Here is a 115,343-nt window from a genome sequence, read left to right as displayed (position 1 = left end):
ACTGGTGATCGTGCAGCGCGGCGGCGGCACGATGATGCTCGAAGGCAGTAGTTGGAAATTCCACGATCCCGCGATCCTGATCGTGCCGTCGCTCAGCGTGCACGCATTCGCGTATGAAGAAGAGGCCGACGGCTGGGTCGTAACGGTGGCCAAGAGCTACTTCCAGGAGATCACGACCCGGGCCCCGGAATTTTCGGAGATATTCAATGTCGGCGGCTGTGTCGAATTCCTCCATCAGGAGGCTGCCTATCTGGAGCTCGAACGGGTCATCGCGAAAATAGAATGGGAGCAGCGGCGCAGCGCCCGCTGTCGCGAGATTGCCACCGAGGCCTTGCTGATCGATCTGCTGGTCGGTGTGCTGCGCAAGCTGCAGGTAACCGAGTCACCGCAGGTCGCCGACAGCGGTTCATACCAGGACGCTTACCGGCGGTTCATCGGCATGGTCGAAGAGCACCACCGCGAGCACTGGAGCCTGCAGAAATTCGCAGTGGCGCTGGGTACGAGTGTGCCGCGGTTGCGCGCTGTCTGCCGCACGGTTACCGGTGAATCGCCCATCCGGATAATCAACCGTCGCATCGCACTCGAAGCCAAACGCTGCCTCACGTACACGAGCATGAGCGTTTCGGAGATCGCCTATCGGCTCGGTTTCGAGGACCCGTCGTACTTCTCCCGCTTCTTCAAATCGCGCTGCGAGCAGACGCCGATGCAGTATCGCGCCGCCAAGCAGAGTGCCCGCCGTGTGTTCGATTCGGGTCCGCTGAAGTGACGTTGCGGACGGCGGGGCCCGCCGTGAAATTCGCGGTGCTCGGCGTCGATCACATTCATATCTACCGCATGACCGAGGACATGGTCGCCGCCGGCGGCGTGCTCACCGGCTGGTGGACGCGCGGCGACCCGGAACCTGCAACGGGCGCCCTGCGGGCATTGCCCGCAAATCTGCGGCGCGCCGACTACCGCACGCTGCTCGACGACCCGGCCATCGACCTCGTACTGGTGGGCGCGATGCCGGCCGAGCGCGCGAGCCTTGCGGTCGATGCGCTGCGGTCCGGCAAAGACGTGGTGTCGGACAAGCCGGGCGCCACGACGCTCGACGATCTGGCGCGGGTGCGCCAGGCATCGGCTGCCGCCGCGCGCTTCTGGTCGGTGAATTTCTCCGAGCGATACAACATTCGCGCCGCCGCCAAGGCGACGGAAATCATCGGCACGGGCGTCATCGGCGAGGTCATCCAGACGGTCGGCCTCGGTCCGCACCGCGGGCTGCTCGATTCGCGCCAGCCCTGGTTCTTTCGCCGGGAAACGGGCGGAGGAATTCTGTGCGACCTCGCTTCGCATCAGATCGACAATTTCATCCACTTCACCGGCTCGCGCCTGCCACAGCTGGTGACGTCTGCCGTCGGGAATTTCACACGGCCCGAGCATCCCGAATTCGAAGACTTCGGCGAAGTGCTGCTGCGGTCGGAGCGCGCGTCCGGTTATGCACGTGTCGACTGGCTCACGCCGGATGCGCAGCCCTACGCGAGCGACAGCCGGCTCACGATTCTCGGAACGCACGGTACGATCGAGATCCGCAAGTACGTGGACCTCGGCGGCAGGCCGGGCGGCGATCATCTCTTCGTCGTCCATGATGCCGTGTGTGATCGAATCGACTGCACATCCGTGCCGCTGCGCCACTTCGAGGAGATCGCGCGCGATATCCGGGAGCGCAGCTCGACATCCGAACCGCAGGGGCATTCCTTTCTCGTCACAGAGCTTGCGATCCGTGCACAACAATCGGCGCAGCGTATGGGTCATCTTTCGAGTCCCGCCTGCGACCGGTAACACCCGAAGCGCGAACGCACGGCGGTCCATTTCAGCAATGGCACCTCGTCTCGGTGTTGACGCTGACTTATCTCATCGGTCACATCGACCGCGCCGCGATCAATCTGGTGGTCGAGCCGATCAAGCACGACCTGAATCTCACCGACGTGCAGATGAGTCTGCTCATCGGCTTCGCGTTCGTCGCCCTGTACAGTCTGGCGATCGTCCCTGCCGGCTATCTGGTGGACCGCATGAAGCGGCGGCTGCTGCTGTCTGGCGCCGTGTTGTTCTGGTCCATCGCTGCGATGTTTTCGGGATTCGCCGGCAACTACGGACAACTTTTCGCCGCGCGCGCAGGTCTCGGCCTCGGCGAGTCGGCGCTCGCGCCGGCGGCCTATTCCCTGATGCGCGACGGCGTCGAGGAGAAGTATCGCGGGCGCGCCTTCAGCCTGTACCAGTCGGGGATCACGTTAGGCTACGGCCTTGGCGCGCTGATCGGCGGCGCGATCTTCGGTCTCGCCTCACAGGGCTATTTTGCATCGGTACCGCTGTTCGGGCATTTGAAGCCCTGGCAACAGGTGCTGTTCATTCCGGGACTGTGCGGATTGCTGGTCGCGATGCTGCTGCTCACGGTTCGCGAAGAGCCGCGTCCAAAGGTGACGGCGCAGGGCGATGCGGTGAGTTTCGGCGAGATGTGGAGCTACCTTCGCAGCAACGCGGGCCTGTACACGGTGATCTTCGCGGGCGTGGTGGCGTCTTCGCTCGGCACGGCTGGCTGGAATGCGTGGATCGTCGCCGCGCTTGGCCGCACCTGGGGCCTGTCGCCGGCGACGGTCGGCAAGACCATCGGCACGCTCGGGCTCGTGATCTTTCCGCTGTCGGCGTTCATCGTCGGGATGCTCATGGATTTCGCCAGACGGCGGTGGAACAGGCCTGACGCGCCGTTCTGGGTCGCGATGGGCTGTTGCGTTCTCAATATCGGGCCCGCCATGCTGGTGCTGCACGCGCCGTCGCTTTCCGTCATGTGGATTGCCTACGGCTTCTTCCTTTTCCTGACGACGGCTGGAGTCCAGGCGGCGTGCGGCTACATGCTCGCGACCGTCACGCCGGGACGACTCATGGGCAAGGTGACCTCCTGTTATTACCTGACTAACAACATGATCTCCGGCACGATGGCGCCGACGATCGTCGCGGCGATTTCACAGTACGCCTTCGAAGGGCCACGCTCACTCATCAGCGCCCTGACGATCAGTTATTCGACCTTCCTGTCACTCGCGGTGGTCGTGCTGTTCCTCGGTACGCGCCAGATCAGGCTCTGGCATCGCAGGGTTCAGGACCAGCAACCGAAGGCCATCCCGATGCCGGTGCCGGCCGCGGTCCGATAGACGGGAAGATATTCCAGCCAATCGTTCTCGAGCAGATCCACGAGTCCGGCCAGCAGGATCCAGGTGAGCAGCTGGCACGTGCCGGAGATGAGCATGGCGCGCGGGATTGCGCCGAGCGTCGCGGCATCGTGCGCGAGCAAGGCATCGAGCAGACGTCGATCGATATTCGGGTCGATGCCGACATGGCTCATGCCCCCGCCGCACACCACCGCGACGCGCATGTCGAGTGATACTTCCGAAATCGCCGCGCGCAATGCCCGACCGATGCGAAAGCAGCGTCCCGGCGTCGGCACGTTCGGCGCAAACCACGTATTGAGCATCACCGGCACGACCGGAATTCGCCGCTCGCCGAGCAACTGATTGATCACGAATCCCCAGGCGAATCCAACTCCGCCGTCGGCGGGGTCGCGCGGCGCCGCGGCGACCGCCACGTCGACGTCTCGCCCGATGAGCGCTTCGGTCAGACTGTCGGCGAAAGCCGGATGGCCCGGATAGTGACGTTCGGCCGGAAGCGCCTGGGCGGCATGGATGCCGCGCCGCCACGCGGGCTGGGGGCCATTGTCCGCGCCGAGGAATAGCGCCGTGCGCCGATCGATCCCCGAATTGGTGAGTTCCGCGCCACGATAGACGGCGATGGCAGGACAGGTTGCGCCATCGAACAGTTCGGCGCGGTCATCGGCAACGACGACGACCACATCGGGATTCGCGGCGTCGAGCGCGGCCGCGATGCGCCGCAGGTGGCCGCGCGCCAGTGCGGCGCGCTGGCGGAATGCCGCGGGGGTCACCTGACTGGCGTATCGGTCCGCGGTTTGCGCGCGCAATTCCTCGTAGCTGATCGAGCTGCCGTCGCGCCGGTTCACCTTGCGCGTCATGTCGGTCTTGCAGTAGTCCGGCCAGTATTCCGGCGGAATGGTCAGCAACGGGCTGAGCGACGTTCCAGCCGCGAGAAGTAGTTTGGCCATCGATCGTGTTCGTGCCGCTTGCTACTCGCGGTCCCACGCCGCCGGCACCGGTTGCGCGCGCTGAAAGATCAACAAGCCGGCGCGGCGTGCCTGCTCTTGCGGTGAAATGCTGGCGGGGTCTTCGCGAAATTCCGGGCCCAGCGCCATGGCCTTGGCGATCGCCGGCCGCCCGGCAAGTTCCTCGAGCCAGCGTTGAACGTTTGGAAACTCGGTGAGGTCGATGTCGCGCTGACTCCAGGTCGAGGCCCAGGGATAACAGATCATGTCGGCGATGGTGTACTCGCCAGCGGCGAGATAACGCTTGCGGTGCAGGCCGAGGTTCAGCACGCCGAAGAGCCGATGCGCCTCATCATCGAAGCGCCGCCGTGCGTAGCTCAGATCGCCGTTCCCGGGCGCCGCGGCTGCGCGGCGGAAATGGTTCTGCTCGCCGAGCTTGGGACCCTGGTTGGCGCATTGCCACAGCAGCCATTGCGCGACTGCGTATTTCGCGCGCGGCGCCTGCGGCCAGAACCGTCCGGCCTTTTCGGCGAGATACATGAGAATGGCCCCGGATTCGAATACCGAGATCGGCGCTCCGCCGCCGGGCGGTTCGTGATCGACGATCACGGGCATCCGCCCGTTCGGGTTGATGCGCAGGTAGTTCACCTCGAACTGATCTCCGCGCTGGATGTTGACGACCTTGAAGGTGAAGGGCAGCGCACATTCATAAAGCAGAATGGCGGCCTTCTTGCCGTTCGGCGTCGGCCAGAAGTAAAAGTCCAACACGGCAGGTTCCTCGCTGTGCGTGCGCTCACGCGAACCATCGAAACTATGCGAGGCGGCGGCAATCCGGCCAGTCAAAAAACACCATTCCGACAGGACATTTCGCGCTCGCGCGCGTCGTGCGGGCCACGCCCGCAAGCAGCGTCGCGAAAAGTCCTATGGAAAATCCTTTTTTTCTCTGGAGCGGAATCTGCAGCACGCTCAGTCTCGGCGCGCTCAATAAAAAAAGACCAACCATCACTTGAGATCCGGTAAGGGGGAACGCTGGTGAGGAAAAACAACACATCGAAGGTGCGGTTCGCTGCCATCGTGCGCGTCGGCGCCGGGACGCTTGCCGCATCGCTGTCTTACGTTTGCGCGTATGCGCAGCAAGCGCCGTCCGACGACATCGACCCGCTCACGGAAGTGATCGTCACGGCGACCCGCCAGGTCTCGACCGTCAACAAAGTGCCGATGTCGATCACCGCGATCACCAGGGACGCGATGGAGAAGCAAGGCATCAATGACGTGCAGGATCTCGTGCGCATCGTGCCGGGCGTGACCTTCAACCGCGACTCGAACGACAGCCGGCCCGATATATCGATTCGCGGCGTGAAATCAGTGCAGGGACCGGCGACCACCGGCATCTACCTCGACGACGTACCGATCCAGAAGCGCGGCGTTCCCGGAGGAATCAGCGGCAACGGTTCGCCGTTTCCGCAGCTGTACGATCTGGCGCGCGTCGAAGTGTTACGCGGCCCGCAGGGAACTCTGTACGGTGGTTCGGCGGAAGGCGGCGCAGTGCGCTTCATTACGCCGACGCCAAGCTTGACCGAATATGACGTCACCACGCGCGCCGAGGTCTCCTCCGTAGATCATGGCGACATGAGCTACGAAGGCGCGATCGCGGCCGGCGGTCCGATCATCGACGACAAGCTCGGCATTCGCGGCAGCGTCATCTACCGGCGCCAGGGCGGATACATCGACCACGTCTCGCTTTATACGGGTGAACAGTTCGGCAACAACACGAACTGGCGCGAGACGACCGCAGGGCGTCTGGCGATGCTGTGGGCGCCGACCGAGAACCTGCGTATCACGACTTCGCTTTACTATTCGAAGGAGTATCTGGCGGACCACGAACTCTATTTCGACAACGTTCCGCAATTCAGCGCGAATTGCGGAATCTTCACCAACCGCGGTACCACACCGGGCGGCGCCACCGGAGGAGTGCAGTACGATTTTGCCGACAAGGCGTTCACGGGCTGCGGCACCTACGGCCCCTATAACTACTTCGGGGCGGGCAAGACCTTCATGGGGCTCTATCCGACCTTGACCGGCACGCCATTGATGGCGCCTTCGCCCCGTGAAACGCGCCTCTTCGTGCCGTCGCTGACGGTCGACTATGACTTCGGCGCGGTGACTCTGAAATCCATCTCCGCTTATGTTGGCGATACGGTCACGGGGTCTTCTCCGGGCGTAGCACAGATGCTCGGAACGTTTCCGGCCATCATGCCAAACACCACCAACGCACAATTCGTCATTCCGGGTTCGGTAGCGACAACCTGTGGCAACACTTCCTCGATCACCGACGATGGCGTCTGCCGCGTGCCGGTGAGCGGCGGTGTCGGAACCAACTTCATCATTCCCGGGTATCCGCAGCGGCTCGCGAGTTCGCAGTTCGACAATCAACGCGACGCCTACTCGCAGGAATTTCGCCTGCAGTCGGCGAACGATGAGGCGAAACTGAGCTGGATCGTCGGGGCGTTCTACAGCACCGCCGACTATGTCACCGCGTACGACACGATCGGCGACGACGAAGACGTCGCGAATTATCTGCGCGGTGTCGGCATGGAATGGTTCCTCGGTGCTCCCGCGGCCGATCCCGATACGGGACGGCTGGTGCAGGTCGGAGAATCGGGTCTCGTTCTCTATCGCCGCCAGTACACCACCGAGAAGGAGATCGCCGCCTTCGGCGAGGCTAACTACAACTTTACCTCCAAGCTCAAGGGCACCATCGGAGTGCGCCTGTCGCAGGTCGAAATCGACTATCACCAGTATGCGGCCGGTCCGAACGGGGTCGGCAATCCGGACGGATTCGTCGCGACGCCCCGGCCGCCGGAGCGCATCACGGATCCCACCGCGGGCCATCCTTTCGCCAACCAGCCGGGCGACCCCGGTTTTCTCACCTCGGGCAACCAGAAAGAGGAGCCGGTCACGCCGAAAATCGGCCTGTCCTACCAGGCGAACAACACCAACCTGTTCTACGGCACGATCGCCACCGGGTATCGGTCGGGCGGCGTCAACATTCCGACCAGCCAGGGTCAATGCGGGCCTACGCTACAGGCGCTCGGCTGGACCAACACGCCAGCCGAGTACGAATCGGACGAGCTGACCAGCTTTGAACTCGGCGCGAAGAATCGCATTGGCAACTGGCAGATCAATTCGTCCGTCTTTTACATCGACTGGAAGAATCCGCAGATCAACCAGCGCCTGAGCCAGTGCGCCTTCAACTACGTCGCCAATGGCGGCAGCGCCGTCAGTCAGGGATTCGACGTGCAGATCACCGGTAGTTTGGGGCCGGTGTCGCTGACCGGATCAGTTGCCTACACCGATGCCAAGTACACCGAGACCGTGGAGAGCACCGTGTCGACGGGTGCTCCGCAGATCATCGTCCGCGACGGCGATACGCTCGGCGTGCCCGAGTGGCAGTTCAGCGCATCCGCGCAATACGACTTCACCATCGCAGACCAGCGCGCATACCTGCGGGCGGACTATCAGTACACCGGCGATTACCTGCGTACCACGGGGCCGGGCACCGTCACGTACGACGCCTTCGGCTATCAGGCCGACCCGATCCGCAACCTCGACATGCGGCTCGGCATGAACTTCGAGAAGCTCGAGGTTGCGCTGTTCGGGACCAACCTGACCAATGAGGACAATCTCCTCACCGAGACTCATCCCGGCGGTTCGATCCTCAACTATCTGGCCATGCCACGGCCTCGGGAAATCGGGCTCACGGTGTCGTTCCGCTACTGAAAACGAGCGGTGCGCTACCGGTCTTCGATGGTTAGGGCGCGACGGAAATCGTCGCTCGGGAACAAGTGCAGAAGCTAGCTGGGCGGTCGCGCGTTCCGGTAGGACAATTGGATGGACATCGAGGACCAATGGGTAAAAGTGCCAGCAGAACTAGCGTTTATCCATGTACGTTCCGGCCGCGCTACAGTCAAATCGTGCGCGCGCGGCGTCCGTCGCGGCACTGGATCGGGAAAGCGAGAGGTTTGAGATGGCACAACGACCCATCGGTTTTGGTGTGATCGGTGCGGACCACATTCACATCTATCGGATGGCCGCGGACATGGTCGCGGCGGGCGGCGTCTTTAAAGGTTGGTGGACGCGCAACGAACCGGAGCCCTCCGCGCGCGTCTTCCAGGCGTTCCCGAACGCATCGCGCCTCGCGGACTATCGGACACTGCTGGACGACAAAAGCATCGATCTCATCCTGATCGGCGCGATGCCGGGCGAGCGAGCGGGCTTCGCCATCGAAAGCATGCGCGCGGGCAAGGACGTCATGACGGACAAGCCGGGCGCGACTACGCTTGAGGACCTTGCACAGGTCCGCGTTACGGCGGCCGCGACGGGGCGGTTCTGGTCGGTGGCTTTCAGCGAGCGTTACTGGGTGCGAGCCATGCTCAAGGCGGCGGAGCTGGTCGAGCAGGGCGCGATCGGACAGGTGATCCACACCACCGGTCTCGGTCCACACCGTGGCATCCTCGGCCAGCGTCACCCGTGGTTCTTCCGCCGCGAGAGCAGCGGGGGAATCCTGGGCGATATCGCTTCGCACCAGATCGACAGCTTCATACATTTCACCGGCTCGCGCGCGCCGCGCATCGTCGCCGCGAGTGTTGGCAACTTCACGCGCCCGGATCATCCCGAGTTCGAGGATTTCGGCGAAGTGCTGCTGCACGGGGAATCCGCCTCCGGCTATCTACGAGTGGATTGGCTCACGCCCGATGGGCAGCCGTATTCGAGCGACAGTCGCTTCACGGTTCTCGGCACCGAGGGCGTTGTCGAAGTCCGCAAGTACGTCGACCTGTGCGGCCAACCGGGTACCGATCATTTGCTGTTGGTACGCGGCGACCAGATCGAACGCATCGACTGTTCCGCCGTGCCGATCCGCTACTTCACCGACATCGCCGACGACGTGCGCGAGCGCAGCACGTCGGCCGAGAGGCCTGGCCACTCATATCTCGTGACGGAACTGGCGCTCCGCGCGGGACAGACGGCGGTGCGGCTCGGACATCTTGCGAATCCGGACCGGAAATGAACGTACTCCTGATAGGTGCCGCCGGCATGCTCGGGCGCAAGCTCACGGCGAAGTTGATCCGCAGCGGCGCAGTCGGAAACCGGCCCATTACCGCGTTGACGCTCGCGGATATCGTTGCGCCCGAGGCGCCGCGTGCTGCGTTCGATATTCGGGCCGTCGTCGCCGATATGTCGCAGCCAGACGTCGCCCGGCAGCTGATTGCGCCGCGGCCCGACTTGATCTTCCATCTCGCCGCCGTCGTTTCGGGCGAAGCAGAAGCCGATTTCGAGAAGGGCTATCGCGTGAATCTCGACGGGACGCGTGCGCTGTTCGAGGCGATCCGCACCGCCGGATCCGGCTACCACCCCCGTGTCGTGTTCACCTCGTCCGTAACGGTCTTTGGAGCGACGCTCCCGGATGTCATCGGCGACACCCATCACGTGACACCGCAGACCAGCTACGGCACGCAGAAGGCGATGTCTGAGCTGATGCTCGCGGACTATTCCCGGCGCGGTTTTCTCGACGGCATCGGCATCCGCCTGCCCACGATCTGCATTCGTCCGGGCAAGCCCAACAAGGCAGCGTCCGGATTTTTCTCGAGCATATTGCGCGAACCGCTCATCGGCCAGGAGGCGATCCTGCCGGTGAGCGATTCGGTGCGACACTGGTTTGCGAGCCCGCGCGCCGCCGTCGAATTCATGGTGCACGCCGCAACGCTCGACAGTTCGCGGCTCGGATTCGTGCGGACACTCACGATGCCGGGATTCTCGGCGACTGTCGCCGAGGAGATCGAGGCGCTAAAACGTGTCGCGGGCGCGCGCGCCGCCGCACTCGTGAAACGCGTACCCGACCCCGCGATCGCGGCGATCATCAGTTCATGGCCGCGCAGCTTCGATGCACGTCGCGCTCACGAGCTTGGCTTTCGCGCGGAGTCGACTTTCGACGAAATCATCCGCGTGCACCTGGAGGATGAACTCGACGGTGCGCAACCCTGGCGCCAGCAGGAGCCATGAGCGCAAGCGGAGGTGTCGATGCTCCTTGGAGCCATTGCCGATGATCTGACGGGCGCCAGCGATCTCGCCAACACGCTGAGCGCGGGCGGAATGCGGACAATGCAGTTCGTCGGCGTGGATGCCGAGGGTGCGCCGGCGGATTGCGAAGCGGGCGTCGTGGCCCTCAAGACACGTTCGATCGCGGCGGACGAGGCTGTGGGCCAGTCGCTGGCAGCGGCACGCTGGCTGCTCGATCAAGGCTGCCGCCAGCTGCTTTTCAAATACTGCTCGACCTTCGATTCGACGCCGGAAGGCAACATCGGTCCGGTCGCCGAGGCGCTGCTCGAGTTGTGCCGTGCCGAGGGAGCCATCGTGTGTCCGGCATTTCCGCGCGCCGGGCGTCGTGTATTCATGGGGCATCTGTTCGTCGGCGATCGCCTTCTCAACGAGTCGGGCATGGAAAGTCATCCGCTGACGCCGATGACCGATCCGAACATCCGCCGGTGGCTCGGGCGCCAGTGCCGCAGTCCGATCGGTCACATCGCGCTCGCCACGGTGCGGGAGGGCTCGAGCGCCGTGCGCCAGTCCGCCAGCGACGCATGGCGTCGCGGTCAGCGCCTGCTGGTCACCGACGCGATCGACGACGCGGATCTCGAAACGCTTGGCGCCGCTGTGGCCGACCATCGCCTGATTACGGGGAGCTCCGGTGTTGCGCTTGGCTTGTCGCAAAATTTCCGGGCATCCGGCTTGCTGGCCGGCGAGCCGTTGGCGCTCGCACGTCCCGCAGGCCCTGGCATCGTTCTGTGCGGTTCCTGTTCCCGGACTTCGCGAGCCCAGGTCGAAGCCTACGGCCGGTCCGCACCCTGGCTTGCGATCGACTCGGACAAACTACTGACAGGGCGCATGACCGTGGAGCGCGCATTCGAGTGGGTGCGCGCGCAGTCCGGCGCAGTGCCGATGGTCTTTTCCACGACCGAACCGGAGATCGTCGCGCGGACGCAAGCCCGCCACGGAGCGCAGCATAGCGCCGCCGCCGTCGAGCAGTTCTTCGGCGAACTTGCCCGGCGCGTGGTCGATGGCGGTGTAAGGCGGCTCGTCGTAGGTGGCGGCGAGACTGCGGGAGCTGTGATGATGGCGCTCGGTGTGCGGCGGCTGTGGATAGGTGCGGAAATCGACACCGGTGTGCCCGCGCTGGTTGCCGAGCGCGACGGTATCCTCGGACTCGCGCTCAAGAGCGGAAATTTCGGCGGGGTGGATTTTTTTTCCAGAGCACTGGAGGCGGTCGGTTCAACATGAATGAGCAAGACCTGCGCGCAGCGATCGTGCGGTGGGGCGCGTCGCTGTTCTCTCGCGGCCTCACCGGCGGTTCTTCCGGCAACATCAGCGTGCGCCTCGAGGCAGGGTATCTCGCGACGCCGACGAACTCCTGCCTCGGCGAGCTCGTCGCGAGCCGGCTCTCGAAACTCGACGCAGCCGGCAGACACATCGGCGGCGATCCGCCGACCAAGGAATTGCCGCTGCATCTCGCCTTCTATCTGAATCGCCCCGCAGCTCGTGCCGTGGTGCATCTGCATTCGACCTACGCGACGGCATTGTCCTGTCTCGCCGACACCAACGCCGCCGATGCGCTGGCTCCGCTCACGCCGTACGGAATCATGCGTCTGGGCAAGCTGCCGCTGACGCCGTATTCGCGTCCCGGATCCGCCGGCCTCGCAACGCCCGTTGCCGAGCTCGCGCGCGATCACGTCGCGGTGCTGCTGCAGAACCACGGGCCCGTGGTTTCGGGCCAGACCCTGGAAGAGGCCGTATTCGCGGCCGAAGAACTCGAGGCCTCGGCGAAGCTCGCGTTGTTGACGCGCGGATTGCCGGTGCGCCTGCTCGGTGCCGACGCGGTCGCGGATCTCGAACGCCATTTCCGGACGAAATAGCGCATGCAGAAATTTTCCGCCAATCTCGGCTTCCTCTGGCCTGACCGGCCGGTGTCCGATCGGGTCGTCGCCGCGGCGGCGGCCGGCTTCAGGGCGGTGGAGTTTCATTGGCCCTACGATGTGCCCGCGGCGTCGCTGCGCCGCACCTGCCGCGAGGTCGGCGTCGAAGCCCTGGCACTCAACACTCCGCCCGGCGACATGCAGGCCGGAGAGTACGGCCTCGGCGCATTGCCGGGGCGCGAGGCGGATTTTTTCGCGGGTTTCGATCGTGCCTGCGACTACGCGCGTGAAATCGGCGCGCGCTTCGTCCATGTGATGGCGGGCGTGCCGCGGGAGGCAGACGGCGAACGCGCGCGCGCCACGCTGGCTGACAATCTGCGACTGGCGGCGGAGCGCGCGCACGATCTCGTGCTGCTGCTCGAGCCGCTCAATGCCCGCGACCGGCCGGGCTATTTCTTTTCGACCGCCGAAAAAGTCGCGGCGACGATCGATCAGGTCGGCGCCGCGAACCTGCGCATGATGTTCGACGTGTATCACGTCGCCATCGCGCAGGGCGACGTATTGACGCGGCTCGAGCGCTACCTGCCGACGATCGGGCACGTGCAGATCGCGGCGGTCCCGAGCCGCGCCGAGCCGGACCAGGGGGAGATCGCCTATGGCGCGATCTTCTCCGCCCTCGATCGGCTCGGCTACCGTGGCTGGATTGGCTGCGAGTATCGCCCGCAGGAATCGACCGACGAAGGATTGCGCTGGCTCGAAACCTTCGGCATGTCCCTCAGAAACGATACGACAGCGTGACACCCATCTCGCGCGGCCGCTGCTGCGACATGTAGGTGAGGAATGAGAGCGAGGAGGCGCCGCTCGGTCTGGCCATCGACAGCAGGCTGTCATCGTTGGTGAGATTGTTCGCGTACATCGACAGATCCAGGCTGTCGATTTTCATGCCGATGCGGACCGCAAGGTTCTGGAAAGAATCGCCCTGGTAGCCGAATGGATCGTAGCTGATCGTCCCGGGTCCGGTGGTGCGCAGGTAGTCGCCGCTGTACTGATAGTCAGCCCGCAGGTAGATAGGCTTTTCCGCCACCGTGAAGTCGTACTGGGTCGACGCCGCAAACTGCCACTTTGGTACGCCCATCGTGTCACCTTCGCGCACCACGATCTGCGCGGCGGTGCCGGGCGCAACCTTGCTCAGCACCGTCTCGGTGTAGGCGGCATCCGTGTAGGCGGCCGAGCCGCTGATCGATACGGGCCCCAGGCGGCCTGTCAGCTGAACGTCGAAGCCCTGGCTGACGGCCGCGCCGCCGTTGTCCAGATAGTTGAAGAGGCATGCGCTCAGGCGCTGGTTGATCTGCGGATTCTTCCAGTCGATATAGAACACCGAAGAGTTGAGCTGCCAGTTGCCGATGCGGTTCTTCGCGCCGAGCTCGAAGCTCGTCAGCTTGTCCGACTTGTATTCCTCGGGCGTGGTCGTCCAGCCGAGCGCCGCGAGCGCGGCGCCGCAATTGCCCTGGCTTGCCGGGATATTGACGCCGCCCGCACGGAATCCCGAAGAAACCGTGGCGTAGAAGAGCTGGTTGTCGGTGGCCTGGTAGGCGATGCCGGCCTTCGGCGTCAGCGGCCGTTCCGTCTGCGAGCCCGTGGTCGTGGTGATCGGATCGCCGGGCTGATTGGCGAATGGATGTCCCTCGCCGGGATCGGTGATGCGAGTCGGGGGCAGGGGAGTCGCAACGAACCCCGGCGGGTTGCCGACCAGATTGCCGCCGGCGGATATCTGGTAGTAGTCGAGATCGGACTCCGAAGCGCGCAGGCCGACCGTGCCCTTCCATTTCGACGTGAAGTCGTAACTCACTTCGCCGAACAACGCGATGTCCTTCTCTTGCGTGAACTGGTGACGATAGGTGCTGAGGCCTGGCGTTCCCACCGGCAGCAGCTGGCCGGTGTCCGGATCGGCCGCAGGTGCGCCGAGGAACCACTCGAAGCCGACGCCGCGCAGGAACATGGAGACGTCCTGGTCGTTGCCGACGTTCTCGAGATTCTGCTCGTAGCGCGCGTCGCTGTAGAAAACACCGGCGATCCAGCTGAGTTTTCCTTCGCCGGGTGCGGATTGGAGCCGGAATTCCTGGCTGAAGGCGCGCCGTTCGTTGAAGTACTCGGAACGCGCGATGCGCAGCGGAAAACCCGGGATGATGAAATTCGTTCCGGCGCCGCCGGCAACGGGCACGCGGCAAATGCCGTCGTCCGTGCGCGACGAATCGCTGCCGCAGGTGGTGGCGACCGAGCCCGGGATGACGAATTGCGCATTCGTGGCGTTCGGCATCACGCCCGGAAACGTGCCGAGCATCTGCGTGACGCCAGGCGTGTAGCCCGACACCGTGTCGGTCACGTACGCCGTGATCGACTTCAGCAACACGGAGCCCATGTCGAAATCGACCGTCAGTGCCGGCAGCGAGAACTTCGTTTCGCGCGGCGAGCCGGAAAACGACGGCGTGCTGGTGGTGTCTGGATAGACGCCCATGAAGGTCTTGCCGGGCCCGAGGAAATGGGTCGGTGCGATCGTGCCGCCGCTGTACGCAGTGTCCGGAAAGTCGAACAACACGCCGCCGGTCGTCCCACCGGGCGTCGCGCCGCGGTTGGTGAAGACCCCGCCGTTGATAGTCAGCTGAGGCAGATCGTCGTTGAAGAGCTCGTTGTCGTTCAGGTGTTCCTTCGAGTAATAGAACGAAGGCGTGATGGCCAGATTGTCCGTCGGCTGCCAGAGCAGCGACAGCCGCGCGGCGCTCGACTCGCGCCAGTTGGTGTTGTCGGCGAAGCGCTCGCCGGTGTAGATAGACACGTGATCGATGTAGCCGCCTTGACGTCGGTACAACACGCTGGCGCGTGCACCGAGTTTGTCGGTGACGAGCGGGCCGCCCGCGGCAACGGCGACGTCATAACCGGCGCCGCCGTGGTCGACCTGCGACAGTTCCGCGCGGGTGGTGACTTCGTATTCGGTCAGACTCGGGGTCGGCGTGATGAAGCGGATGGCACCGCCCTGCGCGGAGCCGCCGTAGAGAGTGCCCTGCGGCCCGCGCAGCACCTCGACGCGTGCCAGGTCGTAGAGCGGCGGAAAGGGCGAGCCGTTGCCGGACACACCGCCCGAGCTGCCGCGCTTGTGGATAGGCACGTCGTCGATAAAGATGCCGGTGGTCGGCGTGCCCTGGCTGAAGGACTTCACGCCTCGGATCGCAATGTCGGGATTGCCGTCGCCACTGTCGCGGCGAAAAGTCACGCCCGGAACGATGCGGGCGAGGTCCTGCACGTTCTTCACCGCCTGACGCTCGAGCATTTCCGGTGTGACGGCGGTGATCGACATCGGCACCTTGTTTACTGTGGAGACCTGCCGGGTCGCCGTGACGACGACTTCATCGAGCAGCCCGCTTTCTTCCTGGCCTCGAGCGGGTAGTGCGACGATCGCCGCGAGAGCCGCGCCGCAGAGGACCGGGAAAGTCCGCGCGAGCGTCGAATGAAAACTACGACTGCTGGTCATAACACCCCCATGTGCGTGCAGATTGGTCGTGCCGAAATGTCGTCACGTGCCTGCGTTTGTTCGGCGAGCGTGAGCGCGCCCGCGTATTGCCTCCAGAGAAAAAAACCATGTTCCGTAGGACTTTTCGATGCGCGACACGTTGCGTGGAGTACGCAATGCCGGCGGCGCGCTGCAGCGATGCGCAGCCAGGGCGCGCCCGCGCCGCCGCGCGCTGGTCAGTCGGAGGCGCGAATGACGCGCGCGCCCGCTGCCTCGAACTTTGCGCACTGTGCGGCGGTGGCGCGCCGATCGGTGACCAGCGTCCAGGTCGCCGGAAGGCGCGCCCATGCGGACTGGCTGCTGCGCGCGATCTTGGAGGAATCCGCAAGCACGATGACTTCGCGCGCCTGCTCCATCATCGTGGATTTCAGCGCCGCCTGATCGAGGCTCGCCTCGCACAGGCCGCGCCCCGCGACCAGGCCATCCGCGCTCATGAACACCTTGTCCGCCGTCATGCGCCGCATGGCGTCGATCGCCAGCGGCCCCACGGTGCTCATGCTCGTCACGCGCAGCGATCCGCCGAGAACGCTGAGTTCGAGTGCCGGCGCGTCGGCCAGGATCGCGACCAGTGGCAGATTGTTTGTTATGAGGTGATGCCGCCGTCCTTTGAGCAGGCGGGCGAAGGCGGCGACCGTTGATCCTGCATCGAGGATGAGCGCGTCACCGTCCTCGAGCAGGTCGAGTGCGGCGCGCGCAATTGCATTTTTCTGCGCGCCGTTGACCAGTTGGCGCTGATCGAGGCTGGTTTCAGCCTGCGCGTGCGCGAGCATGGCGCCGCCGTACGTTCGGCGCACGGCCTTGGCGCTCGACAAGCGCTGCAGATCGCGGCGAATCGTCGATGCCGAAACGCGAAAGCGCCGGGCCAGTCGCACGACGTCCACCTCGCCAGCGCCGAGCGCGTGGAGCAGCAGTGAATGGCGCTCCTTGCCGCGCATCCTCAAGCGCTCCCGCAATGCATGTGGCGGCTCATCGCTTCGGCGCGAGTTCGACAGCCTGCCGTATCGCTTCGATCAGGCTGCGCTCGTCTGCGACACCCGTGCCGGCGATGTCGAAAGCCGTTCCATGATCGACCGACGTGCGGATCATCGGCAGACCAATCGTTATGTTCACGCCCGCCTCCAGTCCCAGCACTTTGATCGGACCATGTCCCTGGTCATGATACATCGCCACCACGATGTCGTAGTCGCCGCGCGCGGCGAGAAAGAAGAGTGTATCGGCTGGCAGCGGGCCTTTGACGTTCCAGCCTTTCGCCTGGCAATTGCGAATCGCGGGGGCGATCTTTTCCGCCTCCTCGCCGCGGCCGAATAGGCCGTTTTCGCCGGCGTGCGGGTTGATTCCGCAGACGCCGATGCGTGGCGCGGCGATTCCCGCGCGCACCAGAGTGGATTGCGCGCGGCCGATGACGCGTTCGACCAGCGCGGGCTCGATGCGCTCGATGGCGTCGATGAGACCGATGTGGGTCGTCACGTGGATCACCCGAAGCTTCGGCGCCGAGAGCATCATCGAAACTTCCGCGGTTCCGGTGAGCGCGGCGAGTAGTTCGGTGTGACCTGGATAGCGGTGACCGGCAAGATGCAGCGCTTCCTTGCTGAGCGGCGCGGTGCAAATGGCGTCGGCTTGTCCCGCTTCGGTGATGTGTACCGCGCGCTCGATGAAACGATATGCCGCCTCACCACAGAGGGCCGACACCTTTCCGAAGGGATAGTCCTTCGGCACCAGATCGAGATCGATGCAAGCCACGACGCCGGGCGTGAACTGCGCTTGCGCCGGTTCCCGCAAGCTGTCAACGCGCAACGTCGAGTTGAGGATGCGACCCGCCAGCCGCAGGCGTGCGGCGTCGCCGATGACGAGTGGCCGGCAAAGCGCGTGGATATCCGGGCGGGCGAGCGCCTTCATGATGATTTCCGGGCCGATGCCGGAGGCGTCGCCCATCGTGATGGCAATCGTTGCCGCACTCATCGAAGCAGTCCCTCGCGACGCACCAGCCGCAGGCGCGCGACAACGCGTTGCAGGCACCGGTGGTCGCCGAACGCGCCCGCCTTGGTGACGACGGGAATCGACAGGCTCCCGTGCGTCAGCCCGAGCGGTATACCCGGCTCGATCTCGTCGACGAGCCGGATGCCGTCGATGCCGAACTGCGCGAACAACGATGCGGCGGTCTCGCCGCCAGTCGCCACCAGCCCACTCAGGTGGGCCGCCGCCGGCCGCAGCGCGTACGCGAGCCCTTGCGCGAGCCGGGCAGCACTCAAGGAGTCGGGTGGCACACCGCGCGGTATCTCGACCAGCACATCGTCGCCCGCTTCGAGGCCTTCGATGACGCTCCGCGCGAACTCAGGAAATCGAGATGGCTCGCGCTGTTCCGCCAGCATCGAAAAGGACGGGCGGATTTTGCGCACGCGCGCCTGCCGCGCCAGGGTCCGCGCGGCCTCGCGCGATGAGCGGGCCAGCGAGCCGACGACGATCAACGCGCCTTTTCCAGTCGGCGTTACCGGGATCGGATTTACCGAAACGGCGGGTCGCGTACTGGCGAGCGCACGGGCAAATCCGGCGCTGCCCGCGAAAAACCATGACGCGTTTGCCCGCAAGCCGGCGCACGCGATGCGAACAAGATCCTCGTCGGTCTGCGCGTCGCAGACGGCGACACACTTCATGCGGCGCGCGAGTCGCGCGAACAGGGCGCGAAGCGCCGCGTTGTCGCCACGTATCGTCGCAAGCGCGACACGCTCGGCAGCGACTCCGGCCGCCGCCAGAACTTCAACGAGGTTGGCGAGCGGCTGCCCCGCGCTGAGCACCATCCCACACAGCGTCGTTGCCCCGATTGCGGGAAACGCCGGTGCCAGCACGCCGAATGCCCGGCCCCGGTGGCTGGTCAGGATCTCGAGTGCGGCGGCGATCTGTACCGCCGGCTGCCCGCGCAGCTTCGAATCGATCTTCATGTAGAGCGTGCGATCCGGTCCGTATAAACGATTGAGTGCCATGCGCTGTGAAGCGCTGGCTGCGGCCGGCGGCAACGCGCGGCTGCCGGCGTCGTAGGCGATGACGGCAGGATCTTGCTGCGCGGTTGCGTCACTGCGCGATTGCCAGCGGACCGCGGCCTCGGCGCCGCGCGCGGCGAATGCGACGGCGCAATCGGCGGCGCCACTCACATCGTCGGCGACGATGAGCCAGCGTGCGCTCATGTTGCCCGCGTCCCGCGTCCGATCGAAGTCCGACACCTGTGCGTCTCCTGGCTTGCGCCGCGCAGGCCGGCCAGACGGGTGTGGCCGATGCGCGCGCGGGTCGCGACGAGTATGCGCATTCCGCGCAATACGTTCAAACACATTGCGCAGAGAGCGCATATCTCGCCAAGGCAGCGAAAAGTCCTATCAAACGACGCTTTTTTCTATGGAGCCAGGCGGCCGGCGCGCTCACGCTCGCGTCTGTAGAGACTGGTAAATGACGCACGCAGCGGGGGGACGCCAGTGAAAAGCAACTTCAATCTCGACGTGGATCGCGCCTTGGTGATTCGGTTTGCGGCGGCCGGCGTGTTCACGGCGGCGCTCGCGCTGCCGGCCGCTGCCCAGCAGGCACCGCCGGATCAGGACCAGATCGACGAGGTGGTCGTAACGGCGACCCGTCAGGTCTCTACGGTGAACAAGGTGCCGCTCTCGATCACCGCGGTCACACGCGAGATGCTCGAGAAGCAGGGCATCAAGGATGTTCAGGATCTCGTGCGCACCGTGCCGAGCGTGACATTTCGCCGCGACACGAACGACGGCAATCCCGACATCTCGATTCGTGGCGTCAAGTCCGTGCAGGGCGCGCCGACCACCGGTATCTATCTAGACGATGTCCCCATTCAGAAGCGCGGGAGCCCGGGCGGCGTCACCGGCAACGGTTCGGTACTGCCCACACTCTACGATCTAGATCGGGTCGAGGTGCTGCGTGGTCCGCAAGGCACGCTGTACGGCAGCTCGGCGGAGGGCGGCGCGATCCGCTTCATTACGCCGACGCCGAGCCTGACGGAATACGAAGTGACGACGCGAGCCGAGATTTCGTCGGTTGATCACGGCGACATGAGTTATGAAGGCGCGATCGCCGCGGGCGGGCCGCTGGTCGAGGACAAGCTCGGCTTCCGCGCGAGCGCTATCTATCGCCGCCAGGGCGGATACATGGATCACGTTTCGCTCTACACGGGCGAGCAGTTTGCGAACAACAGCAACTGGCGGGAAACGGCTGCGGGACGCGTCTCGCTCCTCTGGGTTCCCAGTGACAATCTGAAGGTGATGCCTTCCCTCTACTATTCGAAGGAATACCTGCACGACAACGAACTGTTCTTTGGAAACATTCCGCAGTTCACCATCAATTCGGGTGTCTTCACCAATCGCGGCGCTACACCCGGCGGCGCGATGACCGGTGGCGTGTTGTACGACTTCCAGGACAAGCCGTTCACCGGCGCAACTTTTGGTCCCTATAACTACCTCGGCCCCGGCAAGACGATCATGGGGATCTATCCCGACACCGTCGGGACTCCGGACTATGCCGGCTCGCCGCGCGACACGCGGCTCATCCTGCCGGCACTTACCGTCGACTACGATTTTGGCGCGTCGACCCTGAAGTCGATCACCGCGGTGGTGGACGACGAAGTCACGGGCTACACGCCGGGCGTGTCGTCGATGTTCGGCTTGTTCCCCTCCGTCATGCCGTTCTCGACCAATGCGCAGTTCGTGATTCCGGGCTCCGTTGCCACCACCTGCGGGAGCGACTCGTCGCGCACGGATGACGGCGTCTGCCGCGTGCCGGTCACGGGCGGCGCGGGCACCAACTTCATCGTCGCCGGATTCCCGCAGCGCATCGCGCGTTCCGAGTACGACAACTTCCGCCGTACGTTCAGCCAGGAGCTGCGCCTGCAGTCGGGTGCCGATGCCGAGCGCCTGACCTGGATCGTCGGACTCTTCTACAGCGACGCCAGGTACACGCAGAATCTGCGCAATGTGGGCAACGATCAGGACGCGTCGATGTTCCTGCGCGGCGTCGGCTTCGAATGGTTCCTCGGCGCCACGGCGTCCGACGACGCGGGAGCGCTGCTTCCGATCGGCGAATCGGGCCTCAACACCTATCGGCACCAGATCACGACGGAGAAGGAATTCGCGATCTTCGGTGAGACTAGCTACAGCTTCACGCCGCGTTTGAAGGGCACGATCGGCGTGCGGGCCGCAGAAACCGAGCTCGAGTACTTCCAGGCCGCCGCCGGCGGCAACGGCATCGGCAACCCGACCGGTTTCGTCGCGACACCTCAGCCGCCCACGCGCATCACGGATCCGAACGCCGGCCATCCGTTCGCGAATCAGCCGGGCGATCCCGTCTACACCATCTCGGGCGAACAGAAGGAGCAGCCTGTCACGCCGAAGGTCGGCCTTTCGTTCCAGGCGAATGAAACCAATCTCTTCTATGGTACGGTGTCGACCGGTTATCGCGCCGGTGGCGTCAACATCCCGGCGAGCATCGGCAACTGTGGTCCGGCGCTGGCCGCGCTCGGTTGGACCACGACGCCGATCGAATACGAATCGGACAAACTGACGAGTTTCGAACTCGGAGCGAAGAATCGCTTCGGCAACTGGCAAGTGAATTCCTCCGTGTTCTACATCGACTGGAAGAACCCGCAGATCAATCAGCGGCTGAGCCAGTGCGCGTTCAACTATCTCGACAATGCGGGCTCCGCGGTGAGCAAGGGCTTCGACATCCAGCTGTCCAGCCGGATCGGTCGCCTGTCGCTCAGCGCCTCGGCCGCGTACACCGAGGCCACTTTCACCGAGACGGTGCTGAGCCAGGTGGCGCCGGGTGCGACTGCGCAGGTCATCGTTCGCGACGGCGATACGATGGGCGTGCCGGAGTGGCAGTTCGCGGCGTCGACCCAGTACGACGTTTCGCTGGCTGGGCACGAAGCCTATATCCGGGCGGACTATCAGTATTCCGGCGACTACCTGCGCACCACCGGGCTCGGGACGATCAGCTACGACCCCATCGGGTACCAAGGAGAATCCATCGCGAATCTTGCGCTGCGGATCGGCGTGCACTTCGATGCAATGGAACTTGCGCTGTTCGCGGACAACCTCACCAATGACGACAGCCTGCTGTCCGTCGCACGTCCGAGCGGATCATTCATCACGTACATGTCGGAGCCGCGCCCACGTGAGATCGGCCTCACTTTGTCTTATCGCTTCTGATGAACCCGATCACGATATCTGCTCCGACCCTGTCGTACGCGAAGCCGCTCGACTTCATCGACGCGGCGGCCGCGGCTGGCTTCGATGGCGTGGGCCTGCGACTGAGCAAGGCCTCTTCGCCGGACCTGCCGTTCCATCCCGTGGTCGGAAATGCTCCGCTCATCGCGGACATCAAGCGACGGCTGGCGGACACCGGCCTCAAGTTCCTCGACATCTACACCTTCTATCTAACGCCGTCGTTCGATCTCGATGCCTGCAAGGCGGCGCTGGAAGTCGGTGCGGAATTCGGCGCGAAGTTCGCGGCGACCGTTGGCTACGACGCCGACCACGCACGGGCGCGCGACACGTTCGCGCGCATCTGCGACGCCGCGCAACAGTTCGGGCTCACGACAACGATCGAATTCGCGCCGCTCGACAATTGCTGGCCCGCCACGCTCGATCAGGCTGTCGGTCTGTTGCGTGAAGTGGACCGTCCGAATGCCGCGATCATGCCCGATCCGAAGCATCTGCTCGCGACGGGCGGTGCAATCGCCGATTTGCGCGCCGTCGATCCCCGCTACATCCGCTACTGCCAGATCTGCGATGTCGAGATCCAGGGCGATGTGTTTCTGCCCGCGCTCGGACGCAACGGCCGGAATGCGAAACGGCGTCTGCTTGGCGAGGGGATTCTGAACGTTGCGGAATGGCTGGACGTATTGCCGCCCGGGATTTCGATCAGCGTCGAGTGCGTTCCGCAACCCAAGGGCCTTGCCGACCGCGAGTGGGCGATGCAGGTCGGCCGCACGACGCGCCAGGCGATCGAGAGCTGCTATCGCGATCAACCTGGCAATCGACGTTCCTGAGCGAGGCAGGCGATGCAGCTGCGCAGTGTCGGACGCTCCAGCCTGCAGGTCTCATTGGCAGGCCTCGGCACCAGCAACTTTGGTGGGCGTGTGGAACCGCGCATGGCGCGGGCGATCATCCACAAGGCGCTCGATCTCGGCGTCACGTTGTTCGACACCGCCGATTCCTATGGCGACGGACGTTGTGAAGAAGTGCTGGCGGAGGCGCTTGGCGCGCGCCGCAAGGAAGTCATCATCGCCAGCAAGTGGGGCAATTTCGATCCCGGCGGCGGTGCACCGAAGCCCGCGGTCGAGATACGTGGCGGTTCGCGCTGGTATGTCCTGCATGCGCTAGAGCAGAGCCTGCGGCGCCTCGCGACTGATTACATCGACCTGTATCAGCTTCACAAGCCAGATCTTCAGACTCCGATCGAAGAGACGCTCCAGGCACTCAACCATGCCATCCGCCAGGGGAAGGTCCGCCACATTGGCGTCTCCAACATGCCCGCATGGCAGATTGTCGAAGCGCAGCTCATTGCGAAGCAGCTAGGAATCGACGGGTTCGTGTCGTTTCAGGATCGATACAGCTTGCTGGCGCGCGGCATCGAGACAACGGTGTTTCCGGCCACGGATCGCTACGGACTCGGCCTGCTCCCGAATCTGCCACTCGCCGAAGGATTGCTCACCGGGAAATACCAGCGTCAAACGCCGGCGCCCGAAGGCACGCGGCTCGCGACCTGGTCGAGAATGACGGAGCGCAGTGTCAACGAACGCAACTGGAGCGTCATGGAGCAATTGCGCAGCTTCGCCTTCGAGCGTGGCCACGCCCTGCTCGAGCTTGCGATGTCCTGGCTTGCCACCCGTCCGCAGGTGAGCAGCATCATTGCCGGCGCGACCAGGCCGGAGCAGGTTGAGCAGAACATCAGCGCCCTCGGCTGGGCACTGACGGAAGACGAGTTGTCCGCGATCGATCGGATCACGCTGGAATCACATTAAGGGGCGACACATGTCAGGCAAAGGAATCGTACTCATCACGTTCGACGCACCGGAGACCAAGGAATTTCTCGACTGGGCTCACAACAAACACATGCAGGACGTAAGCAAGGTTCCAGGCATCACGCGCGTGCGCCGCTTCGAAGTCGTCGACGGACCGGAGGATCGAAGGCGTTTCCTTTCGATCACGGAATACGACGATCTCGAGACGGCCGTCGCCTATCGAAAGAGCAACGTGGGAAAGTTGCCACAGCAGGATGCCGACAGTCGTGGCGTCTCGCGGCGCTACCTGATGGCTTGCCAGGAAATTTTCTCGGTGACCTTCCCCAAGGCCAGCGGTGAAGCCGACGATTCCGGCAGCAAGAAATGACCGCAGTGCTTCGCGAAGTGCGCTGATGGCCGACATCGTTTGCGCCATCGGTACGTCGTTCAGTCCGCTGCTGCTCATCGCACCCGAGGATTGGGCGGAATACTGCCAGGGCGATCGCAAGCGCCCGTTCAACCGCCGCGACGGCACGCTGATAACGCACGATGAGCTGCAGGCCGAGAACGGTGACAAGTACGCGAGCCGTGCCACCGTCGCGGAATTCCGGCGTGCCGCGAAAATCGCACAGGGCTGTCTCGATCGAATCGCCGCGGAGCTCGCCGCGGCGCAACCGGATGTGATTGTTGTCGTCGCGGACGATCACGCGGAGCTGTTCGACAGCACCAACTTCCCGACGGTTGCGGTCTATCGGGGCGCGACGCTCGCGAGCCCGGGGCTCGATCGGCGCATGTCGGGTTACATGTCCGCGCAGAGCGCAGCGGGGCCGGCCTGGCGCGCTGCGATCAAGGCCGCGCAAACGATCGAAGCACAGCGGCACTACCCGGGCAATCCGGCATACGCGGACGCGCTGGTTCGCGGCATGATCGAGGAGAACATAGACGTGGCAGTCGCGACCGAGCCGAAGGATCCGGTAAACGCGGGTCTCGGATTCGGTTGGGGATTCGTAGTCAATCGGCTGCTCGCCAACGCCAGGATTCCGATCGTTCCGGTGCTGCTCAATACTCACTATCCACCCAACGTGCCGACGCCCGGCCGCTGCTTCCAGATCGGACAGGCATTGCGGGCGGCGATCGCGGGGAGCGGGAAGAGTCTTCGCGTCGCCGTGATCTGTGCCGGGGGTATGAGTCACCTGGGCATCGACGAGGAGCTCGACCGTCGCGTGCTCGAGGCAACGCGAACGCATGATGCCGCCGCCATCAGCGCGCTGCCGCGCGAGGCGCTCATCGCCGGCAGCTGTCAATTGCTCAACTGGGCGCTGCTGGCCGGCGTCGTGCAGCATCTCGACAACCGCTGGCTGGAATATCTGCCGGTCTATCGCACGGCCGCCGGCACGGGGATCGGGCTGGCATTCGCGGCCTGGTCCTGAAGCGGCGCGTATCCCAGGCGATCGGCGTGAGAAGCACCTGCATGCGCGCGTTCGGTTCGGTATCCGCGCTGCTGGGCGTTGTGCTTCTCGTGCACGCGCGTGCCGCGGAGAACAACGTCGACTGGCCTGTCTACGGTGGCACCTCGAACGAGCAACACTACAGCCCACTGACACAGATCTCGGCCGGCAACGTGGACAAGCTCGGGCTCGCGTGGTTTCACGATCTTCCGCCGGTGCTGAGCGCGGTTGCGGAACCGGTCGAAGCTGATGGCGCGTTATTCGCCGCTTTCGGTTTGGGTTTCGTCGATGCGCTCGACGCTGTTACGGGCCGCCTGCTCTGGAGCTATGACCCGGAAACGGCTTTGATCGCGGGCGACAAATTGCGTACGGCCTGGGCAACCCGCGGACTCGCCTACTGGGATCACAAGGTCTACGTCGGCACGCAGGATGGCCGACTCGTCGCGCTGAATGCCGGCAACGGCAAGCCGGTGTGGAGCGTCGAGACCACTGACAAGGACGACGGCCGCTACATCGCCGGTCCGCCGCGTGTCTTCGATGGCAAGGTCATCATCGGCAATGGAGGAGCGGACCAGGCACCGATCCGCGGCTACGTCACAGCCTACGATGCGCGCACCGGCCTGCGGTTGTGGCGCTTCCACACCGTGCCCGGAAATCCGGCGGACGGTTTCGAGAACGACGCCATGAAGATGGCTGCGCAAACCTGGAAAGGCGAGTGGTGGAAGTACGGTGGCGGTGGCACGGTGTGGCACTCCATCACCTACGATGCGAAGTACCGGCGGATTTACCTCGGAACGGGTAACGGTCAGCCGTGGAATCGCCGGATTCGCAGCCAGGGCCTTGGCGACAATCTGTTTCTGTGTTCGGTCGTCGCGCTCGATGCCGACACGGGTAAGTATGTCTGGCATTACCAGACCGTGCCCGGCGAGTCGTGGGATTTCAACTCTTCGATGGACATCGAGCTCGCTGAGCTGAAGATAGGCGGCGTTCGCCGCGATGTGATCCTGCACGCGCCGAAGAATGGATTTTTCTACGTCCTCGATCGTGCGAATGGAAAGCTCCTGTCGGCCGAGAAGATCGGCAAGGTCACGTGGGCGCAAGCCGTCGATCCGGCGACTGGAAGGCCGATCGAAAACCCGAACATTCGCTATGAAGAGGGCGAAGCAACGATCTGGCCGGGCTCTGCCGGTGTCCACAACTGGCTCGCCATGTCTTTCAATCCGACGACCGGGCTCGTCTACATACCAACGCAGGATTTCCCTGGTGTCTACACCGACAGGGGCATTGATGCCGCCGGTTGGACGGCGTTGCCTCGCGGACATATGAACACCGGAGTGAACACCGGCGCAGTACCGCGCGGCTCAGGGCAAGACGTCGGCAACTGGCTGGTTGCCTGGGATCCCGTTGCGCGAAGGAGCGCATGGCGAATTCAGGTACCTGGCAACGCCGGTGTGCTAACTACTGGAAGTGGCCTGGTATTCCAGGGTAATGCGCACGGGCGGATGGTCGCCCGCGCGGCAGATACCGGCGCCGTGTTGTGGGACTACGACGCTCGCGTTGGCATCATCGCGCAACCCATCAGCTTCATGCGCAACGGTGTGCAATACGTCACCGTGATGGGTGGGTTCGGCGGTCCGCAAGCGCGCAGTGGTGTCGATCGCCTCGCCGGTGAAAATCGATTGGTGTGGGACTATCGCCAGCAAAAGCGGCGCGTGCTCACGTTCGTCCTGGGAGGCAAGGCTGAATTGCCCGCGGGCGGGCCCGTCCAGATCACCATCGCCGCAAATTCAGGCGAGCAGACGGATTCCGTTTTGGCCGCGAGAGGCCAGCCGCTCTTCGATGCCTGGTGTGCGCGCTGTCATGGATCCGGCGCTGTCGCCAATGGCACGGCGCCCGATTTACGCGCCTCCAGCATTCCGCTGAATCGCGAAGCTTTTGCCGCGGTAGTGCGGCAGGGCATTCTCGTGCCGCGTGGCATGCCACGATATGACGAATTCCGGATCGACGACGTTGAAGCGCTACGCAACTACGTCCGCGCGCGAGCTGAAAGGATCTGCTGCGACACCGGAAGATGAGGTTTGCAGGATCTCGCGTCGGTTGTTCCTGCAGCGCGTGTGGAAGGCGCGACCTTTGTTCATGCGCGAGGCGGATTGAAAGTCTGCAGACGGAGCCGCGCCTGCTCGCCGGCAATCGACTCCTCGAGGCATTGTCCGTGAGCGCCCACCAGGCGCCCCTCAACAGCGTGAGTCTGGGGGTCTTGCACGATCGGCTGTTTGTGCTTCCCGCAACTTCGAGTCGACGGCAATGCGGCGCGCGTATAGCGGGAAATCAAGTCGGAATCGCCGGCGGAGATCGGCGGCACCCGCCTCAATCCGGTCCCAATGCGATTCTGGGCGGCGGTCCTTGAAGCCAAAGGCGATGATGTTGCCGTCTTTCCGAACCTGCAACGACAGCACTTCGTCATCAAAGGCATCGCGAAGCTTCGCCAGATGAGCGCCGGTAGAGACCTTGTCGCCGCACAGGTTGGTGACAAACACACCGTCGGCGGACAAGTTGTGGCGGGCCTTTCGGTAGAATTCGACTGAATCGAGTTCCGCGGCCATTCCAAATCGATCACACGCGTCTGCAAGGATCACGTCCTTGAGATGTGCAAGCGCTGAAACGTAGCCCGCGGCGTCGGCGTTGATCACGCGAAATCGATGATCGTCCGCAGGAATGCAGAATTCCTCGCGCAATGCGATCACGTCCTTGTTCACTTCGACAGCCGTGAGCGATGCGACGGGCAAGTTCGCGTAGCAGAATTTTGCGAGCGACCCGCCGCCCAAGCCGAGCATCAAGATGCGCTCCGGAGTGCGGTTGAAGAGGAGGAACGCCATCATCTTGCGGGTGTAGGCGAGGGCCAGCCTCTCTGGATTGTTCAGCTCCATCGCACTTTGAATGGCAGCGAAATCGAAGTGGAGAAATCGCCGCGGCCCGTTGTCGACGACGAACGGCTTGTCGTAGGAACCCGAATACACCCGCTCCCGTAGAACATCGTGGCAACTTCCGTGCGGCTCGAGAAGGCGCAACATGACGTTCGCGCCGGGAAACGCGCTATCGATTTCCAAGAGCCGCGGCGAGCGGGGTTTCATGGCGGCTCAGTCTCGGGATCGGACGGATCTGACTGCTTGATGCTCCGCGGCGCGCGACGATGGGTCGAACGGTGCCGGCGTTTCCAAGGCCCCCAGAGGTCCGCGGGAGGCACGCTGCTCCACCAGCGCGAGGACGGCGCTCATGATTTCATCAACCGCCTTCAAGCCAGAGGGCGCGGACGACGAAGTAGCAGAGGCAATGGCACGTACAGCTGCGCCCGCGCTGGCACTGCGCCACTTGAGCCCTTGAGAGCCCAGTGTCAGAGCCGTCATGAATCCTCTTCCCCACCCGTGAAGTACTTCACTCTGTCCGCGTTCCCGCAGACTGTGGAGCACCAACGATTCAAATCGCGGCGACAGAGAAGAGAGCTGGCGATCGAGATCCTGCAGAAAGCCGATGAGCAGCGCCACGAGTTCATCGAAATGCGGACGCGAGGCAATTTTTGTCGGCACCTTCCAGCCCCGTTCTCCCCATACGCGCGGCAACCATGCGCCCGGGGAGATGCCCACCGGCCAAGCGATCAGCGCAACCAGATAGCCTTCGAGCTCCGCGATCTCCATGTGACCACGTGGCCAGCTTGCCTCGCGCAGCCATGCGGTCAAGCGATCTCGCTGCGCATCGCCAAAAGGCGCTGAGCCAAACGTGAGCAGGTTGGGCGGCATGAACTCGCCCGGATCGGGCCGTGCCAACCGGTACCTCCTGGACAAACTACTCATCAACCGCTCTTGCGACGCGACAGACTCTTGCCTTCCGCATCCGGCGCCCAGGGCTTCCCGGTGCGAGATTCGATGTAGGCGCGCATGAGTCGCCGCACGACCTGGGAGGGTGTCGAATCCTCCTCGGCACACAGGCGTTCGAACACGGCTTTCTTGCGCGGATCGATCAGGATCGTCAGGCGCGCGGTGCGTTCTTCCAGGGCCAAGAAAATTTCCTCGTTGAAGCAGATGCGAATCACATTATCATACTATTCGCATTTGGTTGGAGCCCGGACGGCGGCGGCGCAGCCGCTTGCGCGCCAGCGTTTCTGATTCGTCACATTCGACTGGGGTCAGTACATGTCTGAGTCAAAGGGCCTTGATTGGCTGGAATTTGAGAGTCCGTGGGAATGCCAACCGGGCAAGGTCCGCGTGAAACAATCGGCGGAATGCGTCAGCCGCGACGAGCTTTCGAAGCGTGCCCGGCGCAACGAGCTCACAGGGCCGTACATCTTCGAATCTCCGCACGAGCGGCGCCTGCATTTCTGTCGCTGGCAAACTCCGATTTCTATTCCAGCGCGGCACGCCAGCTGACGGAGAACGGCATGCTCGTCATGAATTTCTGGGGCCCGTGCGGGCGATTACCCATGAACTCGAAGCGCTCGCGCAGCGATTGCAAATGCGGCTCCTGCTGGATTGCCCGCGATATCTGCGTCGTCTTTGCCAGGCGTTCTCCCTGGTCGAGCCGCATTCAGAATGAAAAATAAACTGGGCTGGTTGCCGCTGGCCGGCGCTTTTCTAGCTACTTATCATCCGGCTGCTGTTGAGTTATCCGACCACTTGACCAAGGCATCGACGACGACTTGCGGATGCGTCAGCAGCAGGTTGTGTTCCGCGCCGACCGGACAGTGTGCGTGCGACGGCAGCAGCGAGCGCACGCGCGCAATGTGCTCGGCGGGAATGATGGCGTCGTAGTCGCCGGTGACGACGAGCACGTCGCGGTCGACCGCGTGCAGCGCTGAATAACGCGCGCTCTGATCGCCGAGCGCGGCGGTTCGGAACATCGACAGCAGTGCACGACCGAAACCAGCATACGAAACCTGTTCGATGAATCGCGGCGTGAGATGCGCCTGACCGATGTGCGCGTAGCGCCGGCGCCGCCGGCGTACCAGCGCGGGTATGCCGATGAAATGCATCGCGAACTCGCCGATGCCGGGATAGCGAAAGACTTTCGCCCAGCCGGAGGTCGAATTGAAGTCGAGCATGGGCGCGACGAGGACCAGCCTCGCTGCCAGATCCGGGCGTGCCGTGGCAGCTGCGGCCACCAACGCAGCACCGAACGAATGCCCGAGCAGGAGCGCCGGCCGGGGAAAGCCGGTCGACTCGATGATCTCGATAACCTGCCGTGTGAAGCGTTCGAAGTTGTATGGGCCAGCCGGCCGATTGGACGCGCCGTGGCCATACAGATCGAAGCGCAAGGTTTGAAAACCCGCACGCAGCAGCGGAGGTACGAGCGCGTCGAATTCCCAGCTCGGTACCGTCGCGCCATGCACCAGCACGATGGGCAGACCGTCGGGCGGGCCTTCGCGCCGCCAATGTGTGAGGCCGTCGGTGAGGCGAGCGTAGTGCCCGCCGGCGCACCAGTCTTGCTCGTTCTTGTGCATCACGCGAGTCTACGGCCGTTGAATTCTTTGGTGGCCAATTGCTGCGTGTAGCAGCGCCACGAATTGCACGCCCAATCTCGACCGATTCAGCGCGCAATCGATGCTCTCCTGCGAGTGGTCGTCGTGTCAGCAGTGCGCGGCTGCGTGCCCGTCGATGGTGGCAGCGCCGAAGCGTGGGCGCACTTTGACCGCGTTATCTCTAACTTCTTGATTCTGACTGAGCACAGGTAGATGGAATCTCTCCGGGCGCGCCAATTGCTCTCACCGCGACAATGTTTTGCCGCAGCATCGCCGTTGGCCCCGCGCTGCGGCGATCGGACGATTTTGCCGATGAACCCTGCGCCGTACGTGTTCACACTTGCACGGTGAAGTACGACGGCGACGTTGCCGATCGGCACCCAGACCGCCGTGGGTACGAAGAAGTATTCGCTGACGCCGGCTTCCCGCGAGGCCTGCGCCGGCTGATCGGCGTCTAACTACAAGCAGGAAATTGCGCCGCTCAGCGTCATCGTTGCTGCTTGCGAGCAGTCGATCGCGGCCAGCCGTGCGGCTCTCGTCATTCACGTGCTCCCTTCGCAGCCGCTCCGTTCGGAAATCCCGCGCGGTGATGCAACGCATTGAAGCAATTGGAGTTCCGTTCGATTCCGTGGGCCACTCCGGCCGTCGGGCTGTACCAAATTGGTATACCAGTTGACGCGAGAGGTATAGCCACTTCATAGTGAAAGTGGTCTAACAGATGATCGTGAGCCAATCGACCTGATCAATTGGCCGGCTGGGAAATGCATTCGAACTCAGAGGGGGCGATCGTGAAAAAAGAAAAATTGCTGTTTGTCGGCAGTGCTCTGCTGATGGGCTTGTCATGCATGCAATTCGCGCAGGCGCAGTCTCCTGAGCCCGCCGCGGATCGTCTCGAAGAGGTCATCGTCACCGCCCAGAAGCGCGAGCAATCCGTCCAGGAAGTCCCGCAGGCGGTGCAGGTCATCAACGCGGCGCAGTTGGCGAGCGCGAGCATTCACGAGTTCGCGGATCTCACGCGGATCGCTCCCTCGCTGGTCATCAAGCCGGCGGAGCATCCGGTGAACGCATCCGTATCGATCCGTGGCATCGGCACATTCGCGTTCAGCATCGGCGTCGAGCCCAGCGTCGCGGTTCAAGTCGACGACGTCCCGGTCGCGTTTCAAGCTCGCGCCTTCGCCGATCTCTCAGATGTGCAGAGAATCGAAGTCCTGCGCGGACCACAAAGCACGCTGTACGGCAAAGCGGCGTCGGCCGGTCTCATAAACATCGTGACTCTTGGGCCGACCGAGAGCTTCGAAGGCCGCGCACACGTATTGGGAACTACCGATGAGGAGTTCATCGGCGGGTTCGGCCTCTCTGGCCCCATCGGGGAGAACCTCGGTTATCGCATCTCGGCGCAACACACGACGTTCGACGGCAACGTCAAGAACAACTTCAGCGGCGAAAATACCAACGGCCGCGAGTCGACGACTGTAAACGGCAAACTAGTGTGGAGTCCGTCCGAAAGTTTCACCGCGACCCTCGGTGCTAACTACATCGATGGCGAAACCACCGTTGGCCGGCCCTTCGTCAGGCTGGCTCCGGATGCGCTGCTCAGGAACGATCCGACGCTGCCGAATTCCGTCACGCTGCCGGGCGTGGTCGCCGATGCCGACAATACGGAAATCAGCAACAATTTCGACGCTGGAACCGACTACAAGGGTCACGGCGGGTCACTCAAACTCGAGATCGGGCTGCCCTCATCGCATACGCTCGTGTCCATCTCTTCGTACGACAATTTCGAGCTGCAGGATCTGCTCGATCAGGACGACACCTCCGCCCCCACGCTCAGCAATATTCAGGTCGGAGAATTCCGTTCCAAACAGCTGACGCAGGAAGTGCGCCTGTTGTCGTCGGACGATCAGGCGCTGCGTTACACGCTGGGGCTCTACTACGGCAATACGCAGCTCGATCGCGATTTCATTCGCGGTCCCATCTTCGCGATGGCGAACTGGACCGCCAGTTCCGATTCCAAACAGAAAGCGATCTTCGGTCAGGCGGATTGGGAATTCATCGAGGGCACGACGCTCACCGCCGGAATTCGCCATCAGGAAGAAGACATCGACTACACGTTCCTCGACATCCAGAACGGCGGCGCCTTCTTCGATGGAGACGCCAGCGATCGCTTCGAGACCTATCGCGCCGGACTGCAGCATCAGTTCACCGACGACATCATGGTCTACGCAGCGTATGCCACCGGTCACAAGGGGCAGACCTTCGACCTCACGACAGGATTCAATCTCAATCGTCAGCTGGCGGGTCCCGTGTTGCCGGAGACATCCAAGAGCTACGAGATCGGCGCGCGTACGCAGTTCTTCGGTGGCCGCCTGACGGTGAACACGAGCGTCTTCGACGTCCACTACGACGACTTCCAGGCGCAGGGCATCGAGTTTCTGCCGGATGGCTCCTTCAATTTCCGCCTTTCCAACGTCGGCAAGGTCAGGACTCGTGGCGTTGAAATCGATTCGCTTGCGGCCGTCGGCGAGCATCTGCATGTGAATGCCTCGCTCGCCTATGTCGACGCAGTGATCGAGGAATTTCCGCTGGGGCAGTGCTACCCCGGGCAGACGGCCGCGCAGGGCTGCACTGGCACCCCGACACACCAGGATCTGAGTGGCGCGCGACCACCGCAGGCTCCTGAATTCAAGGCAACTGCCGGATTCGAATTTGCGCGGTCATTGACCGGCGGTTCCCTGCAGGGTGTGCTGCAGGGCGCGTACGTCTACCAGAGCGCCATCAACTACGCGTTGAGCGTGGATCCGCAGGGCGCGCAGGGCGGCTACGGCCTTCTCAATCTTTCCGTCGGTGTGCGCGACGCCGATCGCGGCTACGAAGTCATCGCCTTCGTGAACAACGCGCTGGACAAGCAGTACTACGCCAACTACGCGAACAGCAACGGCAATTTCGGCAACCGGCTGGCGATCAATGCGCTGCTGCCGCGCGATTTCGAGCGTTATGCCGGAGTTCGCGTGAATTTCGATTTCTAGGTACGGTATGCCGTAGACGACAGGCCGATGAGCACTGAACGCGAATGAGCGACGCACGACGCCGGTACGAAAAAATCGCCGAAGAACTCCGCGCTGATATCGCAAGCGGCACTTTCGCAGTCGGGCAGCGACTGCCCTCGGAGCGCGATTTGGCGCTGCGCTTCAAGGTCTCACGACCATCCGTGCGCGAAGCGACCATTGCACTGGAGCTGGATGGCCTGGTCGAGGTGCGCTACGGTTCCGGCGTGCACGTCATCGCCATGGTGCCGAATGGCGGAGTGGCCGGGATCACCGACTTCGGGCCGTTTGAATTGCTGGAAGCGCGACGCGCGATCGAAGCTGAAACCTGCGCGCTCGCCGCCAAACGTATTACTCCCGAGCAACTTTCGGAACTCACGTCTCTCGTCGGTGAAATGAGAGACGAGAACGAACACAACGTCGCGCAAAGCGAGGACGCGGACCGCCGCTTTCATGAGCTGATCGCGGAATCGACGGGAAACAGCGCCTTGTCCGCTGCCGTGAAGACGTTATGGGCTGCGCGGCAGCGCTCCCCCCAGTACAAGCTCCTGAGCCAGAAAGTCAGAGCCATGGGCGTCAAGCCTCGAATCGACGAGCACACCAAGGTGGTCGACGCGCTCAAACGCGGAGATTCCAATGGTGCGCGGATGGCGATGCGTGACCACCTGGCGCGCGTCATCGACGGGCTGCTCAAAGCCACGGAAGTCGACGCCCTCGAGCGGGCCAGTGCGGAAATCGCGGAGAAACGCCGCAAATACACCAGCGCTTAGGGGCTGCGGCGCATCGTCTAACTAGATAGCCGGCTCCCCGCGCGACGAGCTACGCAGCGTGATCGATCGCAAATGCGCTGCTGAATCGAAGTACTAGTTAGGCCGCGGCACTGCGGGGCCGGCGTCGCGCGACGCCTTCACCAGCCCGCATTCCCATTTCAATTTTCATTTACCGGCCTGCCGACGCCAGGCGGGATTGTGACGCCGGACGCTTGCCGAACACCCATCGCCTTTGGTAGCTTCCAGTTGCCACCGGTGTCATTCGGGATGACACCGGTAACACGCGGCACATGCCGCGCTGCGTACGCGCCGTTGAACCGCGTGCTGCGCTGGAGCGAATTGCGCTGCCTTTTGGTGCGCGCGACAGCTCGAGACAAACACTTTGAGAGGGGGTCGATAGAAATGATCAAGAACATCTTCGCCAGGGGAAGCAGCAGCGTTGCTTTCCTGGTCATGGCATTCGTGCTTTCCATGCTTTCGGCTTGCGGCTCGGACGACAAGCAGCCCGAGGGCATCACACTCACCTCGATTGACATCACTGCGCCGCCCGCCAAGACGCAGTACGAAATGGGTCAGGCCCTCGATCTCGCCGGCATCGCCGTGGTCGCGCGCTACAGCGACGGAACGAGTTATCCGCTCTCGGCCGGTGACGGCGGCTCGGGTTATCTGGTCAGCGGATTCGACTCCGCGACCGTGGGAACGAAGACCGTCACGCTCAAGTACGTGGCTCGCTCGACCACCTTCACTGTGACGGTCACCCCCGTCCATCACATGGTCTCGTATGTGAACGACGGCGCCACGACGCAGGTCCAGGTCGACGACGAAACGCTGCTCGTAGAGCCGGCCAAGCCGGACAAAGGCGGAAACTTCTACTTCGTCGGCTGGTTCATCGCAGATACCGGCCAGGGCCACATGTGGGATTTCGCGCACGAAAAGGCCGAGTCCGACCTGACGCTGAACGCCAAGTTCGTCGAGTTATCCGCGACCAATGTGATCGTGGACGCGTATCTCGATGAGGCGAAGCGCACCACTTTCACCTTCAAGACCTTGCAGGAATTGAAGGCCGCGAACATTGCCAATGGCAGCACGGTCAATTTCACGCCCGGCGTGTACTGGACCGACGACTACCTCGATACGAACAACGCCAACACGCCGGAACACCCGGGCCTGGTTGGAATCTCGTTCAACCAATCCGGCATGACCTTCAAGGGTCTCACGTCGAATGCGGATGACGTGCGCATCGCGGGCAACCGTGGGCAGACCATGGGATCCAACGGCAACTGGAACGTCATCGGCGTCGCCACCAATTTCTCCGCCTATGACCTGACGATCGCCAACTACTGCTCGGTCGATCTGGTCTTCCCGAGAGATCCGTCGAAGAACCTCGCGCGAAGAACCGATGCACGCGTTCAGGCGCAGACCGTCACCAGCGCGGGCGGCACGCTCGACAAGTTGTACTTCGAGAACGTGCGCTTCGTCAGCTTCCTGAACCTGTTCCCCGCTGCCCCGACGCGGGCCTATTTCAAGAACTCGTACTTCCAGTTGACCGACGACGCGATCGCCGGCGGCGGAACGATCGTGTACGACCACTCCACCTTCGACTTCTACGGCAGCCATCCGTCGCCGGGCGGTTCGTCGACGATCACGGCATTCCTGAATTCGACGTTCAACTTCTACAACGACAGCCCGGTGTTCTACTTCTCGAAGAGCGGCGGAACCTGGGTCATCCTCGACAACGTGTTCAAGCGTGCGAAAGAAGAGATTCGTTGGGAGAACAGCCAGCGGCCGGACGTCAAACACTACGTCTCCGGCAACAAATACGAAGACGGAACGCCGGTCGTATTCGATACCGTGAACACGGCGGTCACGGTGCCGCTGACCACGGATTCGTTGAAGATCTTCAAGATCGGCGACGTATACAACGTCTACAACCTGCTCAAGGGCAACGACGGCTGGAATCCCTCGCAACAGGTGGCGCGCAACGACACGGCGTTCAAGTTCACGCTGGCCGCCAACAACGCCAACATCGCGTCTGATAATCCGACGAACGAAGCCATCATCACGCCGACCTTGACGCCGGCAAACTTTTTCACATATGCCCAACTTCAGTTCGTCTATGACACCACGCTGTTCACCGTGGTCCCGTCGGCCGACAGCAAGCTCCACTTGCGAGCCAACCTGAACTCGACCGGCAAGATCATCAAGACGATTGTCAATGCAACCGCGCCGAACGGTCTGGTGTCGCAGGTGACGCTGAACATCCGCCCGCAGACGGTGGCTGCTCCGGTCGTCGTGGGCACGCCTTCGATCCTGATAGGTCAGAACCTGGCGGGGCTGAAGATCGTCTATGACCATCCGGACTTCACCGACTGGTCGACGATCAGCTGGTACCGGGGCGCCACCCCGGGTGCGCAGACCGTCCTGGTCGGAGTTACGACGCTCAACAATCCGTATCTGAACTACCAGTTGTCGGCGGGCGACATCGGGCAGTACCTGACCGCCGTGGTCACGCCGCGTTATGAGTTCAGCGCGGCCGCGGCTAGTTCGATCACGGTGTCGACCTCCCGCGCCATCGTCGCAGGAGACGTCGCGAATCCGAACGTGATCTCGACCAACTTCGCCAACATCAGCTGGACCGGCAACACGCTCAACCAGAGCAACGTCTGGTATGCAGACACGAGCACGCCGACCGGTGACGAGACCTGGGTCCCCGGAACCGGCACGCCGTGGACGTACGTTCTCGGTGATCGGGATGGTGGCTTGGGTATTCCCGGCTTGAGATTCGGCACGCAAGGCGCGCGCCTGCTCTATCAGCCGCAAGGCTCCTTCTCCGACATGACTCTCGTCCTGGACCTGACTCCCGAGAAGATCGCCGGACAGGGTTTTGGCGGCGCGCCGAACTACGCCGAGGTCTATATCAAGTGGGATCCAGTGACCAAGACGGGTTACGCGGTGCGCTTCCAGCGTCTGACGACCGACCCCTTGAATGGCAACGCGCCGATTCAGTCGGCTGGTAACTCGGTCAAGGTCTCGATGATCGAGTACGTCAACGGCGTGGGCACGATCCTGCCGAACAGCTACGTCGACAGCTCCGTCTACATGCCGGGGGCTCAACTCACGTTCAAGCTCGTCGGCAATGTGCTGTCGTTGGATATGACCACGGAAGCCGAGGAGACCACCATTCAACGGGGCTACAACCTTCCGCACGAGATTCACTTCTCGGCAACGGTGACGAGCGCCGCTACCAAGACGGTCGGTGGCTTCGGCTTCCTGTTCGTGGGATCCAATGCTGCCGGCAACCGGACCGAGCTGGAGAACGTCCTGGTCACGCTGACTCCCCGCTAGCTGTCACCAGCAACCCCAAAGGACCCCGAGGCATCGCGCCTCGGGGTCCTTTTTTGTTTGAGCGTGCGAATGGCACTCAAATGTGGTGCATATAAAAAAGCGCTTGCAACTGGCCGAGATAAAAATGTAGTGTCTATGTCACCGGTGTCATAAGGCTTGACACCGGTGGCACGTGGCGCATGTCACGTTGCGCTCGATTGAATCGCGCAGCCAAGGTTCGCGCGACAGCTCGAGACAAACACTTTGAGAGGGGGTCGATAGAAATGATCAAGAACATCTTCGCCAGGGGAAGCAGCAGCGTTGCTTTCCTGGTCATGGCATTCGTGCTTTCCATGCTTTCGGCTTGCGGCTCGGACGACAAGCAGCCCGAGGGCATCACACTCACCTCGATTGACATCACTGCGCCGCCGACCAAGACGCAGTACGAAATGGGTCAGACGCTCGATCTGACCGGCATCGCCGTGGTCGCGCGCTACAGCGACGGAACGAGTTATCCGCTCTCGGCCGGCGACGGCGGCTCGGGTTATCTGGTCAGCGGGTTCGACTCCGCGACCGTGGGAACGAAAACCGTCACGCTCAAGTACGTGGCCCGTTCGACTACCTTCACGGTGACGGTCACCCCCGTTCATCACATGGTCTCGTATGTAAACGAGGGCGCCACGACCCAGGTCCAGGTCGACGACGAAACGCTGCTCGTAGAGCCGGCGAAGCCAGACAAGGGCGGAAACTTCTACTTCGTCGGCTGGTTCATCGCAGATACCGGCCAGGGCCACATGTGGGATTTCGCGCACGAAAAGGCCGAGTCCGACCTGACGCTGAACGCCAAGTTCGTCGAATTGTCCGCGACCAACGTGATCGTGGATGCGTACCTCGACGAAGCGAAGCGCACCGCCTTCACCTTCAAGACCTTGCAGGAACTGAAGGCCGCGAACATTGCCAATGGCAGCACGGTCAATTTCACGCCTGGCGTGTACTGGACCGACGACTACCTCGATACGAACAACGCCAACACGCCCGCTCACCCGGGCCTGGTCGGTATCTCGTTCCCCCAGTCGGGCATGACCTTCAAGGGCCTCACGTCCAATGCGGATGACGTGCGTATCGCCGGCAACCGTGGCCAGACCATGGGCTCCAACGGCAACTGGAACGTCATCGGCATTGGCACGAACTTCTCGGGCTACGACCTGACGATCGCCAACTACACCTCGCACGATCTCGTGTTCCCGCGCGATCCGTCGAAGAACGTTCCCCGCCGAGGCGATGCGCGCGTGCAGGCGCAGACCATCACCGGCGCGGGCGGCACGCTCGACAAGATGTACTTCGAGAACGTGCGCTTCGTGAGCTTCCTGAACCTGATCGCCATCGGCCCGACGCGTGGCTACTTCAAGAACTCGTACTTCCAGTTGACCGACGACTCGATCGCCGGCGGCGGAACCATCGTGTTCGATCATTGCACGTTCGACTTCTACGGCAGCCACCCCTCGGGCGGCGGCTCGTCGACGATCACTGCGTTCCTGAATTCCACGTTCAATTTCTACAACGACAGCCCGGTGTTCTTCTTCTCGAAGAGCGGCGGTACGTGGACCATCATCGACAACGTGTTCAAGGGTCCCAAGGAAGAAATCCGTTGGGAGAATGCGCAGCGGCCGGACGTCAAACATTACGTCTCGGGCAACAAGTACGAAGACGGAACGCCGGTGGTGTTCGACCTGGTGAACACGGCGGTCACGACGCCGCTGACGGTCGATTCACTCAAGATCTTCAAGATCGGCGACGAGTACAACATCTACAACCTGCTCAAGGGCAACGACGGCTGGAATCCCTCGCAGCAGGTGGCGCGCAACGACACGGCGTTCAAGTTCACGATGGCTGCGAACAGCACCAACGTCGCCTCGGACAATCCGGCCAACGAAACCATCATCACGCCGACCTTCGTGCCGGCCGCCTTCTTCACCTATGACACGATCGACTTCGATTACAACGAGTCGCTGTTCACGGTGATTCCGTCGACGGATGGCCGCCTGCACCTGCGGGCGAACCTGAACTCCACGGGTGTGATCATCAAGTCGATCGTGAAGGCGACCGCGCCGAACGGTCTCGTGGCGCAGGTGACGCTGAACATCCGTCCGCAGACGGTGGCGGCGCCGGTGGTCGTGGGTACGCCTTCGATCCTGATCGGCCAGAATCTGGCGGGTCTCAAGATCGTCTATGACCATCCGGACTTCACGGACTGGTCGACCATCACCTGGTACCGCGGTGCCACGCCGGGCGCGCAGACCGTTCAGGTCGGCGTCACGACGCTCAACAATCCGTATCTGGACTATCAGCTCTCGGCTGGTGACATCGGTCAGTACCTGACCGCCGTCGTCACGCCGCGCTACGAGTTCAGCGCCGCTGCGACCAGCACGGTCGTGGTGACGACCTCGCGGGCCATCGTGGCGGGAGACCTTGCCAACCGGAACGTGATCGCGACCAACTTCGCCAACGTCACATGGACCGGTCACGCGCTCAATCAGAGCGATGTCTGGTACGCCGACACGTTCAAGCCGTCCGACATCACGCAGTCGTGGGTCCCCGGCACGGGTACGCCATGGACGTATGTCCTCGGCGACCGGGATGGCGCCATGGGCGTGCCGGGATTGCGGACCGCCACGCAGGGTGCGCGGCTGCTTTATCAGCCGCAGGGCTCCTTCGCGAACATGTCGATGACGGTGGATCTCACGCCGGAAAAGATCGGCGGGCAGGGCTTCGGCAGCGCGACCGATCAGTACCTCGAGGCCTACATCAAGTGGGATCCGACGACACAGACGGGTTACGCCCTGCGCTTCCAGCGTCTGGCGACGGACCCGCTGAACGGCAACCTGCCGATTCCGTCGTCGGGCAACTCCGTCAGGGTCTCGATGATCGAGTACGTCAACGGCGTCAGGACGATCCTGCCGGGTTGCTACACCGAGAGCTCCGTGTACCTGCCGGGTGCGCAGTTCACGTTCAAGCTGGTCGGCAACGTGTTGACGGCCGATGTCACCACGGAATCCGAGCAGAACAACACGCAGGAAGGTTACCTGCTGCCGCACGAGATTCACTTCACCGCGACGGTGGCGAGTGCCGCCAGCACGGTGGGTGGATTCGGCTTCCAGTTCACTGGAACGACATCGGCAGGCAACAGGAGTGAGCTGGAGAGCCTCCAGGTCACGCTCACGCCGCGCTAACTAGTCTCTGCCACCACAATGGGGCCCTCAGGCATCGCCTGGGGGCCCTTTTTTCTTTCGGGTGGAGGGAGCGGCAGACCGGGGATATCTAGTTAGGCGGCGAGGGCCGGGCGGCCGGGGCCGGGTGCGCCATCCCCGGTTACAGCCGCATTCCGATTTTCACTTTACTTTTTCCCGACGCTCCAGCCGAGGGCCTGCGCGAGCGCGGCGGACGCCGCGGCAAGCGCCACTTGCCGAACACCCATCGCATTTGGTAGCTTCCGTTGCCACCGGTGTCATTAGGGATGACACCGGTGGCAAAGATTTAGGGCATGGTTGCAATGAAGGGGGCCGGCACATGTATCAGCAGGTGCTGAAAGTCGGCGCGATCGCCGCTGAACCCGGCCCCCGGTTCAAGCGAATCGCGCATCAATCGTCGAGCCAGACAGCCCGATAGCAACAATCCACGAGGGGCCACAGAAATGATCATCGATAAACATTATGCCAAGAGAAGCATGTTCGCTTTCTTGGTCATGGCATTCGTACTTTCCATAATTTCGGGTTGCGGCTCCGACGACAAATCGTCCGGCGCAGCGGGACAACTTTCCTCCGCACCGGGTGCCAGTGAACAGGCGGGTCAGGGCGGTATTACGGTCCGGGCCGCCGCCGTTTCGGCGCAAGCCGTACAAGCCACGGAAGAAAGTGGCACCTGGTTTGAATCGGCGTACGCCACCTGGACGGGCGCGGACGCTGGATACCGGGTCTACGTGCGGACCCTGGGCGCGTTTGACTGGAGAACCAACAGCGCGATCCAGAACTGGATCGTCGACTGGGACGAGGTCGACACCGAACTCGTCCGCAAAGTGGATCCTGCCCGCGACAAGTGGCGCGTGGATGTTCCCGGCCTGCCGCGCGGCGAATATCAAATCCAGATCAGGGCTGCCGATGGCGTGGCGGTTGTGCACACGTTTGTGGACCTCCATACGACGTCCTACCCGCGCAACGGCGCGGCGTTCGTTCCGTCCAATCAGGCCGTCTTCGATTTTCCTGGAACCAACAATTTCGCGCTGACCGGCGCCATCGGTGGGTATCTGCCGGACGGCCGTGTGGACCCCAACGCCATCATCGTCTATGCGACGCACGCGAACATGGCGACGACGCTGCCGACGACGTTGTTCTCGACAGGGCGCGGCGCTACCGCGAATGCGAGAACGCCTCTGGTAGTTCGTTTGCTCGGCACCATCGGCTCGTTTACGACGGTCGCCGCGAACAAGGCCGGCGCTGGCGCGGTCGTTCCTCCTGGCGTCAATGACAGCCGCATGATGTCGATCGGTTCGGGCAACGGTAACGTCACCGTCGAAGGTGTCGGTCCGGATGCCATCCTCTTCGGCTGGGGCATCACGATCGCCGGAGCCCACAACGTGGAGTTCCGCAACCTGCGGTTCGACCAGTGGTACGACGACGCCATCTATATCGATGGCGGTGGCACTGGCACGCGGGCATCCAACATCTGGGTGCACAACAACACGTTTGGATACGGCCAGAACAAGCATCTCGCGCTGGGCCAGGATCCCGATCAGGCGAAGGGCGACGGCGCGGTCGACATTTCCAATCACCCGAGAAACTACACGGTCGATTACAACGTCTTCGCTGGAAGCAGCAAGGCCATGCTGATCGGTGGCGGCGCCACTGCCATCAGCAATCACTACGGCACGGTTCACCACAACTGGTTCCATGGCTCGGAAGAACGTACTCCGCGTGTGCGCAACGGCAGGATCCACGTCTTCAACAACCTGTACCAGGACATCCAGGGTCATCCGTTCCATAACCAGCTGCTGGCGAGGAACACGGGCTACGGAATCGGCGCGGGTCACAACGCCACGATCTGGGCGGAAGGAAACGTGTTCGATCACGTGAACTTCCCGTTCCTCAGAAGCCGGCAAGGTCACGCGCGCGGCCACCAGGTCATCAACTACGAGCCGGGGCCGAACGAGACCGCCAACGCGAACGCGGGCTACAACCACTTCTTTGGCGACGCTCCCGGTTTCATCGTGTCGAGAGAGGTCGTAAATGGCGGAGATTTCCCGGCGACCATAGCTGGCTTCCGCAGGACCACCGACTACGTCACCGGCCTCACGGACCCGGCGCTGCTGGCCCTGCACGACGCTGCGGCCGTTCTCGAGCCGAACGTCCTCGATGAGTCTTCACGGACCTTCTTCGATCCGCTGTTCGACATCGGCATCGTGGTTGCCGCGGGTTCGACGACGACGAACCCGGCCATGACCACGAGCCCGGCGGCGCAGTTCGATTGGGCATTCCGGCCGAACCGGGAAGGCGTGTGGCCGACTGGCACCGCCGCCCAGGTGACTGCATTGCGGGAAGAGATCGACAATCGTGCTGGCGCGACACCCGCGTTGGCCCCCGCTGCGGTTCCTGCCGCTCCGACGGTTTCGAGCGTCACGATCAACGACGAAGTGCGCTCTGCGATCAACGCGCAGTTCATACCGGCGCCCGGCAAGATCGTGGTCTACGAGAACACCTTCACGGTCAACTGGGTCAACACCGACGTTCTGACGACGAGTTACGAGATCCAGTGGGATGGTGGAACGGGCGAATGGCAAACGATCGAGATCGTTCCGGCCAATGCCCGGCCCACGCGTTTCATCACCCAGGAGATGAACCAGTTCGCGACGCCGGAAACGGTGACTCTGTTGGCGACCGCCGCCAGCAGGGATGCGATGTATCTCTTCCGTGTCAGGGCTATCGATGCCTTCGGGGCCAGTGACTGGTCCGCTAACTACGTACTGAACGGCCATACGGTGACGTTCAACGCAGCCGGCGGTTCGGCAGTCGCCCCGGTCGCGGTGCTGAACGGAAGCGCAGTCGCGGCGCCCACGGCCCCGACCCGGGCCAACTTCCTGTTTGGCGGCTGGTCCAGCGATGCCGAGTGCGAAGCGCCGTACGACTTCGCCACCACGGTCACCGCGGACATCACGTTGTACGCCTGCTGGGACGCAGCGCCGGCCGAGATCACCTCGTTTGTCGCCTCGCCGTCGAGTGTGACGGTGGGTACGCCGGTGACCTTGACTTGGGTTTCCTCCCCGGCGACGACGATGTGCGTCGGCAGCGGTGCATGGAGCGGCAACATGCCGGCGAGCGGCAGCCAGTCGGTCACGCCGCGGGCCGAGGGCATACAGACCTTCACGCTGACCTGCAGCGGCGCCGGTGGCGATGACACGGCAAGCGCCACGGTCACCGCGGAGAAGCGCAAAGGCGGCGGCGGCCCGATGGACTGGCTGTCAGTGGTTGGGTTGGGTCTGCTGTGGGCCGCGCGTCGGCGCGGCGGGTTGCGTTCGGCGCAGCCTTTCTAGTCAGGTATGAATGGCCGGCGAGCGGGGCACATGCACCGCTCGCCGGCCTTTTTTTTGGCTCTAACTTCCACCCGCGCCGAATGAGTAGTGAGGCTCGCGCGGGCCTCATGCCAATTCGAGATGTGGATATGCGCGGCGGCGATCAGCTGCGCGCAAATGTCGCTGCCAGGCCACCCGTGGGCGCTGAGAACGTTCAGACGCTACGACATTCTTTTCCGCCATTTATCGGCGGAATTCCTTTGCCACTAGATTCCCCCGGTCGAACAAACCAACTACCAGGGAATCGGAACCATGAGCTCGTCTCGCGTCTCGCATCTGCAACAAGCCGGCGTCGCCGCCGCCGTCGCCCTGGCTCTGGGCGGTACGACACTCGCCGGTGACAGCGCCGCCATAGCGGCGGCCGTCACCGATCTCGGCACCAACGAACCGCTCGAGCAGGTCATCGTCACCGGAACCCGCCGCGCCGAACGCACGGTGCTCAAGTCCAACGTGCCGATCGACGTGGTTTCCGCCCAGGACCTGCAGAAGACCGCGACGCCCGACATCAACGGCAAGTTGCAGGCGCTCATTCCTTCCTACAACGTGCGGCGCATCCCGACCTCCGACGGCTCGATCTTCGTGCGGCCGGCGACGCTGCGGAATCTTTCCCCCGACCACACGCTGGTGCTCATCGACGGCAAGCGGTTCCACCGCTCCGCGTTCGTCGACGTCACCGCGCGTGGCGCCCAGGCGGTCAACCTCGCGCTGCTGCCGGCCGGCGCCTTCAAGCGCACGGAAGTGCTGCGCGACGGCGCGGCGGCGCAGTACGGCTCGGACGCCATCGCGGGTGTCATCAATTTCATCCTCAACGACCAGCCGGGCACGGACGCCTACGTGCAATTCGGCGAGTTCTCGAAAGGCGACGGGGAAAACCTGCAGGTCGGCGTGTCGAGCGGCTTCAAGCTCGGTGACAGCGGTTTCATCAACTTCGCGGCGGAATACGTCGACGGCGAGGCGAGCAACAACGGCATCCAGCGCGCCGACGCCGCGTCGATCATCAACCAGGGCGAACCGTACGCGAGCGCGGTCCGGGACCTTGGCAGCGTGGTGCAGCGCTACGGCGTGCCGGAGCTGACCAGCAAAAAAGTCTTCATCAATACCGGCTTCGACCTCACCGAGAGCTCCAGGGTTTACGCATTCGGCAACTACACCGAGGAGAGCGGCGTCGCGGATTTCAACTACCGGCCGTCGATCACGACGACCGGTCTCAACGCGGATGGCCAGACAGTCACGCTGCCGCGCAACGGCGGGTACAACCTCAAGCCCAACGGTCACTACTCCATCTACCAGACGGACGGCTCGAATGCGGCCGGCAGCTGGACGGCCACCGACCCAGGCTTCGATCTCCTGGCGCTTTATCCGGGCGGCTTCACGCCACGCTTCGGTTCCGACACGCGCGACTACAGTTTCGCCGCCGGTATCAAGGGTCAGGCTACCGACAGATTGAGCTGGGATTTTTCCGCGAATGTCGGCAGCGACCGCATCGACTACTTCCTCGATGATTCGATCAACCTCTCGTTGGGCTCGTTGTCCCCGACCGACTTCGACAACGGTGGCCGCGAGCAGCGCGAACAGACCGCGAATGTCGATTTCGTCTACGAATGGCAGACCGCCTTGACGAATCCGGTGAACATCGGCTTCGGCGCCGAGTATCGCCGCGAAGAATTCCTGATCTATGCGGGCGAGGAGGCGTCCTGGGTGCTCGGACCGCTGCGCGATCTTTCGCCTGCGGCGAACGGCTTCCCCGGTGCACATCCGGCGACCGCCGGCGCCTGGTCGAGCCACAACACGGCCGCGTATGTGGACGTGGACGTGGACCTCACCGACCGTTTCAACGTCGGTATCGCCGGCCGCTTCGAGGACTACTCGTTGTTCGGTTCCACGACGAACGGGAAACTCGCGGCGCGATTCGCCTTCAACGATGCGATCGCCGTGCGCGGCGCGGTGAGCACGGGCTTCCGCGCGCCGACGCCCGGCCAGCAGTACCTGCAGAACGTCGCGCAGAACCCGAATCTCGACCCCACGATTCCGCGTTCGGTCGACGTGCGCGCGCAGCTGCCATCGAACTCGGTCGCGGCGGGGTTGTTTGGCGGCGAGGCGCTGCGTCCCGAGGAGTCGGTCAACCTGAGCCTCGGCCTCGTGCTGCAGCCGATCGACGGGCTTTCGATCACGCTCGACGCGTATCGCATCGACATCGACGACCGCATCGGCCTATCCACCGATTTCGAGCTGACCACGGAACAGCGCAATCAGCTCGCGGGCCTCGGCGTGCCGCTGGCCACGGAGCTCACGCATGTGCGTTTCTACACCAACAGCTTCGACACCCGGACTTCGGGGCTCGATGTCGTCGCCGCCTGGCGCAAGCCGGTCGGGCCGGGCCGCCTCGGCCTCACCTGGGCGAGCAATTTCAACAAGACCAGGTTCCTGGATTTCGATCCGGCGCTGTTCAACGAACCGACTCGCGTAGGTTTCCTCGACACCATCCCTGAGTTCACCAGCAATCTGTCGGCGGACTACGAGTTCGGCAAGTGGCGCCTGAGCGGACGCGCGCGCCATTTCGGCGACTGGATCTATGTATCGAACACGTCGGCGACGACGCCCGTTTACGAGGACATCGGCGCCGAGACCTTCTTCGATCTGAGCGGCAATCTCCAGCTCTCGGATGGCGTCAACCTCTCGCTGGGCGTGGAGAACGTGCTCAACAATTTCACCCAGAAGGTGGGCCTCGTGACGGTGCGCAACAATGGCCGGCTCTATCCGGGCGGTGCGCCGTATGAGAACGACGGCCGCCAGGTGTATGCACGGGTCGGCATCAAGTTCTAGCAATCGTCGTGGAGCCCGGCGGCAGCTGGTCGCCGGGCTTCAGCGCCACTTCAATCCGCAGTTGCGTGTTGAATTGTTTTGGCCGGTTCTTTCCTGACCGGAATGCCGACGATCCCGAGCCGGTCACCGGCAACCAAACCATTCGCGTGGCAGAACGCGGCCGCAGTGGATTTATCCCCGCCGTCGATCTTCACCTTCCGGATTTCTATGCTTCCGCCCTGCGCGGCCACCTGGATGCTGCTATCGCCGATCGCAATGATCTCGCCGGGTTTCCCGCCGACATCGGCGAAGCGCCGCGCGACATGCCGCTGCGAATCGAGGATGCGGACTCTCATGCCGTGCGCGGTGGTCCATGCGCCCGGTGAAGGATTGCAACCGCGGATGAGGTTGTAGATAGCAGCGGTCGGCGCGTGCCAGTTGATCTGCGCTTCCGCGTCCTTGCACCAGCCTTCGTAGCTGGCGAGCGCCTCATCCTGCGCAATCTCGGTGTGTTTGCCGGCTACGACCAGATCCGCCGCCTCGAGCATCGCGGCGATTCCCTGGGGAAACAGGCGATCGAAGTACACGCTGCCCAGCGTGTCGTCGGCCCCGATCTCCACGATTTTCTGCAGGATGACGGGTCCCTCGTCCAGTCCGTCGGTCGGACGGAAAATGGTGAGCCCGGTGTGCGTCTTGCCCTGGATCAACGGCCAGTTGATGGAGCTCGGGCCACGATGCGCCGGCAATAACGACGGGTGATACTGGATCGTGCCGTGACGCGGGATGTTCACGAAGGACTGCGGAGCGAACTGCAGCACATAAGCCATGACCGCGATGTCCGCGTCCAGACTGCGCAGTGCATGTTCTGCGTCCAGGTTCTTCAGCGAGGGGAACTGGAACACGGGCAAGCCGAGTGCCTGCGCCGCCTGCCGCAATGGATCGGCCCTGGCGCCGGCTTTCTCCGGCGCGCAGAACACCCCGACGATCTGATCGCCGCGTGCGGCAAACGCTTCGAGCACGCTCTTGCCGAATGCCTGTTGTCCAATGATCGCGATACGCATGGGTTGTCCTGGTCAGCGTCCGGTGTTGATCCAGACAACTTTGGGTTCGGTGAAATTGTCGATGGCGGCATCGCCGTGTTCGCGCCCGTAGCCGGAATCCCGCGCGCCTCCCCACGGCAGCCGCACGTCGGTGGGCCCATAGGTGTTCGCCCAGACGGTGCCGGCCTTGAGGCGCCGCACGAAGCGATGGATCCGCGTGACGTCCTTGCTCCACACGCCGGCCGCGAGGCCGTAGTTAGTCCCGTTGGCGAGACGGATCGCCTGGTCGTCGTCGTCGAAGCGGATGACGGCGGCGACCGGCCCGAAGATCTCTTCCTGCGAGATGCGCATGTCGTGTTCCACGCCGGCGAACACCGTGGGGCTGACGAAATAACCCTTGTCGCCGTGGCGCGCGCCGCCGGTCGCGATTTGCGCGCCTTCACGTTTGCCGACTTCGATGTAGTCGAGCACGCGCGTCATCTGCGTCTGCGACACGAGCGGACCCATCGACGTGGCCGCATCGCGCGGATCGCCGACGCGCACGGCCTTGGCCCGTGCCACCAGCCGCTCGACGACTTCGTCGTACACGTCCTTGTGCGCAAGGATGCGCGAGCCGGCCGAGCACACCTGGCCCGTGTTGAAGAAGATCCCGGCACCCGCTGCCTTCACGGCCGCGTCGAGATCGGCGTCGGGCAGGATGATGTTCGCGGACTTGCCACCGAGCTCGAGCGTCACGCGCTTCAGGTTGCCGGCCGCGCCGCGCAGGATCTGGCGCCCAACTACCGGCGAGCCGGTGAAGGTGATCTTGTCGACGTCGGGATGCTCGACGAGCGCCGCGCCCGCGGTTTTGCCGAATCCCGGGACCACATTCAACACGCCGGGCGGAAATCCCGCCGCCAGCGCGAGCTCGCCGATCTTGAGCGCGGTCAGTGAAGTGAGCTCGGCGGGCTTGAGCACCACCGTGCAGCCGCAGGCCAGTGCCGGTGCGATCTTCCACATTCCGATCATCAGCGGGAAATTCCAGGGAATGATCGCGCCGACGACGCCGAGCGGCTCGCGCACGGTGTACGTGAGCGCGTCCGGGCGCGCAGGCACCACCTGGCCGTTGATCTTGTCGGCCCAGCCGGCGTAGTACGCGATCGTGTCGAGCACCGCGGGCAGGTCCTGGCGTTTCACTGCGGAAACCGGTTTTCCGGAGTCGAGACTCTCGAGCTCCGCCAGCGAATCCTGGTTCTGGCGAATGAGTTCCGCGAGCTTGAGCAGCAGGTGCCCGCGATCCGCGGCGCGCATCTCGCTCCACGGGCCTTCGAATGCGGCGCGCGCGGCCTTCACGGCAGCGTCGACATCGGCCGCGTCGGCCTCGGCGACCTGGGTGATGACCTGCTCGTTGGCCGGATCCACCGTATCGAAGTAACGGCCCGATTGCGCGGGCAGCCAGCGTCCGCCGATGAGCAGATCCTGTCGGATGTCGGACGGTCGGGCGGCCATGAATCACTCCAGATATGCACCGCAGGACATATGTCTGCGGCGCGGATTGGTGAACGCGATTGCAGTGACAGGCTAGACGCGAAGGCGCGCTGTTAGGAATATGAGGCGCGTTGCCACTGCTACGTACCGCAGCTATGAACGGCGGTGCACGAAAGGCCGGACCAAGACCGGCAGCCGAGTTCATATCTGGAGACCCGCGTGATTCGAATCGAGATCGACCCTGTCTGGCGCTTTCGCCGCGAGGACAACGGGCAGTCGATGCTGGTGATGCTGGAATTCCTCAAGGAAATCCGCGCCAGCGGCAAGATCACGCGGGCGGCCAGCCATGCGCAGATCTCGTATCGCCACAGCTGGAATCTCATCGAGAAGTGGGCGACGTTCTTCGGCGCGCCTCTGGTGGAACGCGAGCAAGGACGCGGCACGCGTCTCACGCCCCTCGGCGAGAAGCTGGTGTGGGCGGGGCAGCGGCTGCAGGCGCGGCTGCGGCCGCAGTTGCAGAACCTCGCTCAGGAGCTCGAGACCGAGATCAACGACACCTTGCCCCAGCGCACCAAGATCCTGCGCGTACATGCGAGCCATGGCTTCGCGGTGTCCGTGCTGCGCGATCTCATCGGCCGCGATCCGCGCATCGGCGTCGACCTGCGTTACGTGACCAACCAGAATTCACTGGTGTCGCTGGCGCATGCGGGTTGCGAGCTGGCGGGCGTCCATCTACCCCAGGGCGCGTTGCGCAAGAAAGTCATCTCCGCGGTGCGGCCGTGGCTCAACGCCACGGAGCATCGTGCGATCGGTTTCGTCACGCGCGAGATGGGCCTGATGGTGAAGCGCGACAATCCGCTGCGTATCACGTCGCTCGAGAAGCTGCTCCAGCCCGGCGTGCGCTTCGTCAATCGTGATCCGGATTCCGGCACGCGCCTGTTGTTCGACCAACTACTGCAGCAGCAGCGCCTGGACGGTACCCGTCTCGACGGCTACGAACGAGTGGAGTTCACACACGCGGCGGTGGCGGCCTACGTGGCCAGCGGCATGGCCGACGTCTGTTTCGGCGTGGAAGCCGCGGCGCGTCAGTTCGAGCTCGACTTCGTGCGGCTCGCGACGGAGGACTACTTCTTCGTCTGCCGCAAGCAGATCCTCGAGAATGAAGCCGTGCAGAAGGTGCTGGCCATCATGCGCGGCGAGGAGTTCCACGACGCCATCGAAAAATTGCCGGGGTATGCCACGCGCGATCCGGGACGTGTGAAGGGAATTCAGGAAGCGCTGCGCGGTTAGCGCAGGCCGGCGAGATAGTCGCGCCAGAAGCCGGCCGCGGCCGATTCGAGAGACGGGCCGTACTTCGCGCCATCCGCGCGCAGCTGCGGGATGGAAACCCGCGCCGCCCCGAGCTCGCAGCTGTGCCCGATGTACCAGCGCTCGAGTTGCGCGACGCGCACTTCGGGATGGAATTGCAGCGCGAGCACGTGATCTGAAAATGAAAACGCCTGGTTCTCATACTGCGCGCTTCGAGCAAGGTGCGTGGCGCCGGCGGGCAAGGAAAAGGTGTCGCCGTGCCAGTGCAGTACGCGCAGCTCCGGGGCCAACAGCGCGCCGAGTTTTTGCGATGCCGCAGGCTGCGTGACGGGTTCGAGCGAGGACCAACCGATCTCTTTCCCGTTCGTGCCCGGGCGAACCTCACCACCGAGCGCCGCAGCGATGAGCTGGGCACCGAGGCAAATTCCCAACGTCGCCCCGCCGGCATGAATGCGCTGGCGAATCAGCCCGGTTTCGTCGGCGAGCCAGGGGTACGCGTCCGTCTCGTAGACGCCGATCGGGCCACCGAGGACGATCAGCAGTTCTGCGGTCGACAAGTGACCATCGAAGGAATCCACGCCGGCCTGTAGATAGTCGATCTGAAAACCCGCCTGCGTGAGCGCGGGCGCCAGCGTGCCCAGATCCTCGAAGGCGAGATGTTGTATGACTGCCGCGCGTTTCATTTTGACGATCGATTGGCAGACCAGATGCCCTTGAGCGAAACAAAGGCGAGGCCGTTGTTGGCGTTCATGGGAATGACGAGCTGATTGAAGCTGGGGTCGTAACACATGGAGGCGGCACTCGGGATGTTCTCGGCGATCAGCCTGGCGCGTGCACCCGGTGCAATCATCGAGATGCCGCCCAGTCTCACGCTCGATATGAATTTGACGCCGTCGGGCATGATCACGAGTCCGTCATTGCCGGATTGCGCGGCCTGTTCCGTCCGGATGACCCGTCCATCCGGCGCGAAGGTGATCACGTCGGTGTTGCCGATATTGACCACGACGATATTGCCGTCGCGGTCCACCTCGATTCCGTTGGGAAGGTTGAGTGGCGCGCCTTGCACGAACACAGATGCCTCACCGTTCGGCGCCACCTTCCATATGGCCCAGGATTTTGAATCGTCGGGGTTGCCGCTGTTGGTGGCATAGACGGTGCCATCTGCTGCGACGCCGATGTCGTTCAGCCAGGGCGATCCTGGTACTGGCATCGACTGGAGCGGACGTCCTGTTGCCAGATCGAACGTGCGCAGCACCGCGACACTGGGAATGTTCTGGCCGGGATGGGCGGGGTCTGGCGTGCCACCATCGCGATCGGCGAGGTACAGCACGCCCTTGTGAAGGAAGCTGCCAAACGGCTCGTTGAGCACCAGCGGCGGCGTCATGTTGTCGCGCTCCGCGCCAGAGTTCTGGATACCTATCCAGCGCGGCGTATTCACGCTGCCATCATGATTGATGAACGCGATCCAGGCGTCGTTCGCGCGCACTGACTGGCCCACGCCGCGTGACGCCGCGACGATCACGCCGCGGCCAGGGTCATAGACACAGCTCTCGACGGAGTAGAGCGCGCCAAACATGCGCACGTTGCTGGTAGCTGGCGCAAACGTGCTCGGCGGCGTCGTGCCATCCGTCGCCGGTGCGGCAGGCGCTACCGGCAGACCCAGACCGATGTTGCCCGTGTGGTAGTCGCGCGGGTGGGGTTGTTGCTGGGCAAAGACTTCGCCGGCAAAGGCGAACGCGGCGATGACTCCGACCTGCACGGTTCGCCACGACAAATTGATACCCGTTCGCATGACTGACTCCTGTGGAACCCCGTATTCGCGAGGTGATGATGCCAGTACCATCCAGGCATCGCACAAGCACGAGAGACGCCATGTCGAGTCGTACACTTCTCGTAGCCTTGCTAGCCGTGTTTCCGGCTTTTTCTCTCGCCGACGTATCGGTTCCCAATACACCGCCTGGCCGTGCGTTCAACGCATGGCTTGAGGCCTTCAACAGTGGCGACCGCGCGCGTCTCGAGTCCTTCACCAGGGCGTATATGCCTCGGAAGAATCCGGACGACTACCTCGGATGGAGAGAGGAGGTCGGCGGCTATGAGCTGCTCGAAATCTATTCGAGCGACAAAACAAATGTCTTCTTCCACGTGAAGGCGAGAGCCAACGCCGTCGAAGAAATCGGCAGGGTGACGGTCGATGCGGCCGATCCCCATTCAGTCGTTGCGCTGGGGTCATGGCGCATCCCGCCAGGCGCAAAGGTCGAGGTGACCATTCTCGACGGGGCAGCGCGCTCCAAACTGGTCGAACGCGTGGCCGAGTCATTCGATAGTTCCTACGTCTATCCGGACATTGGAAAGAAGATGGCTGCGGCAGTTCGAAAGGGCAACGCACGCGGCGATTTTCGCGCGGTGATCTATGGCGAAGACCTGGCAAGAAAACTTACCGAGAACTTGCAGGGCGTCAGCAGAGACAAACACGTTGAGGTTCGCTTCAGCTATTTCGTCAGACCCGAGGAGTCGCCAGCAATGCGCTCCGAAAGGGAGGCGCAGTGGCTTGCTTCGATGAACTGCGGATTCGAGAAGGTGGAGCACCTGCCGCCGAACATTGGCTACGTGAAGTTGAACATGTTCGCCGATACGAAGGTCTGTGCGCCGACGGCGAGCGCGGCCATGAATTTCGTGGCCGATAGCGACGCCCTCATCGTCGACTTGCGTGACAACCGCGGCGGAGGCGGTGGGATGGTCGAGTATATCGCCAGCTATCTATTCGCCGGACGCACGCATCTGGACGACTTGTTCAGTCGCACGGAGAGCGCCACCAAGGAGATGTGGACGTCGTCCGACGTGCCGGGCAGAAAATTCGTTGCCAAGCCCGTGTTCGTGCTCACATCGAAGCAGACCTTCTCGGCCGCGGAGTATCTTGCGAACGTTCTCAGAAACCTGAAGCGGGCTACGTTGGTCGGAGAGACAACCCTTGGTGGAGCTCATACCGTGGAATCTGTTGGCATCGACGATCACTTCATGATGAGGGTGCCGAGCGGACGCCCCATCACCAGGACCGACTGGGAGGGCGCCGGGGTCGAGCCGGATGTGAAGGCGGATGCAAACCAGGCGCTCGATGTTGCCGTGAAGCTCGCGACGGAGAAGATCGATGCCATGCGAGCGCTAGCCGCCTCCCAGGAGATTCGATGACCTGTGGCGCGATGAACCGAAGCGAACGTGGAACATTGCGAGCAGATGATGAGATCGACGGACGTTGGCCGTCCGATCGTGTCGCTGTCGTAGTCGGTGTGACGATTCCGGAGTCCCGTTGAGAGTCTTCGATTTCAATTCGGCGCTCGTGCGCATGCCCGGAAGAAGCGTCGTCAACGGCCTGCGCGCCCACGCGGGACCGGCGCCGGTTTTCGAAGCGGTCGTCGTCGAGCACCAAGCGTACGTCGCCGCGTTGGAGTCGGCCGGCGTCCAGGTGACCACGCTCGCGCCGCTGGAGGAGTTTCCGGATTCGATCTTCGTCGAGGATCCCGCGCTGGTCTTTCCGCAAGTGGCGATATTGCTGCGACCCGGGGCACCCACCCGGATGGCTGAAGCAAACGAGCTTGCATCGGAACTACACGCACGATTCCCGACCGTGCTGAAACTGGATGCGGGATTTGCCGACGGCGGGGACATTCTCGTGACGCCGCGCCGCGTCTTCATCGGTCTGTCCGCCCGCACCGACCGGACCGGCGCCGCCGCGCTGAAACTCCTGCTGAATGCCATCGATCTCAAGGGCGAGGTTGTCGATGTTCCACCTGGAACCCTGCACCTCAAGACCGATTGCGCCTTGGTGGACGAGGAAACGATCCTTGCTACCCAGGAGCTGGCGGACTCCGGGTTGTTAGCAGGTTTCCGCGTGCTGGTGGCGCCCGCGGAGGAGCGTCACGCGTGCAACGCGCTGCGGATCAATGACACCGTATTCGTCAGGGCTGGATGCCCGCGCATCTTCGAGATGCTCGCGCAGCATGGCCTGAACGTCGTGGCCCTGCCGGTTACCGAAGTCGCGAAGATCGATGCAGGTCTTTCATGCATGTCGCTGCGCTGGTTCGATCGTCAATCGATCTGATCGCGCCGCGAGCTTATTTTTTCCGATCGTTCCCGCGCCACTCGCGTGGCTGGTTTCGCTCGGTCGGCTGCTGACGGGGCTGGGCGGGCTGCTGCCGCTCCTGCCGCTCGGGCGGACGTTCCACGCGCGGGCGTTCGACTTCGCGCGTGCGCTGTTCGACAGGCGGTCTTTCGACGGGCTGCCTTTCGACGCGTCTTTCCGTTTGACGCGTCTCCGCCTGGCGCGCGGCGCGTGCAATCTCCTGGCTTTGCCGCTGCTGGTCGCGCTGTTGCTCGTACTGCTGGCGTCGCTGCAGATCGGCCTGGCCGCGCTCCTGCGGTTCAGGGCGCTGGCGCTGCTCCTGCGTGCGCTGCGGCCAATCGCGTGGGGGCGTCGTCTGCGGTGCGGGCCGTGACACTGCCACGGGCGGCTGATCCTGCTGCGGCTGCCGATCCGCGCGCGTTTGCGTGGCCGGCTGCGTGTTGGGCTGCGATCGAGCGGGTCGATCGCTGCGCCACGCACGGGTATCGCGCGTGTTGCGATCGTCGAAAACCCGTCCGCGATCGGAACCATTTTCCTGATTGATTTCCCGTGCGCGCTGCTCCCGAACGGGCTGCTCGCGCGGCACATTGTTAGTGCCATCGCCGCGCGTGAAACGCGCGGAGGCCGGCGGCGGGGCGCGCTTCACGACCACCTGCCGGTTTTCGACGTTGCGCGGCGGCACGCGTCCATTCATGCGGGTTCCCACGGCGGCGCCCAGGCGGCTCTCGCGCCCCGGCGCGATCTGCGGCGCCAGCGCGGTGGCCGGCGTGCGGCTGATCTCGCGTTCGTCGATGCGTATGCGGTGATTGCCCACGCGCTCCGCCGAGGTGAACGTCGCGCGCGGCACGGCCGTCACCGCGCCCGGCACTGCGCGGTTGCGATACGTCATGTTCCGCTCGCGGTTGTCGTACACGTTGGTCACGTACGTCCGGTTGACGATCACCGTGTTGTGCACGTTCACGCGCTCGACATACCGGTGACTGAAGCGGCGTCCCGGCACATACACTTCGCGCGGCCCGAGCGGGAACCAACCGATCCGGTTGCCGATGGCGACCGACACGCCGACGCCGGGCGAACCGACCCAGCCGACCAGCGCCGGTGCGTACACCGCGCGCACGTGGCGCGGCCCGGGTACCCAGCACCACCGCTCACGTACATGCGCCCATCTACCGTAGTGGAACGGCGCGTAGCCCCAGGGCATGTCATCGATCCAGGTCCAGCCCCAGGGTGCGACCCACACCCAGCGGCCATCGCGATACGGCGACCAGCCCACGGACACACGCGAGGGCGTCCACACGTAACCGTACTCGGGTTCCGAAGCCCAGGTGCCGTTGTCGTCGAGATCCTGGTAACCCGTGACGTCGGGCGCGACGTAACGTGCCGTCTCCGACGTCGCCGCGCGTTCGTCGCGCCGGTCGCGTTCGAGGCTCCACGAATCGAATTCGTCCGGCGCACCCAGTGTTCCCAACTGCGCAACCAGATCCTCGTCGCCGCGGAACGTGGCGGCCTGTTGGGCATGCACGACCGTGCTGTGCGACCCGGCGCTGGCTTCGGCGGTACCTTCACTGACCTTGACCACCGTGGTATCGCCCGCGTCGTTCACTTCGACGCGATATCGGCCCGGGCGCAGGATCGACAGCGCGATGTTCGGCGTGTCGACTTCGATCTGCTCGTTGCCTTCGAGCGCGTGCACGTTCACGTCGATGACGCCCGCGGTCATGCGCATCTGGATGGTGTCATCGTCGACGTTGAGGAAGGAGAAACCGGTGTTGCTGCCGAGCCGGACCGCGGCCTGGCCGACATAGATTTCGGCGCGCGCGCCTTCATCGAGCCACAGTTTGTCGCCGGTCGTGAGCGGGCGGTTGACGATGGCATCCGCCCATTCGTCCTCGCCGGCAGGCTGCAGCGATACTTCGCCCTGCAGGTAACTGAGCCGGGCGGCGCGGTCCGGCGGGTCGGACTCGTATGCCTGGTCATCCTGCGCATGGGCTGCGCCGAACGCGAGGCTCAACGACAGCAGCGCGAGGGCGCGAAGTGGGTTTTTAGACATGGTCTGCATGGTGAACCGTGGTCTGTTAACCAAGCCTGAATGAAAAACGCTCCGCTGCGCGATTCGTTGAATTCGTTCGGGTATTCCCGCTCCTTTTCGTTCAATGGCTCCCGGTGAACGATTACGCCGGGTCGGTGCTCCCGCCGACAGCCTGCATCACGCGCGTTCGGCGGGTCGTCTTGCGGGTCGTGGTTGAGCCTCATAGGCTAACGCCATGAAACATCCTCTCCTGCTTTCATTCACATTCCTGCTCGTCGCCACCGGCGCTGTTGCGGAAGTTCCTTCGCGCGTCACCCCGATGACGCCGGACGTCGTCGATAAATATGAGTCGACGCTGGCCTCGGCGGACTTCATCCGCCGCGACGCGATGGTGCCGATGCGTGATGGCACCAAGCTCTACACCACGGTCGTGATGAAGAAGGGCACGAGCAACGGGCCCATCCTGCTGTCGCGCACTCCGTACGATGCCTACCACTCGGTACATCGCGTCGCGAGTCAGCGGCTGGTCGACATCGTCGAGATCATGGACGCCGAATTCGTGGAAGACGGCTATATCCGCGTCTACCAGGACATTCGCGGACTGCATCGTTCCGAAGGCGCGTATGTGCTGAACCGCCCATTGGCCGGACCACTCAACGACACCGGCATCGACGAATCGACCGATGCCTACGACACCATCGACTGGCTGGTGAAGAACACACCCGAGTCGAATGGCAACGTCGGGGTCATCGGCTCGTCCTATCTAGGCTTCACGACGCTGATGGCGGAGATCAATCCGCATCCGGCGCTCAAGGCCGCGGTGCCGCAGAGCCCGATGGTCGACGGCTGGATGGGGGATGACTGGTTTCACAACGGTGCCTTCCGCGTGAGCTCGCTGGATTTCGCGGTCGGGCAGGGGACCAACAAGGCGCAGGGCGGCGGCGACTTTGCGCTCGGCGCGGGCGACGATTACACGCGCTACCTCGAAGCCGGCTCCATGGCGGATTTCGCGGCGATGCTGGGCATCACTCACTACCCGGGCGTCCGCAAGTTTCTCGAGAACCCCGCGTACACCGAGTTCTGGTCGCTGCAGGCGGTGGACAAGTGGCTCGCTGCGCAGCCTCTCAAGGTGCCGACGATGCTCGAGGTGGGCCAATGGGACCAGGAAGACAGTTACGGCGCGCCCGCGGTTTATCGCGCCATGGAACCCAAGGACAAGAACAACGACATGGTCTCGCTGGTCATCGGGCCGTGGCGGCACTCGGGCGCCAATCATTATGGCTACGATCTCGGCGACCTGATTTTCACCGGCGACACGGCGCGCGAGTGGCGCGTGGAATACGTGAAGCCGTTCTTCGATCACTGGCTGAAAGGCGGGCCGGATCCGAAGACGCCGCCGGTGCTGACGTATGCGACCGGCATCAACAAGTGGCAGACCTCGCCGCGCTGGCCCATGGGTACCGCGCGGCCTATCTACCTGTCGGCGAACGGCGCCGCAAGCTTCGAGCGGCCGAAAGCCGCCGGCCGTGAAGAGTATGTCAGCGACCCCGCGAAGCCGGTGCCGTTCCTGCCGCGGCCGATCAACATGGGCGACGCGGCGCAATGGAAGCCATGGCTGGTGAAGGACCAGCGCTTCGTGTCCGAACGGCCGGACGTCGCCTCTTTCCGCAGCACGCCGCTCGAGAAGCCGGTTCACATCATGGGCGCGCCGCAGGTCGAGCTGTTTGCGTCGACCACGGGCAGCGACAGCGACTGGGTCGTGAAGCTGATCGACGTCTATCCGAACGACGTGCCGGAAGGCGCTTCGCAGGGTGGCAAGCCAGGTATGGCGGGTTACGAGCTGCCGATCGGCATCGAGATTTTCCGCGGCCGTTATTTGCAGAGCTTCGCGAAGCCGTCGGCGCTCAAGCCCGGCAAGGTAGAGACTTATCGTTGGACATTGCCCGACGTGAACCATGTGTTCCTGCCGGGCCACCGGATCATGGTGCAGGTCCAGTCGACGCTGTTCCCGCTCTACGACCGCAATCCGCAGACCTACGTCGAAAACATCATGTTCGCCAAACCCGCCGACTACCGGAAAGCGACGCAGAGCATCTGGCACGGCGGCGCCACGGCGAGCGCAGTGATCCTGCCCGTGGTGCCCTGATCCTGCTCTACGCGGGCTGCGGTGGCGCCGCCGCCCTGCGCAATCCATGCACGGCGTAGATCAGCAACGCAATCCAGATCAGGATGAAACCGAACGCACGCGCAGAGCCGAACGGTTCCCGGAAAACCAGCAGGCCGCAGACGAACTGCAGGCTCGGGCCGATGAACTGGATCACGCCCATCGTGGAGAACGGAATCCGCCGCGCGCCGTACGCAAACAGGAACAGTGGCACCGACGTGATGACTCCGCTCAGCAACAGCAGGACGGTGATGCTGGGGTTCGAATGCCCGAGGACTCCCGTTCCCTGCGCCTCGCACCAGATCAGGTATCCGGCGGCGAACGGCATGAGCAGCACGGTTTCGACCGCGAGCCCGGGCAACGCGTCGATGCTCACTGTCTTGCGGATCAAGCCGTACAGCGAAAAGGAGATCGCGACCGTGAGCGCCACCCACGGCGCGTGGCCGGCGATGATGGAAAGATACAGAACTCCCGCGGTGGCGAACCCCACAGCCGTCCACTGAGTTCTATCCAGCCGTTCCGACAACACGACGATGCCGAGCAGCACGTTGAGCAACGGGCCGATGTAGTACCCGAGGCTTACGTCGAGCACGCGGTCGTGGTTCACCGCCCAGGCGAAAGCGAGCCAGTTGGCGGCGATGAAGAACGCGCTGGCCGCGAGGCGGATCAGGACGCCCGGGCGCGTCATCGCTGCGCGCAATTTCGGCATCTCTCCCGTGGCCACGAGCCACGCGAGTACGAAAACGCAGGACCAGGCGATGCGATGCGCGGTGATCTGCATGGCCGACACGCTCGTGAGGCCCAGCAGGTAGATGGGAAAGAATCCCCAGATGACGAACGCGGCGATCGCGGCCGTGAGGCCGTTTCCGGCAGTCGTTCCGGTCGAGCGGGTGGGTGTTGTCGAGGCGATCGCCATGATGGCGCATTGTGCCGGCGCCCGGCTGGAATTGCGCCTACCGGAAGAGGGAGCTTCGGCCAGGCTAGGTGGCTGCGAGCGGCTCCTGTCTGGCACGCAACATCGTCCAGGACGCCGCCGCGAACACCAGCCCATTGGCCACGATCACGGGCATCGCGCCGATCATCACGCCGTAGACGATCCACAGGGTTGCGCCGGACATCTGCGCAATGCGCAGCAACGCGGGCTTCCTGAAAAAGTACGACGAGACGAACATCGCCGTCGCCACCCAGCCGAGCGCGTCGTTCATGCCATCACCGGCATGGAGCCGACGGTGCCGATGAACGACTCGCGAATCAGCACGCGGTCGGTGCGCGCTTTCTCCCATTCGTCGAGCACCAGGCCTTCCGCTTCGAGCAAGGTGCGAATCTCCGAAGCGCGTAATCCCAGCACCTGATCGAGCACCGGCACCAGCACGCTGCTCGCGCTGTCGCTGAGGACCGTGCTTCTGGCGATGCGCGCCAGCTGCCGATTCTCCGAGACCGCGATCGTGAACCCGTCGCCGTTGTTCACGTGCAGCATCACGTGGATGTCCGAGCTGCCATCGCCGACGTAGATGACGCGATCGGAAGTGATGCCGAGGCGTTGCCCGAGTTCATCGATGACCGCGACCTTGCCGTAGCCGGCCCGCACGCTCGTGATCGCACGAACTTCGCCGGACTGCGGATCGAAATCTAGTTCGGTGCCAAAGATGTTGGCCGGCGGCACGATGCCGGCGAGCGCGGACACCACCACTTCGCGAGGTGCGGCCGAAACCACGTAGAAAGAGAACTGGTGGCCATCGACGCCGCGTGCGAGGAAATCGACGAAGGCCGGCAGCGCGCCCTTGAGCCGCACTCGGCGGCCCGCTTCGATGAGATGTTCGCGGCGGACTCCGCGAAAGGCCGGATCGTGCCGGATCAGATAGGCGAGTTCGCCGCCCTGCTGGACCAGATGGCTGCGTGCGAGGCCTTCGACCTTTTGTTCGAAGTCCGGGACTCCTAACAGCTCACTCAACACGAAACCGGAATCGTTGTGGCTCAATGTCTGGTCGAAATCCGACGCCAGCATGAAATGCCTGGGCTGTTTGGTCTTCACTGAAATTTCTCCGCTGCTGCCCTCGTCTCCGTCGCCAACATTCTTTATGCGGCCGACACTAGCAGACCCCGCCCGACAAACTAGTGAAAAGGGTCACGCTCGACCCTGAGAAAATCGGCAGTACGCATGAAAAGAAGTGAGGCATGAGGCAGCCGGCGGCTCACTGCGAACTTTGCGCGCGCCTCGCGATCGAGAATTCCGCAGGTGGCGTGATTTCGTGCGCCTGCGCGAAATTGCCCATGTTGATGGCCACGCTCACCAAGCCGCTCGAATCGATGTACAGCAACGGCTTCCCTTCGGGCACGTCGCCGAAGGTGGTGACGAACGGCAGCAAGAATTGCTGGCCGGAAACCTCGATCTTCACCGTGTCGCCAGTGGCATACCCGAGCTCGCGCAGCTTCTCCGGCTTGATGTCCGTGATCAGATTGCCGTACGGCCCGTCGAGGCCGATGACGTGGCCGGTGATTCCCCGGTCATCCAGGACCGGCGCCGCAATTGAAAGTCGCGTGAGCTTCGCCAGCACCGGGCCGACCTTCGTCCAGTCATCGCCCCGCGCGAGGTGTCCGGCCACCGGCGAGAAGACATCGCGGCCGTGAAATGTCGCCGAGTGCGGCCCGGGCAACATCCACGCCGCGTTGGTGATTTCGCGCGCGGCCTCGATGCCGTCCCGATCCTCGATGGGAGTGAGCAAGCCATTGTCCGGCACGACGAAATATTGACCGCGTTTTGTTTTCGCGATGATGGTACGGCGCTGGGTGCCGACGCCCGGGTCGACGACGCCGACGAAGATGGTGTTCGCGGGATAGTAGAGCGAGGTGCGCGCGAGAAAACGCGCGCCGTCCGCGATCGAATACGGCCGCACCTGGTGGGTGAGATCGACGATGCGCGCGGCGGGCGCGAGGCCCAGCATCACGCCCTTGCAGATCGCGACCGCGTCATCGAGCGTGCCGAAATCCGTCATGAACACGATAACTGGCGCGGGCGCGTTCGCCGCCTGTTGCGCCGCCGGGGCGGCTGAAAGCGACACCGCCCAGCCGGCGATGGCGATGAAAACGGGTCGAAACGGATTCATGAGACTCCCGGTGGTTTCTGCGACCCCTCGTGGACTTCATAACAAATGTCCGTGCAACACACCAGAAGGGCCGGCGGACGGCTCCGGTTGCTGTACGCAACGGCTGACGTACCTGTCGGCCGGGAAAATCGGTTGTCGCCGGGTTGTAACTCGCGCCGGGGGTCGGGAAAAAGTTTTCCGCGTTTGCCGGGAAGTGGCGCGCCCTTCGTCTCGAAGATGCGACATCGCGGCGCGGCAACAGCCTAACTAGGCGCCCGGACGCGCCGTCGGCCGTACCGGGACGCCTGCTGGCTTGGCTCTTGCAGTTGTTACCAGGTCACAACCACTCCATCAGGTAAGTTCCGATGAGCAGAATCTGCAAACCGAATACCCGGTCGTTCGAATACGCGCGGCTCGCCTGCGTCGTCTCCTTGTTAGGCGTGACGCTCGCGGGTTGCGGCGGCGGCTCATCGGACAGCCCACCGCCGCCGGCTTCTCCCGAACCGCCTCCGGCGGTTCCCGGGCCGCCGCCGCCGCAACCCTCCGATCCGCCGGCCTTGCCGCCGCAGTCCGCCACCGCGATCAATCTCAATGACAACCACACCGTCGGCGCGGCGCATTGGGAAGACGGCAACAGCGGCGATGGCGGGCAGGGCCAGGCCGTCGCGGGCCTGAACTGCGAGCCGACGATGGACGAGACCTATCATGTGCACACACACGTCTCGATTTTCCTGAACGGCGAGGCGCTCGCGGTACCGGGCGAAATCGGCATCGTCGAGACCAGCGCCACGGCACACTGCTACTACAACATCCACACCCACGATCGGTCCGGAAAAATCCACGTCGAAGCGCCGGCGCCCGCGCTGTTCACGCTGGGCCAGCTGTTCTCCATCTGGGGCCAGCCGCTCGAGACGGCGAACATCGCCGGGATCACCGGCATGCCCATCGTCGTGTACGTCACCGACGCCGGTGTCGTGACGAAGGAGACTGGCGACTGGCACAACATCGAGTTGAAGTCGCATCGCGAAGTGACGATCCAGATCGGTACGGCGATCACGGAGATTCCGAACTTCACGTGGAGCGCCAACTGACGGTGATCGCGCCCGGAGAGAGCGCAACGCTCCGGGCGCGATCACTCCTTTCGTCTTCGTCGCGCAGCCGATAGCCCTCTTACGTCGCCACGCGGCTACAGGGTCCGCCCGCGCATTTTTTCCCTTGCTTGCCCGGCGCCGCCGGGCGCGGTGCGCGCAACGCTGCGTGGCGCGCCAAATCTCGCGTAGATTTTTCAAAACACAGCTGTTGCTGCGGCGGTCCCCTAGCGGACTACACGCAAGTGATTTCCCGGTGACGGCAGCCGCTTATTTTTCTTCGTTTGGCGACAGTCCACCGGTGGCGCAGTTCTGACGATCCGCGCCCTCCAACCACTGGTGTGTCTCAACACTTGCCACCTCGCCAGAAGCCTTCCGCTTTGGCCTCAACGAGTTGGTTCAATACATGCACAAGTTCAAATACGCGTTGCTGACGCTGCCGATGTTGTTGTTAGCTGCGCTCGCGCAGGCACAGACCGCCGGCACCATCACTTTCACGGCGAACAAGACCTCCTCGACCGGCAGTTTCGCGCCGGTACTCACGTGGTCGACGTCGCCGGTGGCATCGGGCTGCACGGCGAGCGGCGCGTGGAGCGGCACCAAGTTCGCGTCGGGCAGCGAGACGCTCGCCACCATCACGAGCAGCAAGGCCTACACGCTGACCTGCAGCTGGGGCAGTGGTTCTTCGACGGTGAGCTGGACCAAGCCGACCAAGAACACCGACAACAGCACCTTGACCAATCTCGCCGGCTTCAAGGTGGTGTTCGGCAACAGCGCGAGCGCGCTCAACCAGAGCAAGGCGGTCAACGACGCGAACGCCACCGGCACGACGATCGCCGCGCTCGGCGCGGGCACCTGGTACTTTGCCGTGCGGGCCGTGAATTCCACTGGCGTGGAGTCCGACAACAGCGCGGTGGTCAGCAAGACCATCACGAGCGCCACCGCCGCCAAGACCGTGAACATCACGATCAGCGGGGGAACAACGCCGCCGCCGCCGACCACACCTTCATTGAAGACCGTGAATCGCGACGTGTACGAAGTGGTCACCAGCAGCAGCGGTTCGCGCAGCCTCGGCCGCAAGGTCGGCACGATCGCGCTCGGCAAACCCTGCCAGGCTAGCTACAAGGTCTACAGCAGCCACTACCGGGTGACGAGATCGGATGTGAGGATCACGACCACGCCGCGTTCGACGAATCTCGTGGCGCGCTGCGCGACCGGTTGAGTTTTGTGGTGAGTTGAGAAGCAACGGCGGGCGGAGGCAAGGATGTCTCCGCCCGCCTTGTTGCTCGTTCAGATCACTCGATCGTGAACCACTGCACTTCGACGCGGCGGTTCAGCGCATTGTCCGTCGCGCCGCTCGGTTCTTCCCAGCCCCGGCCGACCGCTTCGACCCGCGACTTGTCGATCTCGGGGAATTTCGCGAGCAGGGCGTCATGGACCGCCAGTGCGCGTTGCCGCGACAGTTCCATCGCCTTGAGCGCCATGCTCTGCACGAGCTGCTCGCCACCCGACTGGCGGAATTCGTTCACGCGCGCGTTGTCGACGTGGCCGCGCAGCAGCACGGTCGAGCCGGGCGACACCTGCAGAAACCGCTTGATCGTCTGCAGATACTCCTGGTTCTGCGCGGCATTGCGGTCGAGGTTCGACGAATTGGGCTCGAAGAAGAAGCGGATGTCCTTGCTGAGCAGCGGATCGCCCTCGAGCGCCGACTGCGAAGCCGTGCGGATCGGCGCGATGGCGATTTTCTGTTCGGAGAACGGGCTGCGCTTCGCCAGGCCGTCGAGGAAACTCGTGTCCATGAAACGCGCCGGATCGGTCGGGTTCCTGATCACGCTGCCGTAGGCGAGCACCGAGGATTGAAAGATGCCGCCGAACGATCCGGCGGAGTCGATCGTGCCGGCGAAGAACGCGCGGTTCTCCGGTAGATTGGACAGATGCACGTGCGCCAGCTCGTCGCGCGCGTCGGCCTCGCTCCACTTGAAGGCCTTCGCGACCACGGCGATGTTCTCCGCCTGGTTGTCGCGCAGGCGGCGGTTGCCTTCGAGAATGCCGTGCACGAGGCCCTTCACCATCTCGGGGTGTGCCTTTGCGAAGCCCTTGTTGACGGCGAGAATATCGGCGACCACCAACAAGTTGCGGTTCGACACCAGCGCCTTGGCGGCGCCGTTCGAGGCTTCGATCACTTCATCCGTCTTCGGAGTCCAGCCGACGCAGCCGTTGAGCCGGCCGCTGCCGCTCGCGAGCTCATGTTGATAGGCGTCGCAGGCGGTGAAGGCGTCTTCATAGAACACGAGGCCCAGCGAACCGGCGGCCGGCTTCGAATCCAGGTCGCGCAGCACGGTCACCGGCACGCCAGCTTCCTGCGCGAGATAACGGATGAAGAACTCGCTCTCATTGAACTGCGAGGCCGCGAGTGTCTTGCCCGCGAGGTGGTTGATCGACGCGATGCCCTTGTCGACGACGACCATGTCGGCGCCGCGCGAGTAGCCGATCTGCACGGGCACCACGGCGTCGAACTGGCGGCCGAGCACGGCCAGCGCGTCGGTGGTGGTGGCCGTGGCCGCGAGCCGGCCGTTGTTGAGCGGCGACCAGGTCTCGTCCTCGCTCATCGAGATGGCGACCTTGAAGCCGTATTCCTTGGCGAAGAACGAATCCGCGTTCGGTTCCAGCCCGCCGTTCGCGACGATCAGGCCGCCGTAACCGGCGTATTCGCTGATGTCGATGCGCAGGATGTTGTCCTTCGGCACGAAGGTGTTCGCGGCTTCGAGCGTGGGTGTGCCGGTGACGGGTTCGATCGGCGTGGGCACGTCGCCGTCGGGCTTCGCGATGCCGGTGTCGGATTTCGCCGTTGGCGCGCTGCCGTTCGCGGCAGTGTTTGCGCTGCCGCTTGCCGGCGCGTCAGGCTTCTTGCCCAGCCACAGCCAGGCGCCGAGCGCGACGATGCCGAGCAGCAGCAGGATCGTGATGATGTTGCCGGCGGCGGAGCCGCGTGAACGACGTAAAACCATGGTCCCACTCCTTAGAGAACACTCACTCGGAAACCTTCGACGCGCGTTTGACGCCGCGTTTCGAAGCCAATAGATCCGCCGGCGGCGGCTCGTCCGTGAAATTGTCGATGCCCGCGAACAGCTCGCGTTGATCCTTGAGCCAGCGATTGGCCTCGTTCAGCGAGGCCGACACCGCGTCGAGCGATTGCGCCATGCTGTTTTCGTCGGTGGCGAGCAGTACCTGTTCGCGCACCAGCGACACCTGCTGGCGCAGACGGCCGAGTTCCGCGTCCACCAGCTCCTGGCGCTTTTCGGCCTGCGTGTGCGCGGCGCGGCGGGAAACGATGACTTCGATCTGCTGTTCGAGGCTGCGGCGCAGTTCGTCGTCGGTGTCCGGCGCCGCCAGCCGTTCGCGGCAGCGTTTCTCCTGCAGGTCGAGCGCCTTGTGCTCGCGATCGGCGACTTCGATCACTTCCGACAGCGACGCGCGCGCGGCGAGTAGTTTGAGATGCAGCCACGCCATCTGGCGCACGTCGCCGATCTGCGAGCCGTGTGTCTGGCTGCGCTGCAGCAGCGCGACGATCTCGGCGGCTTCCTGCTCGATCTCGTACTGGCGCGACTGCGCGGGGGAGTCGAGGTGGGCCAGCAGGTCTTCGTAGCGGGTGGAGCTGTCGCTCACACCCGCGATAGCGTCGACCGTCTTCCGGAAACGCTCGTTGCGCGACAGCGACCAGAGATAGATCCCTTCGAGGCCGAGGCCGATCAACCACAGGCCGGGATTGATGAATCCGCCCAGGAATCCGAACGCGGCGATGCCGAACCAGTTCGGCGGAATCGGCATGCCGAAAGGCCGCGCATTGAATGCGGCCGCGAGGTAGGAGGGTTTTTCCTTGAGGGCCATTACGTGGGCTGCGACGCCAGCGCGCGAAATGCGGGCGGCACGAAGTTGAGATCGGTCGCTTCGCGGATCGCGATGCGCATCTGGAATTCGAGCACGTCGGCGGGCACGGGGTTCTGATAACCCACCAGGCTCGCCTCGAGCGCGGCGCAGCCCGCGACGTTCTGCGTGCGCGAGTGGCGGTACGCCTTGACCACCAGCGCTTCGGCGGCACCGGGCGTCAACAAGGTGGGCATCTTCGGTTGGAGCTTGGCGAGTTCGTCGGGCTTGAGTTCGAGGCCGTACCGTTTGGCGAGCAGGGCTATCAATTGGGCGCTCTCGGCGGCAGTGCTGGTCGGCAGCAGCGGCACTTTCACGTCGACGCGGCCGGGGCGCTTGAGGTCGACCTCGATGAGGTCGGGACGCGAGGAGGCGAGCAACCACAACACGCGGCCGCGGTTGCCGCTGTCCGACATCTCCTGCGCGATCATCGAATAGATGCGGCCCGAAAGACCGCTGTCGCCGCTGCCCGAATCGCGCTTGCCGAGGGTCTGGTCGGCTTCGTCGATGAACACCATGCAGCGGCCGAGCGCGCGGATCAGGCGGAAGATCTTTTCGAGGTTGCCCTCGCTCGAACCCACCCAGCGGTCGCGGAAATTCTTGAGCTTGACCACGGGCACGCCGGCTTCACCGGCGAGGCACTCGACCAGGAAGGTCTTGCCGGTGCCGACCGGGCCGCACAGTAGATAGCCCATCGGCAGCGCTTTCAGGTCGCCGGCGCGCCATAGTGCGATGTCCTGGCGCAGCCAGGTCTTCAACGCTTCCTGGCCGTGGTAGTCCTCGAGCGTGCGTTTGGGCTCGATGAATTCCACCAGGCCCGCGGAATCGCGCTCGACCAGTTCTTTCTTGAGCTTCGCGAGGTCGGCTTCGCCCAGCGGTTTGGTTTCGAAGTGGCGCCGCTTCACGAGGCTGCCGAGGCTTGCCACGGTGACGCCGGCAAGTGCCGCGGCGATCTGCGCGAGGTTGGCGTCGGCGGCGAAGGCCTTGGGCGACTGCGCGCGCAGGATGTCGAGCGCGCGTTCGAGCTCGGCGGCATCGGCCAGCGGCACGCGGGTGCGCGTCGCGGTCGGGGAGTTCGCGATCATCGGCTCGACGTCGTTGAGGTTGTCGGCGATGAGCAGGCTCACGAGCGGCAGGCTGGTGAAAGGCGACTCGCACGACCACCCGCGCAGCAGGCTCGCGGTGCTGCCATGTTCGAAGCCGTCGCCGTCGGCCGGCACGATCTGGTCGACGCCGCGGATGATCACGGCGACATTGGGTGTCTTCGTGTCGTTGCCGAGCGTGCGCAGATTGCCTAGATAGCGCAGATAGCGGTCTATCCACTGCACGGCCTGCAGGGGCTGGCGCATCTGCTGTTGCAACTGCGCGCCCTGCCACTTGTTGACGATTTCGCCGCCGCGCTCGATGCGCAATCCCGTGCCCATGTCGTAGTCCAGCACGACGTCGAAGCTTTTGAGCAGTGTGCCCTCGAGCCAGTCCGTGAGGTTCACGAGCTGGCCGCCGATGGCGAGGCGATCGTGGACGTTGCCGAACAGGATGAACTGGCCGGACGCGCCGCTCTTGTAAGCGAGTGCGAGTTCGTCGGCCCAGACGGGCGTTGCGGAAGGAGCGGGCACGCCCGGCTCTCCTTGTATGGCGTTCAGCTAACTATTGACCCTTGTTCATTGACCTGAGGGCTTTTCGGCCTCGCCCATCGAGCGCTCGGCGGGCGCGGGTGCCGCGGCGCCCTTGAGGGAAATGCCTTCGCGCGCGGCGAAGTCCGCCAGCGCCTGGTCGGCGAGCGCGGTCATCTCGGCTTCCTTGACCACGACCTGGGACATGTCGACCGCATCGCGCGCAACGCGCGCGCGGCCCGCCGCCTTGTCGCGTTCTTCCGTGACCATGCCTTCGAGACGGTTCAGCGTGTCCCCGGCGCCGCCGATGTTGGTGATCATGCCGGCGCTCATCTCGTGGATTTCGGCCATGGCCTGATTCATGCGCATGTCATTGATCGCGCCCTTGAGGCTTTCGATCTTGGCGCGCGCGGTCTGCATGGCGACATCACGGGCTTTCACCAGGTTCTTGTAGGTGGTCTCGGCCTGTTCGAGCTGCACGCGGTTTTCCGTGAGCTGCGCTTCGACGGCCTGCAGGCGCAACGCATACTGGCCCGCGGCGGTGTTGTTGCCGGCACGTACGTGTGCGGTGGTCTTGGCGCGCAGGTCTTTCTGCTCGGCCTCGAGTTTGCGCACCTGGCTCATGAGGCGTTCGGCGAGACCGGCGTGGGAGGCCAGGCCCTGGTTGAAGTTGCCGATCTGCTTGCGCAGGTTTTCCTGCTCGAGCTCGAGCAACGCCTCGGGGTTGCGGCGTTCGACGCCGGAAACGAACAGCGACAGAAACCCTTTGAAGAGGTTGGCGATGCGGCCGAACATGTGTGCCCTCCGGCGAAAACGCCGCGCTCAGGCGCGGCAGGAACGGAGAATAAAGGTAGGGGGCTGCAATGCAAGTGGCGCCTGAAGAAGTGGTGCCGGAAGAAGTGGTGCCGGGGTGCAATTCTCGTAATTGTGCGCATCCCCAACCAAGCGCGACCGTCGACTCAATTACGAGAATTGCACCCCGGCACCACTTCTTCCGGCACCACTTCTTCCGGCACCACTTCTTCGGGCCACCAGCAGCAGTTCCGTCGCCACCGGAGGCGAGCGCACCAGGCCGATCTTCCGTGTGAATCCGAAATCCCACAGCGACCACCAGGGCGTCGAGGTGCGCACGTCGCGTGCCTCGTCGAACACGAAGCCCGCCTCGCGGACTAACTTCAGGTAGCCCTCGGCCGGACGCTGCACGCCTTCGGGATGGCGGAAAAACCAGCGCACCGTCCAGGTCCGGATGAACGCCTCGCAGGATTCGCTCAGGAACAGGTAGCCGCCGGGTTTCAGCACGCGATGCAGCTCGCGCAGCGCGCCTTGCTGGTTCGCCACGTGATGGATGAGCTGATGGCACAACACGCCGTCCACGGAAGCATCCGGCAGATCGAGCTTCGTCACCGAACAGGCGCGCACGTCCACCGGCACGCCGGCGTGCCGCGCTTCCACGCGCGCCAGCGCGAGCATGCGCGGATCGATATCGACACCGATGATTTCCCGCGCCGCGAAATGTTTCTGCAGCAGCGCGAAGGCGAGACCTTGCCCGCAGCCGACATCCATCATCCGGTCGAATGACGCAGGCGCGTCCGTACCCGCGAGATCGCGCAGATCGGCCACCGCCTTGGAGAGCACTTCGCGAAACCAGGTTTCCGTACTCAGAAACCATTTGCCGAAACGGGTTTCAGAAACCCAGTCGGACGCCGTCGATTCCATTGCACAATCATATTCCATGAAGGCCTTCGCACTACGCGTCATCGAGGCGCTGCCGCTCGCCGTGTTCCTCATCTATATGGCGGTGGCCGATCCGCGCGCGCAGATGGAGTGGCGACTGCCGTATTACGCCGCGACGGCGCTCGCGGTGGCCGGCGCGGTGCTGCTGTGGCGCGCCGGCGCGGTCTTCAACCGCATCTATCTCGGCATCGCCATGTATTTCGTGAGCGGCACCATTGCGCTCATCACGCGCTGGCCCTGGCTCAACGACGAATACGGCCGGCTCGAAGGCACCGCGATGCTGTACTGGGTGCTCGCCACCGGGCTGGCCGCCACCTTGTTCGATGCACGCGGCTACATCGGTGTCGATGCCGCGCCGCGCCTGGTGCGCGCGTATTCATGGGTGCTGCTGGCCGTCACCGCCATCGCGACCGCGGCGTCGATTTACTTCATCGGCAACCGGCTGTTTTCCTCATTTCTACCCTTCATCGCCGTGTTCACCGCGCTCGGCCTCATGAAGGCGCACCTGCATCGCGCGGCGGCCAGGGGTTAAGCTTGCGGCCATCCCTTCCCGGCCGGTATTGAGGAATTTCGATGAACAAGAACAACGCCTCGAGCGCGCTCGCCGCGGCCTGCATCACTCTCGCCCTCGCAGCGGCACTGCCGGCACCCGCATCCGCGGCGGACCAGCCCTCGCGCGGCCCCTTCGACGCCAAGGCGCGCGAACTGCTCGAGCACGTGATCGCGATTCCCACCTGGCGCGGCAACGACAAGGTGCCGGAGATGGCCGAATACCTCGCAAACGAATTCCGCGCCGCCGGATTTCCGGAGAAAGACGTCACGGTCCTCCAATTCGACAACCCCGGCGACAAGACCGCCGCGCTCGTGGTGCGCTACCGGGGCGACGGCAGCGGCGGCAAGCCGGTCCTGCTGCTCTCGCACATGGACGTCGTCGCGGCCAAACGCGAGGACTGGGTGCGCGACCCGTTCAAACTCATCGAAGAAGACGGCTATTTCTTCGGCCGCGGCACGAAGGACGTGAAAGACGGCGTGGTCGCGCTCACCACGACTTTCCTACGCCTGAAGAAAGAAGGCTTCAAGCCCAAACGCGATCTCATCATCTTCTTCAGCGGCGACGAGGAAAATGCTCAGCTCACCACCGTGGCGACTGTGCGCGATCATCGCGCGCTCGTGGATGGCGACTACGCGCTCAACTCCGATGCGGGCGGTGGCGCACTCGACGAAGTCACCGGCAAGGCCAGCTCCTTCAGCCTGGGCACCGCCGAGAAGACCTATGCCGACTTCTTGCTAACTACCCACAACCCCGGCGGCCACAGCTCGCAGCCGCGCGCGCAGAACGCGATCTACGACCTGTCGGCCGCGCTGCTGAAGGTCGGTCAGTACAGTTTCCCGGTGATGTGGAACGACACCACGCTCGCGTACTTCCGCGCCACCGGCAAGACCCATGACGACGCGCTCGGCGCGGCGATGACGCGTTTCGCGGCGAACCCGCGCGACGCGGCAGCCGCGGCCGTGCTCTCGGCGGATTTCGCGGTCGTGGGCAAGCTCCGCACGACCTGCGTCGCCACGCAGCTCGCGGGCGGCCACGCGCCGAATGCGTTGCCGCAGTCGGCGACCGCCAACGTCAACTGCCGCATCTTCCCGGGCGTCAAGCCGGACGACGTGCGGCAGACGCTGCAGGAGCTCGTCGGCAAGGACGTCGAAGTGAAGAGCGTCGTGGAACCGATGTCGAGCGACGCGTCGCCGTTGCGTCCGGACGTCGTCGACGCGGTGACCCGCGCCGTGCACAAGGTTTATCCCGGCGTGCCGATCGTCCCCAACCAGGATTCGGGCGCGAGCGACGGCCTCGTGTTCCGCGCCGCGGGTATTCCTTCGTATGGCGTCGAGGCGGTCTTCATAAAGCCGAGCGAGGAGTTTTCGCACGGCCTCAACGAGCGCATCCCGGTGGACAGCTTCTACCGCAGCCTCGAGATCTGGTACCAGCTCGTCACGGACGTGGGCGGCAAGCGCAAGAAGTAGTTCGCCGCGAGTCGCGCCGTGAACACCACCGCAGAACCGCTCGGCACGCTGCAGTTCGCGCTGCAGAACGCCGCGCGCCTGCTCGAGCGCGAGCCGGCGTCCGCCGCCGAACAGGCCGCGGAGATCCTCAAGGTGTTTCCGGATCAGCCCAACGCGCTGGCGCTGTCCGGTCTCGCGCTCGGGAAGTTAGGCCAGGGCGATGCCGCGATCGAGGCGCTGCGCCGCGCGGTGCAGCTCAAGCCGGATCTGCCGGATGCCTGGCGCGCGCTCGGCGATCACTACAGCGCGCTCGAGATGACCGAAGCGGCGGACGCCGCCTTCGCGCAGCACATCCGCCACAGCACGCGCGATCCCAAGCTGATGAGCGCCGCGCTGGCGCTGGCCGAGAACCGCATTCCCGAGGCGGAACACGAACTGCGCGAACATCTGAAACGGCATCCCACCGATGTCGCCGCGATTCGAATGCTGGCGGAAGTCGCCGCGCGCATCGGCCGCGTGAACGACGCCGAAATCCTGCTGGCGCGCTGCGTCGAGCTCGCCCCGGGCTTCACCGCCGCGCGGCAGAACTACGCGATGATGCTGCACCGGCAGAACAAGCCGATCGCCGCGATGGCCGAAGTCGAGCGCTTGCTGGTGGACGACCCGAGCAACCCCGGCCTGCGCAATCTCAAGGCCGCCATCCTGGGCCGCACCGGCGAATTCGAGCGTGCCATCGCGATGTACAAGGCGGTGCTCGTCGACTACCCGACCCAGCCGCGTGTCTGGATGAGTCTTGGGCACGCCCTCAAGACCGCCGGCCAGAATGCCGCGAGCATCGACGCCTATCGGCGCTGCGTGGAAATCCAGCCGCAACTGGGCGAGGTCTGGTGGAGCCTCGCGAATCTCAAGACCTTCCGCTTCACGCCCGCCGACGTGGCGACGATGCGGGCGCAGCTCGAGCGCGACGATCTCAAAAACGACGATCGCTTTCATTTCCAGTTTTCGCTCGGCAAGGCGCTCGAAGACGCGGGCGAATACGACGCGTCATTCGACTACTACGCGAAAGGCAATGCGCTGCGGCGCAAGCTCGTTCGTTACGACGCGGACGAGAATGCGGCGCACGTGGCACGTTCGCGCAAGCGTTTCACGCGCGAGTTCTTTGCAGCGCGCAGCGGCTGGGGCGACCCGGCGCCCGACCCGATCTTCGTCGTGGGCCTGCCGCGCGCGGGATCCACCTTGATCGAGCAGATTCTCGCCACCCATTCGCAGGTCGAAGGCACGCAGGAGCTGCCGGACGTCACGATGATCGCGCGCCTGGTGGGCAAGCGAACGACGCGCGCGGAGACTTCGGCGTACCCGCGCGCGCTGGACAAGTTCTCGGCGGAGGAAATCGCGGCTTTCGGCGCGCAGTACCTCGAACAGACGCGTATCCAGCGCAAGACGCCGGCGCCGTTTTTCATCGACAAGATGCCTAACAACTTCGCGCACGTCGGGTTGATCCACCTGTTGCTGCCGAACGCGAAGATCGTCGATGCGCGCCGCCATCCGCTCGGCTGCTGCTTCTCCTGTTTCAAGCAACACTTCGCGCGCGGCCAGAATTTCACCTATGACCTGGGCGAGATCGGCCGCTACTACCGCGACTACGTCGAATTGATGGCGCATTTCGACGCCGTGCTGCCGGGTCGCGTGCATCGCGTGTTCTATGAAAACATGGTCGAGGACACCGAAGGCGAGGTGCGCAGGCTCCTGGCGTACTGCGGACTGCCGTTCGAAGAATCGGTGCTGCGCTTCCATGAGAATCAGCGCGCCGTCCGGACCGCGAGTTCGGAGCAGGTCCGGCAGCCCATCTTTCGCGAGGGAATGAACCAATGGCGGCACTTCGAGCCGTTCCTCGACCCCCTCAAGGCTGCCCTCGGACCCGTTCTTTCCGCGTACCCCGCAACACCGCAGTTTTGATTCCGTGGCGGCTGGCATACACTCGGCGCCACATGGTGCCGGGAGGTCTCGTCCGGTGCCCACAAAAAGCGGGGAGTGAACAATGACACGCAGCAAACTGCGCAAGATCCACCGTGAAAACCACAAGCTGCGTCAGGCGCTGAAGCACGGCATGCCCTTCGCGGGCGCCATGCTCGCCGGGGCCGGCGTCGTGCACGCACAACAGCCGGATGAAACGTCCGGTCTAGAAGAGGTGGTCGTCACCGCGCAGAAGCGCAACGAAAGCCTGCAGGACGTGCCGCTGTCGATCCAGGCGATCGGCGAGAAGGAGCTCGGTCAGCTCAAGGTCGACGACTTCGGCGACTACGTGAAATTCCTGCCGAACGTCTCCTATCAGACGCTCGGCCCGGGCCTGTCGCGGCCCTATATCCGCGGCGTCGCGAGCGGTGAAAACGCGAACCACTCGGGTCCGCTGCCGAGCGTCGGCGTGTACCTGGACGAGCAGCCGATCACCACGATCAACGGCCCGCTCGACGTGCAGATCTATGACATCGCGCGTGTCGAGGTGCTGGCCGGCCCTCAGGGCACGCTGTACGGCGCCAGCTCCCAGGCGGGCACCATCCGCATCATCACCAACAAGCCCGATCCCGACGCTTTCGACGCGGGTTACGAGCTCACTGGCAGCGAACTGTCGGGCGACTTCGGCTACACCGCGCAGAGTTTCGTCAACATTCCGCTCAGCGAGCGCGCGGCCGTTCGCATCGTCGGCTGGAAGAAGCATGAGCCGGGATTCATCGACAACGTCCGCAGCGATCGGGTGTTCCCGACCTCCGGCATCGCGGTCGACAATTCCGACCGCATCGAGGACAACTACAACTCCTGGGACAAACATGGCGTGCGCGCCACGTTGGGTATCGACCTCAACGACAACTGGACCATCACGCCGAGTGTGATGATGCAGAAGACCACTTCGAAGGGCTCATTCGGCTATGACCCGACCGTGGGGGAACTCGAAGTCGCTCATGCGTTGCCCGAGAACGCGCACGACAAGTGGACGCAGGCCGCGCTCACGATCCAGGGCAAGATCGGCAGCTGGGACATCACGTACGCTGGCGCGCACCTCAACCGCACGGTGCAAACGCAGCTGGACTATGCCGACTACTCGTTCTTCTACGACACCTGCTGCGAATACGGCAGCTCGATGTACGACAACGACGGCACGCTGATCGATCCGTCGCAGTTCATCGTCGGCAACGACAAGTACACCAAGCAGAGCCACGAACTGCGGTTTTCATCGCCCGCGGAGAACCGCTGGCGCGTGACGCTCGGCGCGTTCACCCAGAAGCAGACGCACGGGATCACCCAGGATTACCAGGTCGCAAACCTGGCGGACATGTTCGAGGTCCCCGGCAATCCGGATACGCTGTGGCTCACGGAACAGGAGCGCACCGACCGCGACGATGCGCTGTTCGGCGAGTTCACGTTCGACCTCACGGATAAATTGTCCGCGACCGCGGGCGTGCGCTTTTTCAAATCCGACAACTCACTGTTCGGCTTCTTCGGTTATGGCGCCGGATGGAGCGGCATGACCGGCGAAGCGGCGTGTTTCGATCCGACCGATTTCCGGCGCGCGCCGTGCGTCAACCTCGACAAAGAGGTCAAGGAAGACGGCAATACCAAGCGGTTGAACGTCACGTACCACGTCAACGACGACGTGATGTTGTATGCCACCTGGTCGGAAGGCTTCCGCCCGGGCGGCATCAATCGCCGCGGCACCGTTCCGCCCTATCTCTCCGACTTCCTGACCAACTACGAAGTGGGCTTCAAGACCACGTGGGCCGAGAACCGGCTGCGCATCAACGGCGCGGTGTTCCAGGAGGACTGGGACGACTTCCAGTATTCGTTCCTCGGATCGAACGGCCTGACCGAAATCCGCAACGCCGGCCAGGCGCGCATCAAGGGTTTCGAGGCGGACATCGTGTTCGCCGTGACGAACGGCTTCACGCTGTCGAGCTCGGTGTCGTGGCTGGATGCGAAGACCACCGCGGACTACTGCGGCGCCACCTATGGCGGCGACAACAATGACGGTTCGGAGCCGTATGTCCTGCCAGACGATCCGCGTTTCGGTCAGCCGGTCGAGAACTGCGCGGATCCGGATGCGCCGCGCGGCACGATCCTGGCGGCGCCGAGCGGCCAGGAGCTGCCGGTGCAACCGAAGTTCAAGGCGAACATCATCGCGCGCAGTGAATTCCCGCTGGGCGATTTCAAGGCGCACGCGCAGGCGGCCATGGTCTATCAGGACAGCGCGTGGACCGATCTGCGGACCGCGGAACGCGACCTCCTCGGCAGGCAGGCTTCCTACAGCCTGTGGGATCTTGCGGCCGGCATCGAAAACGACAGCTGGGGGCTCGAGCTGTTCGTCAAGAACGCCTTGAACCGGCGCGCCGAAATCGCGCGCTACACCGAGTGCGGCATCTTCCAGCCGTTGACGGATCCGACCAACAGCACGCCGCTGTGCGGTCTCGAGCCGTACATCGTCGTGAACACGCCGCGCACCGTGGGGATCACGTTCTCGAAGAAGTTCTGATGAGCACGCCCGGGCAGGGACGCCCACCGTTCCCGCCGTTCACACGCGACACGGCCGCGCAGAAAGCGCGCGCCGCGGAAGACGCGTGGAATTCGCGCGACCCCGAACGCGTGTCGCTGGCGTACACGGTAGATAGTGCGTGGCGCAACCGCGCGGAGTTCTTCTCCGGCCGCCCGGCCATCGTGGAATTTCTCACGCGCAAATGGGCGCGCGAGCTCGACTACCGGCTGATCAAGGAAGTGTGGGCGTTCGAAGGCGCGCGTATCGCGGTGCGCTTCGCGTACGAATGGCGCGACGACTCGGGGCACTGGTTCCGTTCGTACGGCAACGAGAATTGGGAATTCGACGAGCTCGGCCTGATGCGCAGGCGGCACGCCAGCATCAACGATCTCCCGCTCACGGAAGCAGAACGGAAATTCCGCTGGCCGCTCGGGCGAAGGCCGGATGAACATCCGTCGTTGAGTGAACTCGGTCTCTAAGTCCGACCCGGCACCGACTTGCTACAACACCGCGGACACGGCGTCGGCGACCATGTCGCTGGTCGTCGAGCGGCCGCGCTGCTTCACGATGTCGAACGCGGCGATGCGATAGGCCTCGGCCATCGTCGGAAAATTGAAGACGTTGTCCACGTAGGCGTCGACGTCGAGCTCGGCTGTGAGGCCCAGCTGCCCGATGTGCACGAGCTCGGTGGCGCCGTCGCCGACGATCTGCACTCCGACCACGCGGCGTCCGCCCGGGTCGGCGATGAGCTTGAGCAGGCCTCGTTGGCAGCCGTTGATCTGGCCGCGCGCGATTTCCTCGAACTTCGCGCGACCCACAATGGCGCCGCCGAAATGCCGGCGCGCGCCGTGTTCGTCGAGGCCCACGGTCGCGATCTCGGGAATGGTGTACACGCCCGAGGGAAGGCGCGAGACCGGATCCGACGGCACCAGCAACCCGAGCGCATGGCAGGCGGCGCGGCGGCCCTGTTCCATCGACACCGACGCCAGCGCCGGCGGTCCGATGACATCGCCGGCGGCGTACACGCCGGCCGCGGTGGTCTGCAGATTCTCATCCACCTGCACGTGGCCGCGGCTGGTCAACGCGACGCCGGCCGCTTCGAGCTTGAGGCCATCGACGTTCGCGAGACGACCCAGCCCCACCAGCACCTTGTCGGCCAGGATGCGGCGGCCGTCCTTGAACTCGGTGCACACCTGCGAGATGCCGTCCCAGCGGGTGCTGACGGCCTCGGCGCGCGGAATGTATTCGCCGCCGTTGCGGCGCAGCTCTTCGAGATAGAAAGACGTGAGCTCGGGGTCGAGAAAGGCCAGCGGTTGATCCAGCTGGTCGGCCTGCGTCACCTTGCAGCCGAGCGCCGCGAACATCGCGGCGTATTCGCTGGCGATGACGCCGCCACCCAGCACGAGCAGCGTGCGCGGTAGATAGGCAAGCGACAGTATCGAGTCGCTGTCGAGCACGTGTTCGTGATCCACCGCGAGGTGCGCGGGCGAGCGCGGCCGCGAGCCGGTGGCGATGATGACGATCGGCGCGCGGATCGAGATCTGCGAGCCGTCGATGCGGCGCATCGAAAGCTCGTGCGGGCCATTGAAGCTCGCGCGACCGCGCAGCAGCGCGATGTGGTTGCGCTCGAGCTGCGCGATCATGTAGGCATCGTGCGCGGCCACGGTCATACCGACGCCGTCGAGCAGTGACTGGATGGGTTCGTCCATGAGATCCACGCGTCGCACGCGCTGGCGCAACGCGTGTTCGCGCAGCGACTTGCTCGGAATCGTTCCGGTATGCACGCACGATCCGCCGACCCGCCGGTCGCGTTCGATCACGGCGACCTTCCTGCCGGCCTTCGCCGCCTGGATCGCGGCCTTCTGCCCGGCGGGTCCCGAACCGATCACGACCACGTCGTAGATGGCGCCCGGACCCTGCGTGAAACTCACGTAAAACTCTCGGCCGTCGCGTAGATAGCCGCGCGCTGCGCCATGATCGTGAACAATTCGTCGGGGTAGATGGACAGCTCGTCCATCCACCTGGAGACCGGACCCAACATGCTGTCGGGCAGCTCGCCGCCGGCGCCCGGCGTACGCATCTCGTCGGAGATCTGCCGCGCGAGCGCGACTTCCATCACCTCGTTCCGTGCCAGCTCCGCCTGCGGCGGATCGCGCCAATGCGAGATCGCGGCGGAGACCGCGGCGGGCAGAGTCCAGGCGATGGCGAGATGTGTGCCCACTCGCGCTTCGTGCCGCGTCGCGAGCCGGGTCACGAGTTCGGCATCCGCGGTGATGCGGTGCTTGAGCACCGCGCTGCCGACCCGGCTCAGGATCACTGCCATGCCGGCGCGGTGCAGGAGACCGCACAGGTATGCGGACTCGACGTTGCGCCGCTTGAGCCGCGCGATCTCCTGGGCGAAGAGCGCGGTGATCACCGACTCGCGCCACAGCTCGTTCATCTCCTGGCGGAAGTAGGTCGAGGAGAAAACCTGGCTCTGGACCGCGACCGCGAAGGCAATGTTGCGGACTTCGCGAATGCCGAGCCACGCGATGGCCTGGGGCAGCGTCACGACCGGCGTGCGGCGGGCGTACAGCGCGGAATTCGCCACCCGCATCACCTGACCCGCGAGCGCCAGGTCGCGCTGGATCAACGCCGCCAGTTCCTGTGAGCTGCCATTTCCCGTGTCGTCTGCCGCCGCGTCGCCACGCGTCAGACGCATGATCTCGGCCGCGATCTGCGGCGGCGATGGCAGGTCGAGCGATTCGTCGGCGATCGCCGCATGAACGATGCGCTCGAGATCGTCGTGGACGGGTTGGGCAGAGCTATTCATGACACGGTTCTTCTGATGACCCGTCCCGTTAACGGCCGGGACATCGGGCACTTGATCCGCCGCGGCAAGCCCTGGCCGCAGTGCGAACCTATGTCACAAAATCAATGGTTTAGGCGCGCTTCAACCGATGTGTTGGGGCGGTGCGCCGGTCATGTAGGTCAGCTCCCAGGTGTGGCCGTCGAGGTCCTCGTATCCGTGCGTGTACATGAACCCGTGATCCTGCGGCGGGCGCGGCACCGTTCCGCCGTTCGCGCGGGCCTTCGCGACGAGTTCATCCACTTGCTCGCGGCTGCTGCAGGCGAGGCAGTTCAGGGTTTCCGTGGACTTCGTCGTGTCGCAGATCGACTTGGACGTGAAGCTCGCGAAGAACTTCTCCACCAGCAGCATCGCGAACAGGTTGTCGCCCAGGATCATGCAGGTCGCGTTTTCGTCGGTGAACTGCGGATTGAAGGTGTAACCGAGCCTGGTGAAGAAATCGATGGAGCGCTTGAGATCCTTGACGGGCAGGTTGATGAAGATCTGGCTGTGCATGAGGTATCCCCGGGAAGTAGTTAGTGGCCGGGCGCGGTCAGGGCGCGGCGGCCGCGGCAGCCTGGGTGACGCCCGGCACCAGCTCGCGCGTGGGCCGCACCTCGATGCTGCCGAACTGCGCCGGCGGAATCTTGGAGGCGATCTGGATCGCTTCGTTGAGATCGCGCGCCTCGACCATGTAGAAGCCGGCGAGCTGCTCCTTGGTTTCGGCGAACGGTCCGTCGGTGACGGACACCTGTCCGTGGCGCACGCGCACCGTGGTCGCCGTGTTCACCGGATGCAGCGGCGAGCCGCCGAGCAACTTGCCGCTGCGCCGCAGCTGGTCCCCGCAGGCGATGCAGGCATCGTCCGACGCGGAGTTCCAATGCTCGGGAGAGAGGTAGACGAGGCACAGGTACTTCATGACGGGGCTCCTTGAGGGATAGCCGAACAGCGAGGGTTGATTTCGACAGTGTCGCGCGGGAGTGTTGCTGGAGCGTTCAAGTGCTTGATTCTGCGCGGTCAGGCCTGTAACGCGGCGCGGCGTCTTTCGAGGAACCGCCGTGCCGGGCCCTGCGCGGTCAGCTCAATGGCGCGCGTGTACGCGGCGCGCGCCTCGTCGTTGCGTCCGAGTCGCCGGCAGAAGTCGGCGCGCGCGGCGTGCGCCAGCTGGTACTCGTCGAGTGCACCGTCAGCCAGCAGTTCGTCGAGATGTTCGAGCCCGAGCTGCGGCCCCCGCAACTGCGCGACGGCGACCGTGCGATTCAACGCGATGATGGGCGAGGGCTGGATTCGCAGCAGCAGGTCGTACAGGCCGATGATCTCGCTCCAGTCCGTCTCTGCAGCGCTCGGCGATTCGGCATGCACGGCGGCGATCGCGGCCTGCAGCGAGTAGGTCCCCACGCGCTGCGCGGAGAACGCCGCGCGTGTCAGTGCCGCGCCTTCTTCGATGAGCTCACGATTCCAGCGCGAGCGATCCTGTTCGTCCAGCAGGATGAGATCGCCGTCGGGGGTGGCGCGCGCTTCGCGGCGGGATTCGTGCAGCAGCATCAGCGCCAGCAATCCCTGCACTTCGGGCTCGGGGATGAGCTCGCGCAGCAGCCGGCCAAGACGGATCGCCTCGCCGGACAGGTCCGGACGCGTGGCGGAATCGCCGGAACTGGCCGAGTAACCCTCGTTGAACACCAGGTACACCACGCGCAGCACGCTGTCGAGACGCGCGGGTAGTTCGTCGCGCGACGGCACCTGGTAGGGAATGTTCGCGTCGCGGATCTTGCCTTTCGCCCGCACGATGCGTTGCGCGATGGTCGGGGCGGGCGTCAGGAACGCGGCGGCGATTTCTTCGGTGGCGAGGCCGCAGACTTCGCGCAGGGTAAGCGCGACCTGTGCATCGGGCGCGATCGCCGGATGGCAGCAGGTGAAGACGAGGCGCAGCCGGTCGTCTTCGAGCAGTCCTTCGCGCTCGTCGAAGGCTGGGGCGTTGTCGGTCAGGGTTTCGGCAACGTCGGGCCGGTCTTCGAGATGATCGAAGCGCTTCTCGCGCCTTTGCCTGTCGATGGATTTGAAACGCCCGGCCGAAATCAGCCAGGAGACGGGATTCTGTGGCAGTCCGTCGGCGGGCCACTTTTCCATGGCGGCGCGGAATGCATCGCTCAGCGCTTCCTCGGCGCGTTCGAAATCGCCGAGCAGCCGGATCAGCGTCGCGAAGATGCGGCGCGATTCGCGACGATACAGCGCATCGATTTCCGCGCGCACGCGCGCGATGTCAGCGGATGGCATGCTGAAAAGGGGACAGATCTATTTAATGGCGATAGCGAAGACTGTCGCCAGTACCGGAAATCGTCAATAAATAGATCTGTCCCCTTTAAAACAGGCCGACGATTTTTCCGCTGGCGTCCACGTCGATCGTGTTGGCGGCCGGCACTTTCGGCAGGCCGGGCATCGTCATGATGTCGCCGCAGATCATCACGACGAATTCTGCGCCGGCCGCGAGCCGCACCTCGCGGATGTTCACCACGTGTCCCGAAGGTGCGCCACGCAGCTTGGGGTCGGTGGAGAACGAATACTGCGTCTTCGCCACGCACACCGGGTAGTGGCCGTAGCCGCCGTCCTGCAGCGCCTTGATCTGGCCGCGGATCTTGCTGTCCGCGACGATGTCGAGCGCGCCGTACACCTGCGTGGCGATGCTCTTCATCTTGTCCCACAGCGGCTGTTCGGATTCGTACACGTAGCGGAAGTTGTTAGGCAGGTCGCACAGGCGCACGACTTCTTTCGCCAGCTCCACCGCGCCCTTGCCACCCTCGGCGAAGTGTTTCGCGACGATGATCTTCACGTCGAGATGCGCGAGCCGCTGCTGCAACAGCTGGATCTCGGCATCCGTGTCTTCGCTGCGGTGATTGATCGCCACGACGCTGTTGAGCCCGTAGCCGTTGCGCACATTGTGGATGTGCCGCTCGAGATTGACGATGCCCTGTTCGAGCGCCACCAGGTTTTCCTTGCCGACGTCCTTCACGTCGACGCCGCCGTGATACTTGAGCGCGCGGATGGTCGCGACGATGACCGCGGCCGAGGGCGTCAGGTTCGCCTTGCGGCACTTGATGTCGACAAACTTCTCGGCGCCCAGGTCCGCGCCGAACCCCGCCTCGGTCACGACGTAGTCGGCGAGCTTGAGCGCCGTGCTGGTGGCCATCACCGAGTTGCAGCCATGCGCGATGTTGGCGAACGGCCCGCCATGGATGAAGGCGGGATTGTTCTCGAGCGTCTGCACGAGATTCGGCGCCAGCGCATCGCGCAGCAGCGCGGTCATCGCGCCATGCGCGTTGATGTCGCGCGCGAGGATCGCCTTCTGCTCGCGTGTGTATCCGATCACGATCTTGCCGAGGCGCTCCTTGAGATCTGCCAGGCTGGTCGCGAGGCAGAAAATCGCCATGACTTCGGACGCGACCACGATGTCGAAGCCATCCTGGCGCGGGAACCCGTTCGCCGGGCCACCCAGCGCGATGGTGATCTCGCGCAGGCTGCGATCGTTCACGTCGAGCACGCGCCGCCAGGTGATGCGGCGCACGTCGAAGCCGACTTCGTTGCCGTGATGGATATGGTTGTCGATCAGCGCCGCCAGCAGGTTGTTGGCCAGCGCGATCGCGGAGAAATCGCCGGTGAAGTGCAGGTTGATGTCTTCCATCGGCACGACCTGCGCGTAACCGCCGCCGGCCGCGCCGCCCTTCATCCCGAACACCGGCCCGAGCGCCGGCTCGCGCAGGCAGATCAGCGCCTTCTTGCCGATCAGGTTGAGCGCGTCGCCGAGCCCGACCGTGGTGGTGGTTTTGCCTTCGCCCGCCGGGGTCGGCGAGATGGCGGTGACCAGGACGAGCTTGCCGCTGGGCCTGCCCTCGAGCTTCGAGATGAAATCCAGCGACAGCTTGGCTTTGTACTTGCCGAAGGCTTCGAGGGAGTCTTCGGGAATGCCGAGCCGTTCGCGGGCCACGTCGGAGATACGCCGCATCTTGGCGGCCTGGGCGATGTCGATGTTGCTGAGCTTTTGGGTCATGGGGACGCATATTAACGGGCGCGGCCGGCGTTGACCGCCGCACAGCGCAATGCGCTTTGGATCCCGGAATGACCGCATTCCCTGTGGGTTGAATGCGGCTTAAATTCGCAGCGTTCGCGTTCGCGTCCGCGGAGGTGCAAAGTGAAACCCGCCCGGGTGATAGCTGTCATGGCCGCGTTGCTGCCCGTGCCCACCTGGGCGAAAACCGCCATCGCCCGTATCGAGATCCGGGCCGCGCCGCCCGCGGGGCTGGCGGGGGTACGGATCACGATCTTCTGCGGCAATACCGGAACGGCTTTCGAGCCGTGCCATGTGCTGCGTTTACGTCTATCTACCTGGCGCCGCCGAGTGCGGCACGTGTTTCGCAACGTCGAAGGGCATTGGTTTCGCGCGACATCCCAATGGGATCTGCTGATGCAGCGAGCGTGCGTGGGACGGTCTGTATCCACTCCCTGACCGATGCCGTACTATTCCTAAAGCGTCTTTCATTAATAACGCCCTCTCTTCTTATATGGGCGAACCGGCGCGCGGGGGAATCGCAATGGCTGGATCCAGGAATCTCGGCGTCATCGTGACCGCGAGTCTCGCGGGGTTGTTGTTCGGTTTCGACACGGTGGTCATCTCGGGCGTCACCGAATCGGTGCGCAGCGTCTTTCACCTCGTGCCCGGCAGTTTCTGGGACGGCTTCGCGGTGGCGAGCGGTTTGTTAGGCACGTTCATCGGCGCGCTGGTGGCGGGCTGGCCCGGCGACGCCTTCGGCTCGCGCGATACGCTCAAGGCCGTAGGCTTCATGTACGTGGTATCGGCGCTCGGTTGCGCGTTCTGCTGGAACCTCGAATCGTTCTACGTGTTCCGCTTCGTCGGCGGGCTCGCCATCGGCGCGTCGTCGGTGCTCGCGCCGGTCTACATCTCGGAGATCGCGCCCGCCGAGCGGCGCGGCGCGTTGACCGGCCTGTTCCAGTTCAACATCGTATTCGGCATCCTGGTTGCGTACGTCAGCAATTTCGCCGTGCAGGAGATGTCGGGCGGCGCCGATCTGTGGCGCCTCAAACTGGGCATCGCGGCGGTGCCGGCGATTCTGTTCGCGGTCTTGATGTACACGATCCCGCAGAGTCCGCGCTGGCTGGCGCTGCGCGGCCGGACGGCAGAAGCGAAGACGAACCTTGCCATCGTCGGCGTCGCCGATCCCGATGCGATGCTGGCGGAGTTCGACCGCGCGGCGCGGCTGGCGCGTGAAAATTCCGCCGAGAAATTGTTCGTCGCCGCCTACCGCAAGCCGATCGTGCTCGCGATCCTGCTGGCGATGTTCAACCAGCTGTCGGGCATCAACGCGATCCTGTACTACCTCAACGACATCTTCGCCGCCGCCGGATTCACCGGCTGGTCGAATGCGCTGCAGGCGGTGGCGATCGGCGCGGCGAATCTCATCGCGACGATGATCGCGCTGCGCTTCATCGATCGCATCGGGCGCAAGAAGCTGCTGTTGATAGGCGCAATCGGCACGGCCTGCGCGCTCGCCGGTGTCGCGGTGATCATGGGCACGGGGCAGGGCAAGGGATTGCTGCTGGCGATGCTCATCGTCTTCATCAGCTTCTTCGCGTTCTCGCAGGGCGCGGTGATCTGGGTCTATCTCGCGGAAATCTTCCCGACCGCTGTGCGCTCGCGCGGCCAGGCACTCGGCAGCGCGACGCACTGGGGCATGAACGCCATCATCGGCCAGCTGTTCCCGATGATCGCGATCTACACGCAGGCGCTGCCATTCGCGTTCTTCGCGGCCTGCATGGTGCTGCAGTTCTTCGTGGTGCTGGCGATCTTTCCGGAAACGCGCGGCGTGGAGCTCGAGTCGATGGACAAGGCGCTGGCGCGGGGTTCCGGCGGCTTGCGGTAGCCGCGGCCAATCGCCATATTCGTATTCGAGGGAGGAACCATGTCATCGATCAGCCGTCGTTCGATCATTGCCGGCGCCGTGGGCGCCGGACTCGCATTACCGGCGCTTGCGCAGGTGCCGGAAGGCTGCGGCGAGCAGCCGAAAACCGCGCCCGCGCTGCAGCCGCCGCTGTTGCTGACGGACTGGGCGTGGCTCCGCCGTTATCGCGACGACAATGCAAAGTTGTTAGCCAGCGGTGCGAAAGTGCATGCGGTGTTCCTCGGCGATTCGATCACCGAGGGCTGGGCGCGCACGGACCCCGAATTTCTCTCGAAGGGCAATGTCGGGCGCGGCATCAGCGCGCAGACGACACCACAGTTGCTGGTGCGCATGTATGCGGACGTCATCGCATTGCAGCCGCGCGTCGTGCACATCATGGCGGGCACGAACGACATCGCTCACAACACCGGGCCCATGACGCCGGGGGATTCGCAGAACAACATCATGGCGATGTGCGAGATCGCCGCTGCGCACAAGATCCGCGTCGTGCTGGGCTCGGTGCCGCCTGCGTCGACGTACTGGTGGCGGCCGGAGGTCGAGCCGAAATCCGCCGCGCTCGCGCTGAACGAATGGATGCGCGGTTACGCAAAACGGATTGGCGCCAAGTACGCCGACTACGCGGCGGCGCTCACCGATGCGCAGGGCAACGTCAGGAAGGAACTCGCCCAGGACGAGGTGCATCCAACCGCCGCCGGCTATGCCGCGATGCGCCCGATCGCGGAGACGGCGATCAGGTAGGAAGTCGCCGTCAACAGGCGCCCCGGCTTGTAATCGGCGCCGCTGGGCGCCATAAGGGCGAGGGCGTCCGCAGACGCGAGGTGTGTGCGATGGCAACCGGTTGGGCGAAGGAAGGCGCAGTCCAGGATCAGATCGACGCGACGGTGAAGGATGCGATCAAGCGCGCCAAGAGTCGCTTGCCTTCAGGGCCTTCGCTCGAGTCGTGCGCGAGTTGCGGCGCGGCCATACCCGCGGCGCGGCGCGAGGCGATCCCGGGCGTGCGGCTGTGCGTGGCGTGTCAGGAAGCCGAAGACCGCGAGGCCGTGCACAACGCCGGCTACAACCGCCGCGGCAGCAAGGACAGTCAGCTGCGTTAGCGGGGCATTCCTTGTTTGCCGGCAAACAGGGACGCGGTTGTCCCCGTTTGCCAGCAAATGCGGAGTATCCCCGTCAGTTGCAGGCCAGCGTCTTGTCGGCGACGGTGCCGAGCTTCACCTGCGAGAACGACAGATCGAGTTTGCCTTCGGATTCGATGACCAGCGCCTCGTTGACCTTGGTCACGTCGACGCCCGCCTTGGCGAAGCACTTGAGCGGCACACCGACGGTATGCCATTTGCCGGGCGCAAGGCTTTCGAGCTCCGCCGCGACGGGCAGCGCGGCGCCGCAGCCAGCGCCGCAAGCCATGCCGATCTTCAGGTCCTTGGGCGCATCCGCGTCGCGACGCAGCCGCACTAACAACATGACGTCGCCATTGGACTCGCGCGACAGGTCGACCGACCCTTCGCTGGTGATGTGGATGGTTGCCTTGCCGTCGCCCGCGAACACGAAGCGGCGGCCACCCTCCTGCACCTGGTCGTCGATCGCGGTGACTTTCACGCGGCCACCGACGCTCTCGACCGGCACGCTGCTGATGCGGGTCGTATCGGAGCCGCTGGAAACGCGCAGCGACCAGGGCTGCACGGGCAGTCCCTTCTCGAAGAACGAGCCGGCCGACATCAACTCGGCAGGAATGCCCGGGTCTTCGGACAGAGGCGCAAGCTCCGCGGGCGCGGCGTAGGTGAGCCCGAAGCCGAACGCGAACAGCGGGTCATAGTTGTCCTGCCCGACGTTGAGCGGCGCGCCCGTGGCGTCACGCGGCCACGAATACGACAGCTTGCCGGTGAAGTCGAAGTTCACCGCGCCATCCTTCTTGCGGAACAACACATCCGTGATGCCGCCACCTTCGCTGCCCGGCAGCCAGGCGGCGACATAGGCTTGCGCGAGATTCAGCTCGCGGTTCTGCCACAGCGGCCGGCCCGACATCAGGACGGCGACCACCGGAATCTTTTCTTCCGCCAGCTTCTTCATGATGTCGAGATGCTGGGTCATCGTACCCGGCAGCGTCAGCACCTTGAGGTCGCCCTGGAATTCCGCGTACGGATTTTCACCGAACACGACGATCGCATAGTCAGGCTTCTTCTTGTACGAGCCATCGGTCGACAGCTCCGCGCTGCCGCCGCCGGCCTTGGTGGCCGCCTTCACGCCGCCCCACACCGACGTGCCGCCAGGGAAGTTCGCATTGGTTAGACCGGTGCCTTGCCAGGTGATCGTCCAGCCGCCGCTTTGCTTGGAGATGTTGTCCGCGCCGTCGCCGGTCACGAGCACATGTTTGTTAGCCGCCAGCGGCAGCAGGCCGCCGTTGTTCTTGAGCAGCACGAGTGACTGGCGCACGGCATCGCGCGCCAGCGCGCGTTGTTCGGGCGCGGCCAGCATCTTGAAATTACCCGCGAGCGCGCGCTTCGAAGGCGGACCCGCCTCGAAAAGGCCGGCGCGGAACTTCACCCGCAGGATGCGCGTCACGGCGTCGTCGAGCCGCTCCATCGGCACGGTGCCGTCCTTGACCTGCTTGACGAGATTTTCGTACAACCCGCGCCAGCTGTCCGGCGCCATGTACATGTCGAGGCCGGCGTTCAACGCCTGCGGGCAGTTGTCGTTGGTGCAGCCTTCGACCTGGCCGTGCGCATTCCAGTCGCCGACGGTGAAGCCGTCGAAGTTCATGCGTTTCTTGAGCACGTCGGTGAGCAGGCCTTTGTTGCCCGTGTGTTTGACGCCGTTCCAGCTCGAGAACGAGATCATGATGGTCTGCACGCCCGCCTCGATGGCTGGCACGTAACCCGCGTTGTGGATGTCGCGCAGCGTGGTCTCGGGAATCTTCGCGTCGCCCTGGTCGCGGCCGTTCTCCGTGCCGCCGTCGGCGAGGAAGTGTTTGGTCGACGAGATCACGTGGTGGCCGTTCAGGAAGTCGGCGCTGCCGGGCTCGCCCTGCAGGCCCTTGACGAAGACACCGGCGAACGAGGCGACCACGCCCGGATCTTCCGAATAACCTTCGTAGGCGCGGCCCCAGCGGTCGTCCTGCGGCACGGTGACCGTGGGCGCGAACGTCCACTCGAAGCCGGTGGTGCGCACCTGCTCGGCCGTGACGCGCGCGATCTCGCCTAACAACTTCGGATTACGCGTGGCGCCGAGTCCCACGTTGTGCGGGAACAGCACCGCTCCGACGATGTTGCTGTGGCCGTGCATTGCATCGGTGCCCCAGATCATCGGGATGCCGACGCCGCCGTCGCTGGTGTCGATGGAGGCGGCGTAGAACTCGTCGGCGAGCGCCAGCCACTTTCCGGGCGGTGCGAACTCGTCGTTGCCCGGCGCGGATCCGCCGCCGTTCAACACCGAGCCCAGGTGATACTTCTTCATATCGGCGGGCGTGATGCTGGCGATGTCGCCTTGCACCGTCTGGCCTACCTTCTCTTCGACCGTCATCTTCTTGAGGAGCGCGGCAACCTTTTCTTCGAGCGCCGCGTCCTTGTCGAACGGCCACTTCGGAGCAGGCCAGATCTCGGGATGTACAGCAGCGGGATCTTCCGCTTGCGCAGCGGGAGCCGGTTTGTCCTTGGCGGCGTCTTTGCATCCAGGCATCAACAGGAAAGGCACGAGCGCCAGCGCCGCGCCGAATATACGGAGACGAGACATGGAAGGGGACATCGAAAACTCCTGTTTTTGAGCGCCGACAGCCTATGCTCTCTGCCGCGGGAATTCGAGGGTCTGCGGGCGATTCGTTGACAGGTTTTCGTTGCACGGCTAGCCTCGCGCACCGCTCGGGCAGGGGTCGTAAAGACAAACAATGGAACCGGATCGAAGAATCAGGCGAATTGCCATTGTCGGTGGTGGCATGTCCGGCTGGGCCGCCGCGGCCATACTCGGACGCAAGCTCGGCGGGCAATGCTCTATCCACGTGATCGAGACACCGGAGCCCATGCCGGCCGGACAGGCCGAGACAACGCTGCCGCAGTTCCTCGAGATGCTGCGTTTTCTCGGCGTCGAGCAGAACGATTTCATCGACAAGACCCAGTCGACCTACAGCCTGGGGACGCGTTTGCATGAATGGGCGGCGCCCGCGACCTCGTTCTGGCATCCGTTCGGCGCGTTCGGCGCGCTGATCGAACGGCGGCCTTTCTATCATTTCTGGCACAAGGCCAGGGCGCTCGGCCTGCAGCCGCGGCTCGAATACTTCAGCCAGGAAATCGCGATGGCCTCCGCCAATCGCTTCATTTTCCCGACCAATTCGCTGGGGGTGGCGCAGCAGATGCGTTACGCGCTGCATGTCGATGCGGCTCTCGCGACGCGATATCTGCGCACCACCGCGGAACGCGCCGGCACCATCCGGCTCGAGCGCAAGGTAGTTAGCGCGACGCGCGCTGCGAACGGCAATCTCGACGAGCTGCAGTTCGAGGACGGCGGCACGCTGCGCGCCGATCTCTACATCGATTGCAGTGGCGCGCGCGGCCAGCTCATCGGCGAGATCATGGAATCCGGCTACCAGAGCTGGCGGCAGTGGCTGCCCTGCGATCGCATGGTCTCGGCGCCGGCGCCGCTCGAAGACGTGCGTCCGCCGTACGCGCGGATCGCGGCACGCGCCGCGGGCTGGCAGTGGCGCGTCTCGCTGCAACAAAACCTGAGCGTCGGGCAGATCTATTCGAGCGCCCACCAGGACGACGAGGCGGCGCTGGCCGACCTGCGCGCGATCGGCGGCGTCGATTTCCTCGCCGAGCCGCGGCGGGTTGAATTCGAAGCGGGCCGCCGCCGGAAATTCTGGGACCGGAACGTCGTCGCGTTGGGCGCCGCGGCGGGTTGCGTCGAGCCGCTCGCGGGCGCCGGCCTGCATCTGCTGGCCAACACATTGTTCAATCTGCTCGATCACTTCCCGGACCGGCAGTTTGACCCCGCCAATATTGCGAGCTACAACGCCGCCATCGGCGCCGAACTCGAGAGTGTCCGTGACTTCACGATCCTCCACTACTGCCTGCCGCGGCGCGACGATTCGCCGTTCTGGCAGCAGTGCGCGGCGCTGGCGCTGCCCGACACGCTCGCGCAGCGCGTCGAGATGTATCGCGCCACCGGGCGCATCGTTCAGCCGCGTCCGGAGATCTTCACCGACCTCGACTGGTTCTGGATATTCGAAGGCCTCGGCGTCACGCCGCGCGACTACGATCCGCTGGTCGATACCATCGACTTCGAACAAGTCAAACGCCTGATGCTCGGGATCAGCCAGAAAGTCTCGGCGGACGTGGCGGCGGCGCCTTCGCACGACAGCTTCTTCGCAGCGGCGAATGCGCGACTCGCCGCCGCGCGCAAAGCCGCCGCGGCCGCGCAGCCCGCGAGCTGATCCCTTGCAAATTTCGACCAAACTACTTGCCGGCGTCGAGTTGGGCGGCACCAAATGTGTATGCATCCTCGGCACCGGGCCCGACGACGTGCGCGCCCTGGAGCGGCTCTCGACCGGTGAACCCGAGGAGACGCTGTGGCAGATAGAAGCGGTGCTCGATCGCTGGCGTGCGCAATATGCGCCGCCGGGCGCCATCGGCATCGCTTCGTTCGGCCCGGTCGATCTGCGGCCGGGTTCCGCTAAATACGGCTTCATCACGTCGACCTCCAAGGCCGGCTGGCGGGATACCGACGTTGCGCAGCGGCTCACGCGGCACGCGGGCGTGCCGATGGGTTTCGATACGGACGTCAATGGCGCGGCGCTCGCGGAAGGGCGCTGGGGCGCGGCCCAGGGTCTCGACGACTTCGCCTACGTCACGGTGGGCACGGGAATCGGCGTCGGCTCCATCGTGCGCGGCCGCTCGGTGTTCGGCATGAACCACACCGAGCTCGGACACATCCGCGTGGTGCGCAAGCCCGGCGATACCTTCGCGGGTGTCTGCCCGTACCACGGCGATTGCATCGAAGGCCTGGCGTCCGGCCCCGCCATCGAAGCACGCGCCGGCATGTCGGCCTCACAACTGCCGGCCGATCATCCGGCCTGGGAGTTCGTGACGCACGGACTCGCCCAGTTGTTGCACACCATGGTGCTGACCACAGCGCCGACGCGCATTTTTCTCGGCGGCGGCGTGATGGCGGGGCAGTCGCATCTGTTCGAGCGCATCCGCGAGGAGCTCAAGCGCAGCCTCAACGGTTATGTCGAGGCGCCCGAGCTCGGACAGGGGCTGGCGCAGTTCATCGTTCCGCCGGGGCTCGGCACGATGGCCGGCCCGCTCGGTGCGCTCGCGCTCGCAGCCGATGCCGAGGCCCGGGTGATCAACACTCCCGTCGCCAGCGCGGCCACGCGATGAGCGAACGCTCCGGCAAGCACCTGCGGCTGTCGGGGACGAACCTCGAACGCGCCGGCGATCACAATCAACGCGTCACGCTGCATGCGATCCGCGTCAACGGGCCGATCACCCGCACGGAGCTCGCCAGGATCACCGGGCTCACCGCACCCGCCATCGCGAACATCACTCGGCGTTTGCTCAACGAGCAGCTCATCCAGGATGCCGGCCGGCGGCGCGGCGGCCGCGGCCAGCCCGCCACCAAACTCGTCATCAATCCCGACAGCTGGTTCTCCATCGGGCTCAATGTCGATCGCGACCACATCACGATGGTGGTGCTGGATTTCGAAGGCCGGGTGCGCGCGCGCGCGTCGTGCGAACAGAATTTCGCGCTGCCGAAGGATGTCCGGCAGTTCTTCGACAAGAGCGTGGGCAAACTACTGGCCAAGGTCGGCATCGAAAGCGACCGGCTGATCGGTGTCGGTGTTGCGTTGCCCGACGACATGCCCAAGGCGGCGCTGCCGCAACAGCCCGAGAACTACGGCGTCTGGGCTTCGACCGACGTGGTCGCGCTGCTGGCAGAGACGCTGCCGGTGCCGGTGTTCGTCGAGAACGACGCGGCGGCGGCGGCCATGGGCGAGATGCAGTTCGGCCTCGGCAAGAAGTACCAGACATTCTTTTATATCCTGATCACCGCGGCGCTCGGCGGCAGCCTGGTGATCGACGGCAATCATTTCCGCGGCGCGAATGGCCGCAGCGGCGAGCTCGGCATGTTGCGCGGCCGCGATGCCTCGGGGCTCGAACGCCAGATCCAGAACATCGTGTCCGTGTCGGCGTTGTACAGCCGACTCGGCGCGCAGGGCATCAAGGTGGCGGCGCCGCATGAGCTCACCGGCCTCGACGAAAAAGGCCAGGTCATCATCAATGCGTGGGTCGAGATCGCCGTCGACACGCTGCTCGAGACCGTGCTAGCGATCAATTGCCTGGTGAATCCCGAAGCGGTGCTGATCGGCGGCCGCCTGCCGGCCGGCATCGTCGACCAGATCGCCACGCGCCTCAATCAACGGCTCGCGGCCCATGCCGCCACGGTGCCGGTCATCGCGCCCGTGGCGCGCGCCGCGTTGTCCGACGACGCACCGGCGGTCGGCGCCGCGATCCTGCCGTTCAGCCACCGGCTGCTGCCGACACGCTCCGCGCTCATGAAAGTCGCGGCGCATTGAAGTACCGTTTCCACAGACACGATTCCACTCCGAGGGGCTCCGATGAACTCTAACTACAAAAGCATGCGGGCGGGTTTTGCGACGGTGACCACATTGTTCTTCATGTGGGGTTTCATCACCGTTTCCATCGATCCATTGATCGCCGCGCTGAAGACCATCTTCAAACTCAGCTACGCCGAGGCGATGCTCACGCAGTTCGCGTTCTTCATGGCCTATTTCATCGTGTCGTTGCCGGCCGCCGCGCTGATCGCGCGGCTCGGCAACAGCAAGTCGATCATCTGCGCGCTGGGCGTGATGGTCGCCGGTTGCCTGGTGATACCGGCCGCGACCTACTTCGAAACTTACGTGCTGGTGCTGGTCGCGCTTTTCATCATCGCGGGCGGCATCACGATCCTGCAGGTGGTGGCCAATCCGCTGGCCGCGGCGCTCGGGGCGCCGGAACGCTCGCATTTCCGGCTCACGTTCTCGCAGACGTTCAATTCGTTCGGCACCTGGCTCGCGCCGCAGCTCGTTTCGGGCGTGATCCTCGCGGGCGGTATCTTCGCGGTGACACACGGCGCTGAAGTCACGGCGGAACTACGTGACGAATCGTTCCGCAGGATCGACACGGTGTTCTTTGCGATCGCAGGCGCTCTGGTGCTGCTCGCGATCTTCATCTTCGTGTTCCGCCGGCTGCTCGACGTCGCAAAGCCGGTGGACGAAGGCCAGGCGCCGTCGATCGCAACCGCGCTCAAATCGCCCTGGGCCGTGTTCGGTGCAGGCGCGATCTTCCTGTACGTCGGCGCCGAAGTATCGATCGGCAGCGCGATGACGAATTTCCTGGCCGAGCCGGACATGCTGAACATTCCGCTCGAACAAGCCGGGAAAATGGTGAGCTTCTACTGGGGCGGCGCGATGGTCGGCCGGCTCATCGGCAGCGGCCTGCTGTTCCTCGTGAAGCAGCGCGCGCCATGGCTGCTCGCATTGTTTGCGCTCGGCGCCGCGACATTGTGCCTCGCGGTGACGCAGCTGCACGGCGCGACCGCGGCGTACCTGGCGTTGTCGATCGGTCTCTTCAATTCGATCATGTTCCCGGTGATCTTCACCTCGACACTCGAACGCTCGACCGCATCGCCGGCGGCCACGTCCGGATTGTTGTGCCTCGCCATCGTCGGCGGCGCCATCCTGCCGTTCGCCTACGGCATGATTGCCGACGCCGCCGGACTGCATACCGCCTACTTCCTCCCGGCCGTGGCATACGCGATCATCGTCGTCTTCGCGATCGCCTCGAGCAGTGCGAAGACATACGTACACGGCACCGCGGCCGCCGCCGCGGGTCACTGAGAGGAAAACCGGCATGGACGACAAGGCGCGCATTCAGGCACAACACAGCCAGCTGTGCAGCTGGCTGCTCGATGCGGCCTATCCACTCTGGTCGACGCGCGGGGTGGATCCGGCGGGCGGGTACTACGAGCGGTTGCAGCAGAACGGCCTGCCGCTCGCCGAACGGCGCCGCTCGCGTGTGCAGCCACGCCAGGCGTACTGCTTCGCGATGGCGCCCTCGATGGGCTGGCGCGGCGATGCGGCCGCGCTGGTGAAGCATGGGCTCGACTTCTGGATCGCGCGTTACCAGCGTCCGGACGGCTTGTTCCGCACGCTGATCAACGCCGATGGTTCGGTCGCCGACGATCGTGCGATCACCTACGACCAGGCATTCGGCCTGCTCGCGTTCAATCTCGGCGCGACGCTTGGCGACTGGCGCGCCGAACGCGAGCAGCAGGCGCAAGCCCTGCTGCAAGCCGTGTTGACACACACCAAACGCGCGACCGGTGGCTTCGAGAACGGCGTCCCGACCAGCCTGCCGCTGGAATCCAACCCGCACATGCACCTGTTCGAGGCCGCGCTCGCCGGTTGCGAGGTGGCGTCCGAAACCAGCCTGTGGCAGCCGCTGGCTGACGAGATCGCGGAGTTTGCGCTGGCGCATTTCTTCGATCGCAACGGCATCCTGCACGAGTTCTTCGACAGCGAGTGGCAGTTCGCAGAAGGTGTGCCGGGCCGCATCGTCGAGCCCGGACATCAATTCGAATGGGCCTGGCTGCTGCTGCGTTGGGCGGGCGACAAACACGCGAAGGCGCGCGCCGCCGCGTTCAAGCTCATCGACGTCACCGAGGCAAACGGCGTGCGCAACGGGCTCGCGTACCAGCAGGTGCTCGACGATTTCTCGCCGCACGACGCGAGCGCGCGCCTCTGGCCGCAGACCGAGCGCCTCAAGGCAGCGGCACTGGCCGCGCGCCTCACGGGTGAGGAGAAGTATTTCGCGATCGCCGCGTCCGCTGCGGATTCACTGCAGCGATACCTGGCCACTCCGATCCCGGGTCTGTGGTACGACCGGATCGACGTGCACGGCAACATCGTCGACGAGCCGGCGCCGACCAGCAGTTTCTATCACCTGGTCGTCGCGGTGGCGGAGATCAGCGCGCTCGCGCGCGCCGGATAACGACGCTGGTCAGTTTGTCGGGCGCGGCCCGGTCGATTCCCGGCACACCATCCGGTAGGGAATCTCGACGCTCTTCGGCGGCGCTTCGTCCCCCAGCGAGCGGAACAACATGTCCGCAGCCTGATGTGCCATCTCGTAGGTCGGCTGGTGCACGGTCGTGAGGCGCGGCCAGATGACCTGCGCGACGTAGCTGTCGTCGAACCCGGCGACCGACAGACGCTGCGGAATCGACAACCCCATTTCGTGCGCCGCCATGATGGTGCCGGCGGCCATGTCGTCGTTGCTGGCGAACACCGCGGTGGGCCGGGTCGCGCGGGACAACAGGCGCCGCGCGGCAGCCAGTCCTGAATCAAAAGTGAATTCGCCGCGGTCGACCAGCTGCGGATCGACGTCGAGCCCGTGCGAACGCAGCGCCAGCGTGTAACCGAGATAACGCTGCTCGGTCACCGGATGTCCCGGCGGGCCGTTGATGAAGCCAATACGTTCGTGGCCGAGCGCAATGAGGTACTCGGTCATCTCGCGCGCGGCGGCGACGTCGTTCATGAACACGCATGAATATGCGTCGAGATCGACGGTCGGCGCGATACGCACGAAGCGGATGCGATGCTTCTGCAGCTCGGCCAGCACCTCGGTGGAATCCGACAGCGGCGGCGCGAGCACCACGCCGTCGAGATGCGATTCGAGCACGAGGCCGGCGAGATCGCGCACGCTCGAGACATCGGTGCCTTCGCAGGGATGCACCAGCAGCCGATAACCGCGCGTGTGGCAGCGCTCGAGCGCGCCCTTTTGCAGGTCGACGACGTAGTTAGCGCTCGGGTTCTGGTAGATGAGGCCGATGAGATTGGAACTGCGGCCGGCGAGACTGCGCGCCGAGAGGCTGGGGTGATAGTTGAGCTCTTCGACCAGCTTGAGAACGCGCGCGCGTGTCTCGCTGCGGACATTCGGCTCGCTGTTGAGCACTCGCGAAACCGTCTTGATGGAGACGCCCGCGGCCTTCGACACATCGTGAATGGTTATGCGGCTCATGGCGGGGAGGAATTGTCTTGTTGTCAGACAGCGTTGTCAAACCACCTCCGCGTGTGCAAGACGCGCACCATGTTTCGGTTGAATACCCGCTAGAATCCGCGCCGTTGTCGTTTGACAGCGTTGTCTTTGTTGGCGCAATCTTTGCAGCCTTTGCGGAGTATCTGGTGACAGGAAATACGGCGCTTCCGGGCGCAGACATGCAGGGCGGAGACTTCTTCGACCGCTCCGCGGTGCTCGGCCTGGTGGCCGACGTCGGTGGCACACACATCCGCTTCGGCATTGCGGTCGGCGGCTCCGAGGGCACGCCGGTAAACGTGCACTGCGTACGTCGCTACGCGGTGCGCGCTCATGAATCCATCGCCGATGCCGCGCAGCACTATCGCAACGACACGCCGGGTGTCCCCGCGGGCCTGAGCCGCGCCGCGGTGGCGGTCGCGGGCCGCGTCGAACAGGATCGCGTGCAGCTCACCAACAGCGCCTGGAGTTTCTCGGCGCGCGCCTTGAGCGAAGCGCAACGCTTCGACGACCTGCACGTCATCAACGATTTCGAGGCCGTGGGTCACGCCGTCGGTGCGCTGCGCCGCGCGGATCTCACGCCCATCGGACCGCATCGCCTGGGCTTGCCGATGGCCCAGGGTGTCTGTGCCATCCTCGGAGTGGGAACGGGCCTCGGTGTCGGTGGCGTCATCGCCAACGCCGGCGCGTTCACGGTGCTCGCCACCGAAGGCGGTCACGCTTCCTTCGCACCCACGAGCGACAAATCCATCGAAGTCCTGCGCTGGCTGCGCAAGAAGTACGGCCGTGTGTCGGCCGAGCGCGTGTTGTCCGGCGCCGGGCTCGCCAACATTTACCATGCGTTGTGTGAAACGCAGGGCCAGCACGGGCCGGAGCTGTCCGCCGCCGAGATCACCACGCGCGCCGCCACCGGCAGCGATGCCAACTGTGTCGAGGCCGTGGGCCTGTTCTGCGAGTTGTTAGGCTCGTTCGCCGGCGATCTCGCGTTGACGCTGGGCGCATGGCAGGGCGTACTGATTTCCGGCGCCATGCTGCAGCACTTCGACCGGGCGGTGCTCGAGCGCCGGGTACGCGCCGGCTTCGAATACAAGGGCCGGTTCACGCCCGCAATGCGGAATATCCCACTTGAAACCATCGCCCACCCGCATGTGGAATTGCTGGGGGCGGCGCGTCTGCTCAACTCATGAAAACATCAGTCCAGAAATTCGTCCTCTTTGGTGCCACCGGCGATCTTTCGCAGCGCATGGTATGGCCGTCGCTCTACCACTTGTGCCGCGAGAAGCTGGTGCCGCCCACGCTCACGTTCGTCGGATCTGCGCGCCACGCGATCCCCAATGACGAATTCCGCAAGGTCGTCGAAGCGGCGCTGCGCAAGTACGTGCCGGCCGAGTACCTGAAGGAAGACGCGCTCGCAGACCTGCTGGCGCGGGTCAGTTACGCGCCGTTCGAAGCGGGCGACGGCTCGGCGAAGGGCACGGAAGCGCTGCAGAAGGCGCTCGCGGGCTGCAACAAGATTCTCTATTTCATGGCGACGTCGCCCAAGTTCTACGGGCCGACCTGTCTGAGCCTCGCCGCCGCCGGGCTCGCCTGCGAGCACTGCCGCGTCATCCTCGAGAAGCCGATCGGCACGGATCTCGCCTCGAGCACGGCGATCAATGAGGCCGTGGGCAGCGTATTCCACGAAGACCGCATCTTCCGCATCGACCACTACCTCGGCAAAGAGGCCGTGCAGAACCTGCTCGCGTTGCGCTTCGCGAACTCGTTGTTCGAACCCTTGTGGAACGCGTCGTCCATCGACAACGTGCAGATCACGGTGGCTGAAACCGTCGGCCTCGAAGGGCGCACGGGGTATTACGACGAGTCTGGCGCGCTGCGCGACATGGTTCAGAACCACATGCTGCAGCTCGTGGCGCTGGTCGCGATGGAGCCGCCACATCTGTTCGAGGCGAACGAAGTGCGCAACGAGAAGACCAAGGTCATTCGCAGCCTGCGTCCGATCACTGCGGCCACCGTCAGTACCAGCACCGTGCGTGGCCAGTACACGGCGGGAAGTTCCGGCGCTGCCGCGGTTCCCGGCTATAACCAGGAGCAGGGTTCGAAAGGCAACAGCGAGACGGAAACGTTCGTCGCGCTGCGCGCCGAGATCGACAACTGGCGCTGGGCCGGCGTGCCGTTCTACCTGCGCACCGGCAAACGCATGCAATCTCGCCGCACCGATATCGCGATCCAGTTCAAGACCGTGCCGCACAACATTTTCGCCGCGGACGAACCGAACCTGCAGGCGAACCGGCTCGTCATCAAGCTGCAGCCGGAAGAAAGCGTGACACTCGAGATCCTGAGCAAACAACCCGGGCTCGAAGGCGTGCGTCTGCGCGAAGTGCCGCTCGAGTTGTCCTTGCCGAAGGACGAGAGCGGTGGCCGCACACGTATTGCGTACGAGCGGCTGTTGCTGGACGCGTTCAAGGGAAATACCACGCTGTTCGTGCGCCGTGACGAAGTCGAGGCGGCGTGGAACTGGATCGACGGCATCCAGTCGAGCTGGCGCTCGACGCGTCAGCTGGTGAAGCCGTATCCTGCCGGCACCTGGGGGCCCACGGCCGCGATCGCTCTGACCGAGCGGCACGGCCATAGCTGGTATGAATAACGATGTCGCCTATCCAGAAGCTCCATCCCGTCGTCGCAGAAGTTACTGAACGTATCGGCGGCCGTTCCGCGGGCGCCCGCGGCGACTATCTCGAGCGCACACGCAAGCGCAAACTGATCGAACCGGCGCGCGGCAAACTGGCCTGCGCCAATCTCGCGCACGTCCTGGCGGCTTCCGGTGAAGACAAGCCGCGGCTGCAGCAGGTGATTCCCAATATCGGCGTGGTCACTTCGTACAACGACATGTTGTCGGCGCACCAGCCGTTCGAGACCTATCCCGAAGTGATCCGCGCCGCGGCGCGCCTGGCCGGTGCGACGGCGCAGGTGGCCGGCGGCGTGCCCGCCATGTGTGATGGTGTCACGCAGGGTCGCGCGGGCATGGAGCTGTCACTGTTCAGCCGCGACGTGATCGCGCTCGCGACCGCGGTGGCGTTGTCGCACGAGGCGTTCGACTCCGCGTTGTTGTTAGGCATCTGCGACAAGATCGTGCCCGGCATGTTCATCGGCGCAGCGTCGTTCGGGCAGTTGCCCATCATCTTCGTGCCGGGCGGGCCGATGCCCACCGGCAACATCGCCAACAAGCAGAAGGCCGAGGTGCGCCAGCGTTACGCCGAGGGCCTGGCCACGCGTGATGAATTGCTTTCCGCGGAGATGAACTCCTATCACAACGCCGGCACCTGCACGTTCTACGGCACCGCCAACTCCAACCAGATGCTGATGGAGATGATGGGCCTGCACGTGCCCGGCGCCGCGTTCGTGAATCCGAACACGCCGCTGCGGCACGCGTTGACCGTGGCCGCGACGCGCCGCGCCGCGGCGACCAGCGCGATCGGCACGGACTATCTACCGTTCGCCGAGGTGGTCGACGAACGTTCGTTCGTCAACGCCATCGTCGGGTTGATGGCGACCGGCGGCTCGACCAACCACGTCATCCATCTCGTGGCGATGGCGCGCGCCTGCGGCATCACGATCACCTGGGAGGACATGGCCGACATCTCGCATGTGACGCCGCTGCTGGCGCGCGTGTATCCGAACGGCGAGGCCGACGTGAACCAGTTCCACGCGGCCGGCGGCATGGCGTTCGTGGTGCGGGAATTGATCGAAGCCGGGCTCGCGCACCAGGACGTGATGACCGTGTGGGGCCCGGGGCTGCGCGCCTTCGCGCAGGAGCCGTTCCTCGACGGCGGCAGACTCGTGTGGCGCGCGGGCGCGGACAAATCGCACGACGAGAAAATCCTGCGGCCCGCATCGAACCCGTTCAGCGCGGATGGCGGTCTCAAACTGCTGCGCGGCAACCTCGGCAAGTCGGTCATCAAGACCTCGGCCGTGGATCCGAAGTACTGGGAGATCACCGCGCCCGCGCGCGTGTTCGAAAGCCAGGAAGCGCTGGCCGCGGCGCTCAAGGCGGGCATCGAGGGCGATTTCATCGCCGTCGTGCGCGGGCAGGGTCCGCGTGCGAATGGCATGCCCGAGCTGCACAAACTGATTCCCGCGATGTCGGGTCTCATGGCCAAGGGCCGGCGCGTGGCCATCGTCACCGACGGCCGCATGTCCGGCGCGTCGGGCAAAGTCCCCTCGGCGATTCATCTCACACCCGAGGCGGCCGCGGATGGTCCGATCTCGCGGCTGCGCGATGGCGACATCATCCGGCTGGATGCGCAGGCCGGCGTGCTCGAAGCGCAGGTGGATGCGGCGACGCTCGCGGCGCGTCCCGCGATCAAGCCTGAAGTGATGGATACCGCGTATGGCGTAGGCCGAGAGTTGTTCACGCGGCTGCGTGAAGGCGCGACGCCGGCGGACGAGGGCGCTTCGATCCTCTAGTCTTCGGTGCGTCGGCACCCGTACGCGCGCGTGACATAGGGCATGGCCACGGTCGTGCGGCCCGCCAGCTCCGGCGTCGACGCGATCAGCGCGCGCACTTCTTCGAGCACGGTGTTTCGCACGGACGGCGCCAGCGCGGCGATGAAACTCACCGATGCGACACGATCCACGATCACGTGTTCGGGGTTTCCGGTGTGTTGGTGTGCGATGGTTTTCTCGGTCAGCGGCCCGAAGCCCGCCGCGGGAAACATGCGGCGCCATTCGCCATCGTCATAACGCGGCGCGTCGCCTTCGTGGCGATCGACGATGTGTGTCAGCGCTTCGACCCAGGCCACGGAGCGATCACGCACGTTCCAGATCAGGCCGAGCATGCCGCCCGGTTTCAGTACGCGGCGAATCTCCGTCAGTGCTTCCGGCGTCGCGAACCAGTGAAACGACTGCGCGCAGATCACGGCGTCCACCGATGCCGTGGCGAGCGGCAGCGATTGCGCGCTCGCGCGCAACACACGTACCGCCGGCTGCGCGGCCGCGAGCAGATCGAGCATTTCTGCCACGGGTTCGACCGCGGTGACGTCCGCGCCCGTCCGCGACAGGAGCTGGGTGAACTTGCCGGTGCCCGCGCCGAGCTCGACGGCAACCTTGCCGGGACCGAGATGCAGATCGGCCGTCAGCCACTCGAGCGCTGCCGGCGGAAAATCCGGCCGGCCGCGCGCGTAGGTTTCTGCGCCCTGGGCGAAGCCTTTCGCCGCGGCGCGGTGCAGTTCGGTCATGCCAGCCATCGCGCCATCAGGATTTCGTCGAGATAGTCCGGCTCGCCCGCGCGTTTGTACGCCTTGCTCAGCCGGCCTTCCTCTTGAAACCCGAGCTTCCGGTAGAACGCGAATGCTCGCGCATTGTCGGCCTCGAGGGTCAGCTCGACGCGCAACACTCCTTGCGCGCGCAGTGCCGCGATGGCTTCCTCCATCATCGCGGCGGCAAGCCCGGTGCCTTTTTCTGACGGCGAAATGGCGAGTGTCGTCAACAACGCGCCATGGCTCGATCGCCCCTGGTGGCGTGTTTGCCGATAGAAACCGCGAACCTGGTCATCGCGCGTCACGACGTAAAAGTTGCCGGAGGCGACCAGCGCTTGGAAATACGGCACAAATTGCTCGACGGACACCGGGTCGATGCCGAGATGGGGCACGACTTCCGGATGCATGTAGATCGAGTGCACCGCGGCGAGGTCAGCCGGCGTGGCGAGGCGGCGAAGGTGCGGAGACGGCATGGGGCGCGACTATACCGGCCGCCCCGATGTGTCACTCAATTCTGCTGCTGCACGTCGTGCTCGTGCCGACGTTTCTCGCGGGTAACGTGCCTGCAGTACCGTTTTCGAGCCCCGCCAATGCGTTGGCTCGCATCTTTCTCGAGCCTGGTGGATGGCTTTAAAAAGGGGACAGATCTATTTAGCCGAAAAATAGATCTGTCCCCTTTTCCGGTAAACTCGCCCGCTCACGGGGCCAGGACGAATAACGATGAAGACGCGCGCTGCCATTGCCTGGAAAGCTGGCCAACCTCTCGAAGTTGTCACGCTCGATCTCGCGGGTCCGAAGACCGGCGAAGTGCTGGTCGAGATCAAGGCGTCCGGCGTCTGTCATACGGATGAATTCACGCGCTCGGGTGGCGATCCGGAGGGTTTGTTCCCGGTGGTGTTCGGCCATGAAGGCGCGGGAGTCGTCGTCGACGTGGGCCCCGGCGTCACCACGCTCAAGAAAGGCGATCACGTCATTCCGCTCTACACGCCGGAATGCCGGCAGTGCAAATCCTGCACTTCGCACAAGACCAATCTCTGCACGGCGATTCGCGCGACCCAGGGCCAGGGCGTGATGCCCGACGGCACCAGCCGGTTCAGCATCGGCAACGAGAAGGTGCATCACTACATGGGGTGCAGCACGTTCTCCAACTTCACCGTGCTGCCCGAGATCGCGCTCGCGAAGGTGCGTGAGGACGCGCCGTTCGAGAAAATCTGCTACATCGGCTGCGGCGTGACCACGGGGATCGGCGCGGTCATCAATACCGCCAAGGTCGAGCCGGGCGCGAATGTGGTGGTGTTCGGGCTGGGCGGCATCGGGCTCAACGTGATCCAGGGTGCGCGCATGGCGGGCGCGAACAAGATCATCGGCGTCGACATCAATCCCGGCCGCAAGGCCATGGCCGAGAAGTTCGGCATGACGCATTTCGTCAACCCGAAGGAAGTGCAGGGCGACCTCGTGCCCTACCTGGTTGCGCTCACCGACGGTGGCGCGGATTACAGCTTCGAGTGTGTCGGCCATGTCGATCTCATGCGCCAGGCGCTCGAGTGCTGCCATCGCGGCTGGGGCGTGTCGGTCATCATCGGCGTGGCGGGCTCGGGCCAGGAGATCAAGACGCGTCCGTTCCAGCTCGTGACGGGCCGCGTGTGGAAAGGCACGGCGTTCGGTGGCGCGCGCGGCCGTACCGACGTGCCGAAGATCGTCGACTGGTACATGGACAAGAAGATCAACATCGACGATCTCATCACGCACGTGATGCCGCTCGACCAGATCAACGACGCGTTTGACCTGATGCACAAGGGCGAGTCGATTCGCTCGGTCATCACTTTCTAGCTAATTACGACAATTGCACCCCGGCACCACTAACAACACGAGGGAATGCTCATGGCCGTCAAGCTCCATCCATCGATCGACAAGGGTCTCAAGGCGGGCGCGAAGAAGTTCAAGGGCGGGACGCTCACCTGCCACTGCGCTGCCGAGCCGGTTACCGTCTCCATCAAGGGCAACGTCGCGCACAACCACGCCTGCGGTTGCACGAAGTGCTGGAAGCCGGCCGGGGCGAAGTTCTCGGTGGTCGCCGTGGTTGGCAAAGACAACCTCGCCGTGACTTCGAACGAGCAGAAACTCCAGGTGGTCGACGCGAGCGCCACGATCGTGCGGCATGCGTGCTCCGGCTGCGGAGTGCACATGTACGGGCGCATCGAGAACACCGGGCACGCGTTTTACGGACTCGACTTCGTGCACGTTGAGCTGTCCAAGGAAAAAGGCTGGGCGAAGCCCGAATTCGCGGCGTTCGTGTCATCTGTCATCGAGGCGGGTGCGGCGAAGCCTAAGGAAATGACCAAGATCCGCGATCGTCTCAAGAAGCTGCGGCTGGCGCCGTACGACTGTCTTTCGCCTGCTCTCATGGACGCCCTCGCCACGCACGCTGCCAAGCAGAAGGGCACTCTCAAAACCTGATGCTACTGGCAACGATTTCCCAGCACGCCTGCCATGGCGGCGTGCTGGGGTACTACCAGCACCGCTCGCAGGCCAACAATGCCGACATGCGGTTCGCGGTGTATTCACCGCCGCAAGCCGCGAACGGCCGCGTCCCGGTGCTTTACTACCTGGCGGGTCTGACCTGCACCGAGGAAACCTTCGTGACGAAGGCCGGTGCGCTCGAGCACGCGGCTCGCCTGGGAATCATGCTGGTCGCGCCCGATACGAGCCCGCGCGTGGCGCTGCCTGGGGATCGTGAATCCTGGGACTTTGGCGTCGCCGCCGCCTTCTACCTCAACGCCACGCAAGCGCCCTGGACCGATCACTACCGCATGTACAGCTACGTCGTCGACGAGCTGCCCAGCATCATCGCCGCCAGCTTCAAGGCGGATCCGGCCCGCAGCGGAATCATGGGTCACTCCATGGGCGGCCACGGCGCGCTCACCATCGCGCTCAAGAATCCCGAGCGGTACAAATCAGTGTCCGCATTCGCGCCCATTGCCGCGCCGATTCAAAGTCCTTGGGGCATGAAGGCATTCACGGGGTATCTCGGCGCGTATCGCGCGGACTGGTCGCAGTACGACGCCACGGAGCTCGTGAAGGCTGGGCACAAGTTTCCGACCGGCGTGCTCGTCGATCAGGGTTCAGCCGACAAGTTTCTCGCCGACCAGCTCAAGCCGGACTTGCTGGTGGCGGCCTGCAAGGCCGCGGGGCAGCAGATCAGCCTGCAGATGCGGGAAGGCTACGACCACGGCTATTTCTTCATCCAGAGCTTCATCGCGTCGCACCTGGATTGGCACGCGGCGCGGCTGAGTCGCTGAGCGCGGTCAGCGCGTGGGCAGATCGTCGTGACGGTCGCGCAACTTCTCGAACTCGCCGGTACGGACGGCCGCATCGGGCAGCAGGTACTTGCGCCGCATCGCCGGTAGATAGAACAGCGCCAGCACCACCAGGCACACCGCCGTCGCCTTGAGCGATGCGACGCTGGACCACGCGATCGCGCAGATGCAGAACGCGCCGCCGATCGCGGTCAGGACATAGGCGCCCGGCAGGCGATACTTGAGCGCCGCCGCGCAGCTGGCGAGATACATCAGCAGGCAGAAGATCGTCGCCGCTTCGCTCAACAGGCCGAACTGCTGGCCGAGAGTAGGCGAGATCGTCATGAAGACGCCCGCCGTTCCCACCAGGCCCGCGGTCATGAGCCCGGCGACCGGGGTGTCGCCGGCGCGCGTGCGCGCGAAAATCTCTGGCAGCAAGCCATGATCCGCGGCGGCGCGGCTCGTCTGCGCGGTCAGCAACAGCCAGCCCGCGAGCGTGCCGAGCGCCTTGAGCATGCCGGCGGCCGCGACTAGCGGGCCCGCCACCGGCCCGAAGATCTTGCCGGCAACGAGTGCGAAAGGCGCCGACGAATTCGCCAGATCGCTGGCCGGCGCGAGCCCCATCATCGCAGCGCTGACCGTCATGTAGACGACGGCGGCGAGCAAGACGCCGGCGACGGTCGCGATGGCCACATTGCGTTCGGGGTTCTCGACCACCGCCGCGGCTACCGATGCACTCTCGAGCCCTAGATAGGCCCAGAACACGAGCACCAGCGATTGCTTCACGGCCGCCAGGTCCGAGAGGCCGCTGACATTCCAGTTCGCGCGGAACTGCGCCGCGTCGAACATGAACCACCCGACCGTCCCGATCAGCAGCAGCGGCACGAGTCCCGCGAGCAGCAGCGGGCCGTTGAAGAGCCCCGCGAAACGCGGGCTCACCATGTTGACGGCCGTCGCCAGCCACAGCAGCGTGATGGTGATGAACGCCATCAACGCGGGCCCGGCGTCGAGCCCGAGAAACGCGCTGAGATAACCCGACGCGGCGGCCGCGATCGCGACGTTGCCGATGAGGCAGGACGTCCAGTACCACAGGCTGACCTGCATGCCGGCAAAGGGTCCGAAGGCATCGAACACGTAGCTTGCGGGCCCGCCCGCCATGGGCTGGCGGCGCGCCAGTTTGCCGAACATCAATGCCAGGGCGACCGCGCCGAGCGATGCGGCCAGCCAGCCGATGAGCGTGACGCTGCCGACGGTGGCCAGCGTGGCCGGGAGCAGGAAGATGCCGGAGCCGATCATGTTGCCGGCGACGACGACTGTTGCGAGGAGCGGTCCTAGTTTGCGGTGACCGGCCACTCCGCGTCAGCTTCGCGCGGCGATACGCGACCAGCCCGCCGATGGCGGCGCCGGGTCGTTACATTCCGGGATCAACGTGCGCAGGCGCCGGCCGAAGCTGCGCAAACAGACTTCGCCATGGGCGAGCGGACCGACCCGATAACTTCCCGAAGCCATGCCGGACTGTACGCGCTCGATGAGCACGCGGTCTTCTTCATTCACCTGGCGATTGATGCGCCAGTTGCAGTAGCGCGCCACGCGCATTTCGCGGCGCGCGTCCGGGCGCGCGTAACCGATCTCGCGGATCAGCGTCTCGGTGGGCGACACCGGCAGCCATTGCATGATGTCGACCTGGTCGGGATACACGTCGAACGCGAAGTTGGGCCACAGCTTGAAGTACACCCAGCTGCGTTGCCGGTCCGCCGGCAGGTTTTCGGCGGTGGGCAGGTACTTCTGATACATGCGCTCGGACCAGTTGCGCGATGGATTGTCCGAAATCTCGCCGGACATCCGGTCGATCCACTCGCGCGCTTCCACGCGATAGGTAGCGCCAAACAACCTCGTGAGCCCTGGATGCGCGACCGGGATGTGCAGCCCGTCGGAATAATTGTCGCCGACGTTTTTCCAGTTCACTTTGCGCGGGCGCAGGGTGACGCGGCCGACCGGCTGAAGGTCTTCGAACTTGTGAGGCCCGATCTCCTCCGCGTACGGCGCCATCATGTGGGCGACGCTGGGCCCCCCGCCCTGGACGCGCGCGAACACGAAGCCGGACCAGATCTCCATTTCGACCGGCACCAGCGCTTCGCGCGCGATGTCGAGATGCGGGAACGCATTGCGATTGCCGACCGAGGACAGGTGGCCTTCGAGGTCATAGGACCAGGCGTGGTAGGGACAGACGATGCGGCGTGTGCAGTGGCCGCGCGGGCCATCGAGCAGGCGCGACGCGCGATGCCGGCAGACATTGTGGAATGCGCGCACCTCGCCATCGTTGCCGCGCAGCGCGAACAGCATTTCGCCGATGAAGTCGAAACACTGGTAGTCGCCGGGCTTGGGGATCTCGGAAACGTGGCAAATGATCTGCCAGGAAGGCCGGAACACCCGCTCGCGCTCGAGCGCGAGAAACTCGGCATCGGTGTAGGCCCACGACGGCAGCGAGAAGTCGTCAGGCTGGGATTCGGTCATGCAGCTTGATAACAAGACTGCGCGTGCGGCGCAACAGCGCCGGCAACCGGCCGTCAGTGCTTGGTATGCGAGGGTTCGCCATACGGGGAGAAATCGGCTCGCGGCGGCGGCTGGGGTTCCGCGATCACGCTGCCGTCCCGCACTTTATCGATGAGCTGCGACATGTCGTGATTGAGAGGGGCATTTTGCGTATTCAGTGCAATGCCCCTCTGCAGGAAGCCGATGCAGGCTGAAAAATCGTCGCGGATGAGGGCTTCGAGCCCGCGTTTGAAAGCCTTCAATGCCGCCGTTTCTTCGAGCTCTTCGAGCGGCGCCCAGGTGGCCAGGGAATCGCCCGGCTGCGCCATCGTGAGATAGAGCAGACCGAGCTGCAGTCGCGCAAAGTGCAGCTTCGGGTCGATATCGAGGGCGGTACGCATCTGCACCACGGCCTCTGGGTACTCGCGCCGCTGCGCGAGCTCCGCGCCGAGCAGGTAGCGAAGCTCGGCGTTGGCCGGGTCGCGAATGATGGCGGCGCGCAGTCGCAACAGCTCTGGAGATTCCATGTCGTCCGCTCGAAAGACCGGTGGGTAGCATAGCTCAGGGATTCCCCGGAGGCAGGCCCGTTTGCCTGGCAGCGGATGCTCGTGAGGCGTTATGCAAAGCCCGCCAGCTGCGGTTCGGTGCGTACCGCGGGTGATCGATACCGGGACCCGAAGCGAAAATTCCCGCGCAAGGGCGCATGCCGTTGGCCGCGCGGTACCGGAATCCGATACCGGTCGCGCAGGGTTGTTAGGGCGGGAAGCCGCGGCTATGGTCCGGCCGCCCGCGCCTTCGACGCGAGAGGAGAACGAGATGGGGAAATCGCAGTGGTTAGTCGTGGCGGTCGCAGCGACACTCGGCGCATCGGCCGCCCATGCGGACGAGCGCGGAAAAATGTACATCACGCCATTCGCGGGCTACACACACTTGCGCATCGACGCGGGCCGCGTGTCCGATGAGGCGGAAACCGTCCGTGTCGATTCAGCGCAGATAGGCGCCACCGTCGGATATCACGCGCCGTTCGGGCTGGTGATCGAAGCCGGCAGGTCGAACGCGATTCATGCGGACATCTTCGACGAGCACGGGGACTACCGGCTCACGCAGACCTACGGCGCCATCGGCTGGCAGATGAATTTCGCGGAGGGCTGGCACCTCACGCCGCGCGTGGGCCGCGGGCGCTGGGAACTGGCCTCCGACCATCGCGTGTTGCTCGACAACGCGGGCGTGCGGCACTACGAGGTCGACGGCTGGGACAATTTCTGGGAAGTTGGCCTGATGCGCGAGGTGAATTCGGCGATGTCGCTGGGCGTCAATTTCAAGGATGTCGACCAGGAGTTCGGGCATTCGCGCACCGGCGAATTCATGGTGCGGTTCCAGTTCTGACGGGCCGGTCAGCCCGGCTCCCATCCAACACGGTACTTGCGCTTGAGCAACGCATCCGAGTCCGGCACGTTGGTGATCTTCATGTTTGCGCCGTCGTAGTCGATCTTCTTGCCGGCGTTGAGCGCGGCCACGCCTAACAACATGATCTCGGTGAGTCTGGCCGAATACTCGAATGGGCTCGTGGTTTTCTGCGTGCCGCGGATCGCGTCGATCCAGTTCATCTCGTGGCTGGTCTTTATGCGCGGGTACGTTTCTCTCGGCTTGCCGGTGCTCTCGTGCAGCGACTTGGGCAACAGCCGCGGGTTGAAACCATACGTGTCGTGCAAGAGTTTGCCCTTGGTGCCGATGTAGAGCACGCCGCCGCCCTTGTTTAGCTCTTCCGCTCCCATCTCGACCGGCTTCGGCGGCGTGAGGCCGCCGTCGTACCACGTCATCTTCACCGCGGGCCGCGCGCCCTTGGCGGCGAACTCGTAGTAGGTCGTCGACGCCATGGGATAGGTGTCGTGGTTGTAAGGCGTCGACGTCGTCTCGATGCTGGTCGGCATGTCGAGGTCGAGCGACCAGAACGCGGAGTCGATCAGGTGCGCGCCCATGTCGCCGATGGCGCCGACGCCCCAGTCCGTCCAGCCGCGCCAGTTGAACGGGTGGTAGATAGGGTGATAGTCGATCTGGCGCGAGCAGCCGAGGAACAGGTCCCAGGCGAGTTTGTCGGGCGGCGCGAAGCTGCCGAACGAGCCGGCGGCGCGCGTCATCACGCCGTTCATGTTCCACGGCAGATCCTTCGCATTTGCCGGCAGCGGGGCCGGGCGCGGAATGCCCTGCGGCCAATAGGCGAGCGGGCGATTGGTCCACACGTGCACTTCGGTCACGGTGCCGATGGCGCCGGACTGGATGTATTCGTTCACGACGCGCGCATCGTCGGAGGAATGCCCCTGGTTGCCCATCTGCGTCTGCAGTTTGGTGGCGGTGGCCTTCTGCGAGAGCCGGCGGCATTCGTCCACCGACCAGGCGAGCGGCTTCTGCACGTACACATGTTTGCCGAGGTCCATCGCGGCCAGCGCGATATGCGAGTGCATGTGATCGGGAGTGGCGACCACGACGGCGTCGATGTTTTTCTGTTTCGCCAGCATCTCGCGGTAGTCGGTATAACGCTTCGTCTTCGGCCACTTTTCCTGCAGTTGTTGCCACTGTGCTATCTGCTGCTGCGCGCGCTCCTTTTCGGCGGCGTCTGTCGCCTTGTCGAGGCGCTGCTTCGCATTTTCCATCTGCTTTGGAATGTCGGCGTAACGCGTGTCGACGAACGCCCAGTCCACGTCGCACATCGCGACGAGATTCATGCCGGACAGCGCCTGCATGTTGGCGCGGCCCATGCCGCCGACACCGACACCGGCGATGTTCACGCGGTCACTGGGTGCGATGTGGCGTGGACCGCCGAGCACGTGCCGGGGCACGATCGTGAAGACCGCCGCGGTGGCCGCGGCCTGGCCCAGAAACAGGCGGCGTGAACTCATGATCGACCCCCGTCGTGAAATGAGCGCCGATTGTTCCACAAGCCGCGGGGGCGGGTCAGTCAGCCGGAGTCGACAGGTTGTTCGAGCGCAATGCCGGCCACTTCGAAGCCGCGGCGGAAGTCGCGGATATGTTTGGCCATCCAGTCGGAGGCGTCTTCGCTGTCGCGCGCGCGAATCGCGGTGGAAATCCGCTTCTGCGCGGCTTCGATGCGGCTCGCGGCCTGCGGCACCCGCTCGATCAGCGTGGCCAGGGAGGGCACGAGCATCTGCACGAGCGGCTCATGCGCGAGCATGAACACGCCATTGTGGGTGGCTTCGCCGACCGCGCGGAAGAAATCTGCGGTCTGTTCCACCGTGGCGCCGGCGGCGACGATGGTTTCGATGCGGGTCAGATCCTTGGGTTTGCGTTGCCGGGCGGCGGCGGCGGCGATCGGCGGCTCGAACGCGGTGAGCGCCTCCCAGATGTCGTGGTAGCTCACATCGTGCAGCGCCAGCGCGCGGCTCACGCCGGCCGCGACGTCGACGCGCGCAGGACGGGTGACCATCATGAGCTTCGAGCCGCGCTCGCGTTTCAGGACGCCGCTGGTCTCGAGCTCGCGTAGTGCCTCGCGCACGGTGCCGCGATGTACGCCGAATTGCCGCGCCAGTTCGATTTCCGGCGGCAGGCGTTCGCCGGCATTGATGGTGCGCGCCGTGATGCGCTCGAGCAGGGCGGCGGCCACCTTGCGAGAGGCGCTTTCGACGCGGATGGGCGCGAATTCCGCCTGGGGCACGGTAGTTTGGCGCCGGGCAGTGCTGCGCGTATTCACGAGGTTGCCTCGTAGATCTCGCGGCCGATCAGCATGCGGCGGATTTCCTGCGTGCCCGCGCCGATTTCATAGAGCTTGGCGTCGCGTAACAGACGCCCCGCGGCGTAATCGTTGATGTAGCCGTTGCCGCCAAGCGCCTGGATGGCCTGCAGGCAGTTCTGCGTGGCCGCCTCGGCGCCGAACAGGATGGCGGCGGCGGCGTCCTGGCGCGAGCACCGCCCGGCGTCGCAGGCGCGGCCGATGGCATACGAATACGCGCGCGCGGCATTGAGCGTGGCGTACATGTCGGCGACCTTCGCCTGCATCAATTCGAACGTGCCGACGGGCTGGCCGAACTGTTTGCGCTCATGGATGTAGGGCAGCACGAGATCGAGCGCTGCGGCCATCAAACCGAGCGGCCCACCACCGAGCACGGCGCGTTCGTAGTCAAGCCCCTTCATCAATACGCGGACGCCGCCGTTCAACTCGCCGAGCACGTTTGCAGCGGAGACCACGCAGTTCTCGAACACCAGTTCGCAGGTGGACGAGCCGCGCATGCCGAGTTTGTCGAGCTTCTGCGCGGTCGAAAATCCCGGCTGACCTTTCTCGACGATGAACGCCGTGATGCCACGCGCGCCGGCGGCGGCATCGGTCCTGGCATACACGACCAGCACCTCGGCATCCGGGCCGTTGGTGATCCACATCTTGCGGCCGGTGAGGGCGTAGGCGTCGCCGCGTTGCTCTGCTTTCAGCTGCATGCTGACGACGTCCGACCCGGCGCCGGGCTCGGACATCGCCAGGGCGCCGACGTGTTCGCCCGAGACCAGTTTCGGTAGATAGCGGTCGCGCTGCGCATCGGTGGCGTTCAGGGCGATCTGGTTCATGCACAGATTGGAGTGCGCGCCGTACGACAGGCCCACCGAGCCGGAAGCGCGCGAGATCTCTTCCATCACGACGATGTGGGCGAGGTAACCAAGGTTGGCGCCGCCCCAGCGCTCGGGGATGGTGATGCCCAGCAGGCCGGCCTCGCCCATGGCCGGCCAGAGGTCGCGCGGGAATTCATTGCTGCGGTCGATTTCCTCCGCGCGCGGCGCGATGCGTTCGCGCGCGAAGCGGCGCGCGTGGCTGCGCACCTCGTCGATGACTTCGCCGAGTCCGAAATCGAAATCGCAGCGGTCAAAAATACTCATGAAAGTTCGCTCATGAAATCGTACCCACGTCGCTTGCCTTTGATTGTACGGTTGTACTATTGTCCGACAATCATGCCGGTGCTCGAATCCAAAGTCGATAGGAAAAGCGCGGAATTCGCGGCCAATGAGGCGGCCTTGCGTGGCCTGGTGGCGCAATTGCGGGCACGGCAGGCGCAGGTCGGCGCGGGGGGCGGCGAAGCGGCTCGCGCCAAACACGTGGCGCGCGGGAAATTGCTGCCCCGCGATCGGGTCGAGATGCTGCTCGATCCGGGCACTCCGTTCCTCGAGCTCTCGCCGCTCGCCGCCTTCGGCATGTACGGCGACGAGTCGCCGGGCGCCGGCATCATCACCGGCATCGGCCGCATCGCCGGCCGTCAATGCGTGATCGTCTGCAACGATGCGACCGTCAAGGGTGGTACCTACTACCCGATCACGATCAAGAAGCACCTGCGCGCCCAGCGCGTGGCCGAGGAGAACCGGCTGCCGTGTGTCTACCTGGTCGATTCGGGCGGCGCGCACCTGCCGAGCCAGGACGAAGTGTTCCCCGATGCGGATCATTTCGGCCGCATCTTCTACAACCAGGCCAACATGTCTGCCGCCGGCATCCCGCAGATCGCGGTGGTCATGGGTTCCTGCACCGCCGGCGGCGCCTACGTGCCCGCGATGAGCGATGAATCCATCATCGTGCGCAACCAGGGCACCATCTTCCTCGGCGGGCCGCCGCTGGTGAAGGCAGCCACCGGCGAGGTAGTTAGCGCCGAGGAACTCGGTGGCGGCGAAGTCCACGCGAAGATCTCGGGCGTGGTCGACCACCTGGCCGAAAACGACAGCCATGCACTCGGAATCGCGCGCGGGATCGTGGCGAGGGTGCCGGGTGGGGAAAGTGGGGAGAACGCGCCGCGCGTTCTCCCCACTTTCCCCACCCGGCACCCTCTCTATCCGCCCGAAGAGCTGTACGGCATCGTGTCGGCCGATGCGCGCAAGCCATTCGATGTGCGCGAGATCATCGCGCGCATCGTCGACGGCAGCGAGCTCGACGAGTGGAAGGCGTATTTCGGCACCACGCTGGTCACCGGATTCGCGCGCATTCACGGCATGCCGGTCGGCATCCTCGCCAACAACGGCATCCTGTTCTCCGAGTCCGCGCAAAAGGGCGCGCATTTCATCGAGCTGTGCTGCCAGCGCAAGATCCCGCTGGTGTTCCTGCAGAACATCACCGGCTTCATGGTCGGAAAAAAATATGAGAACGAAGGCATCGCCCGCCACGGCGCCAAGATGGTGATGGCGGTGGCCTGCGCGCGCGTGCCGAAATTCACCGTCATCGTGGGCGGCAGTTTCGGCGCGGGAAATTACGGCATGTGCGGTCGCGCCTACGCGCCGCGTTTCCTGTGGACCTGGCCCAATTCGCGCATCGGCGTCATGGGCGGCGAGCAGGCGGCGAACGTGCTAGCGACGGTGCGGCGCGATTCCATCGAAGCCAAGGGCGGCGCCTGGAGCGCCGGCGAGGAAGATGCGTTCAAGGCGCCGATTCGCGCCCAGTACGAGGAACAGGGCAATCCGTACTACGCTACCGCGCGGCTCTGGGACGACGGCGTGATCGATCCGGTGGATACGCGGATGTGCCTGGCACTGGGGCTCGCCATAGCCAATCAACAGCCGATCCCGGAGACGCGGTTCGGCGTCTTCAGGATGTAAGCACCGATGACCGATAAAACCCTCGAGATCGAACAGCGCGGCGCGGTGCGCTGGTTGTGGCTCAGCCGCCCGCAGGTGCGCAATGCGTTCAACGACGTGTTGATCGCCGAGATGGCAGCCGCGTTCGCCGCGATCGAAGCCGCCGCGGACACGCGCGTGGTGGTCGTGGCGGCGCGCGGCCCGGCCTTCTGCGCCGGCGCGGATCTCAACTGGATGCGCGCGATGGCCGGCTTCAGCCACGCCGACAATCACAACGACGCGCTCAAGGTGGCGCGCATGTTCAACGCGGTTCACGCCTGCTCGAAGCCGGTGATCGCGTGCGTGCAGGGTGATGCCTATGGCGGCGGCGTCGGGCTGGCCGCGGCCTGCGATCTCGTCATTGCCGCGGACAACGCGAACTTCGGCCTGTCGGAAGTGAAGCTGGGGATCGTCGCGGCCACGATTTCGCCGCACCTGGTCCGCGCGATGGGCGCGCGCCAGGCCGCGCGCTACATGCTCACCGCCGAGAAATTCACTGCTGCGCAGGCGCAGGCGCTGG

At 64.4% G+C, this 115,343-nt stretch carries 91 protein-coding genes (2 of these 91 running past the window's edge); 50 read left to right on the top strand and 41 right to left on the bottom strand.

From position 1 onward, the window contains the following. The 3 genes in view from WDO72_04810 to WDO72_04800 are tightly spaced (at most 53 nt apart) and all read left to right on the top strand, a layout consistent with a single transcriptional unit that may run on beyond the window. Positions 1-766, top strand: partial view of a helix-turn-helix domain-containing protein gene (locus tag WDO72_04810; protein MEJ0084976.1) — the 3' portion only. 182 nt of this gene lie to the left of the window's left edge; the window shows 766 of its 948 coding nt (coding positions 183-948); its start codon lies beyond the left edge, outside the window; it ends in the stop codon at positions 764-766. Continuing rightward, complete coding sequence (locus WDO72_04805; protein MEJ0084975.1) at positions 763-1,818, top strand: Gfo/Idh/MocA family oxidoreductase; 1,056 nt, start codon at positions 763-765, stop codon at positions 1,816-1,818. The genes WDO72_04810 and WDO72_04805 overlap by 4 nt, the downstream gene beginning before the upstream one ends. Positions 1,819-1,871: 53 nt before the next feature. Further along, positions 1,872-3,182, top strand: coding sequence for an MFS transporter (locus WDO72_04800; GenBank protein MEJ0084974.1), 1,311 nt, complete (start codon positions 1,872-1,874; stop codon positions 3,180-3,182). Here the strand turns inward: WDO72_04800 and WDO72_04795 are convergent. Further along, positions 3,128-4,144 carry a hypothetical protein gene (locus tag WDO72_04795; GenBank protein ID MEJ0084973.1) on the bottom strand — a complete coding sequence of 339 codons (1,017 nt, stop codon included), beginning with the start codon at positions 4,142-4,144 and terminating at the stop codon, positions 3,128-3,130. The genes WDO72_04800 and WDO72_04795 overlap by 55 nt on opposite strands. Before the next feature lie 21 nt (positions 4,145-4,165). After that, complete coding sequence (locus WDO72_04790; protein MEJ0084972.1) at positions 4,166-4,909, bottom strand: glutathione S-transferase N-terminal domain-containing protein; 744 nt, start codon at positions 4,907-4,909, stop codon at positions 4,166-4,168. 264 nt (positions 4,910-5,173) lie between these two features. Here WDO72_04790 and WDO72_04785 point away from each other — a divergent pair, with 264 nt between their 5' ends. The 6 genes from WDO72_04785 to WDO72_04760 all read left to right on the top strand — a co-directional run bounded on the left by WDO72_04785 (position 5,174) and on the right by WDO72_04760 (position 12,906). After that, positions 5,174-7,921 (top strand): TonB-dependent receptor, encoded by a 2,748-nt coding sequence (locus tag WDO72_04785; GenBank protein MEJ0084971.1) that lies wholly within the window; start codon positions 5,174-5,176, stop codon positions 7,919-7,921. 247 nt (positions 7,922-8,168) lie between these two features. Further along, entirely contained in the window at positions 8,169-9,209 is a 1,041-nt protein-coding gene (locus WDO72_04780; GenBank protein MEJ0084970.1) for a Gfo/Idh/MocA family oxidoreductase, read from the top strand. Continuing rightward, on the top strand, positions 9,206-10,201 hold the full coding sequence (denD, locus tag WDO72_04775) for a D-erythronate dehydrogenase (protein ID MEJ0084969.1): 996 nt from the start codon (positions 9,206-9,208) through the stop codon (positions 10,199-10,201). Before WDO72_04780 ends, denD begins: the two co-directional genes overlap by 4 nt. Positions 10,202-10,219: 18 nt before the next feature. Then, a complete protein-coding gene (gene otnK, locus WDO72_04770; protein ID MEJ0084968.1) occupies positions 10,220-11,476 on the top strand; it encodes a 3-oxo-tetronate kinase in 1,257 nt (418 codons plus the stop codon). Continuing rightward, on the top strand, positions 11,473-12,108 hold the full coding sequence (locus WDO72_04765; protein ID MEJ0084967.1) for an aldolase: 636 nt from the start codon (positions 11,473-11,475) through the stop codon (positions 12,106-12,108). Before otnK ends, WDO72_04765 begins: the two co-directional genes overlap by 4 nt. Before the next feature lie 3 nt (positions 12,109-12,111). Then, positions 12,112-12,906, top strand: coding sequence for a TIM barrel protein (locus WDO72_04760; GenBank protein ID MEJ0084966.1), 795 nt, complete (start codon positions 12,112-12,114; stop codon positions 12,904-12,906). Here the strand turns inward: WDO72_04760 and WDO72_04755 are convergent. From WDO72_04755 to WDO72_04740, 4 genes are all read right to left on the bottom strand, one after another. After that, complete coding sequence (locus WDO72_04755; GenBank protein MEJ0084965.1) at positions 12,884-15,634, bottom strand: TonB-dependent receptor; 2,751 nt, start codon at positions 15,632-15,634, stop codon at positions 12,884-12,886. The two genes, WDO72_04760 and WDO72_04755, sit on opposite strands and share 23 nt — an antisense overlap. Before the next feature lie 215 nt (positions 15,635-15,849). Then, complete coding sequence (locus WDO72_04750) at positions 15,850-16,608, bottom strand: DeoR/GlpR family DNA-binding transcription regulator (GenBank protein MEJ0084964.1); 759 nt, start codon at positions 16,606-16,608, stop codon at positions 15,850-15,852. A 31-nt stretch (positions 16,609-16,639) separates the two neighbouring features. Then, positions 16,640-17,632 (bottom strand): 4-hydroxythreonine-4-phosphate dehydrogenase PdxA, encoded by a 993-nt coding sequence (gene pdxA, locus WDO72_04745; protein ID MEJ0084963.1) that lies wholly within the window; start codon positions 17,630-17,632, stop codon positions 16,640-16,642. Next, positions 17,629-18,852, bottom strand: a complete 1,224-nt coding sequence (locus WDO72_04740; GenBank protein ID MEJ0084962.1) for a four-carbon acid sugar kinase family protein — start codon at positions 18,850-18,852, stop codon at positions 17,629-17,631. The genes pdxA and WDO72_04740 overlap by 4 nt, the downstream gene beginning before the upstream one ends. Positions 18,853-19,134: 282 nt before the next feature. On the opposite strand from WDO72_04740, the gene WDO72_04735 reads away from it, so the two are divergent. From WDO72_04735 to WDO72_04710, 6 genes are read left to right on the top strand one after another with little or no spacing between them, the layout of a single operon-like run. Next, entirely contained in the window at positions 19,135-21,879 is a 2,745-nt protein-coding gene (locus WDO72_04735; protein MEJ0084961.1) for a TonB-dependent receptor, read from the top strand. Continuing rightward, a complete protein-coding gene (locus tag WDO72_04730) occupies positions 21,879-22,721 on the top strand; it encodes a TIM barrel protein (protein ID MEJ0084960.1) in 843 nt (280 codons plus the stop codon). The genes WDO72_04735 and WDO72_04730 overlap by 1 nt, the downstream gene beginning before the upstream one ends. 12 nt (positions 22,722-22,733) lie before the next feature. Next, positions 22,734-23,696, top strand: a complete 963-nt coding sequence (locus WDO72_04725) for an aldo/keto reductase (protein ID MEJ0084959.1) — start codon at positions 22,734-22,736, stop codon at positions 23,694-23,696. A gap of 10 nt (positions 23,697-23,706) precedes the next feature. Then, positions 23,707-24,063: a hypothetical protein gene (locus WDO72_04720; GenBank protein ID MEJ0084958.1), complete on the top strand. Its 357-nt coding sequence runs from the start codon at positions 23,707-23,709 to the stop codon at positions 24,061-24,063. Between the two features lie 25 nt (positions 24,064-24,088). Then, positions 24,089-25,105: a hypothetical protein gene (locus tag WDO72_04715; GenBank protein MEJ0084957.1), complete on the top strand. Its 1,017-nt coding sequence runs from the start codon at positions 24,089-24,091 to the stop codon at positions 25,103-25,105. Positions 25,106-25,131: 26 nt separating this feature from the next. Continuing rightward, positions 25,132-27,198: a PQQ-binding-like beta-propeller repeat protein gene (locus WDO72_04710; protein ID MEJ0084956.1), complete on the top strand. Its 2,067-nt coding sequence runs from the start codon at positions 25,132-25,134 to the stop codon at positions 27,196-27,198. Between the two features lie 159 nt (positions 27,199-27,357). On the opposite strand, the gene WDO72_04705 is transcribed toward WDO72_04710, so the two are convergent. The 5 genes from WDO72_04705 to WDO72_04685 all read right to left on the bottom strand — a co-directional run bounded on the left by WDO72_04705 (position 27,358) and on the right by WDO72_04685 (position 30,509). After that, complete coding sequence (locus WDO72_04705) at positions 27,358-28,254, bottom strand: spermidine synthase-like protein (protein ID MEJ0084955.1); 897 nt, start codon at positions 28,252-28,254, stop codon at positions 27,358-27,360. A 6-nt stretch (positions 28,255-28,260) separates the two neighbouring features. Further along, the gene (locus tag WDO72_04700) at positions 28,261-28,944 is read right to left on the bottom strand and encodes a YecA family protein (GenBank protein MEJ0084954.1); all 684 of its coding nucleotides are present in this window, start codon (positions 28,942-28,944) and stop codon (positions 28,261-28,263) included. A 26-nt stretch (positions 28,945-28,970) separates the two neighbouring features. Next, positions 28,971-29,171 carry a CopG family transcriptional regulator gene (locus tag WDO72_04695; GenBank protein MEJ0084953.1) on the bottom strand — a complete coding sequence of 67 codons (201 nt, stop codon included), beginning with the start codon at positions 29,169-29,171 and terminating at the stop codon, positions 28,971-28,973. 347 nt (positions 29,172-29,518) lie between these two features. After that, entirely contained in the window at positions 29,519-29,701 is a 183-nt protein-coding gene (locus WDO72_04690; GenBank protein ID MEJ0084952.1) for a hypothetical protein, read from the bottom strand. A gap of 58 nt (positions 29,702-29,759) precedes the next feature. Further along, positions 29,760-30,509, bottom strand: coding sequence for an alpha/beta fold hydrolase (locus WDO72_04685; protein MEJ0084951.1), 750 nt, complete (start codon positions 30,507-30,509; stop codon positions 29,760-29,762). A 911-nt stretch (positions 30,510-31,420) separates the two neighbouring features. Between WDO72_04685 and WDO72_04680 the strand changes: the two genes are divergently transcribed. The 6 genes from WDO72_04680 to WDO72_04655 all read left to right on the top strand — a co-directional run bounded on the left by WDO72_04680 (position 31,421) and on the right by WDO72_04655 (position 47,212). After that, positions 31,421-33,658, top strand: coding sequence for a TonB-dependent receptor (locus tag WDO72_04680; GenBank protein ID MEJ0084950.1), 2,238 nt, complete (start codon positions 31,421-31,423; stop codon positions 33,656-33,658). A 44-nt stretch (positions 33,659-33,702) separates the two neighbouring features. Continuing rightward, a complete protein-coding gene (locus WDO72_04675; protein MEJ0084949.1) occupies positions 33,703-34,446 on the top strand; it encodes a FadR/GntR family transcriptional regulator in 744 nt (247 codons plus the stop codon). A 402-nt stretch (positions 34,447-34,848) separates the two neighbouring features. Further along, a complete protein-coding gene (locus WDO72_04670) occupies positions 34,849-37,791 on the top strand; it encodes a bacterial Ig-like domain-containing protein (protein ID MEJ0084948.1) in 2,943 nt (980 codons plus the stop codon). Between the two features lie 263 nt (positions 37,792-38,054). Then, on the top strand, positions 38,055-41,000 hold the full coding sequence (locus WDO72_04665) for a bacterial Ig-like domain-containing protein (protein MEJ0084947.1): 2,946 nt from the start codon (positions 38,055-38,057) through the stop codon (positions 40,998-41,000). Between the two features lie 746 nt (positions 41,001-41,746). Further along, on the top strand, positions 41,747-44,350 hold the full coding sequence (locus WDO72_04660) for an InlB B-repeat-containing protein (GenBank protein ID MEJ0084946.1): 2,604 nt from the start codon (positions 41,747-41,749) through the stop codon (positions 44,348-44,350). Between the two features lie 291 nt (positions 44,351-44,641). Next, positions 44,642-47,212: a TonB-dependent receptor gene (locus tag WDO72_04655; GenBank protein ID MEJ0084945.1), complete on the top strand. Its 2,571-nt coding sequence runs from the start codon at positions 44,642-44,644 to the stop codon at positions 47,210-47,212. Between the two features lie 50 nt (positions 47,213-47,262). Here the strand turns inward: WDO72_04655 and WDO72_04650 are convergent, their stop codons facing one another. Together WDO72_04650 and WDO72_04645 are read right to left on the bottom strand one after the other, a co-directional pair. Further along, positions 47,263-48,252: a methionyl-tRNA formyltransferase gene (locus tag WDO72_04650; GenBank protein ID MEJ0084944.1), complete on the bottom strand. Its 990-nt coding sequence runs from the start codon at positions 48,250-48,252 to the stop codon at positions 47,263-47,265. 12 nt (positions 48,253-48,264) lie between these two features. Beyond that, positions 48,265-49,719, bottom strand: a complete 1,455-nt coding sequence (locus WDO72_04645; GenBank protein MEJ0084943.1) for an aldehyde dehydrogenase family protein — start codon at positions 49,717-49,719, stop codon at positions 48,265-48,267. Between the two features lie 198 nt (positions 49,720-49,917). Here WDO72_04645 and WDO72_04640 point away from each other — a divergent pair, with 198 nt between their 5' ends. After that, a complete protein-coding gene (locus WDO72_04640; GenBank protein ID MEJ0084942.1) occupies positions 49,918-50,988 on the top strand; it encodes a substrate-binding domain-containing protein in 1,071 nt (356 codons plus the stop codon). Here WDO72_04640 and WDO72_04635 read toward each other — a convergent pair. Together WDO72_04635 and WDO72_04630 are read right to left on the bottom strand one after the other, a co-directional pair. Beyond that, positions 50,985-51,689: a glutamine amidotransferase gene (locus WDO72_04635; GenBank protein ID MEJ0084941.1), complete on the bottom strand. Its 705-nt coding sequence runs from the start codon at positions 51,687-51,689 to the stop codon at positions 50,985-50,987. The two genes, WDO72_04640 and WDO72_04635, sit on opposite strands and share 4 nt — an antisense overlap. Beyond that, on the bottom strand, positions 51,686-52,894 hold the full coding sequence (locus tag WDO72_04630) for a gluconolaconase (GenBank protein MEJ0084940.1): 1,209 nt from the start codon (positions 52,892-52,894) through the stop codon (positions 51,686-51,688). Before WDO72_04630 ends, WDO72_04635 begins: the two co-directional genes overlap by 4 nt. On the opposite strand from WDO72_04630, the gene WDO72_04625 reads away from it, so the two are divergent. Continuing rightward, positions 52,879-54,192, top strand: a complete 1,314-nt coding sequence (locus tag WDO72_04625) for a S41 family peptidase (protein MEJ0084939.1) — start codon at positions 52,879-52,881, stop codon at positions 54,190-54,192. The two genes, WDO72_04630 and WDO72_04625, sit on opposite strands and share 16 nt — an antisense overlap. A gap of 154 nt (positions 54,193-54,346) precedes the next feature. Then, positions 54,347-55,102 carry a dimethylarginine dimethylaminohydrolase gene (locus WDO72_04620; protein MEJ0084938.1) on the top strand — a complete coding sequence of 252 codons (756 nt, stop codon included), beginning with the start codon at positions 54,347-54,349 and terminating at the stop codon, positions 55,100-55,102. Between the two features lie 13 nt (positions 55,103-55,115). Here WDO72_04620 and WDO72_04615 read toward each other — a convergent pair whose 3' ends face one another. After that, positions 55,116-57,173 carry a DUF6600 domain-containing protein gene (locus tag WDO72_04615; GenBank protein MEJ0084937.1) on the bottom strand — a complete coding sequence of 686 codons (2,058 nt, stop codon included), beginning with the start codon at positions 57,171-57,173 and terminating at the stop codon, positions 55,116-55,118. A 214-nt stretch (positions 57,174-57,387) separates the two neighbouring features. Here WDO72_04615 and WDO72_04610 point away from each other — a divergent pair, with 214 nt between their 5' ends. Continuing rightward, positions 57,388-59,298, top strand: a complete 1,911-nt coding sequence (locus tag WDO72_04610) for a CocE/NonD family hydrolase (protein MEJ0084936.1) — start codon at positions 57,388-57,390, stop codon at positions 59,296-59,298. 7 nt (positions 59,299-59,305) lie between these two features. Here WDO72_04610 and rarD read toward each other — a convergent pair whose 3' ends face one another. The 4 genes from rarD to WDO72_04590 all read right to left on the bottom strand — a co-directional run bounded on the left by rarD (position 59,306) and on the right by WDO72_04590 (position 62,420). Further along, complete coding sequence (rarD, locus tag WDO72_04605; GenBank protein ID MEJ0084935.1) at positions 59,306-60,232, bottom strand: EamA family transporter RarD; 927 nt, start codon at positions 60,230-60,232, stop codon at positions 59,306-59,308. A 64-nt stretch (positions 60,233-60,296) separates the two neighbouring features. Further along, the gene (locus WDO72_04600) at positions 60,297-60,521 is read right to left on the bottom strand and encodes a YgjV family protein (protein ID MEJ0084934.1); all 225 of its coding nucleotides are present in this window, start codon (positions 60,519-60,521) and stop codon (positions 60,297-60,299) included. After that, a complete protein-coding gene (locus WDO72_04595) occupies positions 60,518-61,348 on the bottom strand; it encodes an HAD family hydrolase (GenBank protein ID MEJ0084933.1) in 831 nt (276 codons plus the stop codon). Before WDO72_04595 ends, WDO72_04600 begins: the two co-directional genes overlap by 4 nt. A 160-nt stretch (positions 61,349-61,508) precedes the next feature. Continuing rightward, complete coding sequence (locus WDO72_04590) at positions 61,509-62,420, bottom strand: S-adenosyl-l-methionine hydroxide adenosyltransferase family protein (GenBank protein ID MEJ0084932.1); 912 nt, start codon at positions 62,418-62,420, stop codon at positions 61,509-61,511. Between the two features lie 344 nt (positions 62,421-62,764). Between WDO72_04590 and WDO72_04585 the strand changes: the two genes are divergently transcribed. Both WDO72_04585 and WDO72_04580 read left to right on the top strand, forming a co-directional pair. Beyond that, the gene (locus tag WDO72_04585; GenBank protein ID MEJ0084931.1) at positions 62,765-63,490 is read left to right on the top strand and encodes a hypothetical protein; all 726 of its coding nucleotides are present in this window, start codon (positions 62,765-62,767) and stop codon (positions 63,488-63,490) included. A gap of 403 nt (positions 63,491-63,893) precedes the next feature. Further along, a complete protein-coding gene (locus WDO72_04580) occupies positions 63,894-64,709 on the top strand; it encodes a hypothetical protein (GenBank protein ID MEJ0084930.1) in 816 nt (271 codons plus the stop codon). Between the two features lie 73 nt (positions 64,710-64,782). Here WDO72_04580 and WDO72_04575 read toward each other — a convergent pair whose 3' ends face one another. The 5 genes from WDO72_04575 to WDO72_04555 form a co-directional block, all read right to left on the bottom strand. Beyond that, positions 64,783-66,495 (bottom strand): phosphate ABC transporter substrate-binding/OmpA family protein, encoded by a 1,713-nt coding sequence (locus WDO72_04575; GenBank protein MEJ0084929.1) that lies wholly within the window; start codon positions 66,493-66,495, stop codon positions 64,783-64,785. Positions 66,496-66,517: 22 nt separating this feature from the next. Then, positions 66,518-67,375: a hypothetical protein gene (locus WDO72_04570; protein MEJ0084928.1), complete on the bottom strand. Its 858-nt coding sequence runs from the start codon at positions 67,373-67,375 to the stop codon at positions 66,518-66,520. Next, on the bottom strand, positions 67,375-69,027 hold the full coding sequence (locus WDO72_04565; protein MEJ0084927.1) for an AAA family ATPase: 1,653 nt from the start codon (positions 69,025-69,027) through the stop codon (positions 67,375-67,377). Before WDO72_04565 ends, WDO72_04570 begins: the two co-directional genes overlap by 1 nt. Before the next feature lie 45 nt (positions 69,028-69,072). Further along, the gene (locus WDO72_04560) at positions 69,073-69,819 is read right to left on the bottom strand and encodes a PspA/IM30 family protein (GenBank protein ID MEJ0084926.1); all 747 of its coding nucleotides are present in this window, start codon (positions 69,817-69,819) and stop codon (positions 69,073-69,075) included. Between the two features lie 168 nt (positions 69,820-69,987). Next, complete coding sequence (locus tag WDO72_04555; GenBank protein ID MEJ0084925.1) at positions 69,988-70,740, bottom strand: class I SAM-dependent methyltransferase; 753 nt, start codon at positions 70,738-70,740, stop codon at positions 69,988-69,990. Between the two features lie 16 nt (positions 70,741-70,756). Here WDO72_04555 and WDO72_04550 point away from each other — a divergent pair, with 16 nt between their 5' ends. The 5 genes from WDO72_04550 (at position 70,757) to WDO72_04530 (ending at position 77,757) form a co-directional block, all read left to right on the top strand. Continuing rightward, positions 70,757-71,290 carry a hypothetical protein gene (locus tag WDO72_04550; protein MEJ0084924.1) on the top strand — a complete coding sequence of 178 codons (534 nt, stop codon included), beginning with the start codon at positions 70,757-70,759 and terminating at the stop codon, positions 71,288-71,290. A gap of 41 nt (positions 71,291-71,331) precedes the next feature. Further along, on the top strand, positions 71,332-72,777 hold the full coding sequence (locus tag WDO72_04545; GenBank protein ID MEJ0084923.1) for a M20/M25/M40 family metallo-hydrolase: 1,446 nt from the start codon (positions 71,332-71,334) through the stop codon (positions 72,775-72,777). Positions 72,778-72,795: 18 nt separating this feature from the next. Then, the gene (locus tag WDO72_04540) at positions 72,796-74,712 is read left to right on the top strand and encodes a sulfotransferase (GenBank protein ID MEJ0084922.1); all 1,917 of its coding nucleotides are present in this window, start codon (positions 72,796-72,798) and stop codon (positions 74,710-74,712) included. An 82-nt stretch (positions 74,713-74,794) separates the two neighbouring features. Next, positions 74,795-77,278, top strand: coding sequence for a TonB-dependent receptor (locus tag WDO72_04535; GenBank protein ID MEJ0084921.1), 2,484 nt, complete (start codon positions 74,795-74,797; stop codon positions 77,276-77,278). After that, complete coding sequence (locus WDO72_04530) at positions 77,278-77,757, top strand: nuclear transport factor 2 family protein (protein MEJ0084920.1); 480 nt, start codon at positions 77,278-77,280, stop codon at positions 77,755-77,757. Before WDO72_04535 ends, WDO72_04530 begins: the two co-directional genes overlap by 1 nt. A gap of 21 nt (positions 77,758-77,778) precedes the next feature. On the opposite strand, the gene sthA is transcribed toward WDO72_04530, so the two are convergent. The 6 genes from sthA to WDO72_04500 form a co-directional block, all read right to left on the bottom strand. Continuing rightward, entirely contained in the window at positions 77,779-79,209 is a 1,431-nt protein-coding gene (sthA, locus tag WDO72_04525) for a Si-specific NAD(P)(+) transhydrogenase (protein ID MEJ0084919.1), read from the bottom strand. After that, positions 79,206-80,090, bottom strand: a complete 885-nt coding sequence (locus tag WDO72_04520; protein ID MEJ0084918.1) for an HDOD domain-containing protein — start codon at positions 80,088-80,090, stop codon at positions 79,206-79,208. Before WDO72_04520 ends, sthA begins: the two co-directional genes overlap by 4 nt. Positions 80,091-80,210: 120 nt before the next feature. After that, entirely contained in the window at positions 80,211-80,621 is a 411-nt protein-coding gene (locus WDO72_04515) for a VOC family protein (protein MEJ0084917.1), read from the bottom strand. Positions 80,622-80,658: 37 nt separating this feature from the next. Then, complete coding sequence (locus WDO72_04510) at positions 80,659-81,024, bottom strand: YciI family protein (GenBank protein MEJ0084916.1); 366 nt, start codon at positions 81,022-81,024, stop codon at positions 80,659-80,661. A gap of 98 nt (positions 81,025-81,122) precedes the next feature. Beyond that, positions 81,123-82,379, bottom strand: a complete 1,257-nt coding sequence (locus tag WDO72_04505; GenBank protein MEJ0084915.1) for an RNA polymerase sigma factor — start codon at positions 82,377-82,379, stop codon at positions 81,123-81,125. Positions 82,380-82,464: 85 nt separating this feature from the next. Beyond that, entirely contained in the window at positions 82,465-84,147 is a 1,683-nt protein-coding gene (locus tag WDO72_04500; GenBank protein MEJ0084914.1) for a formate--tetrahydrofolate ligase, read from the bottom strand. Positions 84,148-84,288: 141 nt separating this feature from the next. Between WDO72_04500 and WDO72_04495 the strand changes: the two genes are divergently transcribed. The 4 genes from WDO72_04495 to WDO72_04480 all read left to right on the top strand — a co-directional run bounded on the left by WDO72_04495 (position 84,289) and on the right by WDO72_04480 (position 87,168). Further along, on the top strand, positions 84,289-84,603 hold the full coding sequence (locus WDO72_04495) for a hypothetical protein (protein ID MEJ0084913.1): 315 nt from the start codon (positions 84,289-84,291) through the stop codon (positions 84,601-84,603). Between the two features lie 85 nt (positions 84,604-84,688). Then, the gene (locus WDO72_04490) at positions 84,689-86,035 is read left to right on the top strand and encodes a sugar porter family MFS transporter (protein MEJ0084912.1); all 1,347 of its coding nucleotides are present in this window, start codon (positions 84,689-84,691) and stop codon (positions 86,033-86,035) included. Between the two features lie 39 nt (positions 86,036-86,074). Continuing rightward, a complete protein-coding gene (locus WDO72_04485) occupies positions 86,075-86,812 on the top strand; it encodes a GDSL-type esterase/lipase family protein (protein ID MEJ0084911.1) in 738 nt (245 codons plus the stop codon). A gap of 89 nt (positions 86,813-86,901) precedes the next feature. Beyond that, positions 86,902-87,168 carry a DksA/TraR family C4-type zinc finger protein gene (locus WDO72_04480; protein ID MEJ0084910.1) on the top strand — a complete coding sequence of 89 codons (267 nt, stop codon included), beginning with the start codon at positions 86,902-86,904 and terminating at the stop codon, positions 87,166-87,168. Between the two features lie 73 nt (positions 87,169-87,241). On the opposite strand, the gene WDO72_04475 is transcribed toward WDO72_04480, so the two are convergent. Then, entirely contained in the window at positions 87,242-89,797 is a 2,556-nt protein-coding gene (locus tag WDO72_04475) for an exo 1,3/1,4-beta-D-glucan glucohydrolase (protein ID MEJ0084909.1), read from the bottom strand. A gap of 151 nt (positions 89,798-89,948) precedes the next feature. On the opposite strand from WDO72_04475, the gene WDO72_04470 reads away from it, so the two are divergent. Genes WDO72_04470 through WDO72_04450 form a run of 5 tightly spaced genes read left to right on the top strand, consistent with a single transcriptional unit; the run spans position 89,949 to position 96,111 of the window. After that, positions 89,949-91,490: a tryptophan halogenase family protein gene (locus tag WDO72_04470; protein ID MEJ0084908.1), complete on the top strand. Its 1,542-nt coding sequence runs from the start codon at positions 89,949-89,951 to the stop codon at positions 91,488-91,490. Between the two features lie 4 nt (positions 91,491-91,494). After that, complete coding sequence (locus WDO72_04465) at positions 91,495-92,439, top strand: ROK family protein (GenBank protein MEJ0084907.1); 945 nt, start codon at positions 91,495-91,497, stop codon at positions 92,437-92,439. Further along, positions 92,436-93,635 (top strand): ROK family transcriptional regulator, encoded by a 1,200-nt coding sequence (locus WDO72_04460; protein MEJ0084906.1) that lies wholly within the window; start codon positions 92,436-92,438, stop codon positions 93,633-93,635. The genes WDO72_04465 and WDO72_04460 overlap by 4 nt, the downstream gene beginning before the upstream one ends. Positions 93,636-93,677: 42 nt before the next feature. Next, the gene (locus WDO72_04455; GenBank protein ID MEJ0084905.1) at positions 93,678-94,958 is read left to right on the top strand and encodes a sugar MFS transporter; all 1,281 of its coding nucleotides are present in this window, start codon (positions 93,678-93,680) and stop codon (positions 94,956-94,958) included. 13 nt (positions 94,959-94,971) lie between these two features. Further along, entirely contained in the window at positions 94,972-96,111 is a 1,140-nt protein-coding gene (locus WDO72_04450) for an AGE family epimerase/isomerase (protein ID MEJ0084904.1), read from the top strand. A 9-nt stretch (positions 96,112-96,120) separates the two neighbouring features. Here the strand turns inward: WDO72_04450 and WDO72_04445 are convergent, their stop codons facing one another. After that, positions 96,121-97,137 (bottom strand): LacI family DNA-binding transcriptional regulator, encoded by a 1,017-nt coding sequence (locus tag WDO72_04445; GenBank protein ID MEJ0084903.1) that lies wholly within the window; start codon positions 97,135-97,137, stop codon positions 96,121-96,123. A 164-nt stretch (positions 97,138-97,301) separates the two neighbouring features. On the opposite strand from WDO72_04445, the gene glk reads away from it, so the two are divergent. Genes glk through edd form a run of 3 tightly spaced genes read left to right on the top strand, consistent with a single transcriptional unit; the run spans position 97,302 to position 101,616 of the window. Then, the gene (gene glk, locus WDO72_04440) at positions 97,302-98,339 is read left to right on the top strand and encodes a glucokinase (GenBank protein MEJ0084902.1); all 1,038 of its coding nucleotides are present in this window, start codon (positions 97,302-97,304) and stop codon (positions 98,337-98,339) included. Continuing rightward, positions 98,336-99,796 (top strand): glucose-6-phosphate dehydrogenase, encoded by a 1,461-nt coding sequence (zwf, locus tag WDO72_04435; protein ID MEJ0084901.1) that lies wholly within the window; start codon positions 98,336-98,338, stop codon positions 99,794-99,796. The genes glk and zwf overlap by 4 nt, the downstream gene beginning before the upstream one ends. 2 nt (positions 99,797-99,798) lie before the next feature. Next, entirely contained in the window at positions 99,799-101,616 is a 1,818-nt protein-coding gene (gene edd / locus WDO72_04430) for a phosphogluconate dehydratase (protein MEJ0084900.1), read from the top strand. Here the strand turns inward: edd and WDO72_04425 are convergent. Together WDO72_04425 and WDO72_04420 are read right to left on the bottom strand one after the other, a co-directional pair. Further along, positions 101,613-102,386, bottom strand: coding sequence for a class I SAM-dependent methyltransferase (locus WDO72_04425; GenBank protein MEJ0084899.1), 774 nt, complete (start codon positions 102,384-102,386; stop codon positions 101,613-101,615). The two genes, edd and WDO72_04425, sit on opposite strands and share 4 nt — an antisense overlap. Continuing rightward, positions 102,383-102,880 carry a GNAT family N-acetyltransferase gene (locus WDO72_04420; protein MEJ0084898.1) on the bottom strand — a complete coding sequence of 166 codons (498 nt, stop codon included), beginning with the start codon at positions 102,878-102,880 and terminating at the stop codon, positions 102,383-102,385. Before WDO72_04420 ends, WDO72_04425 begins: the two co-directional genes overlap by 4 nt. A 247-nt stretch (positions 102,881-103,127) precedes the next feature. Here WDO72_04420 and WDO72_04415 point away from each other — a divergent pair, with 247 nt between their 5' ends. Genes WDO72_04415 through fghA form a run of 3 tightly spaced genes read left to right on the top strand, consistent with a single transcriptional unit; the run spans position 103,128 to position 105,706 of the window. Continuing rightward, on the top strand, positions 103,128-104,237 hold the full coding sequence (locus WDO72_04415; protein ID MEJ0084897.1) for an S-(hydroxymethyl)glutathione dehydrogenase/class III alcohol dehydrogenase: 1,110 nt from the start codon (positions 103,128-103,130) through the stop codon (positions 104,235-104,237). A 45-nt stretch (positions 104,238-104,282) separates the two neighbouring features. Then, positions 104,283-104,864, top strand: coding sequence for an S-(hydroxymethyl)glutathione synthase (gene gfa, locus WDO72_04410; GenBank protein MEJ0084896.1), 582 nt, complete (start codon positions 104,283-104,285; stop codon positions 104,862-104,864). After that, positions 104,864-105,706: an S-formylglutathione hydrolase gene (gene fghA, locus WDO72_04405; GenBank protein MEJ0084895.1), complete on the top strand. Its 843-nt coding sequence runs from the start codon at positions 104,864-104,866 to the stop codon at positions 105,704-105,706. The genes gfa and fghA overlap by 1 nt, the downstream gene beginning before the upstream one ends. Before the next feature lie 6 nt (positions 105,707-105,712). On the opposite strand, the gene WDO72_04400 is transcribed toward fghA, so the two are convergent. The 3 genes from WDO72_04400 to WDO72_04390 are packed head-to-tail and all read right to left on the bottom strand — an operon-like array spanning position 105,713 to position 108,762. Beyond that, positions 105,713-107,056: an amino acid permease gene (locus WDO72_04400; protein MEJ0084894.1), complete on the bottom strand. Its 1,344-nt coding sequence runs from the start codon at positions 107,054-107,056 to the stop codon at positions 105,713-105,715. 6 nt (positions 107,057-107,062) lie between these two features. Next, on the bottom strand, positions 107,063-108,217 hold the full coding sequence (locus tag WDO72_04395) for an aromatic ring-hydroxylating dioxygenase subunit alpha (protein MEJ0084893.1): 1,155 nt from the start codon (positions 108,215-108,217) through the stop codon (positions 107,063-107,065). 53 nt (positions 108,218-108,270) lie between these two features. Continuing rightward, positions 108,271-108,762 (bottom strand): hypothetical protein, encoded by a 492-nt coding sequence (locus WDO72_04390; GenBank protein MEJ0084892.1) that lies wholly within the window; start codon positions 108,760-108,762, stop codon positions 108,271-108,273. Positions 108,763-109,051: 289 nt separating this feature from the next. On the opposite strand from WDO72_04390, the gene WDO72_04385 reads away from it, so the two are divergent. Further along, positions 109,052-109,621: an outer membrane beta-barrel protein gene (locus WDO72_04385; GenBank protein ID MEJ0084891.1), complete on the top strand. Its 570-nt coding sequence runs from the start codon at positions 109,052-109,054 to the stop codon at positions 109,619-109,621. A gap of 8 nt (positions 109,622-109,629) precedes the next feature. Here the strand turns inward: WDO72_04385 and WDO72_04380 are convergent, their stop codons facing one another. Genes WDO72_04380 through WDO72_04370 form a run of 3 tightly spaced genes read right to left on the bottom strand, consistent with a single transcriptional unit; the run spans position 109,630 to position 113,110 of the window. Beyond that, positions 109,630-111,132 carry a Gfo/Idh/MocA family oxidoreductase gene (locus tag WDO72_04380; GenBank protein ID MEJ0084890.1) on the bottom strand — a complete coding sequence of 501 codons (1,503 nt, stop codon included), beginning with the start codon at positions 111,130-111,132 and terminating at the stop codon, positions 109,630-109,632. A gap of 59 nt (positions 111,133-111,191) precedes the next feature. Continuing rightward, the gene (locus tag WDO72_04375) at positions 111,192-111,941 is read right to left on the bottom strand and encodes a GntR family transcriptional regulator (GenBank protein ID MEJ0084889.1); all 750 of its coding nucleotides are present in this window, start codon (positions 111,939-111,941) and stop codon (positions 111,192-111,194) included. Further along, positions 111,938-113,110, bottom strand: a complete 1,173-nt coding sequence (locus tag WDO72_04370; GenBank protein ID MEJ0084888.1) for an isovaleryl-CoA dehydrogenase — start codon at positions 113,108-113,110, stop codon at positions 111,938-111,940. The genes WDO72_04375 and WDO72_04370 overlap by 4 nt, the downstream gene beginning before the upstream one ends. A gap of 72 nt (positions 113,111-113,182) precedes the next feature. Between WDO72_04370 and WDO72_04365 the strand changes: the two genes are divergently transcribed. After that, positions 113,183-114,805, top strand: a complete 1,623-nt coding sequence (locus WDO72_04365) for a carboxyl transferase domain-containing protein (GenBank protein ID MEJ0084887.1) — start codon at positions 113,183-113,185, stop codon at positions 114,803-114,805. Positions 114,806-114,811: 6 nt separating this feature from the next. Beyond that, positions 114,812-115,343: the 5' portion of an enoyl-CoA hydratase-related protein gene (locus WDO72_04360; protein ID MEJ0084886.1), read on the top strand. 260 nt of this gene lie beyond the right edge of the window; 532 of the gene's 792 nt are visible here — the first part of the coding sequence; its start codon is at positions 114,812-114,814; its stop codon lies beyond the right edge, outside the window.

It is taken from the genome of Pseudomonadota bacterium, assembly GCA_037200975.1.
Taxonomy (GTDB): domain Bacteria; phylum Pseudomonadota; class Gammaproteobacteria; order Steroidobacterales; family Steroidobacteraceae; genus CADEED01.
The sequence above is the reverse complement of the archived record's forward strand: the minus strand, read 5'-3'. Positions and strand labels throughout refer to the sequence as shown.

Bases quoted from the DNA above. Each gene is read 5' to 3' on its own strand.
- gfa (MEJ0084896.1), top strand. From the start codon at position 104,283: ATGCTCATGGCCGTCAAGCTCCATCCATCGATCGACAAGGGTCTCAAG.
- WDO72_04445 (MEJ0084903.1), bottom strand. From the start codon at position 97,137: ATGAGCCGCATAACCATTCACGATGTGTCGAAGGCCGCGGGCGTCTCC.
- WDO72_04420 (MEJ0084898.1), bottom strand. From the start codon at position 102,880: ATGCCGTCTCCGCACCTTCGCCGCCTCGCCACGCCGGCTGACCTCGCC.
- WDO72_04730 (MEJ0084960.1), top strand. From the start codon at position 21,879: ATGAACCCGATCACGATATCTGCTCCGACCCTGTCGTACGCGAAGCCG.
- WDO72_04545 (MEJ0084923.1), top strand. From the start codon at position 71,332: ATGAACAAGAACAACGCCTCGAGCGCGCTCGCCGCGGCCTGCATCACT.
- WDO72_04485 (MEJ0084911.1), top strand. From the start codon at position 86,075: ATGTCATCGATCAGCCGTCGTTCGATCATTGCCGGCGCCGTGGGCGCC.
- WDO72_04490 (MEJ0084912.1), top strand. From the start codon at position 84,689: ATGGCTGGATCCAGGAATCTCGGCGTCATCGTGACCGCGAGTCTCGCG.
- WDO72_04575 (MEJ0084929.1), bottom strand. From the start codon at position 66,495: ATGGTTTTACGTCGTTCACGCGGCTCCGCCGCCGGCAACATCATCACG.
- WDO72_04620 (MEJ0084938.1), top strand. From the start codon at position 54,347: ATGCCCGGAAGAAGCGTCGTCAACGGCCTGCGCGCCCACGCGGGACCG.
- WDO72_04795 (MEJ0084973.1), bottom strand. From the start codon at position 4,144: ATGGCCAAACTACTTCTCGCGGCTGGAACGTCGCTCAGCCCGTTGCTG.
- WDO72_04655 (MEJ0084945.1), top strand. From the start codon at position 44,642: ATGAGCTCGTCTCGCGTCTCGCATCTGCAACAAGCCGGCGTCGCCGCC.
- WDO72_04720 (MEJ0084958.1), top strand. From the start codon at position 23,707: ATGTCAGGCAAAGGAATCGTACTCATCACGTTCGACGCACCGGAGACC.
- WDO72_04365 (MEJ0084887.1), top strand. From the start codon at position 113,183: ATGCCGGTGCTCGAATCCAAAGTCGATAGGAAAAGCGCGGAATTCGCG.
- WDO72_04670 (MEJ0084948.1), top strand. From the start codon at position 34,849: ATGATCAAGAACATCTTCGCCAGGGGAAGCAGCAGCGTTGCTTTCCTG.
- WDO72_04580 (MEJ0084930.1), top strand. From the start codon at position 63,894: ATGCACAAGTTCAAATACGCGTTGCTGACGCTGCCGATGTTGTTGTTA.
- WDO72_04510 (MEJ0084916.1), bottom strand. From the start codon at position 81,024: ATGAAGTACCTGTGCCTCGTCTACCTCTCTCCCGAGCATTGGAACTCC.
- WDO72_04635 (MEJ0084941.1), bottom strand. From the start codon at position 51,689: ATGAAACGCGCGGCAGTCATACAACATCTCGCCTTCGAGGATCTGGGC.
- WDO72_04750 (MEJ0084964.1), bottom strand. From the start codon at position 16,608: ATGCGCGGCAAGGAGCGCCATTCACTGCTGCTCCACGCGCTCGGCGCT.
- WDO72_04520 (MEJ0084918.1), bottom strand. From the start codon at position 80,090: ATGAATAGCTCTGCCCAACCCGTCCACGACGATCTCGAGCGCATCGTT.
- WDO72_04665 (MEJ0084947.1), top strand. From the start codon at position 38,055: ATGATCAAGAACATCTTCGCCAGGGGAAGCAGCAGCGTTGCTTTCCTG.
- WDO72_04615 (MEJ0084937.1), bottom strand. From the start codon at position 57,173: ATGTCTAAAAACCCACTTCGCGCCCTCGCGCTGCTGTCGTTGAGCCTC.
- WDO72_04645 (MEJ0084943.1), bottom strand. From the start codon at position 49,719: ATGGCCGCCCGACCGTCCGACATCCGACAGGATCTGCTCATCGGCGGA.
- WDO72_04500 (MEJ0084914.1), bottom strand. From the start codon at position 84,147: ATGACCCAAAAGCTCAGCAACATCGACATCGCCCAGGCCGCCAAGATG.
- WDO72_04395 (MEJ0084893.1), bottom strand. From the start codon at position 108,217: ATGACCGAATCCCAGCCTGACGACTTCTCGCTGCCGTCGTGGGCCTAC.
- WDO72_04705 (MEJ0084955.1), bottom strand. From the start codon at position 28,254: ATGAAACCCCGCTCGCCGCGGCTCTTGGAAATCGATAGCGCGTTTCCC.
- WDO72_04550 (MEJ0084924.1), top strand. From the start codon at position 70,757: ATGAAGGCCTTCGCACTACGCGTCATCGAGGCGCTGCCGCTCGCCGTG.
- WDO72_04600 (MEJ0084934.1), bottom strand. From the start codon at position 60,521: ATGAACGACGCGCTCGGCTGGGTGGCGACGGCGATGTTCGTCTCGTCG.
- WDO72_04650 (MEJ0084944.1), bottom strand. From the start codon at position 48,252: ATGCGTATCGCGATCATTGGACAACAGGCATTCGGCAAGAGCGTGCTC.
- WDO72_04460 (MEJ0084906.1), top strand. From the start codon at position 92,436: ATGAGCGAACGCTCCGGCAAGCACCTGCGGCTGTCGGGGACGAACCTC.
- WDO72_04470 (MEJ0084908.1), top strand. From the start codon at position 89,949: ATGGAACCGGATCGAAGAATCAGGCGAATTGCCATTGTCGGTGGTGGC.
- WDO72_04610 (MEJ0084936.1), top strand. From the start codon at position 57,388: ATGAAACATCCTCTCCTGCTTTCATTCACATTCCTGCTCGTCGCCACC.
- WDO72_04675 (MEJ0084949.1), top strand. From the start codon at position 33,703: ATGAGCGACGCACGACGCCGGTACGAAAAAATCGCCGAAGAACTCCGC.
- WDO72_04530 (MEJ0084920.1), top strand. From the start codon at position 77,278: ATGAGCACGCCCGGGCAGGGACGCCCACCGTTCCCGCCGTTCACACGC.
- WDO72_04570 (MEJ0084928.1), bottom strand. From the start codon at position 67,375: ATGGCCCTCAAGGAAAAACCCTCCTACCTCGCGGCCGCATTCAATGCG.
- WDO72_04590 (MEJ0084932.1), bottom strand. From the start codon at position 62,420: ATGAATCCGTTTCGACCCGTTTTCATCGCCATCGCCGGCTGGGCGGTG.
- WDO72_04390 (MEJ0084892.1), bottom strand. From the start codon at position 108,762: ATGGAATCTCCAGAGCTGTTGCGACTGCGCGCCGCCATCATTCGCGAC.
- WDO72_04480 (MEJ0084910.1), top strand. From the start codon at position 86,902: ATGGCAACCGGTTGGGCGAAGGAAGGCGCAGTCCAGGATCAGATCGAC.
- WDO72_04535 (MEJ0084921.1), top strand. From the start codon at position 74,795: ATGACACGCAGCAAACTGCGCAAGATCCACCGTGAAAACCACAAGCTG.
- WDO72_04625 (MEJ0084939.1), top strand. From the start codon at position 52,879: ATGTCGAGTCGTACACTTCTCGTAGCCTTGCTAGCCGTGTTTCCGGCT.
- otnK (MEJ0084968.1), top strand. From the start codon at position 10,220: ATGCTCCTTGGAGCCATTGCCGATGATCTGACGGGCGCCAGCGATCTC.
- WDO72_04690 (MEJ0084952.1), bottom strand. From the start codon at position 29,701: ATGCGGCTCGACCAGGGAGAACGCCTGGCAAAGACGACGCAGATATCG.
- WDO72_04765 (MEJ0084967.1), top strand. From the start codon at position 11,473: ATGAATGAGCAAGACCTGCGCGCAGCGATCGTGCGGTGGGGCGCGTCG.
- WDO72_04505 (MEJ0084915.1), bottom strand. From the start codon at position 82,379: ATGCCATCCGCTGACATCGCGCGCGTGCGCGCGGAAATCGATGCGCTG.
- WDO72_04725 (MEJ0084959.1), top strand. From the start codon at position 22,734: ATGCAGCTGCGCAGTGTCGGACGCTCCAGCCTGCAGGTCTCATTGGCA.
- WDO72_04515 (MEJ0084917.1), bottom strand. From the start codon at position 80,621: ATGCACAGCCAGATCTTCATCAACCTGCCCGTCAAGGATCTCAAGCGC.
- WDO72_04425 (MEJ0084899.1), bottom strand. From the start codon at position 102,386: ATGACCGAACTGCACCGCGCCGCGGCGAAAGGCTTCGCCCAGGGCGCA.
- pdxA (MEJ0084963.1), bottom strand. From the start codon at position 17,632: ATGAGTGCGGCAACGATTGCCATCACGATGGGCGACGCCTCCGGCATC.
- WDO72_04380 (MEJ0084890.1), bottom strand. From the start codon at position 111,132: ATGAGTTCACGCCGCCTGTTTCTGGGCCAGGCCGCGGCCACCGCGGCG.
- rarD (MEJ0084935.1), bottom strand. From the start codon at position 60,232: ATGGCGATCGCCTCGACAACACCCACCCGCTCGACCGGAACGACTGCC.
- WDO72_04740 (MEJ0084962.1), bottom strand. From the start codon at position 18,852: ATGAGCGCACGCTGGCTCATCGTCGCCGACGATGTGAGTGGCGCCGCC.
- WDO72_04455 (MEJ0084905.1), top strand. From the start codon at position 93,678: ATGAACTCTAACTACAAAAGCATGCGGGCGGGTTTTGCGACGGTGACC.
- WDO72_04555 (MEJ0084925.1), bottom strand. From the start codon at position 70,740: ATGGAATCGACGGCGTCCGACTGGGTTTCTGAAACCCGTTTCGGCAAA.
- WDO72_04585 (MEJ0084931.1), top strand. From the start codon at position 62,765: ATGAGCAGAATCTGCAAACCGAATACCCGGTCGTTCGAATACGCGCGG.
- WDO72_04560 (MEJ0084926.1), bottom strand. From the start codon at position 69,819: ATGTTCGGCCGCATCGCCAACCTCTTCAAAGGGTTTCTGTCGCTGTTC.
- WDO72_04475 (MEJ0084909.1), bottom strand. From the start codon at position 89,797: ATGTCTCGTCTCCGTATATTCGGCGCGGCGCTGGCGCTCGTGCCTTTC.
- WDO72_04450 (MEJ0084904.1), top strand. From the start codon at position 94,972: ATGGACGACAAGGCGCGCATTCAGGCACAACACAGCCAGCTGTGCAGC.
- WDO72_04780 (MEJ0084970.1), top strand. From the start codon at position 8,169: ATGGCACAACGACCCATCGGTTTTGGTGTGATCGGTGCGGACCACATT.
- denD (MEJ0084969.1), top strand. From the start codon at position 9,206: ATGAACGTACTCCTGATAGGTGCCGCCGGCATGCTCGGGCGCAAGCTC.
- WDO72_04385 (MEJ0084891.1), top strand. From the start codon at position 109,052: ATGGGGAAATCGCAGTGGTTAGTCGTGGCGGTCGCAGCGACACTCGGC.
- WDO72_04370 (MEJ0084888.1), bottom strand. From the start codon at position 113,110: ATGAGTATTTTTGACCGCTGCGATTTCGATTTCGGACTCGGCGAAGTC.
- WDO72_04760 (MEJ0084966.1), top strand. From the start codon at position 12,112: ATGCAGAAATTTTCCGCCAATCTCGGCTTCCTCTGGCCTGACCGGCCG.
- WDO72_04755 (MEJ0084965.1), bottom strand. From the start codon at position 15,634: ATGACCAGCAGTCGTAGTTTTCATTCGACGCTCGCGCGGACTTTCCCG.
- zwf (MEJ0084901.1), top strand. From the start codon at position 98,336: ATGAAAACATCAGTCCAGAAATTCGTCCTCTTTGGTGCCACCGGCGAT.
- fghA (MEJ0084895.1), top strand. From the start codon at position 104,864: ATGCTACTGGCAACGATTTCCCAGCACGCCTGCCATGGCGGCGTGCTG.
- WDO72_04415 (MEJ0084897.1), top strand. From the start codon at position 103,128: ATGAAGACGCGCGCTGCCATTGCCTGGAAAGCTGGCCAACCTCTCGAA.
- WDO72_04715 (MEJ0084957.1), top strand. From the start codon at position 24,089: ATGGCCGACATCGTTTGCGCCATCGGTACGTCGTTCAGTCCGCTGCTG.
- edd (MEJ0084900.1), top strand. From the start codon at position 99,799: ATGTCGCCTATCCAGAAGCTCCATCCCGTCGTCGCAGAAGTTACTGAA.